We start from the raw sequence: 112629 nt of genomic DNA on the forward strand, positions 1-112629 counted from the left end.
GCCATCATTCCTCTCGGGGGCTACGTTAAGATGCTCGACGAGCGCGTCGAGGCTGTAGCGCCTGAATTCCGTCATCAATCTTTCAATAACAAAAAAATCTGGCAACGTGCTGCTATCATCAGCGCCGGGCCGATCGCTAATTTCATTTTTGCTGTTTTTGCTTACTGGCTGGTCTTCGTCATCGGCGTGCCAAGCGTGCGTCCGGTTGTGGCAAATGTCACTGCAAATTCAATTGCCGCACAATCCAATATTTCACCTGGAATGGAACTAAAGTCTGTTGCTGGTATCGAAACGCCTGATTGGGATTCAGTTCGTATGGCGTTAGTCGGCGAAATTGGTGATGACCAAACGACGGTGGGTGTGGCGCAATTTGGCTCCTCACAGGTTGTTGAGAAAACTCTGGATTTGCGTCAATGGCAGTTTGATCCTGAGAAGCAGGATCCGGTGGTGTCTCTGGGTATGATTCCGAGAGGGCCGCAGATAGAATCTGTTCTGCAGGAGGTGCAGCCAGATTCAGCCGCTCAAAAGGCGGGTTTGCAAGCCGGGGACAGGATCGTTAAAGTCGATGGTCAGATTCTGGAAAGTTGGCAGTCTTTTGTCATCCAGGTAAGGGACAATCCGGGCAAACCGATAGCACTGGAAGTTGAAAGGGCGGGAAATCCTGTCACGTTAACACTGACGCCGGACACGAAGTCCGCAGGCAAAGGCAAGATACAGGGTTTTGCTGGTGTGGTACCGAAAGTGATACCGCTGCCTGATGAATATAAAACAATCCGTCAGTATGGTCCGTTTGTGGCGTTTTATGAGGCCGGGGATAAAACCTGGCAACTGATGAAACTCACCGTGAGCATGCTGGGTAAGTTAATGACCGGAGATGTGAAGCTGAACAATCTGAGTGGCCCAATATCCATCGCACAGGGCGCAGGAATGTCAGCTGAATATGGTTTGGTGTCTTACCTCACGTTTTTGGCGCTCATTAGCGTCAATCTGGGGATCATCAACCTCTTCCCATTACCGGTATTAGATGGTGGACACCTGCTGTTTCTCGCAATAGAAAAGCTTAAAGGTGGGCCAGTTTCCGAGCGAGTTCAGGACTTCAGTTACCGCATTGGTTCAGTTTTGCTGGTGTTGTTGATGGGGCTTGCACTTTTCAATGATTTCTCCCGTCTTTAAGGCCGGAGATTAGGTTAGGAAGAACGCATAACAACGATGGCGATCAAAAAGTTGCTCATAGCGTCGCTGCTGTTTGGCAGCGCCACCGTATACGGTGCAGACGGTTTCGTAGTGAAAGATATTCATTTCGAAGGCCTGCAGCGAGTTGCCGTCGGTGCGGCGTTACTCAATATGCCGGTTCGCGTCGGTGATACGGTGACTGACGATGATATCAGTAATACCATTCGTGCCTTGTTTGCCACTGGCAACTTCGAGGACGTACGTGTCCTGCGCGATGGTAATTCTCTGATTGTTCAGGTCAAAGAACGTCCAACAATTGCCAGCATTACTTTCTCCGGTAACAAATCGGTGAAAGATGACATGCTGAAGCAAAACCTGGAGGCCTCTGGCGTCCGCGTTGGCGAAGCCCTTGACCGTACAACCATCGGCAGCATCGAGAAAGGTCTCGAAGACTTCTATTACAGCGTCGGTAAATACAGTGCATCGGTAAAAGCGGTTGTGACCCCTTTGCCACGTAACCGTGTTGATCTGAAGCTGGTCTTCACCGAAGGTGTTTCTGCCAAAATTCAGCAGATCAACATTGTGGGTAACCATGCCTTTACGACCGATGATCTGATTTCACGCTTCCAGCTGCGTGATGAAGTGCCATGGTGGAACGTGGTCGGTGACCGTAAATATCAGAAACAAAAACTCGCGGGTGACCTTGAAACCCTGCGCAGTTTCTATCTGGATCGCGGTTATGCCCGTTTCAACATTGATTCGACTCAGGTCAGCCTGACGCCGGACAAAAAAGGCATCTATATTACGCTGAACATCACAGAAGGTGAGCAATACAAACTTTCTGGCGTTGAAGTGACTGGCAGCATGGCGGGCCACTCAGCAGAAGTTCAAAGCCTGACTAAAATTGATAAGGGCGAGCTGTATAACGGCGCCAAAGTCACCAAAATGGAAAACGACATCAAGCAGATGCTGGGTCGTTATGGCTATGCCTATCCGCGTGTGACGACACAGCCAGAAATTAATGATGCAGACAAGACCGTCAAACTGCATATCAACGTTGATGCGGGGAACCGTTTCTATGTCCGTCACATCCGTTTTGAAGGTAATGACACCAGTAAGGACAGCGTACTGCGCCGTGAAATGCGTCAGATGGAAGGTGCCTGGTTGGGCAACGATCTGGTCGATAAAGGCAAAGAGCGTCTGAACCGTCTGGGTTATTTCGAAACGGTTGATGTTGATACGCAGCGTGTTCCAGGTTCGCCTGATCAGGTTGATGTTGTCTACAAAGTGAAAGAACGTAACACAGGTAGCTTCAACTTCGGTGTGGGTTACGGTACGGAGAGTGGTGTCAGCTTCCAGGTGGGTGTCCAGCAGGATAACTGGCTGGGTACGGGTAATTCTGTTGGCATCAGTGGTACGAAAAATGACTACCAGACATATGCAGAATTCACTATCACTGACCCTTACTTCACCGTAGATGGCGTAAGTCTGGGTGGTCGTATCTTCTATAACGACTTCAAAGCAGATGATGCAGATCTCTCCAGCTATACCAACAGAAGTTATGGTATTGGCGGTAATCTTGGTTTCCCAATCAATGAAAATAACTCATTGCGCCTGGGTATGGATTACGTACACAACGATCTGTCCAATATGGAACCCCAGATCGCCATGTTCCGTTATCTGAACTCTGTCGGGCTGAAGCCGCCGGTGACCACCAGTGATAACGCTGATGCTGACTTCAGTGCGGATGACTTCTTTGCCAATATCGGCTGGGGTTATAACAACCTCGACCGAGGCTACTTCCCGACATCCGGGACGAAAGCCAGCCTTAACGGTAAAGTGACTGTTCCGGGTTCTGATAACGAATATTATAAAATTACATTTGATTCAACCAGTTATATGCCGCTAAATCAGGACCGTGACTGGGTGCTGATGGGCCGTGCGCGTGCAGGTTACGCAGATGGTCTTGGCGGTAAAGAAGTGCCGTTCTACGACAACTTCTATGCCGGTGGTTCAAGCAGTGTTCGTGGTTTCCAGTCGAACACCATTGGTCCGAAAGCGGCATATTATAAGTGTACTACGGCTAACACGTCTTACAGCGGCTGTCCGATTGATAACTCAAACGACGCAGTTGGCGGTAACGCAATGGCAGTATTGAGTGCTGAACTGATTGTTCCTACTCCATTTGTTAGTGAGAAATACGCTAACTCATTGCGTACTTCCCTGTTCGTGGACAGCGGTACTGTTTGGGATACCGGTTGGGAAAACACCCCGCAGACTATTGCGGCAGGCGTTCCTGATTACAGTAAACCAGGTAACATTCGTGTTTCTTCGGGTCTTGCGTTGCAGTGGATGTCTCCACTTGGACCATTGGTCTTCTCCTACGCACAACCGGTCAAGAAATATGAAGGCGATAAGGCAGAACAGTTCCAGTTTAACATTGGTAAAACCTGGTAACGTTCTGTCCGGGCAGAAGTTGTTCAGCAGAATCGCAATGGCCTGATGCAAAATCTCATACACGGGTTTCGGCCCGTGTATTGTTTTCATATCAGGTGTTTTGTGTAATTTAATGTGCCACATGGCACAACGGGTGATGGAAGGAGTTTATAGTGAAAAAGTGGTTATATGCCGCAGGCCTCGGTTTAGTTATGGCTTCTTCAGCTAGCGTTCAGGCTGCTGATAAAATTGCTATCGTTAACGTAGCAAGTATTTTCCAACAAATGCCTGCTCGTGAAGCTGTAGCAAAACAGCTGGAAAACGAGTTCAAAAGCCGTGCGACAGATTTGCAATCTCAGGAACGTGATCTGCAAACCAAAATGCAACGTCTGCAACGCGATGGCTCTACAATGAAAGCCAGCGATCGTTCTAAACTTGAAAAAGACGTGATGGCTCAGCGTGAAGCATTCTCTGCAAAAGCGCAGCAGTTCGATCAGGATAACCGTCGTCGTCAGGGTGAAGAACGTAACAAAATTCTGAGCCGTATTCAGGACGCTGTGAAAACTGTAGCAAGTAAAGAAGGTTATGACGTTGTTATCGATGCTAATGCCATTGCATATGCTGACAATAGCAAAGACATTACTGCTGATGTGCTGAAACAGGTTAAATAAACATGTCTTCAATTCGACTGGCTGATCTCGCACAGCAGTTGGATGCACAATTGCACGGTGATGGCGAAGTTGCCATCACCGGCGTTGCTTCAATGCATTCCGCACACTCTGAGCAAATCACGTTTTTATCAAACAGCCGTTACCGTGAACAGTTGGCTTCCTGCAATGCAGGCGCCGTAGTGTTGACCGAAGCGGATCTGCCATTTTGCCCTACAGCGGCATTAGTGGTTAAAAACCCTTACCTGACGTATGCGCGTATGGCGCAATTGCTGGATACTACGCCAGCACCCGCACAGAATATCGCGGCGAGTGCGGTGATATCAGACAGTGCAACATTAGGTAAGAATGTCTCGGTTGGCGCAAATGCAGTCATCGAATCAGGCGTTGTATTGGGTGACAATGTTGTCATCGGTGCAGGCTGCTTTATCGGTAAAGAGGCAAAAATAGGCGCTGGCACACGGTTATGGGCCAATGTTTCTATTTATCACCGCGTTGAAATTGGCGAACAGTGCCTGATCCAGTCAGGTACGGTGATCGGTGCTGATGGTTTTGGTTATGCCAACGATCGCGGCAACTGGATCAAAATCCCTCAGTTGGGCACTGTCATTATCGGTGACCGTGTTGAAATTGGTGCCTGTACCACGATTGACCGTGGCGCACTGGATGACACCATCATTAGCAATGGCGTCATCATTGATAACCAATGCCAGATTGCACACAACGTCGTGATTGGAGACAATACGGCGGTTGCTGGCGGAGTTATTATGGCCGGTAGTCTGAAAATTGGACGCTACTGCCAGATTGGCGGAGCCAGTGTTATCAATGGTCACATGGAGATCTGTGATCAGGCCGTAGTGACGGGAATGGGAATGGTAATGCGACCAATCACTGAACCTGGGGTATACTCCTCCGGTATTCCGTTACAACCGAATAAAGTTTGGCGTAAGACGGCTGCATTGGTAATGAATATCGATGAGATGAATAAGCGCCTGAAAGCTGTCGAGCGTAAAATCGAAAAAGATTAATTACCACCTACGGTGCTGCTTTGTGTTCCCTTCGTTGAGTGAACCTGCGACATACGTTCCTATTTGCGGCCTGCCTGATGACCTTCTTTTGGGGTCTGGCAGGCCGTGTTATTGATGCCATCAGTTTTTATAGACAGGAAGAGTATTTTGACTACTGACACTCATACTCTGCATATTGAAGAGATACTGGATTTACTGCCACACCGTTACCCGTTTTTACTGGTTGATCGCGTGTTGGATTTTGAAAAAGGGAAATTTTTGCGCGCTGTGAAAAACGTTTCTTTTAATGAACCGTTCTTCCAGGGGCACTTCCCGGGCAAACCGATTTTCCCTGGCGTTTTGATTCTGGAAGCGATGGCTCAGGCCACCGGCATTCTGGCGTTTAAAAGCGTGGGAAAACTGGAACCGGGCGAATTGTATTATTTTGCAGCAATCGACGATGCACGCTTTAAACGTCCGGTCTTACCGGGTGACCAGATGGTTCTGGAAGTTGAATTCATTAAAGAGCGTCGTGGCGTTGCTCGTTTCAAAGGTGTCGCGAAAGTCGATGGCGAGATCGCTTGCGAGGCATCAATGATGTGCGCCCGCCGCCGGGAGTCTTAATACATGATTGATAAAACCGCCTTTATTCATCCAAGCGCTATTGTTGAAGACGGTGCCGTTATTGGTGCCGGAGTTCATATCGGTCCTTTCTGCTACGTGGGTTCCCAGGTAGAAATTGGTGAAGGTACCGAGCTTAAATCACACGTAGTTCTTAATGGCGTGACCAAAATTGGTCGCGATAACCGCATTTTCCAGTTCGTTTCCATTGGTGAAGTTAACCAGGATCTGAAATATGCCGGTGAACCAACACGCGTTGAGGTCGGCGATCGCAACAATATTCGTGAGAGCGTTACCATTCATCGTGGTACCGTTCAGGGCGGTGGTCTGACAAAAGTGGGTAGTGATAACCTGTTGATGGTTAACGCACATATTGCCCACGATTGTGTCATTGGTAATCGCTGTATTCTGGCGAACAACGCGACCCTCGGTGGTCACGTTGAGATTGATGATTTCGCGATCATTGGCGGTATGACGGCGGTGCATCAGTTCTGTATTATCGGCGCGCATGTGATGGTGGGCGGATGTTCCGGAGTTGCTCAGGATGTTCCTCCGTTTGTCATTGCGCAGGGTAACCACGCAACACCTTTCGGCATTAATATCGAAGGGCTTAAGCGTCGTGGTTTCGAAAAAGCCGATCTGCATGCTATCCGCAATGCTTATAAGTTACTGTACCGCAGCGGTAAAACGCTGGAAGAAGCACAACCGGAAATCGCTGCTATCGCGGCTGAATTCCCGAAAGCTAAACCCTTCAGTGATTTCTTTGGCCGCTCAACGCGCGGCATTATTCGCTGATCTGCGCTACGGAAAACAATGCAAAAGCCTGTTCTGACAGTTGGTCTGGTGGCTGGAGAAACGTCCGGTGACATTCTTGGCGCCGGGCTGATTCGAGCCTTGAAGAAGCATCATCCTGATGCCCGTTTTGTGGGTGTCGCAGGTCCGCTGATGCAGGCGGAAGGATGCGAAGCCTGGTACGAAATGGAAGAACTGGCGGTAATGGGCGTGGTAGAAGTTCTTGAACGGCTGCCACGCTTATTGAAAATCCGCAAAGATCTGACCCGTCGTTTTAGCGAACTGAAGCCGGATGTTTTCGTAGGCATTGATGCGCCTGACTTCAATATCACGCTTGAAGGTCGTTTGAAGCAGCGCGGGATCCGTACTATTCACTATGTCAGCCCCTCTGTCTGGGCCTGGCGCCAAAAACGTGTTTTCAAAATCGGGAAGGCCACTGATCTGGTTTTGGCATTCCTGCCTTTTGAAAAAGCGTTTTATGACAAATTTAATGTTCCCTGTCGTTTCATTGGTCATACGATGGCCGATGCGATGCCGTTGCATCCTGATAAACAGGCCGCACGTTTGTCACTCGGTATTCCTGAAGATGTGCATTGCCTCGCTTTGCTGCCAGGAAGTCGTCATGCTGAAGTGGAAATGCTCAGCGCGGATTTTCTAAAAACAGCTTTGCAGCTACGACAAACTTATCCTGATTTACATGTCGTTGTGCCTCTGGTGAATGCCAAACGTCGCGAGCAGTTTGAACGTATTAAGGCTGAAATAGCGCCTGATCTTCCTGCGCATTTGCTCGATGGGAAAGGTCGGGAAGCGATGATCGCCAGCGATGCCGCTTTGCTGGCATCGGGAACGGCAGCGCTGGAATGTATGCTGGCAAAATGCCCGATGGTCGTGGGCTACCGTATGAAGCCTTTCACTTTCTGGCTGGCAGAGCGTCTGGTGAAAACACCTTATGTTTCATTGCCAAATCTGCTGGCACGGCGGGAAATTGTCACCGAATTACTGCAAACCGAATGTGTACCTGACAAACTTTCTGCTGCGTTGCTGCCTTTATTGGCTGGTGGCGAGAAAAGTCAGGCACTGCGTAAGACGTTCCTTGAACTGCATGAAAGTATCCGCCGTGACGCAGACGAACAGGCTGCTCAGGCCGTCATGGAGCTGGCAAAGCGATGAGTGATGTATTTATTTATCCGCAAGCTGTCTGTATTGCTGGCGTGGATGAGGTGGGACGCGGCCCCTTAGTGGGTGCAGTCGTCACCGCTGCTGTGATTCTTGATCCTGCTAACCCGATTGTCGGGCTGGCAGACTCCAAGAAACTCTCTGAAAAGCGCCGCGAGGCGTTGTACATCGAAATCAAAGAGAAAGCGCTGGCCTGGAGTCTCGGGCGAGCTGAACCGCATGAAATTGATGAACTGAATATTCTGCATGCCACTATGCTGGCAATGCAAAGAGCCGTTGCCGGTTTGTGCATCACGCCAGATATGGTGCTGATTGATGGTAACCGCTGTCCTAAACTTCCAATGGCTTCACTGGCGGTAGTGAAAGGGGACAGCAAAGTCGCAGAAATCAGCGCCGCCTCAATTCTGGCTAAAGTCACCCGCGACCGCGAAATGGTTGAACTGGATCTTCAGTTCCCTGAATATGGTTTTGCGAAGCACAAAGGCTATCCGACGCCGGTGCATCTTGAAAGCCTTGCCCGTCTTGGCGCCACTACGCACCACCGTCGAAGTTTCTCTCCGGTGAAACGCGCGCTCGGGCTGGCATAACGCGTCATTTGTCCCTGCCCGTTTTTATTGCTAAAAAAGACGGGCACACAAACCTTTAATTCACTCATTTCTGGACTCTGGATATGGCCGAACCTCGTTTTATTCATCTGCGTGTACATAGCGACTATTCCATGGTGGATGGGCTTGCGAAGGTCGGTCCGCTGGTGAAATGCGCAGCGTCACTCGGCATGCCTGCTTTGGCGATTACCGATTTCACTAACTTGTGCGGACTGGTTAAATTTTACGGTGCGGCACATGGTGCGGGTATAAAACCGATTATCGGTGCAGACCTGAATGTTCAAAGCGAAATACTGGGTGATGAACTGGCACAGCTGACGGTTCTGGCGATGAATAATCAGGGCTACCAGAACCTGACCTTATTGATTTCCAGAGCGTATCAGCGCGGTTACGGCGCAGCCGGGCCGATCGTCGACCTCGAATGGCTGGCAGAACTGAATGAAGGTTTGATTCTGCTTTCCGGCGCGAGGATGGGTGATGTCGGTAAATTTCTGACCCGCGGAAATGACTTACAAGTCAGCCAGTGCCTGGATTTCTACCAGCAGTATTTCCCCGATCGTTATTATCTCGAATTGATCCGTACCGGCCGTGCAGAAGAAGAAAACTATCTGCATGCGGCTGTCGCACTGGCGACAGAGCGCGGTTTGCCGGTGGTGGCAACCAACGACGTGCGCTTTATGGTGCCGACTGACTTTGATGCCCATGAGATTCGTGTTGCGATCCACGATGGTTTCACGCTGGATGACCCTAAACGTCCGCGCAATTACACTTCGCAGCAATATATGCGCAGTGAAGATGAGATGTGCGAGCTGTTTGAGGATTTGCCTGAAGCGTTGCAAAACAGCGTGGAAATTGCCAAACGCTGTAACGTCACCATCCGTCTGGGCGAATATTTTCTGCCGCAGTTCCCGACCGGTGATATGACCACTGAAGATTTTCTGGTCGAAAAATCAAAAATCGGGCTGGAAGAGCGCCTTGAGTTTTTATTCCCGGATCCGGAAGTTCGTGCACAAAGACGCCCTGAATATGACGAGCGTCTGGACATTGAACTTAAAGTTATCAACCAGATGGGTTTTCCCGGTTACTTCCTGATCGTAATGGAGTTCATCCAGTGGTCGAAAGATAACAACGTACCTGTCGGGCCGGGACGTGGTTCCGGTGCAGGTTCTCTGGTGGCATATGCCCTGAAAATTACCGATCTGGATCCGCTCGAATTTGACTTGCTGTTCGAACGTTTCCTTAACCCTGAACGTGTTTCCATGCCCGACTTTGATGTCGACTTCTGTATGGAAAAACGCGACCGGGTTATCGATCACGTTTCAGAAATGTATGGCCGCGAAGCTGTTTCGCAGATCATTACTTTCGGAACGATGGCTGCCAAAGCGGTTATCCGCGATGTGGGCCGTGTTCTGGGGCATCCTTACGGCTTCGTTGACCGCATTTCCAAACTGGTGCCACCCGATCCGGGCATGACGCTTGAAAAAGCGTTTGCTGCAGAGCCACAGTTGCCCGAAATCTATGAGGCTGACGAAGAGGTTAAGTCTCTCATCGACATGGCGCGTCAGCTTGAAGGTGTCACCCGTAACGCCGGGAAACACGCCGGTGGCGTAGTGATTGCGCCCACCAAAATCACCGACTTTGCGCCACTTTATTGTGATGCGGAAGGTAACCATCCGGTCACGCAGTTTGATAAAAATGATGTGGAATATGCGGGTCTGGTGAAGTTCGACTTCCTTGGCCTGCGTACGCTGACCATCATCGACTGGGCGCTGGAGATGATCAACGCCCGCCGCGCGAAAGCCGGTGAGGCACCGCTGGATATTGCGGCCATCCCGCTGGATGACAAAAAAAGCTTCGACATGCTGCAACGCTCGGAAACCACGGCGGTATTCCAGCTTGAATCACGCGGCATGAAAGATTTGATCAAACGCCTCAAGCCTGACAGTTTCGAAGATATGATCGCTCTGGTGGCGCTGTTCCGCCCGGGCCCTTTACAGTCCGGCATGGTGGATAACTTTATTGACCGTAAACACGGTCGTGAAGAGATTTCTTACCCGGATATCCAGTGGCAGCATGAATCCCTGAAACCTGTGCTGGAGCCGACGTACGGCATCATCCTGTATCAGGAACAGGTTATGCAGATTGCGCAGGTTCTGGCAGGTTACTCGCTGGGTGGTGCAGACATGCTCCGCCGTGCGATGGGTAAGAAAAACCCGGTGGAGATGGCCAAGCAGCGCGGCGGTTTTGAAGAGGGGGCAAAATCTCGGGGTATCGACGGCGAACTGGCGATTAAAATCTTCGACCTGGTAGAGAAATTTGCCGGTTACGGTTTTAACAAATCTCACTCAGCAGCTTATGCTTTAGTGTCGTATCAGACGCTGTGGCTGAAAGCGCACTATCCGGCGGAGTTCATGGCGGCGGTAATGACGGCTGATATGGATAACACTGAAAAAGTGGTCGGGCTGGTGGATGAATGCTGGCGTATGGGGCTGAAAATCCTGCCGCCTGATATCAACAGCGGCCTGTATCATTTCCACGTGAACGATGAAGGCGAAATTGTTTACGGCATTGGCGCGATTAAAGGCGTGGGTGAAGGCCCGATTGAAGCCATTATTGAAGCGCGTAACGAAGGCGGCTATTTCAAAGAGCTGTTTGATTTGTGCGCGCGTGCTGACGTCAAAAAACTGAATAAACGCATTCTCGAAAAGCTGATCATGTCCGGGGCGTTTGACCGTCTGGGACCACACCGTGCCGCGTTGATGAGTTCCTTAAGCGACGCATTGAAAGCCGCTGATCAACATGCCAAAGCCGAGGCGATTGGTCAGGTTGATATGTTTGGTGTGCTGGCAGAAGCACCTGAGCAGGTTGAGAAATCTTACGCGAATGTGATGCCATGGCCGGAACAAACGGTTCTGGATGGCGAACGTGAGACGCTCGGCTTGTATCTGACCGGCCATCCGATCACGCAATATTTGAAAGAAATTGAACGTTATGGCGGCGGCCAGCGTTTGAAAGATATGCACCCGACGGAACGGGGCAAAATGACCGTCGCGGTCGGGCTTGTCCTTGCCGCACGTGTCATGGTCACCAAGCGGGGTAACCGCATTGGGATCTGTACCCTTGATGACCGTTCCGGTCGTCTGGAAGTCATGTTGTTCACTGAAGCATTGGAAAAATTCCAGCATTTATTGGAAAAAGACCGTATCCTTATCGCCACAGGACAGGTCAGCTTTGATGACTTCAGTGGCGGGCTTAAAATGATGGCCCGCGATATAATGGACATCAGTGAAGCACGGGAAAAATATGCTCGCGGTCTTGCTATCTCGCTGACTGACAGGCAAATTGATGACCAGCTTTTGAACCGTCTCCGCCAATCGTTGGAACCACATCGATCGGGGACGATACCAGTGCATCTGTATTACCAACGAGAAAACGCAAGAGCCCGGCTACGATTCGGGGCGTCATGGCGTGTTACGCCAACGGACAAACTGTTGCTGGATTTGCGAGGCCTGGTCGGTACTGAGCAGGTGGAACTGGAATTTGACTAAAATAGGAATGCTATGAGTCTGAATTTTCTTGATTTTGAACAGCCGATTGCGGAACTGGAAGCGAAAATTGACTCGCTGACTGCAGTCAGCCGTCAAGACGAAAAATTAGATATTAATCTGGACGAAGAAGTTGCACGCTTGCGCGAGAAAAGCGTTGAACTGACCCGTAAGATTTTCTCTGATCTGGGTGCCTGGCAGATTGCCCAACTGGCACGCCATCCTCGTCGCCCTTATACGCTCGATTACATCAAACATATCTTTACCGATTTTGATGAACTGGCGGGTGATCGTGCCTTCGCAGACGATAAAGCTATCGTTGGCGGTATTGCTCGTTTGGGTGAACGTGCTGTGATGATCATTGGTCATCAGAAAGGCCGTGAAACGAAAGAGAAAATTCGTCGTAACTTCGGCATGCCTGCACCAGAAGGGTATCGTAAAGCGTTGCGTCTGATGGAAATGGCTGAGCGTTTTAAACTGCCAATTATCACCTTCATCGACACCCCGGGCGCTTATCCGGGTGTGGGCGCGGAAGAACGTGGTCAGTCTGAAGCGATCGCCCGTAACCTGCGTGAAATGTCCCGCCTGAACGTTCCGGTTATCTGCACCGTTATCGGTGAAGGTGGCTCCGGTGGCGCACTGGCGATCGGTGTGGGTGACAAAGTTAATATGCTGCAATACAGCACCTATTCGGTGATCTCGCCGGAAGGTTGTGCGTCAATTCTGTGGAAGAGTGCGGATAAAGCCCCTCTGGCTGCGGAAGCGATGGGCATCATTGCACCGCGTCTGAAAGAGCTGAAACTGATCGACTCTGTGATCCCTGAGCCTTTGGGTGGCGCTCACCGTAACGTAGAAGCGATGGCTGCTTCTCTGCGTGCACAACTTGAAGCTGATCTGAGCGATCTGGATGTGTTGAGTACGGAAGAGCTGCGTAACCGTCGTTATCAGCGTCTGATGACTTACGGCTACTGCTGATCCTGAACGTGATTTTCGAAAGGCCACGCACTGCGTGGCCTTTTTTATTGGCCGTATTTATCTGTCAGTCTTTCCGGCATTCTTAAATTTCTCCCATTCACTTTAAACTCAACGGTAAAGGGTACCCAGCAGGCACTAACCGTGTTTCTATAAATACCTTAGAAAATAAACAACAGAAGGATTTGTCAGATGAATATTATCGCTATCATGCGCCCGGAAGGGGCTTACTACAAAGACGAGCCGATCCGTGAACTGGATAGCGCGCTGACGCTTCTCGGATTTCAGGTCATTTATCCGCGCGATCGCGCGGATCTGCTCAAACTCATCGAAAATAATGCCCGCATTTGCGGCGCTATTTTCGACTGGGATCAGCATAGCGAAGAGCTGTGTACAGCCATTAATGAGCTGAATGAATATCTGCCGCTTTACGCTTTCATCAATACGCATTCAACGCTTGATGTTGACGTTAATGAAATGCGCATGGTGCTCTACTTCTTTGAATATGCGCTGAGTGCGGCTGAAGATATTGCCAAACGCATCCGCCAGTATACCGACGAATACATCGATACCATTACGCCGCCGCTGACAAAAGCGTTGTTCACCTATGTAGAAGAAGGAAAATACACTTTTTGTACGCCGGGACATATGGCCGGTACGGCGTTTTTAAAGAGCCCGGTGGGGACATTGTTCTATGATTTTTTCGGCGCCAAAACGCTGAAAGCCGATGTGTCGATTTCGGTGACCGAACTGGGTTCCCTGCTTGATCACACGGGTCCGCATCTCGAGGCGGAGGAATATATCGCCCGCACTTTCGGTGCCGAGCAAAGCTATATCGTCACTAATGGCACCTCGACTGCCAATAAAATTGTCGGAATGTATGCTGCACCGGCGGGGAGTACGGTACTGATTGACCGCAACTGTCATAAATCACTCGCCCATCTGATGATGATGACTAATATCGTGCCGGTCTATTTGCGACCCAATCGCAACGCGTATGGCATTCTTGGCGGAATACCTAAGCGTGAATTCACCCGAGAAAGCATCGAAGAGAAGATTGCACAGACTGAGAATGCCACCTGGCCAGTGCACGCAGTGATCACTAACTCTACTTACGACGGCTTGCTGTACAACACGGATTACATCAAAAGCACACTTGATGTTCCGTCGATTCATTTTGATTCTGCATGGGTGCCATACACGAATTTTCATCCAATTTATGATGGTAAAAGCGGAATGAGCGGCGAGCGCATTCCGGGAAAAGTCATTTACGAAACGCAATCAACACACAAACTACTGGCAGCTTTCTCGCAGGCGTCGATGATTCACATTAAGGGTGATTACAATGAAAGTACCTTTAATGAAGCTTATATGATGCACACCACCACATCGCCAAATTACGGCATTGTGGCTTCTGCAGAAACTGCCGCAGCGATGTTGCGCGGTAATCCCGGGCGGCGTCTCATTAACCGCTCGGTTGAACGCGCGCTGCATTTCCGTAAGGAGATACAGCGGTTGCGGGAAGAAACCGAGGGCTGGTTCTTTGATATCTGGCAGCCTGAACATATTGATGAAGCCGAGTGCTGGCCGCTGAATCCCGATCAAAACTGGCATGGTTTTGCGCATGCCGATGCCGATCATATGTATCTGGATCCGATCAAAGTGACGATCCTGACACCCGGAATGGATGAAACGGGAAAGCTGGAAGAAGAGGGGATCCCGGCCGCGCTAGTAGCGAAATTCCTGGATGAGCGCGGCGTGGTAGTGGAAAAAACCGGTCCGTATAACCTGCTTTTCCTGTTCAGTATCGGCATTGATAAAACCAAATCCATGAGTCTGATGCGCGGCCTGACTGATTTTAAGCGCAGTTATGATCTCAACCTGCGCATTAAAAATATGCTGCCGGATTTATATGCGGAAGATCCTGATTTCTACCGCAATATGCGGATTCAGGATCTGGCGCAAGGGATCCATAAGCTGATTGTTCGCCACGATCTGCCGCGCTTAATGCTGGAGGCATTTGATGTGCTGCCGGAAATGAAAATGACGCCGTATGAAATGTTCCAGCATCAGGTTCGTGGCCATGTTGATGAATGTGACATTGATGAACTGGTCGGCAAAGTATCAGCCAACATGATCCTGCCTTATCCGCCCGGTGTACCCGTGGTGATGCCGGGCGAGATGATCACGGAAGAAAGCCGCGCTGTGCTCGATTTCCTGATTATGCTCTGCTCAATAGGCGAGCGTTACCCCGGCTTTGAGACGGATATTCATGGAACGCGGCTCACAGAAGACGGGCGATATCTGGTGAAGGTCTTAAAACTTCCGGAAGCGAGCTAGCAAACTGCCCTCTTTAAGAGGGCTTTTTATTGACGTCTTTGGCCGCCCTGAGTAACGTGCAGGTCAGAAATTAACAGGACATGACTATGCTTAATCTTCGCCAGATCCACCACATCGCCATCATCGGTTCTGATTATCAGGCCAGCAAACACTTCTACTGTGACATTCTCGGGTTCAGGCTACTGGGGGAGTTTTACCGTGAGGAACGCGATTCCTGGAAAGCTGACCTGGCGCTTAATGATCATTACACCATTGAATTATTCAGCTTTCCGCAACCGCCAGCCCGGCCAAGTCGTCCTGAGGCGTGCGGATTACGCCATCTTGCGTTCAGTGTTGAAGATATCGGGCAATCCATTTCCGCGCTCACTGAAGCCGGTGTTGTCTGCGAACCGGTAAGAACCGATCCGTACACGGGCAAAAAATTCACCTTCTTTAACGATCCTGACGGCTTACCGCTGGAATTGTACGAATCCTGATAATCCTATGAACTCAAAACCGGCGGCGACATTTCTTTCAGAACACCTGCGCAATAAAATCGGTGATGCACGAAAACTTTGCGTGGCGTTCAGCGGCGGCCTGGATTCTTCGGTCCTGCTGGCCGGGCTGGCAAAGTTACGCGACGACGCGTTGCCGGGCATCGAACTGCGTGCGTTGCATATTCATCATGGATTGAGCCGGTTTGCTGATGACTGGGTCGCCCACTGCCAGATGTTTTGTCAGCAGCGAGATATTCCTTTCTCCGTGGTTAAAGTGCAGGTCAATTCGCAGGAAGGCGGAATCGAAGCGGCGGCACGAACGGCACGTTATCAGGCATTTGCTGAAAGTCTGACTGCCGGTGAAGTGTTACTGACCGCACAACATCTGAATGACCAATGCGAAACTTTTATGCTGGCGCTTAAACGTGGAAGCGGGCCTGCCGGTCTCTCGGCGATGAGCGCAGACAGTTCGGTTCAGGGGTACCGGTTACTGCGACCTCTGCTTGATCTCAGCCGTGAACAGCTCGAAGAATGCGCCATTCAATATCAGTTGCGCTGGATCGAAGACGACAGCAACCGGGATGCGCGTTTTGATCGTAACTTTCTGCGACTGGATATTTTACCTGCGCTTTACGACCGATGGCCGCATTTTGCTCAGGCCACGGCTCGCAGCGCATTACTTTGTGCAGAGCAGGAAGCATTGCTGGATGAGTTACTCAGTGAGTCCCTGGAAGTCTTAACTGACGGTCAGGGCAGTTTATCTGTCGACGGGTTAAGCAATGTCTCAGCGGTGAGACGTTCTGCGTTATTACGTCGCTGGCTGGCATCGCATGGTGTGAGAATGCCTTCGCGTGAACAGTTGCAGAGAATATGGGATGAGGTTGCGTTAAGCCGTGAAGATGCGCAGGCGCAATTAGTTCTGGGAAAATGGGTTGTCCGGCGTTTCCGTCAGCGTTTGTATGCATTGTCAGAACGCAGACCGCTTAAAGATCAGATCCTCTGCTGGGATCCGGCTGAAAAATTAGCGCTGCCTGACGGACTGGGTTGTCTGATTGCCGATCATGTTCTCACCGGGCAGGCGGCTGACTGTCTGATCCGCCAGCCACGTGCTGATGAAAAGATCACTGTACGTTTCCATGCGAAGGGATATATCGAAAAGGTTGGGCGGGATCGGGCGCGTCAGGCCAAAAAATTGTGGTCCGAGTTAGGTGTGCCGCCATGGGAGCGGGATCGTATTCCGTTGATTTATTACAATGATCAATTGATGGCTGCACCGGGCTGGTTTATTACCCGCCAGTCCCAGGCTGAAAATAATGAAGCGCAATGGCGGATCATCTGGTCGGCTGCGCAATGAACAAAAAGAACGGCTTATTTGGGGCGGACGTTATTTGCCGGGGAGTTGTGATGCAAGTCGTGGGAAGAACGGTGTCAGGAATAGCGGCCTTGATGTTGCTCAGTTTACCTGCTCTGGCGGGTGGAAATGTGGCTGACGGGCAGTCTAAATCAGCCAGTTGCATGGCATGTCACGGAGCAACGGGTAAAGCCGTTAATTCGATTTACCCTAATCTGGCAGGGCAAAATGAAGATTATCTGGCGCTTTCGTTGCAGGCTTATAAGAAAGGTGAGAGAAGTGGCGGCCAGGCGGGTGTGATGCAGGCTTTCAGTTCGTCATTATCTGATCAGGATATCAATGATTTGTCGGCCTATTACGCCAGTCTGACACCGCTGCAAAAATAAGCTTATCGCAAAATGCAAACGGGCAATCCTGAGATTGCCCGTTAGGTAAACTGACGGCGGTTATCGCTATTCAGCGCTGACGACAACGGTGCCAATTTCCGGATGGCTAAAGCTTTCAATGTGATCCAGACGCAGATCCCGTTGTTCGCCGTTCGCCTCAACCACCAGATATTCCACTTTTTTACGCATTAACAGATCGTTGGCTTTTGCCTCAACGATTTCTCCGCTACGCATCTTCAGCGTCAAAACCAGGTGATGCTGGCAGGCGAGCTCAAGATTATCGTAGTCATCACAATTGATGGGTTGGTACTCATCATTCATCGACATAATCGCTCACCAATAAGTTAGCGGCGGCGTAGGCCGCCTGGTCCCTAACGGAAGACGGAAGTTCAGCATTTGCTGCGACTTCGTCCAATGCTTTCAATACACAGCCCAACGCATCGGGCACATATCCGAGATCACCGCTGGCGATTTCAGAATATTTACGGCGTACCAACTCACAGTATTGTTGCATAAGTTCTCCCTAAAAAGCGTATCCCTCTGAGGAAAGCGCAGAAAGATAAGCTCTCAGTATTTAACGACTATAGCACAGGAGAGTGTGAGTTATTAGCAGCCCTGTAAAGGTAAATCGTTTGCGTAAAGCCATTATTGAGGATGACCATCGGGGGAAAACTGGTCGCGGCAGGATGCTTTCAAGTACACTGTGCGTCTATTATCAAGAGGTTTACCATGGCGTTAAAAGCAACCATTTATAAAGCAGCGGTCAACATCGCTGATATGGATCGTAATTTCTTTCATGATGCCAGTCTGACTCTGGCACAGCATCCTTCCGAAACAGAACAACGCATGATGCTGCGGCTGCTGGCATGGATTTACCATGCTGACGAACGACTGACTTTTACCCGGGGATTGAGTGCAGAGGACGAGCCAGAAATCTGGCGTAAGAATGATCACAACGGCATTGAGCTGTGGGTCGAATTAGGATTACCGGATGAGAAGCGTCTGAAAAAAGCCTGTAACCAATCTCGGGAGGTCGTGCTTTACGCGTATGGTGAGCGTGCTGCGAAAGTCTGGTGGTCGCAAATCGAGGGAAAAGTCAGAGGCTTTGAGAACCTTCGTATCCGTTATTTAGAAGATGAGTTACTGAATCAACTGACCGCTTTTGGCAGCCGTACCATGAACTTACAGGCGACATTGCAGGACGGAACTATTTGGCTTTCTGATGCTCAGAGTAATTTGGAAATCCATTTTTCTGAATGGAAAGAGTCTGTCATAAAAGAAGCCAGGTAATCAGCGTGCTAATCCTTTCCGGAAAACTGGAAATACCTGACAGCGAAATCGAATTAACGGCGATCCGCGCTCAGGGTAACGGCGGTCAGAACGTCAATAAAACATCAACGGCTATCCATTTACGTTTTGATATTAAAGCTTCAAGTTTGCCAGAATATTATAAAGAACGGTTACTGGCGTTTAACCATCATTCTGTGACCGCTGACGGCTGGGTCATTATCAAGGCTCAGGAATACCGGAGTCAGGAGATGAATCGTGAAGCGGCTCTTGCCCGGTTGAGCTCATTGATTTCACAGGCGATGGTCATTGAAAAACCGCGCCGGGCAACAAAACCGACCCGGGGCTCGAAAATTCGTCGGGTAGAAAGTAAGGTTCGCAAAGGTGCGGCAAAAGCATTACGGGGCAAAATACGTTAGCCCTAACTTCGTGCTGCAGGACAATTTTTATCGCAGCACTGTAGAAAAGCAGTAGGGGAGAAACTGTGAAAAAAATCATCATTAGTGCAGTGCTGGCGTTCGGGGCTCTGTCACTGTTCGGCTGTCATACCGCCGCTTTTAATCACGAAAAACCTTTGCAAGCCATGCAGCAAAGTTACAGTGGCGTATTGCCGTGCGCAGATTGCAGTGGTCTGAAGACGTCATTATTCCTGGAGCAGGATGGTACTTACATTCTTCAGGAACAATATCAGGGCAGCAAAGAGGGCGATCAGGTGTTTGCCAGCTACGGACGCTGGGCACGTACTGCAGATAAACTGGTGCTGACGGACAGTCAGGGAGAGAAACGTTATTTCCATCCGAAAGATGAAAATCTGGAAATGCTGGATCAGAGCGGCGAGCCGATTGTGTCCACATTCAACTATACGTTGAAGCCGGTGCAGCAGAATTTGCCGAAAACGCCAATGGCACTGACCGGAATGATGCAGTACAGCGCCGATGCAGCCTCCTTTAAAGATTGTGCAACAGGCAACGTATTTCCGATGTCGGCAAATAAATCGCTGGAAGAAGGTTATCTTGCCGTACGTAAGACTCCTAATCAGTTGGTCTTTCTTTCTATGGACGGGCATTTCATGACAGAGCCGTCAATGGAAGAAGGGCTGGTGCAAAAGGCTGTGGTAGCAGATAAAAACGTACAGTTTGATGCAACGAAGACCTGTCCGTAAGAGCGATTAGTCTCACGCTGAATAGCACAAATAAAAATGCCCGCATAGTGCGGGCATTTTTATGAACGAATGAACGTCAGCGGATCTTAACGCGGGATCTGGCTCAGCAGATATTCCACGATATCGCCTTGTTTGATCATCTGTTTTTCACCAGTGCGACGGTTTTTGTATTCCAGCTCTTCGGCATCCAGATTACGATCACCAATTACCACCTGATGCGGCACACCGATCAATTCCATATCCGCGAACATGACGCCCGGGCGTTCCTTACGATCGTCGAGGATCACATCAATACCCTGTGAACGCAGCTCTTTATACAGCGCTTCTGCCGCATCTTTCACACGGAAAGATTTGTGCATGTTCATTGGCAGGATAGCAACCTGGAACGGCGCGATAGCATCCGGCCAGATAATACCGCGGTCATCGTGGTTTTGTTCAATCGCCGCAGCGACCACACGAGTCACACCGATACCGTAACAACCCATGGTCATCAACTGGTTACGGCCATCTTCGCCCTGAACGGTCGCATTCATCGCTTCGGAGTATTTGGTCCCCAGCTGGAAGATATGACCGACTTCAATACCGCGTTTAATCACCAGCGTACCCTGACCATCCGGGCTTGGGTCGCCTGCGACCACGTTACGGATATCGGCAACTTCTGGCAGCGTAGCATCGCGATCCCAGTTAATACCGAAATAATGTTTACCGTCGATGTTTGCGCCTGCACTGAAATCGCTCATTGCTGCAACGGTACGATCTGCAACGATTGGCATTGGCAGATTAACCGGACCGAGTGAACCCGGGCCAGCCGCGACGATTTCACGAATCTCAGCCTCTGTTGCAAAGGTCAGCGGTGACGCCACTTGCGGCAGTTTTTCGGCTTTGATTTCGTTCAGCTCATGATCACCACGAATCAGCAGAGCAACCAGTTTATGGCCGCTTTCCTCTGTTGCATGAACCATCAGGGTTTTCACCGTTTTCTCAACGGGCACCTGGAACTGTTCAGTCAGTTCGGCGATCGTTTTTGCGTTCGGCGTTTCAACAATCCGCATTTCTTCTGTTGCTGCCGCACGTGGGGTTACGGGTGCCAGCGCTTCTGCGAATTCGATGTTAGCGGCAAAATCAGAAGAATCAGAGAATACGACATCATCTTCACCGCTTTGTGCCAGCACCTGGAATTCGTGAGAGGCGCTGCCGCCGATAGAACCGGTATCCGCCAGCACAGCACGGAAATCCAGACCCATACGGTTGAAAATCTGACTGTAGGCCGCGTACATCGCGTCATAAGTTTCCTGCAAAGATTCCTGCGTCGTATGGAACGAATAGGCATCTTTCATCAGGAATTCACGGGAGCGCATTACACCAAAACGCGGGCGCACTTCGTCACGGAATTTAGTCTGAATCTGGAAGAAGTTCAGTGGCAGCTGTTTGTAAGAGCTGATTTCATTACGGATCAGGTCAGTGATCACTTCTTCATGGGTTGGACCCAGTACGAACGGGCGCTCGCCACGATCAACGAAACGCAACAATTCCGGACCATATTGCTCCCAACGTCCGCTCTCCTGCCACAAATCGGCGGGCTGGACTACCGGCATCGACACTTCAATGGCATTCGCATTGTTCATTTCTTCGCGTACGATGTTTTCAACTTTTTTGAGAACACGTAAGCCGGTCGGCAGCCAGGTATACAGGCCTGAGGCCAGTTTGCGGATCATCCCCGCGCGCAGCATCAGCTGGTGGCTGATAACTTCCGCGTCGGCTGGCGTCTCTTTCAGTGTAGAGAGCAGATATTGAGTAGTACGCATGATGTGTTGGTTCCGTTAGCACTGCAAATTGCAATCGGGCTGCCATGGGCAGCCAAAACGTGAAAAGTGGCTTAGTTTACCAGCGAGTTGCTATTGTCAAAAGAGACGCAGAGGAAATTTAGTCGTTGTCGAGAGACAATACCTGATTCACAGAGCCAGTAACCCGCCAGCGGATATTAAACTCCAGCAAACGAACGGCATAATCGCGCTCAGCGGCTTCACCTTTGCGATAAGCCGGACGGGGATCCTGCCCTAAAACCTGTGTGATAAAACGGCGCAGATGTGGATATTGTCGCGTATGTTGGGCGAGTTGCTGTTCGGCCAGAGGTAAAAATTCGACCGGCATATCAGCATCGGGTGCATGCTGAGCAAAACCGGCGCGTGCATCAGGATGGCTTTCTGCAAAGGGAAGATAGGGCTTAATGTCTATGACAGGGGTGCCGTCTACTAAATCCAGACTGCCAAGCTGCAGAATGACATTCTGGCCCTGACAACGGATCCCTTTCAGTTCAACCAGAGACATCCCGAGCGGATTAGGCCGAAAGGTTGAACGGGTGGCGAATACACCGGTACGAACATTCCCGCCCAAACGTGGCGGGCGAACCGTCGGACGCCAGCCGCCTTCCATCGTCTGATGAAAAATAAACATCACCCATAAATGGCTGAACTCTTCCAGCCCGCGAACGGCCTCGGGCTGGTTATAAGGTGCATGCAGATGTAATTCGCCGCCACCATCCTGTATCAGGCCGGGCTGGCGCGGTACCGCAAACTTCTCTTTATAGGGCGAGTAAATTGTCCCTATTTGCTCAAAAGAAAATGAGGTCATTTAAACGTGACATTCAGAGCCGAACCCTGACAAATTGCCTGCTGGAAGCAGCCTGGCACGCCGCTGATGATCTGGCACTGATGTAACAACACAGCATTGGCTTTCATATAGGATGCACGGGTCAGCATTCTCTTACGCGCGGTTGCCAGACTTGGCGGCGTATCGTTTTGAGCGCTCTGGCAAGATTCGCCGGAGACTTCACCCAGATCACGGAACGGCGTTCCGACTAAAGCTTCTGCATCTTTATACAGTTTTACAGGAGCAGGGCGCACTGGTGCCGGCTTTGGTTTGACTGGTTTTGGTTCTTCTTTAACAACAGGCGCAGGGGGTGTTGGCTGTGTGTGTTGAGTCAGGGAACAACCCGCCAGCAAAAGTGCCGACAAACAGAGAGGTAAAGCACGCATGGTATATCCTCTGCTTTTTAATATGTTTACAGGAATGAAAATGTGGCGTTATTGAACCAAGGTATTGAGGAAATAACAAGGCGGGCAACTGCCCGCCTTGTTATTTATTTATGAAAATATGTATTTGCGAATCGACTATCTTAGAAACGAATACTCAGGAGCAATGCAACGTTCCTGATTTCGGGCAATTACCAACCTTTCACTGCGCCGCCGTTGAAGATTTTATTCGCTGCAGCATTCACTTCATCAGACTGGTAAGCCTGAACGAATTTCTTAACATTTTCAGCGTCTTTGTTATCTTCACGTGAAACGATGAGGTTCACGTACGGAGATTCTTTATCTTCTACAAAGATACCGTCTTTTTCCGGCGTCAGGTTGATCTGGCTGGCGTAAGTGGTGTTGATTACTGCCAGTGCGATTTTCGCATCATCCAGTGAACGCGGCAGTTGCGGTGCTTCCAGCTCAACCAGTTTCAGATTTTTAGGATTCTCAGTCACATCCAGAACGGTCGGCAGCAGGCCAACACCGTCTTTCAGTTTGATCAGACCTTGTTTTTGCAGCAACAGCAAAGAACGGCCGAGGTTAGTCGGGTCGTTTGGCAACGCAACCTGATCGCCATCTTTCAGTTCATCAATCGATTTGATTTTCTTAGAGTAACCGGCGATTGGGTAAACGAACGTGTTACCGACCGGCACCAGTTTGTAGCCACGATCTTTAATCTGCTGATCAAGATAAGGTTTGTGCTGGAAAGCGTTTACATCAATGTCGCCTTTGCTCAGTGCTTCGTTAGGTAAAACGTAATCATTGAATGTCACCAGCTCAACATCAAGACCGTATTTTTCTTTCGCCACTTTCTGTGCAACTTCAGCGACCTGCTGTTCAGAACCGACGATCACACCCACTTTGATGTGGTTTGGATCTTGTTCTTTTGGCCCGCAGCCCACTAAAGCCAGCGATCCCAGAAGCGCGCCGACAACAGCAATGGATTTGAATTTGTTAGACATGTCCTTTCCTTTCCTCAATAAGCGGATAAAAATTATTCACAGGGTAGCTATTACAGCTATTGTTTCGTTATTTATGTGTGACTGCTTTTACGATGCGGTCGCCACAAAACTGAATTAAATACACCAAAACCACTAACAGGACTAATACCGTATTCATCACGGTTGCGTCATAACCGATATAACCGTACTGATAACCGATTTGCCCCAAACCACCAGCACCCACTGCGCCACCCATAGCAGAATAGCCTACGAGAGTGATCAGCGTGATGGTGGCTGCATTGACCAGACCTGGCAGAGCTTCCGGTAACAGGATCTTACGGATGATCTGCATCGGCGTTGCGCCCATTGCGCGGGAAGCTTCCACCAGACCGCTTGGAATTTCCAGGAGGGCATTTTCAACCATACGGGCAATAAAGGGTGCCGCACCCACGGTCAGCGGAACAATTGCCGCCTGCAATCCGATAGAGGTACCGACGATCATACGGGTGAACGGAATCATCCACACCAGCAGGATAATAAAAGGAATGGAACGGAAAATGTTAACCAGCGCCGACATCACGCGATAGACATTTTTATTCTCAGCAATCTGGCCCGGACGGGTGACGTATAACAGCACGCCAAAAGGCAGACCCAGCACAAAACCAAAGAAACCAGAGGTCAGCGTCATGATGACCGTTTCCCAGATACCCCGGCCCATTAACCACATCATTGCCTCAGACATAACCGAGTACCTCTACTTTCACCTGATTCTCATGCAGGAACTGAATGGCCGCCTGAGTGTTTTCTTCTGAACCGTGCATTTCCGTCAGCATAATCCCGAACTTCACCCCGCCGGCATAATCCATCTGAGCACTGATAATATTGTTATTAATGTCAAAGCGACGTACAGCTTCTGACAGCAGCGGTGCATCCACTGACTGACCGGTAAATTCCAGCCGCAATAAAGGCACACGACCTTCTTCCGCAGTGGGGATCATACGCACGGCGTAATCTTCCGGGATATCCAGATGTAAAGTCGACTGAATGAACTGCTGAGCCAGCGGCGTTTTAGGGTGAGAGAACATTTCGCTCACTTTATCCTGCTCGATCAGTTTGCCATCGCTGATCACGGCAACCTGATCGCAAATGCGTTTTACAACATCCATTTCATGAGTGATCAACAGAATCGTGAGTCCCAGACGACGGTTGATATCTTTCAGTAATTCCAGGATGGCACGGGTTGTTGCCGGGTCCAGTGCGCTGGTAGCTTCGTCACACAGCAACACTTTGGGATTACTGGCCAGCGCACGGGCAATCGCCACGCGTTGTTTTTGTCCACCGGAAAGATTGGCCGGATAGGCGTCATGCTTATCTTCCAACCCGACCAGGCTAAGCAGCTCGGAGACGCGGGTCTTAATATCAGCTGAAGACAGATTATCGAGTTCCAGTGGCAGTGCAACGTTGCCAAAAACAGTACGTGACGACAGCAGATTAAAGTGCTGAAAAATCATACCAATCTGGCGGCGTGCACGGGTCAGTGCTTTCTCTGAGAAGGACATCAGATCCTGACCGTCGACCAATACCTGGCCTTCAGTCGGGCGTTCCAGCAAATTGACACAGCGGATTAAGGTACTTTTCCCCGCGCCGGAAGAACCGATTACGCCATAAATTTGTCCGGCAGGGACGTGAAGACTCACGTCAGAGAGCGCGACGATCTGGCGCGCCCCCTGCTGGAAAACCTTGGTGATGTTAGAAAGTTTAATCATATTATTTTTTATTCTGTCTTTTTGCCGTGACGTGGTGAATTTAACTCTGCGGAGGGCTCCTCCGTAGTATGTCGTGGATGCTAAGGCGTCTAGACGTCTAAGTCAACCAGGTTAGCATTCTCACGGACATTGAAAACATGCGATACTGGTGCCGTTAATCAGCCATCAGGAGCAAATTCGTGGCACAACCTGTTTCAGCAATCTTTCTCGACCGTGATGGCACTTTGAATGTCGATCACGGTTATGTACATGAAATCGATGACTTCCAGTTTATCGACGGTGTAATCGATGCTTGTCTTAAATTAAAAGAGATGGGCTTTTTACTGGTGCTGGTCACCAATCAGTCCGGTATCGCGCGCGGCAAATTTACTGAAGAGCAGTTTATGACTCTGACAGAGTGGATGGACTGGTCGTTTGCCGATCGTGGGGTGGATCTCGACGGCATCTATTTTTGTCCGCATCATCCGGAAGGCTCCGTTAAAGAGTTTACTCAAGTCTGTGATTGCCGTAAGCCGCAACCCGGGATGTTTTTGACGGCCAAACAAGAACTGGACATTGATATGGCTTCTTCTTATATGGTTGGCGACAAACTGGAGGATATGCAGGCAGCGGCTGCTGCGGGAGTAGGTCATAAGATTTTAGTCCGTACTGGTAAGCCCGTGACTTCTGAAAGTGAAAGTGCTGCTGATGCGGTACTGGAAAGCCTTGCCGCATTGCCTTCCTTTATAGCAAAAGGTCAGAAATAACGTCTTCTGGACAAAAAAACGGCAAACGAAATAAAACTGTATTTATTCGCTTGCCATTAAAATCCAACTCCCTATAATGCCGCTCCATCGACAGGGAACAACGTGAACAACATCACGAAGTGACCGGGTCGGAAAGATTAAAAACAGTGATGACCGGATAAAATAAACGGTTGACACTGAATGAGGAAAGCGTAATATACGCCACCTCGAGTTAGCAAGCGAAAGCGCGTAACTCACTGCTCTTTAACAATTTATCAGACAATCTGTGTGGGCACTCACAAGACGATATCAGCCACTTCGGTGGCAAAAAATATCAAGTCTTAGAGTGACCAAGCAGTAATTCATTTAGTTGAATTATTACGAAGTAATCTCTGAGCACCGCTTCACTTGTTGAAGCAAATCGAACTTTTAATTGAAGAGTTTGATCATGGCTCAGATTGAACGCTGGCGGCAGGCCTAACACATGCAAGTCGAGCGGCAGCGGGAAGTAGCTTGCTACTTTGCCGGCGAGCGGCGGACGGGTGAGTAATGTCTGGGAAACTGCCTGATGGAGGGGGATAACTACTGGAAACGGTAGCTAATACCGCATGACCTCGAAAGAGCAAAGTGGGGGATCTTCGGACCTCACGCCATCGGATGTGCCCAGATGGGATTAGCTAGTAGGTGAGGTAATGGCTCACCTAGGCGACGATCCCTAGCTGGTCTGAGAGGATGACCAGCCACACTGGAACTGAGACACGGTCCAGACTCCTACGGGAGGCAGCAGTGGGGAATATTGCACAATGGGCGCAAGCCTGATGCAGCCATGCCGCGTGTGTGAAGAAGGCCTTAGGGTTGTAAAGCACTTTCAGCGAGGAGGAAGGCATCACACTTAATACGTGTGGTGATTGACGTTACTCGCAGAAGAAGCACCGGCTAACTCCGTGCCAGCAGCCGCGGTAATACGGAGGGTGCAAGCGTTAATCGGAATTACTGGGCGTAAAGCGCACGCAGGCGGTTTGTTAAGTCAGATGTGAAATCCCCGCGCTTAACGTGGGAACTGCATTTGAAACTGGCAAGCTAGAGTCTTGTAGAGGGGGGTAGAATTCCAGGTGTAGCGGTGAAATGCGTAGAGATCTGGAGGAATACCGGTGGCGAAGGCGGCCCCCTGGACAAAGACTGACGCTCAGGTGCGAAAGCGTGGGGAGCAAACAGGATTAGATACCCTGGTAGTCCACGCTGTAAACGATGTCGACTTGGAGGTTGTGCCCTTGAGGCGTGGCTTCCGGAGCTAACGCGTTAAGTCGACCGCCTGGGGAGTACGGCCGCAAGGTTAAAACTCAAATGAATTGACGGGGGCCCGCACAAGCGGTGGAGCATGTGGTTTAATTCGATGCAACGCGAAGAACCTTACCTACTCTTGACATCCACGGAATTCGCCAGAGATGGCTTAGTGCCTTCGGGAACCGTGAGACAGGTGCTGCATGGCTGTCGTCAGCTCGTGTTGTGAAATGTTGGGTTAAGTCCCGCAACGAGCGCAACCCTTATCCTTTGTTGCCAGCGAGTAATGTCGGGAACTCAAAGGAGACTGCCGGTGATAAACCGGAGGAAGGTGGGGATGACGTCAAGTCATCATGGCCCTTACGAGTAGGGCTACACACGTGCTACAATGGCATATACAAAGAGAAGCGAACTCGCGAGAGCAAGCGGACCTCATAAAGTATGTCGTAGTCCGGATTGGAGTCTGCAACTCGACTCCATGAAGTCGGAATCGCTAGTAATCGTAGATCAGAATGCTACGGTGAATACGTTCCCGGGCCTTGTACACACCGCCCGTCACACCATGGGAGTGGGTTGCAAAAGAAGTAGGTAGCTTAACCTTCGGGAGGGCGCTTACCACTTTGTGATTCATGACTGGGGTGAAGTCGTAACAAGGTAACCGTAGGGGAACCTGCGGTTGGATCACCTCCTTACCTCAAGATACGCATTGTGCAGTGTCCACACAGATTGTCTGATGAAATTAATGAGCAAGAGCACCTGTTGATGCGGTGAGGGTAACCTTACGCTGATACGAAAAGTGCCAAACCATGTATGTGGTCTGGTACGGATTTTTCGTGTCCCCATCGTCTAGAGGCCTAGGACACTGCCCTTTCACGGCTGTAACAGGGGTTCGAATCCCCTTGGGGACGCCAATCCGATAATGTGTGAAAGACATTATCACCTGTTCTTTACGAACAGAAAATAACTTAAAGATGACTTTAACGAGTCGTGTTTAAGATATTGCTCTTTAACAATCCGGAACAAGCTGAAAATTGAAAGTTTACAGCTGAACATCACTCTCCGTAGCAGTACTGAGTGGTGGATTAGTCTGTAACAGAGTCTCTCAAATAATCGCAATGCGACGGTGGAAACACCTTCGGGTTGTGAGGTTAAGCGACTAAGCGTACACGGTGGATGCCTAGGCAGTCAGAGGCGATGAAGGGCGTGCTAATCTGCGAAAAGCGTCGGTAAGGTGATATGAACCGTTATACCCGACGATACCCGAATGGGGAAACCCAGTGTGCTCCGGCACATTATCATTACATGAATACATAGTGTAATGAGGCGAACCGGGGGAACTGAAACATCTAAGTACCCCGAGGAAAAGAAATCAACCGAGATTCCCCCAGTAGCGGCGAGCGAACGGGGAAGAGCCCAGAACCTGAATCAGTTTGTGTGTTAGTGGAAGCGTCTGGAAAGTCGCACGGTACAGGGTGATAGTCCCGTACACAAAAATGCACAGGCTGTGAGTTCGATGAGTAGGGCGGGACACGTGACATCCTGTCTGAATATGGGGGGACCATCCTCCAAGGCTAAATACTCCTGACTGACCGATAGTGAACCAGTACCGTGAGGGAAAGGCGAAAAGAACCCCGGCGAGGGGAGTGAAATAGAACCTGAAACCGTGTACGTACAAGCAGTGGGAGCCTACTTTGTTGGGTGACTGCGTACCTTTTGTATAATGGGTCAGCGACTTATATTTTGTAGCAAGGTTAACCGAATAGGGGAGCCGTAGGGAAACCGAGTCTTAACTGGGCGTCAAGTTGCAAGGTATAGACCCGAAACCCGGTGATCTAGCCATGGGCAGGTTGAAGGTTGGGTAACACTAACTGGAGGACCGAACCGACTAATGTTGAAAAATTAGCGGATGACTTGTGGCTGGGGGTGAAAGGCCAATCAAACCGGGAGATAGCTGGTTCTCCCCGAAAGCTATTTAGGTAGCGCCTCGTGAACTCATCTTCGGGGGTAGAGCACTGTTTCGACTAGGGGGCCATCCCGGCTTACCAACTCGATGCAAACTACGAATACCGAAGAATGTTATCACGGGAGACACACGGCGGGTGCTAACGTCCGTCGTGAAGAGGGAAACAACCCAGACCGCCAGCTAAGGTCCCAAAGTCATGGTTAAGTGGGAAACGATGTGGGAAGGCATAGACAGCCAGGATGTTGGCTTAGAAGCAGCCATCATTTAAAGAAAGCGTAATAGCTCACTGGTCGAGTCGGCCTGCGCGGAAGATGTAACGGGGCTAAACCATGCACCGAAGCTGCGGCAGCGACGCTTAGGCGTTGTTGGGTAGGGGAGCGTTCTGTAAGCCGTCGAAGGTGGACTGTGAGGTCTGCTGGAGGTATCAGAAGTGCGAATGCTGACATAAGTAACGATAATGCGGGTGAAAAACCCGCACGCCGGAAGACCAAGGGTTCCTGTCCAACGTTAATCGGGGCAGGGTGAGTCGACCCCTAAGGCGAGGCTGAAAAGCGTAGTCGATGGGAAGCAGGTTAATATTCCTGCACTTGGTGTTACTGCGAAGGGGGGACGGAGAAGGCTAGGCTGGCCGGGCGACGGTTGTCCCGGTTCAAGCGTGTAGGGGGTGTGACCTGGTAAATCCGGTTGCATATCAACCCTGAGGCGTGATAACGAGCCACTACGGTGGTGAAGTAGCTGATGCCATGCTTCCAGGAAAAGCCTCTAAGCTCCAGGTAACACGAAATCGTACCCCAAACCGACACAGGTGGTCAGGTAGAGAATACTCAGGCGCTTGAGAGAACTCGGGTGAAGGAACTAGGCAAAATGGTGCCGTAACTTCGGGAGAAGGCACGCTGGCGCGTAGGTGAAGGGACTTGCTCCCGGAGCTGAAGCCAGTCGAAGATACCAGCTGGCTGCAACTGTTTAATAAAAACACAGCACTGTGCAAACACGAAAGTGGACGTATACGGTGTGACGCCTGCCCGGTGCCGGAAGGTTAATTGATGGGGTCAGCCGCAAGGCGAAGCTCTTGATCGAAGCCCCGGTAAACGGCGGCCGTAACTATAACGGTCCTAAGGTAGCGAAATTCCTTGTCGGGTAAGTTCCGACCTGCACGAATGGCGTAATGATGGCCAGGCTGTCTCCACCCGAGACTCAGTGAAATTGAACTCGCTGTGAAGATGCAGTGTACCCGCGGCAAGACGGAAAGACCCCGTGAACCTTTACTATAGCTTGACACTGAACATTGAGCCTTGATGTGTAGGATAGGTGGGAGGCTTTGAAGCGTGGACGCCAGTCTGCGTGGAGCCAACCTTGAAATACCACCCTTTAATGTTTGATGTTCTAACTCGGCCCCGTGATCCGGGGTGAGGACAGTGTCTGGTGGGTAGTTTGACTGGGGCGGTCTCCTCCTAAAGAGTAACGGAGGAGCACGAAGGTTAGCTAATCACGGTCGGACATCGTGAGGTTAGTGCAATGGCATAAGCTAGCTTGACTGCGAGAGTGACGGCTCGAGCAGGTACGAAAGTAGGTCATAGTGATCCGGTGGTTCTGAATGGAAGGGCCATCGCTCAACGGATAAAAGGTACTCCGGGGATAACAGGCTGATACCGCCCAAGAGTTCATATCGACGGCGGTGTTTGGCACCTCGATGTCGGCTCATCACATCCTGGGGCTGAAGTAGGTCCCAAGGGTATGGCTGTTCGCCATTTAAAGTGGTACGCGAGCTGGGTTTAGAACGTCGTGAGACAGTTCGGTCCCTATCTGCCGTGGGCGTTGGAAGATTGAGAGGGGCTGCTCCTAGTACGAGAGGACCGGAGTGGACGCATCACTGGTGTTCGGGTTGTCATGCCAATGGCATTGCCCGGTAGCTAAATGCGGAAAAGATAAGCGCTGAAAGCATCTAAGCGCGAAACTTGCCTCGAGATGAGTCTTCCCTGTGGCTTTAAGCCACCTGAAGGGACGTTTAAGACTAAGACGTTGATAGGCTGGGTGTGTAAGTGCAGCGATGCATTGAGCTAACCAGTACTAATGACCCGAGAGGCTTAACCTTACAACACCGAAGGTGTTTTGATTTGAGAGACAGACTCGAGAGAGTAGATTTTCAGCGAATTGTTCCGGTATTGGTTCGTATGGCGGCGTGTGATGAGAAATTATGACACGACGCGGTATGAATGAAACAGAATTTGCCTGGCGGCAGTAGCGCGGTGGTCCCACCTGACCCCATGCCGAACTCAGAAGTGAAACGCCGTAGCGCCGATGGTAGTGTGGGGTTTCCCCATGCGAGAGTAGGGAACTGCCAGGCATCAATTTTTTATAATAAAGAACGTGTTCCTTTTCCCCTGACAAGGAAAATAACAGGAACAAACATGTATCAGACGCTTTCTGATGTATGTGAAAGAACCGGTGGAGCGGTAGTTCAGTTGGTTAGAATACCTGCCTGTCACGCAGGGGGTCGCGGGTTCGAGCCCCGTCCGTTCCGCCAATTATTGCATAGCCCCTGAATCGAAAGATTCAGGGGCTTTTTGCATTTATTTTTTGGTGAAAAATGCAAATAAGCCTCCTGTCTTTCTCTTATGTATATTTTTATTATCTCACAGGCTAGCGTTTATCTCATCTGCGTCCCTGACAGGATTTAATCCTAAGGCGTTGACTGGTATTAAACTATTATCTTTTATTTAATATAATTCTTATCACTTTGAATTTCTCAAAGAATAACCATATCCAGATATCTAAAGAATACTTTGTATCAAATTGAAAGATTTGTGTTTTCGCGTAAGTCCGCAAAGTGTTAATAACGCTCATAATAAATTTGTACTAAAATTCTTAATCCAGTTCAATAAGTTTTCAGATTACAGATGCAAGTTCCAATAAAATATCATAAAGTCTCAATTTGGCAGAATCACAAAGATCATCATTATGAAATTCTCACTGGATATACAGGACTGGCGGGCTGTGGCTCCGGGGGTCGATAGTTGTGAGCACTGGATCCAGTGGGCTCAGTGCTCAGACATAAATACATTTTCCGGTGAGAATCCCAGAAGCCAGCAAATTCCAATGATGTCAGCTCGTCGAATGAGTATCGGCAGTCGTTTTGCTGTTGATGCCGGGCTTACATTGCTCACCAATAACAACGTAGATGCGGCAATTTTTACCAGCCGTCATGGTGAGCTGGAGAAAACGGGGCGTATTTTGCATTCTCTGTCGGAGGAAGAGGCTTTATCTCCGACTGAATTTTCCATGTCAGTACATAATACCGCAGCGGGTTGGCTTACCATTATTAGCAAGAATCCGTTGCCTGTAACCTCATTAGCGGCCGGGAAAGACAGTTTTCAGCAAGGGATACTGGAAGCTCAGGCAATGCTGGCAACGGGTGCTTCCAGCGTTATGTTGGTCGATTTTGAGGGTGAAATTCCCGATATATATAACGAATCGGTGAATTCTGAGTTTCTCCCTTACGCCGTAGCAATAATATTGACTGCTGGTGATAGTTTGCAGTACCAGCGTATTTCATTACCGGGCGAAAGCATGAATGCAGAACTTCCGCAGAGTCTGCAATTTCTGCGTGGTTATCTTTCCTCCTCTTCTTTATTCAATGTCAGTGCAGATAGCCGCCATAGCTGGCAATGGGTTCGTGATTTGTGATGAGAGAAACGTTAGTACCCGAAGAAAAGTCTTCCCTGGCTAATCGCATCTGGCGATGGCTGGCAACCGGATCCTTTTTCGCACTTTTCGGAATTGGCGGGCTGTTGCTTTCTATTATCTGGTTTAATCTGTTGCGACTGATCGTCCGGCAACCTGACAAATTGCACCGAATGACGCTCAACAGCATTCGTAATAGTTTCAGGTTTTTCCTGAGTGGATTACGGGTAGTGGGCGTAATGGATTACCGGTTTACCGGTGATGAGAAGTTTCAGCAAGATACCGGCTGTCTGATAGTGGCGAATCATCCCAGTCTTCTGGATTATGTGATCCTGGCGTCCCGGATGCCGCGTTGTGACTGCATCGTCAAACAGGCTTTGCTGCAAAACCCATTCTTAAGCGGGGTGATAAAAGCGGCGGGTTACCTGATTAACTCAGGGTCTGACGCTCTGTTGCAGGCCTGTGAAACCCGGTTGCAGGCAGGGGGTACCCTGTTAGTTTTCCCGGAAGGAACGCGTTCCTTGCCTGGGAAACCGATGACGCTGCAGCGTGGTGCCGCTAACATTGCCCTGAGGGCGGGGTGTGATGTCAGGATTGTCCATATTTCATGTCAGCCGCCCATGCTGACAAAAAATGGGAAGTGGTACGAAATTCCCCGTGTAAAGCCTCAGTTTGTGATTACTGTTGCCGATAAGGTAAAGGCTGAAGACTTTTTAGATGAAAGCGATCTTTCACCTGCTCTGGCTGCACGGCGTCTGACACAGCATTTATGTACTGAGTTGATGCGCAGCAATACGCAAAATAACGAGAATTAAGTCATGGATTCATTAAGTAACGAGATAAAAGCACTTATCATTGAGACGCTGAATCTGGAAGGAATGACCCCAGATGAGATAGAGACGCAGGCTCCGCTTTTTGGTGACGGATTAGGACTGGATTCTATAGATGCCCTTGAGCTTGGACTGGCGTTAAAGAAACAATACGGTGTGATCCTTTCGGCGGAAAGTCAGGAAATGCGTGAACACTTTTATTCTGTTGAAAGTCTGGCCAGATTTATATCAGCACAGTGTGGTTAAAGAGATTCCTATGCAGAAGCAAGAAATTTACCAGCAGATTAGCGCGTTATTAATCAAGCTATTTGAAATCGATGAAGATGATATCCGCCCGGATGCAAAGCTCTATGAGGATCTGGAATTAGACAGCATTGATGCTGTTGATCTGGTGGTTCATTTACAGAAAATTACCGGCAGAAAAATTAAACCTGAAATGTTTAAATCTGTTCGTACCGTTCAGGATGTCGTTGATGCCATAGATGAATTACTTGATTCTCCTGCTCCATAGTCTGTGCGGATATCCTTCTGATGGATAAGACCCGGCGCTTCTCATTTCCTCTGGTGACGAAGATGACGAACTGGGCGATGCCGGTGGCGATTATTGCTTATCCGCTGGCCGTATGGTGCGGTTTAAAAAGTTGGGGAATGGGCGTTCTGGCACCCGTACTGATCGCTGTTTTTATTCTGCGCTTACTGACTTTTCGCGGAAAAATATCCCAGTTAACTTTTTTCGGAAAAGCGATTGCGCTTGCAGGGATTGTGCTGGTCGCCACCAGCATTTTATTACGCGAAACATCAATGCTGTTGTATTACCCCGTTGCGGTAAGCGCTTTATTGTTCGGGTTATTTTTCAGTTCATTGCGTGCCCGCCAAACGCTGATTGAACGTCTTGCGCGGCTGAATGAGCCCGATTTATCACCAGAAGGTGTTGTTTACACTCGCCGTGTCACCCAGGTCTGGTGCGTTTTTTTCGTGTGTAACGGATCGTTTGCTCTATATACCTGCCTGAAAGGTGATATGGATTTATGGGCTCTTTACAACGGCGGGATCAGTTATCTGCTGATTGGCTTATTAATGGGTATTGAATGGATAGTCAGAAAGCGTCTGCGACACCCATGACGCAGCGAATGTGCGAATGGCTAAGCGCAGAAAGAGCAGATGAACATCTGGTTGCCTGGAGCGAAAGCCGGGAATGGCGTCAGTGTGATTTCCGCCAGGACGTGTTATCTCTGCTGACTCATATCAGTGCGACATCGCATTCCCGCTGGGCATTGTGTCTTGAAGATAACTATTCATTTGCCGTGGCGCTGCTGGCAGTGCTTTACAGCGGTAATAAGCCGGTTTTACCCGGTCATTTTCGGCCCGTTGTTTTGGCCGGGCAACGCGATGAGTTCGATGCGTTAATCACCGATCTTCCTTTGCAGATTGATTGCCCTGTTCTCCGTTTTCCTTGCTCAGCGGATAAACCGTTAACTGTTTTGCCCGAATGGCCAGAGAACGCTGAACTCATCTTATTTACCTCCGGTTCGACCGGGAAATCGCAAAAAATAATCAAACCAATTAATTGTCTTGAACTGGAGAGTCAGTGGCTTTGCGCACGCTGGGGCGCACAATTCGCAGACGCGCACTTTGTTGCCACCGTGGCACCTCATCATATGTACGGCCTGAGTTTCGCTTTTATGTTGCCTCTGGCTCTTGGCCGGCCTTTTGCGACGAAAAGTGTGGAGTATCACGAACAGTTGCAATCACTTGCCAGTAAAAAAGCTTTGGTGCTGACCAGCAGTCCGGCCTTTCTTAAACGCCTTGATCCGGCTTTGGCGTCCACACATCTCCGGCATGTCTTTTCTGCCGGGGGCCCGCTGAGCAATGACACCGCTTTACGGGTGGAAAATGTCTGTGGCTGTTTGCCGACAGAAATCTATGGCACCAGCGAAAGCGGTATTATTGCTTTTCGTACGCAACATCAGCCAGACGCCGCATGGACTCTGTTTGATAATCTCGAATTCTCGTCACTGCCGGAGGATAATATTTCCCTGATTTCTCCGCTGATACCGCAGCCGGAAGGTATGATCCTCAGTGATAAGATCCAGCGATTGGCCACCGATCCCCGGCAGTTTGTTCTTTTAGGCCGTAAGGATCGGATTGTTAAAATTGCAGAGCAGCGGATCTCATTGACTGAAATCGAACAGCGTTTGTGTTCGTTAGATCTTTTAAGCGACGCCAGCGTGCTGACCATCGAAAAACAGGAGCGGCTTTATGTCGCAGCTGTGCTGGTATTAAGTCACAGCGGAGAGCAGCTATTACAGGCGCAGGGGCAGGCCGCTCTGCTTGCTCAGATCCGCCGGGCATTGCGCGACTGGTTTTCGCCGGTCTCTGTGCCGCGATACTGGCGCTTTGTGCCTGCCATTCCTCTTAACCCGCAAGGCAAACGTGCGACGGCTGAATTACAGGAAATGTTTTTATGATTCTGCCTGAAGTGCTGAACCAGCAACTCATCAGCGACACCAGCCTGCTTCTCACACTCTGTTTACCTGCGGATTTATTCTGGTTTAAAGGCCATTTTCCGTCGTCTCCGATTTTGCCTGGCGTGACACAGGTAAACTGGGTCATGGGCTATGCTGAAGAACTTCTGGGGCTGGATAAAGTATTTTCCGGCATGGAAGTGGTGAAATTCCAGCGGCCGCTTTTGCCCGAAGAAATCGTGAATTTACAGATCGACTGGCTGCGAGAAAAACAGCGGCTGGTATTCCGTTACAGCGTGGGTGAGGTGACCGCCAGCAGCGGGAAAATCACATTATGTCTATGACGCCATCCGCTTCTTTTTCTCCCTGCCTGATCATTCCCTGCTACAACCATGGACCGATGATGGCCGGTGTACTGGAGAGTCTCCGGCCATTCGGTTTGCCCTGCATTGTGGTTGATGACGGCAGCGACATGCAGACAGCAGAAGAGCTGCAGCGTCTGGTCTGTGTGACACCGTGGATGAGCCTGACGCGATTAACCGTTAATCAGGGGAAGGGCGGGGCTGTGATGGCGGCTCTGCGACTGGCAGCCGAAAAGGGTTTTACGCACGCCTTACAGGTGGATGCTGACGGCCAGCACCAGCTTTCAGACGTTCCCGCAATGCTGGCTGAAGCCCGAACGTATCCGGATTGTCTGATCTCCGGGCAGCCGGTTTACGATGACAGCGTGCCGAAATCACGCCTGTATGGCCGCTATATTACCCACTTCTGGGTTTGGGTCGAAACCCTGTCATTCTCAGTGAAAGACAGTATGTGTGGATTCCGCGTGTATCCCCTCAAACCTTGCCTGCAACTGATGGCGAAACAGACGCTGGGTTTACGGATGGATTTCGATACGGAAATCATGGTGCGTCTTTACTGGCAGGGCACACACAGTCGTTTCCTGCCCACGCGGGTGACTTATCCCGAGAATGGCCTCTCGCATTTTGATGCCGTGAAGGACAATCTGCAGATTTCGTGGATGCACACGCGGCTGTTTTTTGGCATGTTGCCGCGCATTCCTTATTTGCTGCGTCAGCGGAAAAGTAATCCTGAACACTGGTCCTCGACGCAGGAACGCAAAGGGTTATGGGGCATTCGCCTGATGCTGTCGGTTTACCGGACGCTGGGATACAACGCCTTTCGTCTGCTGCTTTATCCGGTCATCACTTATTTTTGGATCACCGGCCGTAAACAGCGCAATGCTTCTGCCGGCTGGCTTGAACGTGTCCGCGTGACGGCGGCACATCGCAACATTTCCCTGCCTTATCCGCTGAGTACATTCCGGCATTTCATGCGGTTTGGTGAATCCATGCTGAGCAAACTGGCGAGCTGGCAGGGCGATAAAACACTGACTGATGCGGTGCTGGTCAATCCCGAAATTTGCGAATCGTATATTGCTTCCGGGCGTGGCACGCTGATCCTCGCCTCACATTTAGGCGACATGGAGTCATGTCGTGCGATTGGCGCACTCAACCATCGCATTACCGTCAACGCGCTGGTATTTACAGAACACGCCGAGCGGTTCAATCAGGTCATGAAAGAGATTAATCCACAGGCTGTGGTTAACCTGATCCAGGTCAGCCGGATGGGGCCGGAGACCGCCATTTTATTGCAGGAGAAACTGGATGCCGGAGAGTGGGTGGCGATTGTCGGCGACCGCACATCTGCCGGACGCCATCAGCGTGGTGAACATTCACGCGTGATTTACAGCGAGTTTCTGGGCAAAACTGCCGCATTCCCGCAAGGGCCCTTTATCCTGGCTGCTGCGCTACGCGCGCCCGTCATGCTGATGTTTGGCATCATGCAGCGACAGCGCCTGCATATTTACTGCGAATCTTTTGCGGATCCTCTGGTCCTGCCGCGCGCCAACCGCCTGCCAGCGTTACAGGCGGCTGTCGATCACTATGCCGCACGGCTTGCGCATTACAGCCTGCTGGCGCCTCACGACTGGTTCAATTTTTATGATTTCTGGCAGCATCCCGCCGATGTCGCCCCTGAGAGGAAACCTGACTGACATGACTTCCAAACTTGATCCGCGCTTTAACGATCCGCGATTTTCTACCCGCGTTGAAATCACGGTGCCTTTCCACGACGCAGATGCCATGGGCGTGGTCTGGCATGGCAACTATTTCCGTTATCTGGAAATCGCGCGCGAGCAGTTACTCAAGCAATTTGATTACGGTTACCGCCAGATGGAAGCATCAGGTTATGTCTGGCCGATTGTTGATACCCGCCTGAAATATATCGCGCCGGTATTTTTTGAGCAGCGTATCGCCGTTCATGCACAGCTTGAGGAAATCGAAAACCGTCTGCGCATCGGCTATCAGATTTACGACATCGAAACCGGCAAACGCACAACGACAGGCTACACGTTGCAGGTCGCGGTAGACGCTGCCACTAAAGAAATGTGTTTTGCCTCACCGCAGGTTCTTTTCGATAAAACAGGAGTCAGCCTGTGAAAGCCTTTCTGTTATTTGTACTGACGGTTTTCAGCGTAACGGCAAACGCTGTGACTCTGGAAGAATTACAACAGCGCTTCAGTCAGGTGCCGGTACTCCGTGCTGAGTTTGCGCAGCAAAGAACCATCAGCGGGATGACGCAACCGCTCAACTCCAGCGGGAATCTGCTGATAGCCCGGCAACAGGGGCTGTGGTGGCAGCAGGAAAAACCGTTCAGCCTGACATTATTACTGACCGAAAACCGCATGGTGCAAATCATGGCGGGGCAGCCGCCGCAGGTGGTCACCGCGGAGACGAATCCGCAAATGTTCCAGTTCAACTCCCTGCTCAGCGCGCTGTTCCACGCAGACCGCAAGGTGCTGGAAGAGAACTTCTCGCTGGATTTTACCGATCTGGGGAAAGGCGCCTGGAAGCTCGTCCTGACACCAAAGGTCTCGCCGCTGAACCGTCTGTTCCGCAGCATTACGCTTAATGGCGAAACCTTCCTGAACAATATCGATATTAATGACATGCAGGGCGACGCCACGCATATTCGTTTCTTCAATCAGAAGACGACGCCCGCGACGCTGACTGACGCAGAGAAACGCCATTTTGCATCCTGATCTTCACCGAAAACTGGCGCAAAGCTGGCTGCTGATTATCGCGCTGCTGGTGGCGGCATTATTCTGGTTGCTGCCACGCAGCCAGATTAACAGCAGCGTTCTGGCACTGTTGCCGCAGCAACAGCATACGGAGGTGCCGCAGGCTTTGTCTGACGGCTTTACTCAGCGGCTGGATCGCCAGCTGATGTGGCTGGTCAGCCCGCCGCCGGGAACGGGTATTCAGCCCGCTGCTGACTGGCTGAAGCAGTTACAGGCGCTGCCTCAACTGAGCCAGGTGCAGGGTCCGATGGACGCACAGCGTCAGCAGGAGTGGGGCAGCTTCTTCTTCAGACACCGCAATGCGTTGCTCGATGACGGCACCCGCCAGCGTCTGACAGCAGGTGCTGAGACACAAAGTCAGTGGATCCTCGGTCAGGTGTATTCGGCGTTTGCCGGTGTCAGCGGCAAAGAACTGGCGAATGATCCGTTATTGCTGGTTCGTGCTTCGCAAATGGCGCAACAGCAGAGCAGCGGGGGTATGACGCTGGATCAGGGCTGGCTGATGGCCCGTGATAAAAATGGTCGCAACTGGTACATGGTGCATGGCGAGCTGAAAGCGTCATCCTATGACATCACATCGGCTAAACAAACCGTAGCGGCTCTTGGTGCGGTGAAAGACGCTTTTGAGACGCGCTGGCCGGGCGCAAAAGTGCTTGAGCGCGGCACGATTTTCTACAGCAATTACGCCAGCCAGCAGGCTGAGCATGATCTTTCTACGATTGGTGCAGCGTCAGTAACTGGCGTGTTTGTGCTGATCTTACTGATGTTCCGTTCTGTCCTGCCGATGTTGCTCAGCTTACTTTCAATCGCCATCGGCGCGCTGTCAGGTGCGGTGTTTACCCTGTGGATATTTGGTGAAATCCACGTAATGACACTGGTGCTGAGCACCAGCATTGTCGGCATTTCTGCCGACTACACGCTTTACTTCCTGACTGAACGCCGGGTACATGGCGATTCCAGCACACCGCTGCAAAGCCTGAAGAAACTGTTCCCTGCATTATCCATGGCGCTGCTGACGACAGTGGTGGCCTATCTGATGCTGCTGATCGCACCCTTCCCCGGCCTGCAACAACTGGCTGTGTTTGCCGCCGCCGGGCTGAGCGCGGCCTGTATCACCGTGATGTGCTGGTACCCGTATTTGTCTAAAAATCTGCCGGCAGGCCCTGCACCAGGGCTTGCGCTGATCATGCGCTGGTTACTGGCCTGGCGCAGTCACAAAGCTATACGCATTGGCCTGCCGTTACTGATTTTTGTGCTGGTGGGGGCAGGAATATCGCGGCTGAAAATCAATGATGATATTGCGGATCTGCAATCTCTTCCGGCCGGTTTACAGCAGCAGGAACAGCAAATTGCCGCGCTGACCGGGCAGACGAACGATCAGAAATGGCTGGTGGTCTACGGCGATAGCGCCGAGCAGACATTGCAACGTCTTGAAGCCTGGCGGCCCGCGCTGTCACAGGCCAAAGAAAAGGGCGTGATTGACGGTTTCCGGGCGATAAACCTGCCTTCGCAGGCACAGCAGCAACGCGATTTATCCCTGCTCCGTCAGCGCGCGCCGCAAATCATTGCGCAGTTGCAGCAGGCGGGGATCACAGTGGCAAAGCCGGATCTCAGTGCGCAGACAGTTGATGTGCCGCAGTGGCTCAGCAGCGTGGTCAGCGAAGGCTGGCGTTTGTTATGGTTGTCCCTGCCGGACGGGCGCAGCGCCGCACTGATCCCGGTGAACGGTGTTCATGACAGCGCAGCCATGGCGGCGCTGGCTGCGTCCACGCCGGGAACCGGCTGGATCGATCGCAAAACTGAATTCAGCAGTCTGTTCTCACAATATCGCGTTTATCTGACCTGGCTTCTGGCGCTGGCCGTTGCGGTCATTGCGGTCATTTATCTCTGGCGTTTTCGCCTGCCGCACGGGCTTGTTTGTCTGGTTCCGACCATGCTTTCCCTCGGGATGGGCGTCGCGGCGCTGGGTTTCAGTGGCCATAATCTTAATTTATTCTCCCTGCTGGCGCTGATTCTGGTGCTGGGGATTGGTATCAATTACACCCTGTTTTTCACCAATCCGCGCGGCACGCCAACGACGTCTATGTTTGCCATTTTTATGGCCGCAGTTACCACGTTACTGACGTTCGGAATGCTGGTGTTCAGTTCAACGCAAGCCATCAGCAGTTTTGGCATCGTACTAAGCTTTGGCATATTAACGGCATTCCTCTTGTCACCCCTGACCCTGCCGGCTAAAAAACGAGGACGTAAAAAATGACCCGGTTTACGCTGCCTGCGCTGGCACTTATGATTTTTATGCTGGGCGGATGTGCGACAAATCCCCCTTCAGATATGCAGCCGCAAGCCTGGCTGAAACGCGGCGTGCAGGTGAAATTACCCGCGCCCACCCTGGATAAACCCGTCAGTCAGCAGCAGTTGCTGACGGCCACGGTGAACGGTAAACAACAGTCGTTGCTGGTGCTGCTCAATGCTGACGGAAAGTCGTTGCAGCTTGCCGGGCTTTCCCCGCTGGGGATCCGCCTGTTCAAAGTGGTCTACGATCAAACGGGGATCCACACCGAACAGGCCATGAAGATCGAAGGTTTACCTCCAGCAAATCAGGTTCTGGCCGATATTATGTTGAGCTACTGGCCAGCGCAGAGCTGGCAACCCCTGTTGCCGCCGGGCTGGAAACTTGACGATCAGTCGCTGCGTCGCACGTTACTGGATAACGAAGGCAATACGATCACCCGCATTGACTACCTGCCACAGGGCAGCGGACGTCAGCCGGTGTCGATCACACAGATGGCGTTTCACTACCAGATAACTATCCGGAATGTGGGTGACTAACATGATTTATTTTTCGGCCGTGGGCATGGTTAACGCGCTGGGAAACAGCAATGTGCAAATCGCTGCCAGCCTGAAATCAGGTATTGCGCCGGGAATGTCGTTGCAAAAAGGATGGCTGACGGAAGAACGACCGGTCTGGCTCGGCGCGGTGACCGGCGAACTGCCCGCGATCTCCGACTCTCTGTTAGCGCATCGCAGCCGTAACAACCAGTTGTTGCTGGCTGCGCTGGCGCAGATTGAACCGCAGGTTCACAAGGCGATAAGCCGGTATGGTAAAGATCGTGTCGCCGTCATTATGGGTACCAGTACGTCGGGCATTGCCGAAGGCGAAGACGCGGTGCGTCATCTTCATCAGCATGGGCAATTCCCGCCGGGCTATGATTACCAGCAACAGGAACTGGGTGATCCTTCAGAGTTTATGGCGGAACTGCTGGATCTCTGCGGTCCGGCTTACACCTTATCTACAGCCTGCTCATCCAGCGCGAGAGCGATTATCAGCGGGAAGCGCCTGATCGACGCCGGGCTGGCAGACGCCGCGCTGGTTGGCGGGGCTGACAGCCTGTGCCGGATGCCGGTGAATGGTTTTAACAGCCTGGAATCTTTCTCCCGCGGGCGCTGCACGCCGTTCGGGCAACATCGTGATGGCATCAATATCGGTGAAGCCTCGGCGCTGATCCTGCTGACCCGCGAGCCCGCCGACGTCGCGCTACTGGGCACGGGCGAATCGTCCGATGCGTGGCATATGTCTGCACCGCATCCGCAAGGTCTCGGCGCGGAACGGGCAATCTGCATGGCATTGGAGCAGGCCGGGCTGAGTGCAGCAGACGTCGGTTACATCAACGCACACGGTACCGCCACACCGCTCAATGATCAGGCAGAAGCCGCCGTCATACACCGGTTATTTGGCAACCAGACGCCGTGCAGTTCAACCAAGCATCTCACCGGCCATACGCTGGGTGCGGCTGGCGCGACAGAAGCAGCACTGAGCTGGCTGATCCTGACGCAAAATCTTAACCTGCCGCCACAGGATTTCAGCGTGATACCCCGTGATACCCACCTGCCTGATATCCGGCTGGTGAAAAAAAATGAAACGCTGGCGAAGCCCGTTATTCTTTCCAACTCGTTTGCCTTTGGCGGTAATAACGCCTGCATTGTGATCGGGAGGCCGTCATGAGTATGCTCAGCGCGGACCATTATCTGCCGCATGAATCACCGATGGTTTTACTGGATAAGGTACTGAGCGTCACAGAAGAGACTGCGCTGTGCAGCGTGGTGGTGTCCGAAAATGGCGTGCTGGCACCGTTCCTCAATGCCCGTGGCGCATTGCCGGCGTGGTATGCCCTTGAGCTTATCGCGCAAACGGTCGGCGTCTGGAGCGGCTGGCACGGTGCGCAAAGTGGCGAACCGCCTCAGGTGGGCATGTTGCTGGGCGGCAGGGCTCTGAAATGCAGCGTGCCGGAATTTGCGGCAGGCAGTGAATTATTCATCAGCGTCTCAATGGTGCTGCGCGATGAAAAACTCGCCAGCTTCGAAGGCGTGATCTGCATTAAACAAGAAAAAGACAACCTGCAGGTTGCAAAAGGACGGCTGAATACATACCAGCCAGACAAGGATGAACTTATTAAGTTAACTCAGGGGAAACAGGAATGATGCGTTCGGTATTAGTGACCGGTGCCAGCAAAGGGATCGGCAAAGCCATCGCGAGTCAGTTAGCTGACGATGGTTTTTTGGTTGTAATTCATTACCACAGCGATCAAGCAGGGGCAGAAAGTACCCTGCAAAAGATAACTGACAACGGCGGCAGCGGACGAATTGTGCAGTTTGATATCAGCAACCGCCAGCAGTGCCGCGACGTTATTGAAGCCGATATTGAGGCGCACGGCGCCTACTACGGTGTGATCAATAATGCCGGGATTGCCCGCGACGCGGCGTTTCCGGCACTGACCGACGAAGACTGGGACGGCGTGATCCACACCAATCTCGACAGTTTCTACAATGTTTTACAGCCCTGCGTGATGCCAATGATTGGGCTGCGTCAGGGCGGCCGTATCATCGCGCTTTCCTCGGTTTCCGGTATTACGGGCAACCGCGGGCAGGTCAACTACAGCGCGGCGAAAGCCGGAATTATCGGTGCCTGCAAAGCGCTGTCGGTGGAACTGGCAAAACGCAAAATCACCGTTAACTGCATTGCGCCGGGGTTGATCGACACCGGTATGCCCGACATGGAAACACCAGCGCTCGACGCCGCAATGAGCATGATCCCGCTCAAACGTATGGGGCGGGCGGAAGAAGTCGCCGGACTGGCAAGCTACCTGATGTCAGATATCGCCGGTTATGTGACCCGTCAGGTGATCTCCATCAACGGAGGCATGGTATGACCCGGCGCGTAGTGATTACCGGCATGAAAGGCATAACGGCGTTCGGGAACCATTGGAACGAGATTTCCGCCCGCCTGCAGCAGGGTAAAAACGCCGTCCGTCACATGGACGAATGGCTGATTTATCAGGGGCTGAACACGCATCTGGGCGCGCCGGTGGATGATTTTGTTATCCCGGCGCATTACACCCGCAAGCGCATCCGCTCGATGGGCCGCGTTTCCCTGCTGTCAACCCGTGCGGTTGAGCTGGCGCTGGAGCAGGCCGGTTTACTGGAAGATCCGGTGCTTACTGACGGCGAAACCGGTATTGCCTTCGGGTCATCCACCGGCAGCACCGGTCCGGTCAGTGAATTCGCGACCATGCTGACGGAAAAGCACACCAACAACATTACCGGTACGACTTACGTGCAGATGATGCCGCACACCACGGCGGTGAATGCAGGTCTGTTCTTCGGCCTGAAAGGGCGGGTGATCCCCACCTCCAGCGCCTGCACGTCGGGCAGCCAGGCGATCGGTTATGCCTATGAAGCCATCAAACACGGTTATCAGACGCTGATGGTGGCAGGCGGCGCGGAAGAACTTTGCCCGTCAGAAGCAGCCGTGTTTGACACGCTGTTCGCCACCAGCCAGCAAAATGAACACCCCGAACTGTCGCCGCGTCCGTTTGATACGCAGCGCGACGGACTGGTGATCGGCGAAGGTGCCGGGGCGCTGATCCTCGAGTCACTGGAACATGCGCAGGCGCGCGGCGCGAAAATTTATGCTGAGATCGTGGGGTTTGCCACCAACTGTGACGCGGCCCATATCACCCAGCCACAGCAATCGACGATGCAGATTTGCATTGAAAAATCGCTGAGCAATGCCGGTATTCCTGCTTCCGAAATCGGCTATATCAGTGCGCATGGTACGGCCACCGACCGCGGTGATATTGCGGAAAGCCATGCAACCGCTGCGGTGTTTGGCAATCAGACGCCAATCTCGTCGCTGAAAAGCTACTTTGGCCATACGCTCGGTGCCTGCGGCGCGCTGGAAGCGTGGATGTCGCTCGAAATGATGCGCGAAGACCGGTTCGTGCCGACCATCAATCTGACGCAACCGGATCCGCTGTGCGGCGAACTTGACTATGTGATGGGCGAATCGCGTCATATTCAGACTGAATTTATTCAGTCGAATAACTTTGCATTCGGCGGTATTAATACCTCTTTAGTTTTCCGCCGCTGGCCGTAACGATGAATCGTGCACAGCTCATTACGGCGTCACTGGAGGACAGCTTTTCGTTCTCACGTTTGCCCGCAGAATGGCTAATGAAAAGTGAAGGAATGAATCCTGCCCGCCGCCAGCAATGGTGCGCGGGCAGGGCGCTTCTGGCCGAAGCGTTGTCAGTTTTCAGTGGTTGTGACAACTTACCCGCCATGCAGATTTCCTCGCAGGGAAAACCGTATTTTGCGGACGCCTCCCTGCCACACTTTTCTCTCAGCCACAGTAAACATCATTTGCAACTGCTGCTGTGTCCGGCGGGCGAAGGTGGCGGCGATGTGGAGCAAATTCGCCCGCGCCCGCGTTATCCTGACGTGGCACGCGCAGCATTCACTGATATCGAATGTCAGTGGCTGGTGGAACAGGCCGACCCGCAAACGGCGTTCTGGCAGTTGTGGTGTTTGCGTGAGGCGTGGCTGAAACAGCAGGGCGGAAGTGTATGGCAAATGGACCGGATCCGTCTCGATCCGGGCAATCACCGTTTTACCGCTGAACCTTCCGCTGACAGCCGTTTATGGTTCGCTGCGGATGGAACTGTGATGCGGGCGCTGGCGTTGCCGGCGGGAGTTTCTGATATCGAGGAATACTTGTTTGATGCCGCATCCGGCGCACTTCTTCGTCAGACGCCGGTCGTCTGGACGCCGTTTAATGCAGCCACATGAAGCCGGGATTACGGGGCGCCGTGAGTTTTTAGTTTTGGCGCTAAAGGTCAGAACATCGCAGTTCTTGAAAAACCGAAATTCTTTCGTTCCGGGATTTTACTTCTCTGTTTGCCCCAGTTTCTCACTCAGAAAATCAATAAAACACCGGATCCGCGTGCTGACGGTCTGATCGCTGTAATACACCGCGTGCAACGGCATGGCGATGCGCATGATGTCCGGCACCAGCAGTTTCACCAGATCACCCCGCACGACATCGTCATCGGTCATAAAATCCGACAGACAGGCAATGCCGTTGCCCTGCAAACACAACCGGCGCAGTGTTTCACCGCTTCCTGAACTGATAAACGGTGTGACTGTCAGTTGCTGACCGTCGGTGCACAACAGCGGCCATTTATTCAGCGCAACCACTTCATTAAAGCCCAGACAACGGTGTTTCAGTAAATCATCGGCGCTTTGCGGAGTTCCCCATTTTTTCAGGTAATCCGGCGAAGCCAGCACGCTGCGATAACTCAGCATCAGTTTGCGCGCCCGCAGGCTGGAATCTTCAAGCTCACCGACGCGGATCGCCACATCCACTTTATGGTCGATCAGATTGATATTGCTTTCGGACGAGAACAGTGCGAGCGACATCTTCGGGAAACGCTGCGTAAATTCCGCCACCAGCGGTGAAATGACATGCAGAATGACCGGTGTTGCCGCATCGATTCGCAACAGCCCCTGCGGATCGTCGCGGTTCTCCAGCAAGTCATCTTCGGCAGCCGCCATTTCATGCAGGATTTTTTGTACCCGCACGAAATAGCGCTCGCCTTCATGCGTCAGGCTGATCTGACGCGTGGTGCGGTTGAGCAGGGTGATCCCCAGTTTTTGTTCCAGACGTTTCAATGTCCGGCTGACCACTGAATTATCCTGCCCCAGTTGTTCTGCAGCACGGCTGAAACTGCCACTTTCCACCACGGTGACAAACGTAATCAACTCTTCAGAACTGGCTCGCATTGTTGTTACTCCAGCATAAATAAATTCATACTTTGGGTATTTAAGTCATTTAAACACAAGCCGATATTTGCTGCCATCAAATCGATATTCATACGGACAATCCCCTTAGGTTCAGTGACTGGCGGGCCGTTTTTATTTTTATGCTAGCCTGTAGATGTGATCAGGTTGTATACCAATGTAAACAGATTTGGCCTGAGCGCCTGCGGGCGTATACTGAACCTTCGCTGTGAGAATCTCTCTCATATAGCAACGATATAACGGGTAAACAGGCGATTAGCGTGCGGAAAAAAACATATGCAATGAGGTATGTCGCAGGTCAGCCCGCAGAGCAAATCTTTCCGGGAGCCCTCGCACATTTGGGGCCAGATTTGCCGCCGGGTGCTGCGCTGCCCAATTCGAATATTTTGCGCGTGATGGTGTGGAATATCTTCAAACAACAGCGGGCTGACTGGTTGTCAGTTCTGCGTGATTACGGCAAAGATGCGCAACTGGTCTTGCTTCAGGAAGCTCAGACGACACCTGAACTGATCCGTTTTGCGACTTCCAATTATCTGGCGGCCGATCAGGTGCCGGCGTTTATGCTGCCTCAGCACCCCTCTGGCGTGATGACACTCTCTGCGGCGCATCCGGTGTATTGTTGCCCGCTGCGTGAGCGTGAGCCGCTTCTGAGGCTGTCTAAATCGGCTTTAGTGACGGTGTATCCGCTTCTTGATGGTCGTTTACTGATGGTGGTGAATATTCATGCGGTGAATTTCAGTATAGGCATCGACGTCTACAGCAAACAACTGGATCCGATTGGTGAGCAGATTGCTAACCACAAAGGCCCGGTGATCATGGCAGGGGATTTTAATGCGTGGAGCAAACAGCGTATCAATGCCCTGTTTGGCTTTGCGGGAAATATCCATCTGGAGGAGGTCCGTTTTCCTTCTGATTACCGTAAGCGGGCGTTCGGCAGACCGCTGGACTTCATCTTCTACCGGGATCTCAGCGTTACCAGCGCGTCGGTGATGGAAACGCGGGCCTCGGACCATAATCCGCTGCGGGTTGAATTCCTGGCGGGTAAGCCTCTGATACAGTAGCGCTTAATTCGCCCACCCCAAAATGCAGATATAAAAAAAGCACCCGGAATATTCAGGGTGCTTTTTTATGGCCGGTACCTTTCAGAATCAGGTATCAGGACTCATTTTGTTGCTCACAAACAACGTTAACTTGTTGCCCGGTTGCAGATTGTCGGCATTCGTATTCCAGCGCATCACATCTTTGATGTTTACGCCGTGACGCCTGGCAATGCTCGACAGTGAGTCACCTTTACGTACCTGATACGTGATACTGCCGCCATTCACACTGGTGCTGCTGACGCTGTTATCCGCCACTTGCAGGGTTTGCCCAACTTTTAACGCGCCTGCTGAGCGCAAATTGTTCCAACGCTGTAAATCACGGGTCTTCACATTCAGTCGGGCTGCAATACCAGACAAGCTGTCGCCGGAGCGCACCTTGTACTCTTTTGCCCCTGACGGAGTGTTGCTGGCCAGTTTGGTTTCCTGTACTGCGGCAATATCGCCATCAGCCAGTGAATCTTTTAACTGGTCGGCATGCGCCTTCGGCAGAACAATGTAATGCGGGCCATTCGGCGCGGTAACATTTTTCTTATAGCCAGTGTTAAACGACTTGAGCTTGGTCAGGGACATGCCCGCCATCTCAGCCGCCTGGGTCAGTTGCATCTGCTGTCCGACTTCAACACGCGCCAGGGCACGGTCTTCACTCGGTTTCGGCAGGCTGATACCGTATTTCTTGCTGTGCTTGAGGATGTCGCTCAACGCTAACATTTTCGGCACATAAATCGAGGTTTCACGTGGCAGCGCCAGCGCCCAGAAATCCGTTGAACGGCCTCTGGCTTTGTTCGCTTTCACCGCTTGCATGACACGGCCTTCACCGCTGTTATACGCAGCCACGGTCAGTAACCAGTCGCCACCAAACATCTTGTTCAGACGTTGCATCATATCAAGCGCAGCAGTCGTCGAAGCCACAACATCGCGGCGTCCGTCATACCACTGGTTTTGTTTCAAACCATAGTTTCGACCCGTCTGCGGCACAATCTGCCACAACCCTGCAGCGTTAGCTGATGAGGTTGCTTTGGGGTCAAAAGCGCTCTCCACTATGGGTAGCAGTACCAGTTCCATCGGCATATTACGTTTCTTAATCTGCTCGGTGATCCAGTACATGTACGGCTCTGCCCGTAATGTTACATCGTGGAGATAGCTCTTATTTTTTAAATACTTAACTCTTTGTTCGCGGATCCGGGGATTATCCGGAACCTTCATCTTCAGCTCGTCGCCTATGAAGTTCCACAGATTTTGTTGGGAGACGGTGTCGTTTCCATCCAGCCATCCCCCAGAGGCCGCCCGGCCATCACCTGTGAACTGTCCTGCTTCTTCACTTTGACTTGCTGAAGACAAACTCTGTGCATGTTGTTCCGGTACCTTCACGCCCTGCCTGGACGCCTGGCAACCTGTGAGCAACATGGAGGCGATTATTAGGATCGCGTTTGCCTTCATGTGTGTGTCATAGTTGCTTAAAAGACGAGCGATAATACTTTGCTTCAGAAAAAAACACAACCTTTGGGTCTAGAAGCTATCCTTGAGTGCCCTTAAACGAGCAAAAACCTGCCAGTGAGGCGTTAAGGGATCGCTAAGGTTTAATTTGTTTTGTAAATCAACATCATCACATCGTAAAAAGAGGTTAATTTTACGCTCAAGACCGAGGGTTGAAGGCAGGGAAGATTGTCCCTTTTCACGCATTTGTTGCACTTTGTGCTCATGAGAATGAATATCATCATCAGCCGGTAAAATAGCACGTGCAAACTTAAGATTTGAAAGAGTGTACTCATGTGCTGCGCACACTAATGTTTCATCAGGCAACGCCGCTAACCGTTGAAACGACTGGTACATTTGCTCCGGCGTCCCTTCGAACAAACGGCCACATCCGGCGGAAAACATCGTGTCCCCGCAGAAAAGATAAGGCGCGCTATAGTATGAAATGTGACCAAGGGTATGACCTGGCGTAGCAAAGATCTGCCATTCCATGCCGCCAATTACCCGTTTTTCACCGTTTTTAAGACTAATCTGACGAAATTTATTCTCAGTTTCGTGAGGTCCGTACACTTTCAGACCCGGAAAATGGCTCGAAATCTCGTCAACGCCCCCCACATGGTCATGATGATGATGCGTCAGAAGGATGGCTGTCGGGGTTAAATTGGCCTTTTTCAGCGCGGCCAAAACCGGTGCAGCTTCGCCGGGATCAACAATCAGGCAATGCCCTTGCTGGTCATCGAGCATCCAAATGTAATTGTCCTGCAATGCAGGAATACTGATAAGATTCATGGCAACCTCTCTTTGGCAACTGCTTGAAAGAAGAAAACAAACTATGCGACCAGCCCGCGCCCGTAAGACCATTGTTGCTCCGGCTTCCTGGGATGAGATCCCGTGCGGCGACTACTACCGTGCCGCGCTTGAGCAACAACTGCAACCCTGGTGGGGGAAACTCTACGGTTTCCACCTGCTGAAAATCGGCGCATTAAGTGCCGGAATCGATACGCAGGCGTGCCCGATCTCGCATCAGGTGAATTTTGCGCCCGAAGGCGAAGGGCTGCATGTGCGGGGTGATCCGTACTATTTGCCTTTCGCGGCAAAATCGGTCGATGCCTGTCTGCTCAGCCATACACTGGCCTATGCGGATGACCCGCACCGCATTCTGCGTGAAGTCGATCGCGTGCTGATTGATGATGGCTGGATGGTGCTCAGCAGCTTTAATCCGCTCAGCCTGCTGGGTATCGGCAAACTGATGCCGCTTTTTCGCAAGCGTCAGCCGTACAGCAGCCGTTTGTTTACCCAAATGCGGTTGCTCGACTGGCTGTCGTTGCTTAATTATGAAGTGATGGTACACCGGCGTTTTCACGTGCTGCCGTGGAAAAAGAATGGGGGAAAATTGCTGAGTACGCACCTTCCTGCACTGGGTTGTATGACGCTGATTATTGCCCGTAAGCGGACCTTCCCGCTGACACCAACCGCGAAAAAGGTTCCTGCGCAGAAACAGAAAATACCGCAGGCGGTGGGAGCGACGAAAAGTTACCGAGAAGAGCACCGGGACTGAAGCCTTACGCCTTCCCCTTTAACAAGGGGAAGGTTGAGACGGGCTGTGAGGCCTGCGGAGTTAATTCTCCGCCTGATAACCCACATCATCCAGCGTGGGATTCCCCGCAGCTTCTTTCGCCAGCACATCACAGCGTTCATTTTCAGGATGGCCTGCGTGGCCTTTCACCCACATCCAGTTTAGCTCATGTGTCTGGATCGCGGCATCGAGACGCTTCCACAAATCGACGTTTTTCACCGGTTTTTTATCTGCGGTTTTCCAGCCACGTTTTTTCCAGTTGTGGATCCACAACGTGATCCCCTGGCGCACATACTGGCTGTCGGTACTCAGTGTCACTTCACACGGCGAAGTCAGCGCTTCAAGCGCGACAATCGCGGCCATCATTTCCATACGGTTATTGGTGGTCAGGCGGAAACCCGCGCTGAACTCTTTTTCGTGTTGCTTGTAGCGTAAAATGGCACCGAAACCGCCGGGGCCTGGGTTACCCAGGCAGGAGCCATCGGTGAAAATCTCTACCTGTTTGGTCATTTCTGGCAGGCTCTTTCATCAAAAGTAAACGCCAAGTTTGACATATACCAGCGTACCGGGCACAGCACTATCTTGGGGTATAACTGTCTGAAAGAGGGGCGAAGAGGTGCCTTTGTCGCGGGTTATACAGGCATTCATCACTCTTTTGGCTGGAGAGCGCTGTCATTTGCAATATAATAGGAAAATGCAGAGTGCCAGTTCAAAACTCTGAGCGAGTGGAGCCTTTCATGGTTTTTACACTGCCAATTTTTCAATGCTTTAAGGATGTCTGATGAGAAATGTAACGGTTTCTGCAACACAAATGAGCTGCAGCTGGGATCTGGAAAAGAATATTGTTAACGCCGAAAAGCTGGTTCGCCAGGCACATGCCAAAGGTGCGCAAGTCATTCTGATTCAGGAACTTTTTGCTGCGCCTTACTTCTGTATTGATCAGAGCCCTGAGCATTACAGTCTGGCGCAAGAGCTGACTGACAGCCCCCTGATCCGTCATTTCTCTGCACTGGCGAAAGAACTGGAAGTCGTGCTTCCTTTGAGCTTTTTTGAGAAGTGCAATAACGCCTATTACAACTCGCTGGTCATGATTGATGCTGACGGCAGTGTGCTGGATGTCTATCGCAAAACTCACATCCCGAATGGCCCGGCCTATCAGGAAAAACAATTTTTCATTCCGGGCGATACCGGTTTCAAAGTGTGGAATACCCGTTACGCGAAAATCGGCGTGGGTATCTGCTGGGATCAGTGGTTCCCGGAAACTGCCCGTTGTCTGGCATTGCAGGGCGCGGAAATTATCTTCTATCCGACAGCGATTGGTTCCGAACCGGCCTATCCGGACATTGACAGCCAGCCACACTGGACCCGCGTCCAGCAAGGGCACGCGGCGGCAAACCTGGTGCCGGTGATCGCCTCAAACCGCATTGGCACTGAAAAAAGCAAATTTATTCCTGATTATGAAATGACCTTCTACGGTTCTTCGTTTATTGCTGATCAGACCGGTGCGCTGGTTGAACAGGCTAACAAAACTGATGAAGCTGTACTGGTTCACACTTTTGATCTCGATGCCATTGCCGCCCAGCGCGCTTCATGGGGGCTGTTCCGTGACCGCCGTCCGGAAATGTACGGTGCGATCGCCACATCTGACGGTTCAACAAGGAAATAACGGATGTCTTCTATTGATATCAACCCTCAGGCTGAAGGTTTTGTGATGCCTGCTGAATGGGCATCACAGCAAGCGGTCTGGATGATCTGGCCTTACCGCACCGATAACTGGCGCTCCAGCGGGCGTCCGGCACAGCTGGCTTTTGCTAACGTAGCGGCAGCGATTGCGACCAAAACGCCGGTATTTATGGCGGTTCCGGCAGCAGAAATGGCCAACGCATGCGAAGTGATGCCTGCCCAGATTACGCTGGTGGAAATGGAAAGCGACGACGCCTGGATGCGTGATACCGGCCCGACCATTGTGGTGAATCCGCAAGGTGAACGTCTGGCGATCGACTGGACGTTTAACGCGTGGGGCGGTTTCCACGGCGGCCTTTACTCCAGCTGGGAACGCGATCAGTTGGTTGCCCGTCAGGTTGCCAATTATCACCACATTCCGTACCTGTCGACCGATCTGGTGCTGGAAGGCGGCTCGATTCATGTCGATGGTGAAGGGACCTTACTGACCACCGCTGAATGCCTGCTGAATCCTAACCGCAATCCTGATTTGTCGAAGGCAGAGATTGAGGCGAAATTGCGGGAACTCCTCGGTGTTAAGCAATTCATCTGGCTGGAAGAGGGTGTATTCAACGACGAGACCGACGGTCACATTGACAATATGTGCTGCTTTGTCCGTCCGGGTGAGGTTGCTTTGCACTGGACTGACGACCAGCAGGATCCGCAGTATGCGCGCTCTCTGGCGGCGTTAAAGGTCCTGGAAGCGGCGAAAGATGCCAAAGGGCGCAGCCTGAAAATCTGGAAAATGCCCTCGCCTCCGGTCATGCACGCTACGGCGGAAGAAACTATTGGTGTATTACCGGGCACCGCCATTGAGCGTGTGGAAGGTAACCGTCTTGCGGCATCTTACGTCAATTACCTGATCAGCAATAATCACATCATCTTCCCGCTGCTGGATGCGACAACGGATAAGCAGGCTGAGAAGTTGCTGGGTGAAATGTACCCTGATTACAAAATCACCGGTATTCCGGCCCGTGAAATTCTTCTGGGGGGTGGTAACATCCACTGCATTACGCAGCAAATCCCCGCGTAAGATAAAGTGCCCGGCACGCGTCTCTGTTTCGTGGCCGGGCAGATCGTTTCTGCAATTGACCGTCACCGTTGGATAATAAGCCATGGATTTACAAAACACCTCTAACAGGATCGTCGTTCTCGATACCGAAACCACCGGTATGAATAAGCTGGGCGTCCATTATGAAGGGCACCGGATTATCGAAATCGGTGCGGTTGAAGTGGTTAACCGCCGGCTGACGGGGCGAAATTTTCATGTTTATCTCAAACCCGATCGACTGGTGGATCCGGAAGCTTTTGGCGTTCACGGTATCAGCGATGAATTCCTCGCCGATAAACCGACGTTTGCCGACATCGCTGACGACTTTATTGAATACATTCGCGGCGGCGAGTTAGTCATTCATAACGCAACGTTCGACATCGGCTTTATGGATTACGAGTTCGGCATGCTTGGCCGTGACCTGCCGAAAACCGAAACGTTCTGTAAGATCACCGACAGCCTGGCGATGGCGCGTAAGCTGTTCCCCGGCAAGCGTAACAATCTCGATGCACTAAGCGATCGCTACCTGATCGACAACAGCAAGCGAACGCTGCACGGCGCGTTGCTTGACTCCGAAATTCTTGCCGAAGTTTATCTGATGATGACCGGCGGCCAGACCAGCATTAAGTTCACCCATGAAGGCGAGCAAAATACCGGTGCGGACGGTCTGGGGATCCAGCGCGTGGCGCGTCCGGCATCCGGGTTAAAAGTTATCGCTGCCACAGAGCAGGAACTGGCGTGGCACGAAGAAAGATTGGATCTGGTGGTGAAAAAGGGCGGCAGCTGTTTGTGGCGTTCGTAAGCGGCTTTTGCTGAGTTTTGAACTGAAATTATCCAGCCTGCGGAAAAACTGTGCGGTTGATTGAAAATATCAGGAAAAGCATTGACGTAAAGGCGGTCATTCCTTAATATCCGCTCCGTTCTTAACCAGAACAAAACGCGGAGCGGTAGTTCAGTTGGTTAGAATACCTGCCTGTCACGCAGGGGGTCGCGGGTTCGAGCCCCGTCCGTTCCGCCACTATTCAGAAGCCCTGAGTGAGAAATCACTCAGGGCTTCGTCGTTTCAGCCATCCTGGCCCTTTTCCTCCCTGATATAACCCTTTATTCCACTTCGGTTTTCATATATCCCATCGCCCCGCTGGCCGCACGATCATGGCGGGCAATATAGCGGTAGAAGCCTCCGGCCAGAAACGCGCCGATAAACCAGCTGAAGTTCGCGACCTGATGCAGGCCCGGCGTAAAGCTGATAAACAGACCAATCGCCACCGCAGGCACCAGCGCGGCAATTGCTTTCGGGTTGAAGCCGTTGCGGTACCAGTAACGGCCGGAAGGGGTCGCGTTAAACAGCGCATCCACATCCATATGCCCGCGTTTTATCAGGTAGTAGTCCGCCAGTAAAATGCCAAACAACGGCCCGATGAATGATCCCAGCACGTCCAGCGTGTAGTGAATAATTTCCGGTGACTGGAACAGGTTCCAGGGTGTCAGCAGAACGGAACCGACGGCGGCGATCATCCCGCCGGTACGGAAACTGATTTTCTGCGGTGAACAGTTAGAGAAGTCGAATGCCGGTGAAACAAAGTTCGCCACAATATTGATACCGATGGTTGCGATGATCATGGTCAGCAGGCCGAGCGCCACCGCCACGCTGTTGCCGACGCGGCTGACGGTTTCGATAGGATCGGTGATCATCTGTCCGAACAGTGATTGTGTCCCTGAAACGATCACTACGGTCACAATCGAGAACAGCAGGAAGTTAAACGGCAGGCCCCAGCGGTTACCGCGGCGGATTTCGCTCATGCTTTTCCCGTAACGCGAGAAGTCGCCGAAGTTCAGCAGCGGACCGGAGAAGTAAGACACCACCAGCGCCGTGGCGGTCAGCATTTCCCAGCCTTGCTGGCCGGCAGTCAGGGTTTTAGTCGACAGCGTGAAAGAGATATTGCTCAGGCCGGTTTTATACAGGATCCAGCCCGCCAGCAGCAGCATCACGACATACACCGCCGGGCCAGCCACATCGATAAAACGCTTAATTGCGCTCATTCCGTGCCAGAACACCATTGCCTGCAACACCCACATAATGCCAAAACACACCCATCCCAGCGCCGACAATCCCAGCCAGTGCGGAATAGTCATTGGCGTCAGTGACGGGAAGAATTTGAGCAGTACCAGCATTAACGCGTTAGCGGCCAGATAGGTCTGAATGCCGTACCAGGCGAAAGCGATCAGCCCGCGGATCACTGCCGGAATATTGGCCCCGAATACGCCAAATGCCTGACGGCAGATTACCGCGTAAGGCACACCGGCCTGCTGGCTCGGTTTCGCCACCAGGTTGGCACAAATCTGCACAATACAAATCCCGCACAGCAAACACAGCAGAACCTGCCAGCTGGTCAGACCGAGCGTAAAGAAGCTCGCGGCGACCACATAGCCGCCCATACTGTGCACATCGGACATCCAGAAAGAAAAAATGTTGTACCAGCTCCAGTTTTGGTCACGAGTGGGCGCTAAATCATCATTACACAGCTTCGGGCTGTAATAAGGTTTGATGATCCCGGCGCTCTGTTCAGATGACGCCGTGGCGGAGGTGATTTCCTGATTTGGCATAAATCGTGCTCCTGTCATAAACAACATGTGAAAGTCGGAAGCCGGACACCGGCTGCCCAAAGTTAAAAAGCAGTCACAGGAGCACTGCATGAATCAGGCCAAATTTCATTTTTTGTATACAAAAAATAAGTTTCATGTATACGATTATATTCCCGAACGGTATACGGAGTAACGGCAATGACCAGTTGGAACGGGCTCAATACAGCCTATTTTACCGAGGATAAGGACGACCATATTTATAACGCGCTGGTGAAATCTATCGTGGAACACCAGCTTTTACCGGGCAGTAAATTGCCGGAAGAAGCGCTGGCCGAAGTATTTTCAGTCAGCCGCACGGGGATCCGCCGCGTCCTGCAGCGCCTTGCCGCAGTGCAACTGGTGACGTTATTGCCCAAGCGTGGTGCGCATGTCACCACGCCGGATGCTGAAGAATCGCGCGATGTGTTCGCGACGCGTAAAATCCTGGAGTGCGCCAACCTGCCGCTGGTGATTGCCCGTTGCCAGTCGCCCCATCTGGTGGCGCTGAAAAAACTGGTTCAGGAAGAAAAGCGGGCTCACGATGAACGTAACGGTGCCGCTGCGATCCGCCTTTCCGCCGCCTTCCACGTTCAGCTTCAGGCTATTTCCGGCAATAAAGTGCTTACTGAATCCGTCTCGCAACTGACCCTGCGCTCCTCGCTGGCGATTGCCGCCTGGGGCGCACCGTGGCAGCAGGGCTGCCGTTGTCATGATCATGATGATCTTATTGATCTGCTGAAAAAGCGCGACGTCGCCGGGCTGACCGCTGGCATGGCGCATCATTTCGATACCATCGTAGCCAGCCTGCGTTTTGAGCAACATAACGGGCAGACGCCCGATTTTGCGCAGATATTTGCGGCTCAGAAGCCGGTTACGGGTAAGGAGCCGGGCTGATGGTCAAATCACTTTGTATACAACTGATCAATCCGAACACCAGCCAGGCGATGACCGAAGTGATGGCGCAAACTGCCCGCTCGGTTGCCGCGCCGCAGACACACATTCTGGCCGTTTGCCCTGAGGAAGGGGCACCGTCAATTGAAGGGCATTTCGATGAAGCGATTGCCACGTTGGGCGTGTTGCAGCAGATAAAAGCGGGGCGCGATGCCGGTGTTGACGGGCATATAATTGCCTGTTTCGGTGACCCCGGATTACTGGCTGCCCGCGAGCTGGCGCGTGCGCCGGTTATCGGTATTGCGGAAGCAGCAATGCATCTGGCGACAATGCTGGCGACGCGTTTTTCTATCGTGACGACCTTGCCACGCACGCTGACTATTGCCCGGCATTTGCTGCATCAGTACGGATTCGAACGTCATTGTGCAGCCTTGCACGCCATCGATTTGCCGGTGTTATCACTGGAAGACGGCAGCGGGCTGGCGCAGGAAAAAGTGCGCGAGCAGTGTATCGCGGCGAAAAAATCTGACGGCAGCGGGGCGATCGTGCTCGGTTGTGGCGGAATGGCCGATCTGGCGCAGGAACTGACGATCGAGCTGAATATACCGGTGATCGACGGTGTCAGCGCGGCGGTCAAAATGGTCGAGTCACTGGCTGCCCTGCGCCTGACGACCAGTAAACACGGTGATCTGGATTATCCGCTGGAAAAACCCTTGTCTGGCCGTTTTGCCGGGCTGAATCTGAGAGAACACTATGTCTGATACTGAATACGGTTTTACTGATGCTTACCCGCGCGACTTAATCGGTTACGCCGGACGCCCGCCGCATGCTCACTGGCCGGGCAACGCCCGTATCGCGGTACAGTTTGTCCTCAATTACGAAGAGGGCGCCGAGAATAACGTCCTGCATGGTGATACCGGCTCTGAGCAATTCCTGTCTGACATCATTGGTGCCGCCAGTTTCCCAGACCGCCACATGTCGATGGATTCGCTGTACGAATACGGTTCCCGTGCCGGTTTCTGGCGTATCCACAATGAGTTTCAGAAACGCGGCTTACCGCTGACCGTTTTCGGCGTGGCGATGGCACTGGCACGCAATCCGGAAATCGTCAGTGCGATCAAAGCAGCGGATTACGATGTTGTCAGCCATGGCTGGCGCTGGATCCACTATCAGGACATGAGCAAAGCCGAAGAGGCGGAGCACATGAAAAAAGCCATCACGGTTCTGCGCGACCTGTTCGGTAAAGCGCCGTCCGGCTGGTACACCGGCCGCGACAGCCCGAATACCCGTCAGCTTGTCGTGGAAGCGGGCGGGTTCCAGTATGACAGCGATTATTACGGCGATGACCTGCCGTTCTGGATGCCGGTAAAACGGGAGAATGGCGAAACTAAACAGCATCTGGTGATCCCTTACACGCTGGAAACCAACGACATGCGTTTCGCCTCCCCGCAGGGGTTTAACACGGGTGAGCAGTTTTACACTTATCTCAAAGACACCTTTGATGTGTTGTACGCCGAGGGGGAAACCTCGCCGAAAATGATGTCGGTCGGGATGCACTGCCGGATACTTGGCCGCCCGGGGCGGTTCAGGGCTTTACAGCGCTTTCTCGATTACATCGGGTCACATGAGAAAGTGTGGGTTTGTAAGCGGCAGGACATTGCGGATCATTGGGTTAAACATTTCGGTGTTTAATCTCGAAATTCAAATTCAAATTCAAAACCTTGGGCTCGCCGCCCAAACTGGCCATAGCGACAACGATTAAACTCCCTCCCCTGCGAAGGGGAGGGTTGGGGTGGGGTATTAAAGACAAATCAAGGTATTAGAGTTTGCTTTCACCGGATGTTCGCCCTTAAAACCCCCTCCCAGCCTCCCCTTTCGCAGGGGGAGGAGAAAATTTCCAAAGCTGAACCGCCCAATGGTTCGGTCAAACCATCAGACTCACATGGGCCGCCACAATCTTCCATCCACTCGCCATCTTCACCCACGTCTGCTGCTGACGGCCCGTCTTGTCGCTGCCTTCCCGGCGGAATTCTGTGCTGGCGACAGCCATGTCATCGCCAAAAGTGGTGATGGTGGTGTTGACCAGTTCCCGGTCTAACCCTTGTGACGATCGCGCTGTGCGGAAGGCGCGGATGGCGTCAATGCCGTAAAGATTTTCTCCCGCGCCGTAGCGCACGGTACGCGGGTCGTGCCAGAACAGTTCGTCGAGTACGGCGGTATCGTTGGTGATCAGCGCCTGTTCATAGCGATAAAACGCCGCATTCATTTCGGCAAGGATCGCCGGGCGGTCGATATGTTCAGTTTTCATAGTGATTCTCTTTACTCTTTTCACTTCACCCTGGAAAACGGCGATGCAGGTTATTACGCGGGCATCACCGGAGAACTGCTGACATTCACTATTCCCTGCTGCTCCAGCGCCCAGGCGGCACGCAGGCAGAGGTCTTCGCGCCACGGCGGCGCAATCAGTTGTAACCCTATCGGCAGGCCGGTCGACGTGGTGACCGGCACCGTCACCACCGGCAAACCGAGGAACGAAATCGGCTGCGTCAGCATGCCCATATTGGCACGCGTCGGCAGATCATGACCGTTGATACGAATGGTCTCCTGACCGATTAACGTGGCCGGACACGGCGTGGCAGGCGCGATCAGAATGTCCCAATGATCGAACAAGGGCAAGATTTGCTGCTGAAAGTGCTGACGAAAACGCTGCGCCTGAACATACCATGCCGCCGGGATCATCGCCCCTGCCAGTAAACGTTCGCGCGACAGTGGCTCAAACTGTTCCGGAATACTGCGCAGTTTTGGCAAATACTGATTACCGCCTTCCGACGCGCTGATGATAAACGCAGCCGAGCGCGCCAGTTCGGCCTGCGGCATTTCAATTTCTTCCTGCGCTTCCAGTGCCTGCGCTATCTGACGCACGGCCGCTTTGGCGTGATCATCACACCAGGTAGAAAAGTATCCGCCCAGTACGGCGCTGCGCAGCCCCTGTTGCCCGCGTTTGAGCAGGGAAAAGGTTTCGGTAACCGGTTTGTCTGCCTGGAAATGATCCTGCGGATCTGTGCCCTGCATGGCGTCATAGACCTGCGACAAATCTTCGCTGCAACGGGCCATCGGGCCGATGTGATCGAGGCTGGCGACGAACGGCTGACTGCCGCGACGTGAAATCCGCCCGAAGGTCGGTTTCAGGCCGAGAATACCGCTTAACGAGGAAGGCACGCGGATCGAACCGTTGGTATCGCTGCCGAGGGTGAAATGCACCAGCCCGGCGGCGACGGCTGCGGCCGAACCACCGGAAGAACCGCCGGCCACGCGCGCCAGATCCCGCGGGTTACGGGTGGCGCCATAATGACTGTTTTCGGTGGTGAAGCCATACGCGTAAGCATCCATATTCAGCATGCCGGAAAGCATTGCGCCCTGTGCAGCAAGGCGGGAAACTGTCCAGGCATCATGGCGTGCGGCGGCGTTGCTGCTGTTGAGGCTTGCGCCTGCCAGCGTCACTTCACCTGCAATGTCCAGCAGGTTTTTCACGGCGTAGGGAATGCCCGCCAGCGGAGGCAAGGTTGTGCCGCTGGCGCGGATTTTATCGACTTTTGCGGCTTCGCTCAGCATGCGTTCGCGGGTGATATGCGTGTACGCATTGATGGCCGGATTCGCCTGTTCAACGGCATCAAGCGTGGAAGTGGCGATTTCCGTGGCCGAAATTTCACCCTGTGCGATCGCCTGATGCAACTGGCTGACGGTAAAAGTATCAAACGATTTCATACGCGATACACTCTTCATGCTCTATACACCCCGGCGATTTCCAGGCGGGAGTCGAGCGGTAAATCCATCAGCGGTTGCGCCATTTGCGCAATGCGGCTGAACTGCACCAGTAATTCCTGACGGTGTGCGTCGTCGAGTTCCAGCGCCAGAACGGATTCCATCTGGCGGATATAGGCGGCCCAGTCGGTGGCTGCGGACGTATTTTTCATGTTGCTTCCTTATCAATTCTCATGAGCGAACTCTGATCAAAATCCGGCGGCGCTGCCGTTGCTGCGCGGGTCGGAGGCCCCTTCAAACATGCCATTGGTGTGGCGAATGATCGCACCGGCGTGGCCGACGGCTTCGCTGAAATCCGGCAACAGCTCCACGTCGTGACCGCGTTGTCTCAGCCCGGCCAGCGTCGGATAGGCAAAACGGCCTTCCAGTTTCAGCGAATCCGAACTTTCTCCCCAGGTGCGACCCAGCAGCCAGCGCGGGCCGCTGATTGCCTGCTGCAAAGATTGCCCCTGCACCACATGGCGGATAAACACGGCGGCCTGCGTTTGCGGCTGGCCGTCACCGCCCATCGAGCCGTAAACCATCGTGCGCCCGTCGTATAAGCGTGCGGCGGCAGGATTGAGGGTATGGAATGGTTGTTTGCCCGGTGCCAGCGCCAGTAAATGACCGGCATCGAGGCTGAAGGAGGCGCCGCGGTTTTGCCACAATACGCCGCTGCCCGGCAGCACCACGCCACTGCCAAACTCGTGATAAATACTCTGGATAAAGGAAACGGCCAGCCCGCTGCTGTCCATCACGCCCATCCAGACGGTATCGCCCGGTCCTTTACCTTTGCCCCAGTCGGCGGCGCTGTGGGGTTTGATGCGGGTGGCGAGAGCATCGAGATACTGCGGATCCAACAGTTCCTGTGCGTCCTGCGTCATCATGCGCGGATCGGTGATGAAGCGGTCGCGCAGGCCGAACGCCAGTTTGGTCGCCTCCACCACGCTGTGAATGGTGGCACTTTCGTCCATGGTTTCCAGTGGCAGGCGGTCAGTCAGGCCAAGGATTGCCAGCGAAACCAGCCCCTGCGTCGGGGGTGTCAGGTTGTAGATTTCGCCTTTGCTGTGTTTGAGACGCAGCGGCACACGGCGCTGTGGCTTGTAAGCCGCGAGATCGGCGCGGGTGACCGGCATGCCGAGTTTTTCCATGTCGGCGGCCATATTGTCAGCCAGCTCACCGCGATAGAAACTGTTCAGCCCGTCCTCGCACAGCATTGACAATGTCTGCGCCAGTTGCGGCTGGGTGAAACGGTTTCCGGCGCGGGGCACATCACCGTTAGGCAGAAAAACGTCGGCAAAGGTGCGGAAATCTTTCAGTTCGTGTTGCTTGGCGCGGGTGGCGGCTTCCTGCGAAGCCGTCACCGGAATGCCGTCAGCGGCGTAGCGGATGGCATCGCGCAGCAGCCGGGAAAGCGGTTTCTGTTCGCCACCCAATTCAGCCGACACATTCAGCGCTTCCTGCCAGCCGCCGACAGTGCCTGCCACCGTCAGCGCAGCTTTCGGGCCACGATGCGGAATGTGCGTTTCACCGGCGTAGAAATCGAGAGAGGCGAGGGCGCCCGCCGCGCCGCTGGCATCGATCGCCACCGGATTGCCCTGCGGTGGCACAATCAGCCAGAAGCCGTCGCCGCCCAGCCCGTTCATGTGCGGATACACCACGGCAATCGTTGCGGCTGCTGCTACCATCGCCTCGATGGCATTGCCGCCTTCGCGCAATACCGCAAGCGCACTCTGGCTTGCCAGATGATGAGGCGTGACCGCCATGCCCAGCGGTGCGCTGTTACTGTTAATCATGCGATGTCCTTTTTTGAGACGCTTTTTTTATGCTGCCCGTGTTTGCAGGGTTGAGGGCGCGTAGGGATAAAGTTAAGCAAGAGGTGTTCCACATCGGCAAAAGCCGCCGGCTTTTGCACATAATTTTGCTTGCATTGGCAAGCATAGTGCATGGTATGTTCCGCTGATTTACTGAAACATTGGTTACAAAAGGGACGGAGATGAAACAGATTGATGAGCGTCTGCGTGACCATTACGCAGAACTGACGCCACAGGAACAGCGGGTGGCCGATTTTATTTTTGCCAGCATCGACGACCTGATGAGTTACAACAGCGCCGAACTGGCGCGGCTCAGCGGCGTCTCGAAAGCCACGGTCAGCCGCCTGTTTAAACGCCTCGGTTACCCAAGCTATCGCGATATGCGTGATGAGATGCGTACCCTGCGCCAGAGCGGGATGCCGCTGACGGACAGTCGCGATGCGGTGCAGGGTAACACCTTGTTATCGCGGCACTATAAACAGGAAATGGCTAACCTGACCCAGTGGATTAACCAGATTGACGGCACCCAGTTTGGCGCGCTGATCGCCGCGCTGAGTCAGGCGCGACAGGTGCGCCTGCTGGGCTTTCGCAATAGTTATCCGGTGGCGCTGCATCTGCGACAACAACTGATTCAGGTGCGGGCAGGCGTGATGATGATGCCGCAGCCGGGGCAAACGCTGGCGGAAGAACTGGTGGATCTCACCGCACAGGACGTGGTGATTTTCGTCGCCTTCCGTCGCAGGCCGCGCATGGCAAAAGCGATTCTTATGCAGTTACAATCATTTGGCGTACCTGTGCTGCTGATTTGTGAGCCGCAGGCGCAGGCGCTTATCCCGCTGGCGACCTGGCATCTGGCCGCGCCGCTCGACAGTGTCTCGGCGTTCGACAGTTATTCTTCTGCCATGAGTCTGGCGAATCTGCTCAGTAATGCATTGCTGCACGATATGCTCGCTTCTGGCCGTCAGCGCATTCATCAGATAAGCGACTTGTATAACGATCTGGATGAACTGGAGCAGCGCTGATTCCTGTTTTAAGAACAAACTGAGCGCTTTTCTGGTGCTTTTGCACAACCTTAGTGCATGATAATTTTCTTCCCTTTACGTTTTTTGCCCTGAATCAGGGCAAAAAAATCCCCACTCATTGTACCGTTCACCGTCTAATGCCTTGTCATGCCGTGGCTTTGCGCACAAATTTTCCGTTGCGTTGCTTTTGGCACATTCGTTGCAAAGTTATAAATATAAGAATCTATCGTTTCAAAAACCTTTCACCGGAGATAATCTATGAATATGAACAAACGGCTGTTGGCATGGGCTGGTGCGGCAATGCTGGTGCTTCAGGCATCAGGCGTTATGGCCGATCAGTTGCAGGATATTCAGAAACGCGGCGTGTTGCGTGTGGCCGTTCCCCAGGATTTTCCGCCATTTGGTTCGGTGAGCAAGGATTTACAACCGGAAGGTTATGACATCGATATGGCGCATTATCTGGCCGATAAGATGAAACTTAAGTTGCAACTGGTGCCGGTGACCAGCGCCAACCGCGTGCCTTATCTGCAAACGGATAAAGTCGATCTGGTGATTTCAAGCCTGGGGAAAAACGCTGAGCGCGAAAAAGTCATCGATTTCAGCAACGCTTACGCACCGTTCTTCCTCGGCGTGTTTGGCGCGCAGGGTGACAAACTGTCCGATCTGAAAGCACTGTCCGGCAAAACCATCGGCGTGACCCGTGGCGCGGTAGAAGATCTGGCACTGACTGACGTGGCACCGAAAGATGCCAAAATTCAGCGGTATGAAGACAACAACACCACGCTGTCCGCCTACCTGTCCGGTCAGGTGGAATACATCGCCACCGGTAACCTGGTGGTGGCGGCGATTGCCCGCATGAACCCGGCTAAGGCACCGGTTTCAAAAGTGATGCTGAAAGATTCGCCGTGCTACGTTGGCCTGCGTAAAGACGAACCGGCACTGAAAGATAAAGTGAATGCACTGATCGCCGAAGGCATCAAAGACAAGACGCTGAATACGCTGTCTGAAAAATGGATGAAGGCACCGCTGCCTGCTTCCATCGGCGCGTAATCAGGGGTTTGACGGAGATCTTTCATGACCTATCAGCTTAACTTTAGCGCGCTATGGCCTTATATGCCGGAACTGCTGGCCGGTTTATGGACCACCATTGAGCTGACGGTAATGGCAACGGTTGGCGGTGTCGCAATAGGTATTTGCGGCGCGGCCATCCGCTGCGGCAACCATAAAACCCTGCGTGCGCTCTGGGGCGTGTATGTCGAAGCCATCCGCAATACGCCGTTTGTGGTGCAGCTGTTTTTCATTGTTTTTGGCCTGCCAGCCATCGGTCTGAAAATGACTGCCGGTGAAGCGGCACTGCTGGCGATGCTGATTAACCTCGGCGCCTACAGCACGGAGATTATCCGCGCCGGTATTCAGGTGACGCCGAAAGGCCAGTGGGAAGCCGGACGTGTGCTGGGATTAACCCGCAGCCAGACGTTCATGCGTATCGTGCTGCCGCCGTCGCTGAAACGCATTTATCCGTCGCTGGTCAGCCAGTGCATTATCGTGATGCTCGGATCTTCCGTGGTATCGCAGGTGTCCTATGAAGAACTGACGTTTGCCGCCAACTTAATTCAGTCGCGTACTTTCCTCAGTTTTGAAGTGTATCTGGTCACCACCTTGTTCTATCTGTTGCTGTCGGTGGCGATGCGCCAGTTGTTGCTGCTGGCCGGACGCCGTGTCTTTGGGAGTGAAAACTGATGATGACCTTCACCGACTGGGACATTGTGCGCAATCTCCTGCTGGCGGCGCGCTGGACATTGCTGCTGTCGCTGACCGCGTTTATCGGCGGTACGCTGGTGACGTTGCCGCTGCTGTTACTGCGCCTGACCAAACGCCGCTGGCCAGCGCGCTTTGTGCGTCTTTATTCCGAACTGTTTCAGGGCACGCCGCTGCTGATGCAGCTGTTCCTGGCGTTCTTCGGGCTTGGCCTGTTTGGTATTAACGTCAGCCCGTGGACCGCCGCCGCGCTGGCGCTGACGCTGTATACCAGCGCCTATCTGGTGGATATCTGGAGCGGCAGTATTGCCGCGTTACCGAAAGGCCAGTGGGAAGCGTCGCGCTGTCTCGGCCTGAATTTTGGCCAGACGCTATGGCGCGTCATCACCCCGCAGGCGCTGCGGATTGCTATTGCGCCGACGGTCGGATTTTCCGTACAGGTAGTGAAAGGCACCGCGCTGGCCTCGATTATTGGTTTTGTCGAACTGACCAAAGCCGGAACCATGCTCAATAACGTGACGTATCAGCCATTCAAAGTGTTTGGATTAGTGGCGCTGGGCTACTTCCTGATGTGCTATCCGCTGTCCCGTTACAGCCAGCATTTAGAAAAATCATTGCGCGGAGAGAAACAGTAATGCCACTGATCACCATCAATCAGGTTCAGAAATTTTACGGTCAGAACCACGTACTGAAAGGCGTGGATCTGGATATTGACAGCGGCGAAGTGATTTCGATCATCGGCCGCAGCGGTTCAGGGAAAAGCACGCTGTTACGCTGCATGAACGGGCTGGAAGGCTATCAGGAAGGCAGCATCAAACTCGGCGGGATGACCATTACCGACCGCGATTCTCAGGCGCGTGATATCAGCCGTTCCGTGGGCATGGTGTTCCAGAGCTTCAATCTTTTTCCGCACATGACCGCACTGGAAAACGTCATGCTGGCGCCGCGCCGCGTGCTGAAAAAATCTGCCACCGAGTGCCGTGAACTGGCCGCGCAGATGCTGGCGAAAGTCGGGCTCGCGGATCGCATGGATTATTACCCGTCCAGCCTTTCCGGCGGTCAGCAGCAACGTGTGGCCATTGCCCGTGCGCTGGCGATGAACCCGAAAGTGCTGCTGTGTGATGAAATCACCTCAGCGCTGGATCCGGAATTAGTCGGCGAGGTACTGAAAGTGCTCGAGCAACTGGCGAAAGAGGGCATGACGCTGGTGCTGGTGACGCACGAAATGAATTTTGCCCGCGAAGTGGGCGACCGCGTAGTGTTTATGCATCAGGGCACCGTGTGGGAACAGGGCGAAAGCCGGGCGCTGTTTGCCAACCCGCAAACCCCCGAGTTAAGACAGTTTATCGCCTCCGTGCGCGGCCTGAATGAGGCTGCTTCAAGCTAACATTGTAAAGGATTAACTATGTCAGATTTCATCTCTCCCGGACAAATCAACCCGCCAACCCGTCTGCTGATGGGGCCGGGACCCATCAATGCTGACCCGCGCGTGCTGCGGGCGATGGCGAGTCAGCTGGTCGGGCAATACGACCCGGTGATGACCGGCTACATGAACGAAGTGATGGCGCTGTACCGTGCGCTGTATAAAACCGACAATCAGTGGACATTCCTGATCGACGGCACCTCGCGCGCCGGTATCGAAGCTGTGTTGCTTTCCGGTATCCGTCCGGGTGACAAAGTGCTGGTGCCGGTGTTTGGCCGCTTCGGCCATCTGCTGTGCGAGATTGCCCGCCGCTGCCGCGCCGAAGTGCACACCCTCGAAGCGCCTTGGGGCGAAGTGTTTGATCCGCAGCAAATCGAAGATGCGATTAAATCGGTGAAACCGCGCTGGCTGCTGACCGTGCAGGGCGACACCTCCACTACCATGTTGCAGCCGCTGGAACAACTGGGTGAAATCTGCCGCCGTCACGGCGTGCTGTTCTACTCCGATGCCACGGCGTCCTTTGGCGGCAATCCGCTGGAAACCGACGTCTGGGGGTTAGACGCGGTGTCTGCCGGTTTACAAAAATGCCTCGGCGGTCCGTCAGGCAGCTCGCCGGTGACCATTAGCCCGCGCTTTGAAGAACAAATCCGTCGCCGTAAATGCGTGGAGCAAGGGATCCGTACCGCCGATCACGCCGACGGCGACGATGAGATGATCTACTCCAATTATTTCGATCTGGGCATGATCATGGATTACTGGGGGCCGGAGCGTCTGAATCACCATACCGAAGCCACCAGCATGCTGTTTGCGGCACGCGAATGCGCGCGCATTATTCTGGAAGAAGGGCTGGATACCGGCATCGCCCGCCACAAATTGCACGGCGGCGCATTACTGGCAGGCATTCAGGGCATGGGACTGGAGGTGTTCGGCGACCTGAACAACCGTATGAACAACGTGCTTGGCGTGGTCATTCCTCAGGGCGTTCATGGCGAACAGGTGCGTCAGATGATGCTTAATGATTTCAGCATCGAAATCGGCACGTCATTTGGTCCGCTGGCCGGGAAAATCTGGCGTATCGGCACCATGGGTTATAACGCGCGTAAAGACTGCGTGTTGCAGACGCTGGTGGCGCTGGAAGCGGTGCTCAACCGTCTGGGCTTTGCGTCGAAATACGGCGCTGGCGCGCAGGCCGCCTGGGATCACTACGCAGGAGATCAGTAATGGCAGAAGCCTTTACGCTGGCTGCGGTTTCCGAAAGCGCAAAGCTTGCCGCTGAGCGGGTGATGGCGCGCTGCGACGCACTCGCTGCCATCAGCGAAACGCCGGGGCAACTGACCCGCGTGTATCTCTCAGCCGAACATTTGCAGGCCAATCAGGTGGTGGGTGAATGGATGGAAGCGGCCGGGATGCGTGTCTGGCAGGACAGCGTCGGCAATATCTGCGGGCGTTATGAAGGGCTGGATCCTTCGGCTCCTGCCATCCTGCTCGGTTCGCATCTCGACAGCGTGCGCAATGCGGGGCGTTACGACGGCCCGCTCGGCGTGCTGACCGCGCTGGAAGTGGTGGCTCATTTGCATCAGAACGGCATTCGTTTGCCGATGGCGGTGGAAATTGTCGGCTTCTGCGATGAGGAAGGTACACGTTTTGGCATCACGCTGCTCGGCAGTCGCGGCCTGACCGGCACCTGGCCGGCAGACTGGCTGGAACGTCAGGACGCGCAGGGGATTTCTGTCGCACAGGCGATGCGCAACGTCGGTCTGGATCCGCTAAAAATTGGCGCGTCACAGCGCGCGGTCAGCGATTTCTGTGCGTACCTTGAATTACATATCGAACAAGGCCCGTGCCTGCAAGCGGCAGATGTGCCGCTTGGCGTGGTCACCGCGATTAACGGCGCACGTCGTCTCAATTGCGAATTCACCGGTCACGCCGGGCATGCCGGCACCGTGCCGATGGGGCAGCGTCAGGACGCGCTGACTGCCGCCGCCGAATGGACGCTGGCGATTGAAAGCATCACCACCGCCACCGGCCGCAATCTGGTGGCGACAGTGGGCACGCTGGAATGCCTGCCGGGTGCGGTGAATGTTATTCCGGGGCAGGTGAAATTGTCGCTGGATGTACGCGGACCGCGTGATGATGATTTATCGGCACTGCTGGAAACGCTGCTGGCGAAGGGCCGCGATATTGCTGCACGTCGCGGGCTGACGTTTGCCGCCGAACAGTTTTATGGCATCAGCGCGACGGAATGTAACGACGGCTTACAGCATCGTCTCAGCCAGAGTGTTTTGCATTTACAGGGGCAGGCGATGTCGCTGCCAAGCGGCGCAGGGCACGACGCGATTGCCATCGCCGAATGCTGGCCGGTCGGCATGTTGTTTGTACGCTGCAAAGACGGCATCAGCCATCATCCCGATGAATCTGTCACCTCCGGCGATGTGGCTTACGCGGTACAGGCGTACATCAATACCGTGCTGAGTTTTGCTGAGGGGCATTTATGACCTTTGAAGAATTCAATGCGCTGTCTGAATTCGAAGCCGTTGCCTTGCTGCGTCCGCTGGTCAATATTCCGGCCTGGGCGAAAGGGGTCAGCGACCGACGGCCTTACGCGTCGTTGTCAGCCTTGCTGCAATACGCAGAAACCGCCTGCGCAGGCTGGACGGCGGAAGACATTACACGCGCGCTGTCAGCACATCCGCGCATTGGCGAGCGGGCCAGCGGAGCCAGCAAAGAAGCGCAGCTTTCCCGTGGCGAACAGGCGACGCTCAATATCAGCCAGCAGGCAATGACTGATGCGCTGCACGAGGGTAATCTGCGTTATGAACAGCGCTTCGGACGGGTGTTCCTGATCCGCGCTAAAGGGCGCAGCGCAGAGGAGATCCTGGAGAATCTGCAACGGCGGCTACAGAATTCACCGGACGCTGAAGATCAGGAAACGGCGCAACAACTCAAAGAAATTACCCTGCTGCGTTTAAAGGAGATATTTCAATAATGACCCGCATTACTACTCATATTCTCGATACGTCGTTAGGGCAGCCCGCGGCCAATGTGCGCGTCTGGCTGGAAAGCATTGAAGGACAGAACATCACGCTTGTCAGCGAAACCCAAACCGATGCCGATGGCCGCGCCGCAAAATTAACGCCGGAGCCGGTTGCTTCAGGGCATTACCGGCTGTGTGCGGATATCGGCGCGTATTTCGCCGCCACCGGGCGTGAGACGCTTTATCACTCAGCGATCATTGATGTGGTGATCGCCGGAGAACAGGCTCATTACCATCTGCCGCTGCTGATCAGTCCGTATTCTTATTCCACGTATCGCGGCAGTTAGCTTTCGCTTCTGTCAGCCCATCAGCAGGTGCGGATGTTTTAGCCGCACGCTTTGGGTCAGCGCGGCGTGACTGATATCCCGGTCGCGGTTGCCCTGACGCACCTGTTGCAGGAACGCCATCAGCAGCGGATTCGGCCGCTCGCGGCGCGACATCAGCTCCGGCTGCCCCTGCACACCCATAAAGAACGGATGATTGTTCAGCTCAACGGCCTGCGCCTGTTCACCACTTTCATCATACCCTGAAACAATCAGCCCGGCGTTTTCCAGCTCAGCCAGCAAATGCGGATTCAGATAACGGCGCTGGTTGTAGCGCAGCATAAATTCATCCCCCGTTTTATTCGCCAGCAGGCTGCCGCTGCGGGTCATGACCGGATGATTTCCCAGACGCGGCTGCGTGTTTTCGGCCAGCGGCAGAGCGGTTTGCAGGCTGCCGAGCGTCGACGGCCCGTGCATCACCACGCGTTCCAGCCCGAGTATTTTCTGCCCCAGCGCGGTGACCATCTGATGCATACCCTGATTAATCCCTAATACCGGCGTCTGGTTTTCCAGAGCCCAGGTGGCGGTCGCCAGTTGCCCGGCCTGCGTGTCGCTGCGGGTGAGCGTCGCGCCCGGCAACATAATGCCGTCGACGTCAGACAGCGTGGCATCAAGCTGACTGCCCGCCAGTGACGGCGTGACATAAATAACGTCAATGTTCATTGCCAGTGCATCGGCAGCATCTCCCAGTGCAGCCAGCATCGCCGGATAACTGTCGCGCTGCTCGGTAAAATCCCCGACCAGTGCCACGCGCAGGGTTTTTCCTGCCCGCATGACCGGTTGTGAAACCGGGCCTAATGCCCAGCGGCCAAAGGCATCACGCCCCCAGCCGTTGCTGCGAATTTTGCCGGTAATGCCGTCTTCCAGCTGGAATTTATCCTGATTGCGCACCACGGTTAATGATTCAATTTCAATGCCCTGCTCTGCGATGAGTGCGGTCAGTTCTGCGGATAACGGTTCACGCAACGGCACGACGACATCTTCTTTAAGTGCCCGATAAATCAGGGATTCAATGCCGGATTCTTCACCCGCACCGCGCCCGGTCAGACGCTCCAGCCACACCAGCCCGCTGGTCAGTGCATGTCCCTGCGCCGTCACGTGCTGACAGGCATTTGGGTAACATCGGGCATCATGACTGACGGGAAAGTGACACAGCGGCAAAGCGCGTAGCTCAGCAAGTATCGCTGCCATCGCGCCGTACAACGCAGGTTCGGGCGTGGAATGTGCAATAAAGGTGATGGTCATCAGGGGGCCTCTGTCAGATGTTTTTGCGGAGGTATGGAATGCAAGAATTGATCCATACGCGGATGTTTTTACATGCGCTGACAAAAAGAGAGGCGCCGGTCGCAAAGCGGTCTTTTCGTCACACTTCACTGCTATAAAACGTCGCACTGTTCAGACCATAACGCGCTAAGGTAGCGCCGGTTGTTCTAAACCATCATTCACTGAGGAAGCATCATGTCAGCATCGCTTTATGGCAGTACGGCCGCACAGTTTGTGCGTGGCTTACAGAATCTTTCAGCATTGCTGGAAAAAGGCGCAGCATGGGCAAAGGAAAACGGTAAATCAGAAGAGGAAGTTCTGAATACCCGTCTGGCTGAAGATATGTATCCACTGGCGCGACAGGTGCAAATCACCAGTGATATGTCGAAAGGCGCGATTGCCCGTCTGTCGGGCGTTGCCGCACCGGCAATGGAAGACAATGAAGTGACGTTTGCCGAGTTGCAGGAGCGTATCGCCAAAACGCTGCGTTTTATCGAAAGCGTGGATGCACAACAGCTTGAAGGCGATGAATCCCGTGAGATTGTGGTGAAAGGCAGAAACCGTGAAATGAAATTCACTGCGCACAGCTATGTTACCGTTTTCGCCGTGCCGAACTTCTATTTCCATATCACCACGGCCTATAACATTCTGCGCCATCTGGGCGTGAATATCGGCAAAATGGACTTTATCGGCGGCAACTAAACCGACTGGCAGGAATAAAAAATGCCCCGGCTGAGAAGTCCGGGGCATTTTTTATTCCAGAAGCGAAGCCTTAATCATGAAGACTAATCATGGAGCAGATAGCTATCGGCATCGCGCCAGGCCGGGAAGGTTTCGCGGTAATCCTGTAACGCTTCCAGCGACAACTCTGCGTCGATAATCATCGCCGAACCCGGCTCGGCACGCGCCAGCTCTTCACCCTGCGGATTAATGATCAGGCTGTCACCGCTGTAGTAATGACCATTGTCATCGTGGCCTACGCGATTGCATCCGGCGACATAAACCTGATTTTCAATCGCACGGGCGGCGAGCAGCGTCTGCCAGTGGCGGCTGCGCGGGGCAGGCCAGTTGGCGACGTAAAGTGCCAGGTCATAATCCTGACGGTTGCGGGAATAAACCGGAAAACGCAGGTCATAACAGACTTGTGGCAAAATACGCCAGCCACGCCATTCCACGATTTCACGACGCTTGCCCGGCACATAATAATTGTGTTCACCGGCCATGCGGAACAGATGACGTTTATCGTAAAAATGCACCTTGCCCTGCGGTTCAACCAGCAGGAAACGGTTCACGGCGCCTTCCGTGGTGCTTAACGCCACACTGCCGCCAATCATCGCCCCGAGCTGCTTCGCCCACTGTTGCAGCCATTGCACGACACGCGATTCAGGCAGCGCGCTGCCCGGTGCCTGCATGGCGAAACCGGTGGTAAACATTTCCGGAAGAACAATCAGGTCGCGGCCGGTCAGCGCACTGAGCAAACCGTCGAAATGTGCGAGGTTCGCCTCGCCATCCAGCCACACCAGCGGCTGTTGCAATACGGACAGTTTTAAAGTTGACACAGGCGCTCCGCAGCAGCGTCCAGCGTGGCTTCCTGTTTGGCGAAGCACAGCCGGATCAGTTTATGTGGGAAAGGCGCGGCGCAGAAGACCGACATCGGAATGGCTGCTACGCCCACATGTTCAGTCAGCCAGTGGCAGAATGCCACATCGTCTAAATCGGAAACCTCACTGTAATCGACCAGCAGGAAATAGGTGCCCTGACCCGTTAAGACCTTCAGGCGACTGTTGGCCAGCCCTTGTGCGAGACGGTCGCGTTTAGCCTGATAAAAGGCCGGTAACTCCTGCCAGTGTTCAGGCGCTTCACGCAGCATATCCGCCAGCGCCAGCTGAACCGGCGTGGTGACAGAAAATGTCAGATACTGGTGAACCTTGCGCAGTTCTGCGCTGATTATCGCTGGTGCCACGCAGTACCCCACGCGCCAGCCGGTCATGTGATAGGTTTTGCCGAACGATGACACCGCAATGGCGCGCTGACGCAGCTCCGGATGTCGCAGCACGCTGGCGTGACCTTCCGGCGCAAAACAGATGTGCTCATACACTTCATCGCTCAGCACGAAAATGTGCTTATCCGCAATGCTCTGCCAGAGCTGTTCAACGTCGCTGTGGCGCCAGACGGTAGCCGACGGGTTGTGCGGCGTGTTGATGATCACAAGCCTGGTGCGGTCGGTAATCTGATCGGCGAATTCCGCCCAGTTCACCCTGAACTCCGGGGGTTGCAACTGAATGCGTTTCATCACGCCGCCTGCCAGTTCTACTGCCGGGGCGTAGCTGTCGTAACTGGGATCGAAAGCAATCACTTCATCGCCTTTCGACACCAGCGCGGTGATGGCGATATACAGCGATTCTGTCGCGCCCGCCGTGATGGTGATGTCGGTACTGGCGTCCGGTGCATAGCCATAAATCTGCTCTGTTTTCGCGGCAATGGCTTCACGCAACTGCGCCGTGCCAGTCATGGGGGCGTACTGGTTTGCGCCCTGACTGACGTGATAAGCCAGACGGTTTCTCAGGTATTCGGGGCCGTCGAAATCAGGAAAGCCCTGCGACAGGTTAATCGCATTATGTTTCTGCGCCAGCGCACTCATTTGGGTGAAAATCGTAGTGCCTAATGCCGGAAGTTTACTTTCGGGGATCAATGCTGCTGTGCTCATGGCGGGTCAGTACTCCTGGACCGTTGACCTGACAGGCGTCAGGTGTGCAAATAGCGATGTTGCTCACAATATAACACGATGTTAATATTTGGCAATCGAGACGCTTAGATGGCTAAATGCCAATTCGGTCTAAGCCGCAACACATTGAATATATCGCGGTAAATAGCGTCAGTTTCAGTCCGAACTCCGTCCCTCAACGCACAGCTTTTCAGGAATACGATGACAGAGAATTTGCAACTGGGCGCGCTGCTGGCGGCCTGTCACTGGATTGGACAGAAGGGCTGGAGCCCGGCGACGGGCGGCAATATGTCTGTGCGCGAAGGCGAGGCACATTGCCTGATCACCGAATCAGGGAAAGACAAAGGATCACTGACTGCAGACGATTTCCTGCTGGTGGAGCTGGAAAGCGGCCTTGCGCCCAGCGGACGTCGTCCTTCTGCGGAAACCGGCCTGCACACTATGCTGTATTCCCGCTATCCTGAAACAGGCGCGGTGCTGCATACCCATTCGGTCAATTCGACGGTGCTATCGCGGGTTGAGCGCAGCGGCGCGCTGGTGCTGGAAGGCTACGAGATGCAGAAATCGCTCAGCGGCCAGACCTCGCACCTCGATCAGGTGGTGATCCCGATTTTCGACAACAGCCAGGATATTCCTGCGCTGGCGCAGAAAATTATTGCGTCAGCAGAGCACACGCCGTTGCAGTATGGTTTTCTGCTGCGCGGCCACGGGCTGACGTGCTGGGGGAGGGATGTGGCCGAAGCGCGCCGCCATCTGGAAGGGCTGGAATTTCTGTTCCAGTGTGAACTGCAACGTCGCCTGCTGGAGGCCAAATGATCCGCGCCATTGTCACTGATATTGAAGGTACCACCACGGATATCCGTTTTGTGCATCAGGTATTATTCCCGTATGCCCGGCAGCGTCTCGCCGAATTCCTGCGTCATCAGCATGAACAACCTGAGGTGGCAGCCGCGCTGGAAACCTTACGCGCTGAAATCGACCGGCCACAGGCCAGTGTCGAGGCGCTGATTGAACAACTCTTTACCTACATGGACAACGATGTCAAATCGACGTCGCTGAAAGTGTTGCAGGGCATCATCTGGCGTACAGGCTATGAGAACGGCGATTTTCGCGGACATCTGTATGCCGACGTCGCGCCGCAACTGGAAGCGTGGAAAGCGGAAGGTCTGCAACTTTGCGTCTATTCCTCGGGTTCGGTGGATGCGCAAAAGCTGCTGTTTGGCTACAGCGATGCCGGTGATTTAACGCCGTTGTTCAGCGGGTATTTCGATACCCGCGTGGGTGCCAAGCGTGAAACGGAGTCGTATCAGAACATCGCTGAACAACTGATATTGCCGCCGCAGGATTTACTGTTTTTATCGGACATCCGTCAGGAGCTGGACGCCGCGCGCTTAGCGGGCTGGCATACCTGTCAGCTGATCCGCGATGACGCTGACGACCTCAGCGATCACCTGCAGGTTAATCGTTTTGATCAGATAGCCTTAGAAACATTCTTATAAGAGGGTTGACCATGAGTGCATTAACGATTTTTAGTGACCAGGATCCTTGCGCACCGTTGTGGGAAAGCCGCGACGGCGACGCGATCGCCGCCGAACTGAGCAAAATTGATGTGCGTTTCGAACGCTGGCAGGCTGACCGCGATTTAGGCGAGAACCCGCAGCCGCAGGACGTGATTGCTGCTTATCAGCATGAGATCGACAAACTGGTCGAAGAGAAGGGCTACCAGAGCTGGGACGTGATCAGCATGCGTCCGGACAACGAGCAACGCGAGGTGCTGCGCACTAAATTCCTGTCCGAACATACGCACGGTGAAGACGAAGTGCGTTTCTTTGTTGAAGGCGCAGGGCTGTTCTGCCTGCATCTGAACGGCAAGATTTTCCAGATCCTGTGCGAGAAAAACGATCTGATTTCCGTACCGGCCAACACCCGCCACTGGTTTGATATGGGCGGCTCTCCGTCATTCACCGCAATCCGCGTTTTCGATAATCCCGAAGGGTGGGTGGCGCATTTTACCGGCGATAAGATTGCCGATGCGTACCCGAGAATGGGTGAGTAAGGTTTGCGTACTGCAGAAACAAAAAAACCACCGAAAGGTGGTTTTTTTGTGCTGGTCAGGTTAGCGGCCTTCCCAGCGGGCTTCGTTACTGATGTAACGCAAGCGCAGACTAGCGGGAGGGATAGTCTACTTTTTGAACTTATTTGTCAAGGACCCAGGCAATGCGTGTATGATGACGCCGGGCCTTTACGCCGTCTTAGCAAACGGGCACCGGTTTCAGGAAAGGATGTCCAACGACCGTCAACGCAGGCGCAGACTAGCGCTTGTTTTCACGGAGATATCACCGGTGGTGTTAACGTGAAGCGGTCTTTGCAAGGACCGCACAATGAAACGGTACATCTGTATCTTTATCGTTGTCACCGGCGCGGCAATGTTTCAGGGCAAAGGAAGTTGGAGTATCTCCAATAATTTTCTCTCTGTAACAATTGACGCATCGGGCAAGTAAGCCAGAAAGCCGTCCCGTAAGGGACGGCTTTCTTTAGGCCTTTAACGCATTGCCTGCTTACCATAATTTGGTGAGCGCGGGCCATACAGCAGGCCATCGGTCTGAGATGCACTCAGCAGACGGTAGCTGGTGAGCCCGGCGATATCATGACCTTTGTCGGAAATCGTGCTGGAGATTTGCTTCACCGCAGCCTGAACCAGCATGCCGATGATCCCACCGTTATTGTTGTCATGTTCGCTGTCAGAGGCAGTGGCGTTACCTGTCCACAGCACTTTGCCATTGCGTAAATCCACCAGTTTGGCATTAGCGGTCACACGGGTTTCGCTGGAAACCACCATGTAAGTGCTGCCGTAGCTGGTGATATCAATGTAAAGCGCGGCATCCGCCCCGAAAATTTCACGCAGTTTGGCGGCGCTGACTGCACGGATATCTTCCGCACCGGTTATGCCGTTCTGCTTGAAAGTTTCCTCAACGACGGCCACCGGGAAGACATAGAAGCCGTCTTCAGCCAGCGGTGCGGTGACAGTAGAAAGCATGCTGTGGCTGGCATTCACATCCGGTGAATGGTTCACCGGTGGGAGCACCAGAATCGATCTCGGTTTGCTCTCTTTAAACGCGGTGTAATCGTAGGACGCTTTTTTCGCACAACCCGTCAGCAGTAACGTCAGCACTACCCCGGTCAGCAGGAATAAACGTTTCATTTAACTCTCCCTTTATTTTTCAGCAGGAAATCCATGTAGGTTGCTGACTCCGGAAATAAACTTTTCTCAGTATTGAATTCCTGGAATGCCAGATCGGTATGACCGGTATTGGCATAAAGTAATCCCAGTTGCGCGTGCAGGCCAGGGGGAACGGCTTTACTGGTGGCGCGGGATTTTTCAATCGACTCTTTCAATGACGCGATTTGTTCTTCAGGACCGACTTTGTCTCCCTGATAATATTGGTATACCGTGGTCTGGTAATTGTCCCAATTATAAAGTGATTTATCTGTCTGCTTTGCGCAGCCCGCTAATAATAACGCTAAGGTAATAAGACTACCTTTTATCAGGGCGCTGTGGGTTTTACATACTGTCATTTTATAATATCCGTATTATTAATTAGCCGGACGCCATGCGCCGCTTTCAATTCCATTCACCAGATTATTCACCGCTTCGCGGATCGCTAAATCCAGCACTTTGCCGTTTAAGGTGGAGTCATAACTGGCCGTGCCGCCGAAACCAATAATTTCGCGATTGGACAGAGAATATTCGCCTGCGCCTTGTGAGGAATACACCACTTCAGACGTCTGTACATTGACGACATTCAGGCTGACTTTGGCATACGCGATCTGCTGCTTACCGCGGCCGAGGATGCCCCATAGCTGGTTGTCGCCGACTTCTTTACGGCCAAATTCAGTCACATCACCGGTGATGACGTAGTTAGCCCCTTTCAGGGTTTGTGCCTGGCCTTTAATTCCGGCTTCTTCTTTAATTTCCGCCATATTCGTGCGGTCTAATACATTGAAGCGGCCAGTTTGTTGCAGGTCGGTGACCAGTATGGTTTTAGACTGATTGCCCAGACGATCGACGCCGTCGGAGAAAATGCCACTCATATAGCTGGAGCGGTTATCGAATTTGCCGACTGAAATTGGACTGCGGGGACCATTATATTGGGTGTTATAAGACGCGACTTTCTGAACTTCTACCGTACGCGATGATTCTGTTGCGCACCCTGATAATGTGCCTGCCGCAATAATTGCCGACAAAACGAAAACTGATTTCCTCATGTTACTATTCCTTGTCCATTTAATGTCTTATTAACGGCTAATAGCTGCCCGTGCCAAATTAAATTCATTTGACTTAATGCCATTGCAATATGATGAAACAGATATTTCACTTAAAGGCGCGAATTATCTCAATAGCCAGATTTACTATTTTCAGTTCCTAAAAACTGCCGCTGAAAAGGGAAAGTTGGCTAATAATAATCCTAACAGATATTGGTTTTCGATTTCCTTACATTTATGGATTTTTCTTATCATTAGCTTAAAAAAACAGCGCCCGCAGGCGCCATATTATGAAAGTGTGTATTAGCGTAAGGCCTGGCGGAAGACACCATCCCGAACCTGACCTGGTGTGACCACGCCAACATCCAGCACCCATCCGCTGATTAATTCTGCCGGTGTGACATCAAACGCCGGGTTGTAAACCTGCGCATTGTCCGGTGCCCATTGCACGGACCCGAAACTGCCGGAAACGCCGGTAACTTCACCCGCCGCCCGTTGTTCGATGGGGATAGCGGCACCATCCGGGCACTGCGGATCATGGGTGGTATGCGGCGCGGCAACGTAGAACGGAATACCGTGATATTTCGCCAGAACCGCCAGGCTGTAAGTGCCAATTTTGTTCGCCACATCACCGTTGGCGGCAATGCGGTCAGCGCCGACCCAGATAGCATCGACGCGCTTTTGCGCCATCAGGCTGGCGGCCATCGAATCACAAATCAGCTGATAAGGAATGCTTAATTCGCCGAGTTCCCAGGCGGTCAGGCGGCCGCCCTGCAACAACGGACGGGTTTCATCCACCCATACCTGCGCAACATTCCCCTGTTCATGTGCACGACGGATCACGCCGATGGCCGTCCCGACACCGGCCGTTGCCAGACCGCCGGTATTGCAATGGGTGAGCAGACGACTGCCGGGCATCACCAGCGTCGCGCCGTGGGTGGCAATGCTGTCACACAATGCGCGGTCTTCGTCCACCAGGCGCAGGGCTTCTTCGGTCAGCGCTTTCACGTAATCAGTGTGTTGCAACGCGGCCTTCATACGGTCGAGATTATTCATCAGATTCACTGCCGTCGGACGCGAGGCGCGCAGTGTTTCCAGCGCATGATGCAATGCATCCTGCGCCATTCCCTGTTCAGCCAGCAGCGCCAGCAAAAGGCTGGCGGACAAACCAATCAGCGGTGCACCGCGTACACGCAGGGTGCGGATGTGATCCACCAGTTCGCTGACATCGCGGCATTCGCGCCAGTCTGAACGTTGCGGCAGGGCTTGCTGGTCGAGGATCCACAGCTGGTTTTCACGAATACGTAAACTGGTGGTTGTGAGGCTTTGCATTGTTGGTTAAATCCTTGTTGCCCGGTTGCATCTGTTCACTTATTCTGCCAACATGCTTCACGGATGTATAGACGTCTAAACGCTTTAAAGGCTAAAAAAGAATCGAGAGGTCAGGATGTCACGCTACTACACATTTACCGCCAAAGATGCCGTTGAATATGCCCGTCAGTTTGGTGGCGTGGCGGATCCGCAATCTCTGGTCACGGCCGATGAAATCGGTGACGGAAACCTGAACCTGGTGTTTAAGATCCGCGATACCGCCGGGAAAAGCCGGGTGATTGTGAAACAGGCGCTGCCTTACGTGCGGTGTGTGGGGGAATCCTGGCCGCTGACCTTAGATCGTGCGCGCATTGAAGCCGAAACCCTGATTATTCACGGCCAGTATTGTCCGCAGCATACGGTTAAGGTGCTGCATCACGATGCTGAACTGGCGGTGATGGTGCAGGAAGATTTGTCGGATCATCATATCTGGCGCAGTGAACTGGTGCTGGGAAAACATTACCCGCAGGCGGCAGCTCAACTGGGTGAGTACCTGGCACAGACGCTGTTCCATACCTCCGATTTCTACCAGAATGCCCAGGCTAAAAAAGCCGAAGTTTCGCGTTTCACCAATCCTGAATTGTGTCAGATCACCGAAGATCTGTTCTTCACCGATCCGTATGTTGACCATGAGCGCAATAATTTTGAGCCGGTATTGCAGCCGTCGGTGGAGGCGCTGCGTCAGGACAAACCGCTGCGTCTGGCTGTGGCCGCACTCAAACATCGTTTCCTGAGCAAGGCCGAAGCGCTGTTGCACGGTGATATTCACAGCGGATCGATTTTTGTTGCTGAAGGCGAACTGAAAGCCATCGACGCGGAGTTCGGTTATTACGGCCCGATGGGCTTTGATCCCGGTTCCGCTATCGGCAATCTGTTACTGAACTATTGTGGTCTGCCGGGGCTGGTGGGTGTGCGCGAGGCGGCGGACGGCCGCGAGCAGCGTCTGAAAGATGTGCGTGAACTGTGGCTGAGTTTCTCAGCGCGTTTCCTGCAGCTGGCGCGGGATAAATCTCAGGATCCGACGCTGGCGGAAACCGGCTATGCCGGACTCTTTTTGCAGGAAGTCTGGCACGATGCCGTCGGTTACTGCGGCGCGGAGTTGATCCGTCGCACCATCGGTCTGGCACATGTTGCTGATCTCGATACCATTAAAGATGATGCGATGCGCGCCGACTGCCAGCGCCATGCGCTGAGCCTTGGGCAAAAACTGATCCTCACTGCACAACAAATCGGCGATGTGGAGTCACTTATTGCGCGGATACGTCAGTTCAGCTAATCCTGTAAGTTTCTTGTATAATGCCCGCCTTCGAGGTGCGTAGGGGTAAACCCGGTGGCATTTCCTCGGTTTACTTTTAACAGGAATACAGAATTATGATGCATAACCATGTCTTACGCAGCGTGCGCTACATGTTGGATTTAAGCGAAGGCCAGCTGATCGAGATCCTTAAAACCACCGGTACGCCTGTCAGCCCTGACGTGATGTCGCGTTATCTGAAAAAAGAAGACGAAGAAGGTTATATGGAAGTGCCGGACGAAGTGATGGCGAATTTCCTGAATGGCCTGATCACCTTTAAACGCGGTAAAGACGATCGCTTCCCGGCACCGGAAGTGGAAAAACGCCTGACCAATAACATCATGCTGAAAAAGCTGCGTGTGGCGTTTGAGCTGAAAACCGAAGACATGATTTCTGTCCTGACCGCGGCTGATTTCAAAGTGTCCGAAGGCGAGCTGAGCGCATTCTTCCGTAAAGAAGGCCACAAGAATTACCGTCCGTGTGGCGATCAGGTGATGCGTTATTTCCTGAAAGGACTGACGGCGAAAGTCCGTCCTAAAAAAGGCTAAGATATAAAATATTCGCCAGCTTAATATATCTGATGGTGTGTATTATAAATAATAATAAGCGGGGTGCTTTTATGAAAAAAGCGCCCCGTTTTACGTTTATTGGTTTTTCAGTGATGTAATTTCGTTATTACAGTTTTACTTCACGTTTCCCCGCTTTTATTTTTGACAGATTATTCCTCAGGAAACTATCTTCTGTTCTCATTATGAAACCTCCGGGCATTATTTTAATAAAAATGAAATAACACCGTTTATTTTAAAACGGCGAATTTAATTTGTATTGAAAGGACATCTTAATTATGAGAAAGATTAAAACTTTGGCTTTATTAGTCGGGCTGGCTGTGTCTGCTCCCGCACTGGCAGCGAGTTCATCAGCCAGTCTGGAAGCCCGCATGGCGCAGCTTGAACAACGTCTTCAGCAGGCAGAAGCGCGCGCGGAAACGGCGGAAAAGCAGATCCAGCAACTGACGAAGCAGGATGTGAAACGTGAGCAGGAAATAGCCAGCGTGAAAGAAGCCACGCCGGTAGAAGTTAAACAAGATGGAATATCGAAAGACAAGCTGTTAACACTTAATGGCTTCGATAATTTAAAACTCTACGGTGATGTTGAGTTTAATGTTGACGGCGCAAGCCGCAGCGGACAATTAACCTCCATCAGAACGCAGGATAATAAAAACTTCCGGGACGGAAATAATGAACGCTGGGATGTGAATGGTCGTTTATTAATCGGACTTGATGGCTATCGCCGTAATGATAATGGTCAGTTCTCGGGTTTTTCTGTGCAGCCAACGGCGGATCTGAACGGTTCGATGAATCTTGATGATGCCGCTTTCTTCTTCGGCGAAGAAAAAGACTGGATGGCAAAAATCGGTCGCTTTGAAGCCTACGATATGTTCCCGCTTAATCAGGATACTTTCATTGAGTATTCCGGTAACACCGCCAATGACCTGTATGCCGACGGCTACGGTTATGTTTACATGATGAAAGAAGGGCGCGGACGCAGTGACAGCGGCGGTAATATCCTGCTGAACAAAAATCTCGGCAACTGGTATTTCGAGCTGAATACGCTGATGGAAGATGGCACGTCGCTGTATGCCGATCGCAATTATCATGGCAATGAACTTGATAATGATAAAAACACCGTATACCTGCGCCCGATTATTGCCTGGAAAGGGGATGCCTTCTCGGTGGCGGCCGCGATGGAAACCAACGTCGTCAACAATGCGTACGGCTATAAAGATGGCGACGAATTTGTCGATCAGTCCAAACGTAATGGTTATGGCCTGACGATGACCTGGAACGGCCAGAAAGCTGACCCTGAAAACGGCATCGTGGCGAACCTGAGTACTGCGTATATGGATGCGTCGGATGAAAAAGACTTCACCGTCGGTGCCAATGCCTTGTGGAAACGCTTCGAGCTGGGCTATATCTATGCGCATAACAAAATCGAAGACTTCAATATTAATGGCGTGCGTGCATCCGATTACGACGATGACTGGTTCGATGAACCGGGTAACTATGACATTCATACCGTTCACGCCAGTTACCTGATCCCGAACGTGATGGACATGGAAAACTTCAACGTGTATCTGGGCGCGTATGTCTCAATGCTGGAAGCAGATAAAACTTACAGCGGCGATGATGACAGCGATGAGCGGTATGGGGCTCGCGTCCGCTTCAAATACTTCTTCTGATTACCCGTCATATTTCGCGCCACAGATGCGTTGGCTGCGCGTGTTCGCCCGAATCAGTTACTTGAGTAAGCTCATCGGGACTCACTTGCTTTGCCGCCTTTCTGTGACACGAACTATTTAGGGTAATCCGATGAACTGAATCGCTGAATCGGATACAAAAAAAGCCTGAGCGCGTAAACACTCAGGCTTTTTTAACGGTTAACGATTTATTCAGGCAGCTTCGGTGTGGCGGGGGTTCGCCTCATCCTTTTTTACGTTGTCTTTCTCCGCTTCCGGTTTTTGCGCAGCCAGGGCATCCGGCTCAAACTCATCCACGTTAATCGAACGCAGACGACTTTCCTCCGCACGGCTGAGAATACGGGCATCATCAGCACTCAGATGACCGGCCTCCAGACCTTTTTGCGCCAGAATATCCAGACGGGTGAACGGCAGTTTTTTACCCATCGCCTCACACAGACGTTTATGCACCGGCTCTGCCGCCAGAATATCCTGCAAGGCTTCTTCCAGCAGGCCGACCGGGTTGTGCTCGCTTGGCGTCAGATACTGACCGCGACCGATACGGCTGCGTGTGGCTGAAGGCACCTGAAGGATACGCGCCAGTTCGTGATCCAGACGGTCAGACGGTGCCGAATGTGAACGGCCCAGCGGGAAAATCACCAGACGCATCACACCGGCTACAAAACGGTTCGGGAAGTTACGCAGCAGATCGTCGATAGCGACTTCGGCCTGATGCAGACAATCCTGCACGCCCCAGTGCACCAGCGGTAAATCCGCTTCGTTACAGCCTTCTTCGTCATAACGTTTCAGTGTTGCCGTCGCCAGATACATCTGGCTGAGGATATCGCCCAGACGGGCAGAAATACGTTCACGGCGTTTCAGGCTGCCGCCCAGCACACCCATCGACACGTCAGCCAGCAGGGCCAGATTGGCGCTCAGGCGGTTGATATGCTGATAGTAACGCGCCGTTTGGTCGTTTACCGGCGTATCACTGGTGCGGCCATTGGTCAGCCCCAGCCAGAAACTGCGCATTTTGTTACTGCCGACATGGCCGATGTGTCCGAACAGTGCACGGTCAAAATCAACCAGATCGTTTTTCTCCGCCGCCGCCATTTCACGCAGAACATAAGGATGGCAGCGGATCGCACCCTGACCAAAGATGATCATGCTGCGGGTCAGAATGTTGGCACCTTCCACGGTAATCGCAATCGGCGCGCCCTGATAAGAACGTGCGACGAAGTTGCTGCTGCCGAGCATAATGCCTTTACCGCCGGTGATATCCATCGCATCCATCACGGCGCGCTGGCCACGGTGTGTACAGTGGTATTTCACGATAGCCGACAGCACCGCCGGTTTTTCACCCAGCATAATGCCGTTAGTGATAAGCGTAGCGGCGGCATCCATCACATAAGCATTACCGGCAATGCGCGCCAGCGGTTCTTCGATACCTTCCATTTTACCGATTGGCAGTTTGAACTGACGGCGGATATAGGCATAAGCACCGGTCGCCAGCGCCAGAGATTTCAGGCTGCCGGTCGAGTTAGAAGGCAGCGTGATGCCACGACCCACAGAAAGACATTCCACCAGCATACGCCAGCCCTGACCGGCCATTTTCGGGCCGCCAATAATATAATCGATAGGGACAAAGATATCGCTGCCGCGTGTCGGGCCGTTCTGGAATGGCACATTCAGCGGGAAGTGACGGTGACCAATTTCCACACCGGCGGTGTCGGTTGGGATCAGTGCACAGGTAATACCCAAATCAGTTTCGCTGCCGAGCAGATGATCGGGGTCTTTCAGTTTAAACGCCAGACCGAGCACGGTGGCGATAGGCGCCAGCGTGATGTAACGCTTGTTCCAGGTCAGGCGCATGCCGAGCACTTCTTTCCCCTGCCACTGGCCTTTACACACGATACCGAAATCAGGGATGGCTCCGGCATCAGAACCCGCTTCCGGGCTGGTCAGGGCGAAGCATGGGATTTCCAGACCTTCGGCCAGACGTGGCAGATAGTGATCTTTCTGCTCTTCGGTGCCGTAATGTTGCAGCAATTCGCCTGGCCCGAGGGAGTTCGGCACGCCGACCGTGATTGCCAGAATACCTGACACACCGGCCAGTTTTTGCAGCACCCGCGCCTGAGCGTAAGCGGAGAATTCCAGACCGCCGTATTCTTTCTTAATGATCATCGCGAAGAAGCGGTGTTCTTTCAGATACGCCCACAGTTCCGGCGGCAAATCTGCCAGTTCGTGGGTTATCTGAAAGTCATTTGCCATGCGGCAGGCTTCTTCAACCGGCCCGTCAATAAAGCGCTGCTCTTCTTCTGTCAGTTGCTGCTCAGGGTAATCCTGCAATTTCTTCCAGTCTGGTTTGCCACCAAACAGGTCGCCTTCCCACCAGGTGGTACCCGCTTCAATCGCTTCTTTTTCCGTGCGCGACATGGCAGGCATCACTTTACGGAAGGTACGAAGCGCCGGGCCGGAGAACAATGAACGACGCAGGGCAGGAATATTGAAGGGCAGAAGAATGATCGCCAGCGGCAATAACAGCCACAGGGTCCACAGATTAATGGCACCCATGACCGCCGTAAACGCCAGTAAAATCAGGCTGCTAAGGGCAAGATTGACCTTGTGATAGAACAACACACCAAGGATCACGACAAATGCAACAATGCTAAGAACCATCATAGTAAAGCTCCTGAGTAGTAGGAGGTCTGACCTGTTGTAGGGATACAATGGTTTTAGTTCATGCTCATTTCTTTATCAATGTGTTTACATACTAATTACAACACAGCTCACAAACCGGTCGCACGAAGCGTCAAAAACAAAAACTATCGGCATCATTACCGCTTCATTGCTTCTCGCTGTTTCGGCTTTCCGTTAAACTGCACAGCGGAACGTTTTATTGCTATCGGCCGTGCTGAAACCGGCTGTAAATGGACATAAAAGAGGCTGCTATGTACCAGGATATTATCCGTACTGAACTGAACGAAGCTGCTGACACGCTGAATAAATTCATCAGCGATCCGGCAAATATTGAGTCTATTCAACGTGCAGCTGTGTTGCTGGCGGATTCATTCAAAGCGGGTGGGAAAGTGATTTCCTGCGGTAACGGGGGTTCACACTGCGATGCCATGCATTTCGCCGAAGAACTGACAGGCCGCTATCGTGAAAACCGTCCGGGCTATCCGGCAATTGCTATTTCTGACGTCAGCCACATCTCTTGCGTCGGCAATGATTTCGGCTACGAATACATCTTTTCCCGTTATCTGGAAGCGGTTGGCCAGAAGGGCGACGTGCTGCTGGGCATCTCCACTTCCGGTAATTCCGGTAACGTGATCAAAGCCATCGAAGCTGCGCGTGCCAAAGGCATGAAAGTCATCACCCTGACCGGTAAAGATGGCGGGAAAATGGACGGTTCAGCCGACGTGGAAATCCGCGTTCCGCACTTTGGTTTCGCTGACCGCGTGCAGGAAATTCATATCAAAGTCATTCATATTTTGATTCTCCTGATCGAAAAAGAGATGGCAAAGGCATAAGCCCTTTGTCGTTAAAGGAGGCTGGTGATGTGCGAATTGCTCGGGATGAGCGCTAACGTTCCTACTGATATTTGTTTCAGTTTCAGCGGATTAGTGCAGCGTGGTGGCGGGACTGGTCCGCATAAAGATGGCTGGGGCATCACCTTCTATGAAGGGAATGGCTGTCGTACTTTTAAAGATCCGACGCCAAGCTTTAATTCGCCCATTGCCCGCCTTGTTCAGGAATACCCGATCAAATCCTGCGCGGTGATTTCTCATATCCGTCAGGCAAACCGTGGCGAAGTGGCGCTGGAAAATACCCACCCGTTTACCCGCGAATTGTGGGGACGCAACTGGACTTACGCGCACAATGGTCAGCTTCGGGGTTATCGCCAGCTCGATACCGGCACGCTGCGCCCGGTGGGTCAGACCGACAGCGAATACGCCTTCTGCTGGTTACTGCATAAACTCACCCAACGCTACCCGCGCCGTCCTGCAAGCTGGCCGCCGGTGTTTCGCTATATTGCGTCGCTGGCTGATGAGTTACGGCAGAAAGGGGTATTTAACATGTTGCTGTCTGATGGCAATTTCGTGATGGCGTATTGCTCGACGAATTTGCACTGGATCACGCGGCGTGCGCCTTTTGGCAAGGCAACGTTGTTGGATCAGGATGTGGAAATTGATTTTCAGCAGCAGACGACACCGGATGATGTCGTCACCGTGATTGCCACGCAACCGCTGACGGCGAACGAAACCTGGAACAAAATTGCGCCAGGTGAATTCGCATTATTTCATCGGGGCGAACGCCAGCTGTGAAGGCAGCGGGGTGTTGGACAACGGTTGCAGCACTTCATATTTACCCTCATTGACCACGACATTCGGTGGCTGATGGTGTTTCTCAAAGTATGCATATCCCGGTTGCAACTGGCTCCAGAAACTGTAGTAGCTGGAGTTTTTATGCGCCTTCATATTGGCATCGGTCATCCTGAACGGGTAAATGCTAATCTTTAAATTGCGTTGCCCGAACTGGAATGCTGCCTGTACGTAGGTGAAGATTTCGTCCATATAGCCGTCAGTCATGGCGTAGCAACCAATAGACTTACAGTTACCGTGGATCATCAGATACTTACCTGAATAACCCTGAGAAATATCGTATGCATTGGGGAAACCGATGTTGATGGCGCGATAAAAGCGACTGTCGGGTTTCAGGTGGTGAATATCCACGTTGTAGAAACCTTCCGGGCTTTTGAAATCGCCTTCGCGACGTTTATTTCCCAAACCACCAGAAAAATCGCAGATGCCATAACTGCCGATCAGACGAAATTCGCCGTCGAGCTGAGCATACAATTCGAGCTTACGTTCTTGTTTGAAGATCTGGATATAAACGGGCGCACCCAATAATTGTTTTTTAAGTGCTGCGTTGACCGGGACAGCATCGCTGGCCGCGGCGTAATTTGCTGTAAATAAAGGCAAACTGAGGAGCATCGCAAGAAACAGCGCGATTCTGATCATTCTAAGTCCTGCTCGGTAATAATTTTGATTATTTTGTCTACAGCTCAACTGCCTGTAAGACCGCCACTGATTTTCTTCTTATGTACTGCCTGTCTGAAACGCTGTCATATTAATACTGATTAAATTTTTAGCAATCACCAAATAATGAATAATGGCTTTCGGAATAGGAAATTTATTACGTTGCCATTAATGGTGATTAATTAAGCCAAATTAACCCGTATTTTCCGTGTTGGACATTCCCGCACTCAACTGTATACTTATACAGTTATTAAGGGGAGGGTTATGCGTAAAATCATTCACGTGGATATGGACTGCTTTTTCGCGGCTGTCGAAATGCGCGATGATCCTTCCCTGCGCGACATTCCTATTGCCATTGGCGGCAGTCGTGACCGCCGTGGCGTCATCAGCACCGCCAATTATCCTGCCCGCAAATTCGGCGTGCACAGCGCGATGCCTACCGGCATGGCACTGAAACTTTGCCCGCACCTGAAAGTCATTCCCGGCCGGATGGAGGCTTATAAAGAAGCGTCAAACCACATCCGTGAAATCTTCGCGCGTTATACCTCATTGATCGAACCGCTGTCACTCGACGAAGCTTATCTGGATGTTTCCGATTCGCCGCAATGCAACGGCTCTGCGACACTTATCGCTGCTGAAATCCGCCAGGCCATTTTCGATGAAATCGCTCTGACGGCGTCGGCCGGGATTGCGCCGATCAAATTTCTGGCAAAAATCGCCTCGGATCTGAACAAACCCAACGGTCAGTTTGTGATTACGCCAGAAAAAGTCGGGGCGTTTTTACAGGATCTTCCGCTGAGTAAAATCCCCGGCGTTGGTAAAGTCACCGCCCAGCGTTTACAGGAGCAGGGGCTTTTCACCTGCGGCGATGTACAGCGGTACGATCTGGCGAAACTGCTCAAACGTTTTGGTAAGTTTGGCCGCGTACTGTGGGAACGCTGTCAGGGTATCGATGAACGTGAAATTTCCTCCGAGCGGTTGCGTAAATCGGTCGGCGTGGAACGCACGCTGGCAGAAGATATTCACGGCTGGGAAGAATGCGTGGCGCTGATCGAACGTTTATATCCTGAACTGCATACGCGCCTGAGTCGTGTCAGCCCGGATCTGCGTATCGCTCGTCAGGGCGTGAAACTCAAATTCCATGATTTTCAGCAAACCACGCAGGAACACGTCTGGCCGGTGCTTAATAAAGAAGATTTACTGAAAGTTGCGCGGGAGGCGTGGGAAAAACGGCGGGGTGGACGGGGAGTCAGACTGGTGGGATTACATGTGACGTTGCAGGATCCGCAAATAGAGCGGCAGCTTCTTTTGGATTTGAGCTCCTCCCCCTGCGAAGGGGGAGGCTGGGAGGGGGTTTAGCGGGCAAAATCAATGCCTGAGAAAACTTCAATCAACTGATTTTGCTTTAATACCCCACCCCAGCCCTCCCCTTCGCAGGGGAGGGCGCAAAAATTAACCGCGTTCAGGAATTGCTTTCAGCAAGGCTGTCAGCAGTTGCCAGTACAGCCCGACGCTGGCGATTTCAACCTGTTCATCCGGCGAGTGCGGGCCGGTGATAGTTGGCCCGATGGAAACCATGTCCATGTCCGGGTAAGGTTTTTTGAACAGACCGCATTCCAGACCGGCGTGGATCACCATGATGTTCGGGGTTTTATTGAACAGGGACTGGTAAGTTTCACGCACCAGCGTCATCACCGGCGAGCTTGGCTCAGGTTTCCAGCCAGGATAGCTGCCTTTTGCCAGACTTTTTGCGCCAGCCAGTTCACTCAGTGAATTCAGCATGCTGACAACATACTCTTTGCCGCTGTCGATAAGCGAACGGATCAGGCTGTTGATCGCCACTTCGTCATCTTTCATCGTGACCACGCCGACGTTCAGTGAGGTTTCTACCACACCTTTCACGTCATCACTCATGCGGATCACGCCGTTTGGCGTCGCGTTCAGCAGCGCAAGGAATTTACCCTGAGTTTCTGCAGTCAGTGCTTTCGCGTTGCTTTCAGCTGCTTCTACAACGAAGGCGATTTTCTTTTCAACGGCTGACAATTCGAACTGAATCGTTGCCAGGAATTCCTGTGCGGCCGCTTTCAGTGCATCCGCTTTATCGGCGGCAACCGCCAGTGTCACGATCGCTTCACGCGGGATGGCGTTACGCAGTGTGCCGCCGGTGAAGTCCAGCAGGCGCAGGCCGAGAGTATCAGTATTGTCAGCCAGAAAACGTGCCAGCAGTTTGCTGGCATTGCCCAGACCTAAGTGGATTTCAGCGCCGGAGTGGCCGCCTTTCAGGCCCTTCAGGGTCAGTTTCAGCGTGCTGAAACCGGCCGGAACTGCTTCACGGCTCAGCGGCAGTGTGGCGGTAAAATCAATCCCGCCGGCGCAACCCATGTAGATTTCGCCTTCGGTTTCAGAATCGGTGTTGATCAGGATTTCAGACTGTAACCAGTTCGGTTGCAGGCCGAATGCGCCTGCCATGCCGGTTTCTTCGGTCATGGTCAGCAGCACTTCCAGCGGGCCGTGTTCTACGCTGTCATCAGCCAGAACTGCCAGCGCGGACGCCATACCGATACCGTTGTCAGAACCCAGCGTGGTGCCGCGGGCTTTTACCCAACCGTCTTCGATGAAGGGCTGGATCGGATCTTTAGTGAAATCATGAACAGTATCGTTGTTTTTCTGCGGCACCATATCGAGGTGAGCCTGCAGGGCAACGGCTTTGCGGTTTTCCATGCCTTTAGTGGCCGGTTTGCGCAGCAAAATGTTGCCAACTTCATCACGCTCAGCGTGGATACCTTTTTCCTGTGCCCATTCAACAATGTGTTTTGCCAGCGCTTCTTCATGGTAAGAAGGGTGCGGAATTGAACAAATTTTGGCAAAAATATCCCACAACGGTTGTGGCGAAAGCTGAGACAGTTCAGACACTATAAGTCTCCTGTAACAGTCAGCTCATTCAGGCTCCGTTTGTCGGGGAACTGACTGAGATGCTGTAGGTTTAAGGTTAAGTAATCCCCGCCAGGCTGTGTGGCGAGTGGCCTGACAGAATATCACTTAATCTTAACCTGTGCGCGGGCTCGGGGAGAAAATCCGGGATTTTTGGACGACTGAGGCCAGATAATCGCTGGTTTTTATGAACCGGACTCACTATAATCTCGCGCAACCTTTTTTCCCCCACTACTTTTTTAGAAGCCGTTAATTCACTGGCTGGGACACCTTTATGAGCGAAAAATACGTTGTAACCTGGGACATGCTGCAAATCCACGCCCGCACGATGGCTAAACGCCTGCTGCCGGCAGAACAATGGAAAGGCATTATTGCAGTCAGCCGTGGTGGCCTGGTTCCGGCAGCGTTGCTGGCTCGCGAGCTGTGCATCCGCCATGTGGATACCGTGTGTATCTCCAGCTACGACCATGATAATCAGCGCGAAATGCAGGTGCTGAAACGCGCAGAAGGCGACGGTGAAGGCTTCATCGTAATTGACGATCTGGTGGATACCGGCGGCACCGCGAAAGCGATCCGCGAAATGTACCCGAAAGCGCATTTCATCACCATCTTCGCTAAACCGGCGGGCGCACCGCTGGTGGATGATTACGTGATCGACATCCCGCAGAACACCTGGATCGAACAGCCGTGGGATATGGGGGTTGTCTTTGTGCCTCCATTAGTGGGTAAGTAATTTTCCCTTACTGTTTATAAACGCCTGGCTTATTGCCGGGCGTTTTGCTTTTGTTGACTTGAAATCCTTTCCGCTTGACCTCACACCTCACTTGTCGCAACGTGGGCGGGTTATAATCCCGCCCAGAAATGATCGCCTGCGGGCGACCTGCTGCTTGCTAACGGAGGATCTTGCATCATGGCTCCAGCCAATCTTACGGAAAAACTGTTTAAACCTTCCTTCAAATATCCGGAAACATCAACGCTGGTTCATCGCGTTCATCACCACAATACCCACCCGACGATGCACTCCGCGCTGGAAGGCGATACGGTCCATTGCTGGTACCGCACGATTAACCGTTTGATGTGGATGTGGCGCGGGGTTGATCCGCTGGAAGTGGAAGAAGTGCTGTCGCGCATTGCCGTCTCCAAAGCGGAACATAGCGATCCGTTGCTGCTCGATACCGTGATTGGTTACCGCAATGGCAACTGGATCTACGAATGGTCAAATCAGGCGATGCAATGGCAACAAAAAGCCGCCGAAGAGAAAGATGCCGATGTGGCGAGCGAATATTGGCTGAAAGCCGCCAACCTTTACAGCATTGCCGGTTATCCGCATCTGAAAGGCGATACGCTGGCGGAACAGGCGCAGGCGCTGGCCAATAAAGCCTTTGAAAAATCCTCGGAACATTCGCCTTACGAACTGAAAGAGCTGGAATTTAAGATCCCTGGCGGCACGCCGATCACCGGTTTCCTGCACTTGCCGAAGGAAGGCAAAGCGCCGTTCCCGACGGTGTTGGTGTGCGGCGGCCTCGATACCTTACAGAGTGACCATCAGCGCCTGTTCCGTTCGTATCTCGCGCCGATGGGCATTGCGATGCTGACCATCGATATGCCGTCGATCGGTTTTTCGTCGAAGTGGAAACTGACCCAGGACACCAGCTTCCTGCATCAGCAGGTGCTGATGCAGCTTTCGGATGTGCCGTGGATCGATGCCAGCCGCGTCAGTTTGCTCGGCTACCGTTTTGGCGCGAACGTCGCCGTGCGTCTGGCGTATCTCGAACCGCGCCGCGTGCGGGCGGTCGCCACGCTGGGGGCGCTGGTGCATACGCTGCTCAGTGATCCGAAATGTCAGGAACAGGTGCCGGACATGTATATAGATGTGCTGGCGAGCCGCATCGGTATGTCGAGCGCGTCCGACTCGGCGCTGAAAACTGAACTTAATCGTTATTCTCTGAAAACGCAGGGGCTGCTCGGGCGCAGAACACCGACGCCTATACTGGCCGCATACTGGGAGAACGATATCTTCAGTCCGAAGAGCGAAGCGAAGCTGATTGCGGATTCTTCCGCTGACGGCAAACTTTTGACTATCCGCAGCGAGCCGCTTTATGCGCATTTTGACAGCGCTTTACATGAGATTTGCGGGTGGTTGCAGAAGAGAATGCAGTAACTTAACAGTTGCTAATTCTTAACGTTTTGCTAAAAAGGATCGTCTTTAAATGGAGGTAAGTACTATGACGTTACCAAGTGGTCATCCTAAAAGCAGGCTAATGAAACGTTTCGGTACTCTGGGACCGTACATCAGAGAAGGGAAATGCGAGAACGACCGCTTTTTCTTTGACTGTTTAGCTGTCTGCGTGAACGTGAAGCCCGCGCCGGAGAAGCGTGAATTCTGGGGCTGGTGGATTGAATTACAGGCTGAAGCCGAACGTTTTACCTATGTTTATCACTTCGGATTGTTTGATAAAGACGGCATCTGGAAAGCGCAAAATATTAAAGATGCTGAAGTGCGCGAGAAACTTGAGACGACATTGAAAGGATTCCACAAGAATCTGAATGCCATGATCGAAGAGATGTCCCTCAGACTGGAACCTGCTGATGATTTCAGCGAGGAACCGGTGAAGCTCTCCGCCTGACCTTCTGTACTACCCATTCCCACGATGAATGCTGCTATTATAGCGTTATGCCGTTTGGCATAACGCTTCTCAACTGTTACAAAGACAAAGAAGCCCTTCTTTTTCACACTAATGGAACGATTATGAGTGGTAGTCAGACACTGGTTGTAAAACTGGGCACCAGCGTGCTCACTGGCGGCTCCCGTCGCCTCAACCGTGCTCACATTGTTGAGCTTGTCCGCCAGTGCGCGCAGCAACATGCGGCAGGGCACCGGATTGTGATTGTCACGTCGGGCGCGATTGCCGCCGGGCGCGAACATCTTGGCTACCCCGAACTCCCCGCCACCATTGCTTCCAAACAACTGCTGGCTGCCGTCGGGCAAAGCCGTCTGATCCAGCTGTGGGAGCAATTGTTCTCGATTTATGGCATCCACATTGGTCAGATGCTGCTGACGCGCGCCGACATGGAAGACCGCGAGCGGTTCCTCAATGCCCGCGACACGATGCATGCGCTGCTCGATAACCATATCGTGCCGGTGATTAATGAAAACGATGCCGTCGCCACCGCAGAGATCAAAGTCGGCGATAACGACAACCTTTCCGCGCTGGCGGCGATACTGGCCGGTGCCGATAAATTGCTGCTGCTGACCGATCAGCGTGGTCTGTTTACCGCCGATCCGCGCACCAATCCGCAGGCAGAGCTTATCCGCGAAGTGATGACCATTGATGATGAACTGCGCGGTGTGGCGGGCGACAGCGTTTCCGGCCTCGGCACCGGCGGCATGGCCACCAAACTGCAGGCGGCGGATGTCGCGTGCCGTGCGGGCGTCGATACCATTATTGCTGCGGGCAGCCTGCCGGGCGTAATTGGCGATGTCATTAACGGCGTTTCGGTCGGCACGCGTTTTCACGCGATGGAAACGCCGCTGGAAAACCGTAAGCGCTGGATCTTCGGCGCACCGCCAGCGGGTGAAATCACCATCGACGACGGCGCGGTTTCCGCCATGATGGAGCGCGGCAGCTCGCTGCTGCCAAAGGGGATCCGCGAAGTGAAAGGCGATTTCTCGCGTGGCGAAGTGATCCGCATCCGCAACCTGAACGGGCGCGACCTCGCGCACGGTGTCAGCCGCTATAACAGCGATGCGATGCGCATGATTGCCGGTCATCACTCTCAGCAGATCAGCGAAATTCTCGGTTACGAATACGGCCCGGTTGCCGTGCATCGTGACGACATGATTGTCAGTTAAGGAGCCACAGATGCTTAACGAGATGGGCCAGGCTGCGAAAGCCGCGTCCTGGCAGCTTTCCACCCTCAGCACCGCGCAGAAAAATCGTGCGCTGATGCTGATAGCCGACATGCTTGAGGCCAACAGCCAGAGCATTATTCTTGCCAACGAACTCGACATGGCCGCCGCCCGCGAAAGCGGCATGAGCGAGGCATTATTAGACCGCCTGCTGCTGACCCCCGCGCGTCTTTCGGCGATTGCCAGCGACGTGCGCGATGTCTGCCGCCTGAGCGATCCGGTCGGGCAGGTGATTGATGGTTCACAGCAGGACAGCGGTTTGCGTCTCGAACGCCGCCGTGTCCCGCTTGGCGTAATCGGCGTGATTTATGAAGCGCGCCCGAACGTCACCATCGACGTCGCCAGCCTGTGCCTGAAAACCGGCAATGCCGTTATCCTGCGCGGTGGCAAAGAAACGCACCACACCAATCAGGCGACGGTTAACGTCATTCAGATGGCGCTGGAAGAATGCGGATTACCAAAAGCCGCCGTGCAGGCCATCGACAGCCCGGATCGCGCACTGGTCGCGGAACTGCTGCGTCTGGATAAATACGTCGATATGCTGATCCCACGCGGTGGCGCGGCGCTGCACAAACTGTGCCGCGAACAGTCCACCATTCCGGTGATCACCGGCGGTATCGGCGTTTGCCATACGTTTGTAGATGAAAGTGCTGATTTCGACAAAGCGCTGACCGTGCTGGAAAGTGCGAAAGTGCAGCGTCCTAGCGCCTGTAACAGCCTGGAAACCGTGCTGGTGCATCAGGCGATCGCCGCCCGCTTCCTGCCGGAACTGAGCGACAAAATGCACCGTGCAGGCGTCACGCTGCATGCCAGCGAATCGGCGATGCCGTATCTGCAACATGGCCCGGCGAAAGTGGTGGCGGTAACCGAAGAAGATTATTCGGATGAATGGCTGTCGCTGGATTTGAACGTGACGGTTGTCGCTGATCTCGACGCCGCCGTGGCGCACATCCGCACCTACGGCACCGAGCATTCCGATGCGATCCTTACCCGTTCCATCAGCAGCGCGGACAGGTTCGTGCGTGAAGTGGATTCCTCTGCGGTTTACGTCAACGCCAGCACCCGGTTCACCGATGGCGGACAGTTCGGTTTAGGCGCAGAAGTGGCGGTCAGTACGCAAAAACTGCACGCCCGCGGCCCGATGGGATTAGAAGCCCTGACGACCTACAAATGGATTGGTTACGGCGACGATTTAGTCCGTCCTTAACTGACCGGCACCGGTGGATTCAGCATGATGAAGCCGGTGCGATGTTTATCTCTTCTGAACACCCTCATTCCTGAAACAACGCCCTGACCCATTCGATAAAATACCGCACTTTTGACGGCAAATGCCGGTTCTCCGGCCAGGCAACATGCACCGGCACCTGTTCATCCGCCCATTCAGGAAACAGCGGCACCAGCGCGCCGTTATCCAGCGCTTCCTGTGCCAGAAAGCGATATGTCGTCAGCACACCAAGCCCCGCAATGGCACCGGTCAGCGCCGCGGTGGAATCGTTAACCGAGAACTGCCAGCGCCCGCGAACGGTCACAGATTGCTCATCCTTAAACACCTGGTGTTCAAATACGCGGCCGGTTTGCGGCGAAGCGATCTGCACCAGCGTATGGTCGCGGATAAGATCCTGCGGATGTTCAGGCACGCCGTGTTTTTGCAGATACGCCGGTGCGGCACAGGTGATCATCGGCAGGACGCCAAGCGACCGGGCGATCAGCGCATCGTTGTGCAACTCCCCGATGCGGATCACACAATCGATGTTTTGCGCAATCAGATCGGCGGTGCGGTTGCCGACGCTCACCTCAACCTGAACATCGGGATAATGCATCAGGAAGCCGGGCAGGGCGGGGATCACCCGACGATAGGCAATCGCATTCGGCATCTCGACGCGGATTTTGCCGCGCGGAGCCTGTGCTGCCGCCTGCACATTGCTGTCGAGGATCTCCATCTGAGAGAGCAGCCGTATCGCTCCGTGATAATAGGCCTCGCCCTGTTCCGTCATGCTCAAACGGCGAGACGTCCGGTGCAGCAGTTTCACACCCAGTTCGCTTTCCAGCGCCTGCACCTGCCGCGTTACCGTGGATTTCGGTAAATCCATCAATTCTGCAGCGCGGCTGAATGACCCTGAATCCACTACCTGCACGAACGTACGCATATTCTCCAGCTTATCCATTCCGTCCCTTTCATCTTTTTTTATCGTTGCAATATCAGCAACCCTGCATTCGGGATTGCCGTCTTGTTCACCCGCGCTGAAACAGGGAGGATGACCCCACACCAGAAGGTTATCACCAAATAAGGTCATAAAATGAGTGTGCCAGAAACTTACCCGATCGGCAGCGCCAGAATCACTAAGATCCCCGAGATGACATTGAAAGATCCCGGATCGTCGCTTTTTCCGCAATGGAATGCGGAGGCTATTGAGGATGCTACGAAAACATTACCGGCAGACTTTTTCGGCGCAGATGCTTCAGAGCTGATGCTCAGCACTCACAGCTGGCTGGTGCAGACCGGCACGCAGACGGTGCTGATTGATACCGCATCCGGCAACGATAAACAGCGTCCGCTGAACCTGTTGTTCAATCAGCTGAAGACCGGCTGGCTGGACAACCTGCGGGCGACGGGCGTCGGCCCTGAAGAGGTTGATGTGGTGCTGCTTTCACATCTGCACGTTGACCACGTTGGCTGGAATACACGGCTGGAGAATGGCCGCTGGGTACCGACTTTCCCGAACGCGCGTTATCTGTTTTCTGAAGCCGAATACCGGTTTTACGCCGACCCGAAAAACGTCCGGGATCCGAGCGACGGTATCTTTGCCGACAGCGTTGAGCCGGTCGTGGCGGCCGGTCTTGATCAACGGATACATGCTGACGACACCACGGCCATTCCGGGTTTTGCCATCATCCGCACGCCAGGTCACAGTCATGATCATTTCTCTTTCGCTTTTACCTCCGAAGGTGAAACCGCCTTTTTCTGGGGCGACGTGATGCACCATCCGCTTCAGCTCGCACGCCCCGACTGGGATTCGGTGTTCTGCGAAGAACCGCAACGGGCGACAGCCTCACGCCACAAGGCGATTGAGTTTGCCCTGAACCATCAGGCCACCGTTTTCACCACCCATTTCGCCGGTTCCTCTGCGGGAAAAATCCGTCAGGATGCCCGTGGCCTGAGCTGGCAGCCACTCTGAGAAGGAAAAACCGATGAGTAATGCCGATATTTTCAGCGAAAGTTTTTTGATCCCCTCTGACACCGACGGCATCCGGTTGCATCTTTTGCACAAGCACCGCAAAGGGGAGCAAAAATTCAGCGAAGCCAACACCATTGTCATGATGCACGGCGCGACGTATTCCTCCGGCAGCCTGTTCGATACGCCGCTGGAAGGCGCTTCTTTTGCCGATGTACTCGCCCGCGCCGGTTTTGATGTGTACGCCGTCGATGTGCGCGGTTATGGCGGCTCGACCCGTCCGGTGGAAATGCTTCAGTCCGCCACCCTCAACGCGCCTGCAGTGAGAACGGATGTCGCCGTGCGCGATTTCAGCAGCGCCGTTAATTTTGTGCTCAGAACCAACGGGTTTTCACAGGTTAACGTGATCGGGATGTCGTGGGGCGGCAGTGTCACCGGCACATATACCACGCAGAACGGCCACAAAGTCAGGCGTTTAGGGTTGATTGCACCGCAATGGGTCAGTGATAAACCGTTGCCGCTCGACCCCGGTGGCGAACTGAATGCCTGGCGCATCGTCAATGCCGGTGCGGCGCGTGAACGCTGGATTAGCGCAGCGCCACAGTGCAAGCGGGAAGGGCTGATCCCGGAAGGGGGTTTTGAGGCATGGCTGGAGAAAACCGTCAGCGACGAGCCGGATGATATACTTCGGGCACAGCAATCAATCCGCGCCAGCAACGGTCCGATTCAGGATATCCGCGATTACTGGGCGGCGGGAAAACCGTTTTACGATCCGGCCGATATTGACGTGCCGCTGATGTTAATCCACGGCGAATGGGATATTGATGTGCCCGTGGAACTGGCACAGGCGTGGTTCCTGCGCGCCACCGGTTCACCGGATAAACGCTGGCTGGAAATCGGTGAAGCCACGCACATGATGGTGCTGGAGAAAAACCGCTATCAGGTCTACAACGCCCTGATCAGTTTCTTCCGCGAACCGCTGGCGAAAGCTTAAGCAGTCAGATCGTCAAAATGCGTATGCTGATGAGAAAAGCAGCATACGCACCACCAGGGACTTGACGGACGTCGAAGATTTCAATATTTTATGCCCCGTAGTTCCCCGGTAACACTCCAAAATGCCGACTTAGCTCAGTAGGTAGAGCAACTGACTTGTAATCAGTAGGTCACCAGTTCGATTCCGGTAGTCGGCACCATTTCAGTTTTAAACTCCTTGATTATCAAACACTCATTTAGAATGGCACCTTAGCTTTCTGCCTATTTTTGTTCCTGTATTCCCATCAAAATACCGACTCGGCCAGATCTCTCTAGCTTCAACCCCAATCGTCTTTGCAATTATCATTTCACCTTTCGGCCAGGGTCTTGCCAGCGCATTGGAAAGGGTGGATGAACTCAACCCCGCGTCCCTCGAAACAGCTGCCATCGTTGTCCCTTTCTTTCTGATTGCCGCGATGATATCTGCAGTGTGCCAATCTTTTGAACCTGTCATATAAGACTCCCTGTTAATGGTGATTACTAAGTTATCCTTAGTATGTGTGGCGCTTAAAAATAACACAATAGAAAACTAAGAATAACTTAGTAAAAGGTTGGCTCCGACATCATGTTGATCAAGAGACTTAAGGAAGCACGTCTGCGTGCAGGGCTTTCTCAATATAAGTTAGGCGTACTGGCAGGAGTTGATGAGGCATCGTCGAGTGCGCGAATGAATCAGTACGAGAAGGGCAAACATCAGCCGGATCCGGAAACGGTGAAGCGAATTGCGAAAGTGTTGGATGTGCCTGTGGCTTATCTTTATGCCGAAGAAGACGACCTTGCTGCGCTGATTATTGCATTCCATGAAAATAGAAAGCAGTCAGTTTAGTATTTTCAATCTCAGGGAGCCAAAAAAATGAGCCAGAAACTTTTAACCTTCGCCAGATCATTTATTAATGGCGAGATCTCAGCCGAAGATTTTGCTGACCCTTATCAGATGTTATGGAAAACTGAGGGTGAAAATGGCGATTCGCTGAAAGATAACGATCAGGACAGTGAAAAATGCTCGACCATTTTTTGTCTCGCAGATCAATTCAATCCTGACAATGATCGTGAGAAAGATGAGTTTGATGCTGATGAACTTAAAGCGCGGGTTAGGGCTGTTTTGGATAATGAATGACCCTCAGGTGCCACCTGAATACAGATAAAGGAAAAACATGCAGCTCAAAGATAAGTTTGAAGAATACTCGGAAGCCGAATTTATTGCGCTGGTAAAAGATATTTTCGACGTGCATGGCAGCGAGTCATATCAGGACAGTTTACTGGAAAATTTCAGCCGGGTTACCGGGCATCCTTCAGGTACTGATTTAATTTTTTATCCTGAAGGCGATAAAACAGTAACTCCAGAGAGTGTAGTTACCGAAATTAAACAGTGGCGGACTTCTGTCGGGAAAGCATTGTTTAGAATCTGATTAGTCTCTATGTCATCCGAATTCAGGCAGCAGATCATATCTCTGTCGCCTGTGAATAATCATCAATGCTATTTCTCCGCATTTTGCGCAGCAGCAATAAGTTTACTGCATAAAGCTTTATTTTCAGCCGGGCAGGACTCCGATGACAGCGTAATGATCTGATTCAGGTCATCCGTATCCAGCGTAGAATCAATATGTCTCAGAATATATTTTTCAAATCCTGAATCTTGACTTATCAACGATTGCAGTTTTACGATTTCCGGCCATTTATCGACAAGCATTCGCGCCATCGCTTCTGAATTCCCTTCAGCAATACTGCCATCATCACATTGCGCGTAAGCGATGTAATTCTTTTGTATTGCTTCCCATGAGTCCAGATTATCGATAGCTAAATCAGCAGCTTCAGCATCACGTTCAGTACATCTTTTTGCATGAATAGTGCCAGAGATGAGAGCCAGTGATAGAACAATTACGACAATTTTCATTCTCTATCCATTAATTATCATGTGTTATTTTCTACGCTGGTAGTATCTGAATGTTGAAAGTAATTTTACACAAAGAAATCAGTGAGGCAATTTGTGCCATAAATATTTAATATACATCCACTTTAACTCTGAATTTATTTTTATAGGTTTTTGGTTGTTTTATTTATTCATATAAATAAAGCTGGGTGATCTAACTGGTTTATATTTTATGATTTGGCGCAATGTTTCTGGTTTTATATTTCATTGCTCGTTGTGAGTGTCTGTTTAAGCTGATTATCATAGTTCCGTTATTCATTTCAACGGACGAAAAATAAATATGGAAAAGCAATTTACTAATGAACTGAATCAGGAATTACTGGATATCATCAATGCCTCACCTTTCACCGCTGAACAGCTGGCTGAAATGGATGATAGCGCGCGGGCGGTGGTTGAGGAACAGATTGCGTTTTCCCGCCAGCATCCTGTGATTGCAATTTACCGGCTGGCGACTTTGGGCAGCCTGACCGCCCGAGGCGGCAAAGTAACAAAAGCCAGCAGTACGGGGAAAGTTTCCCTTGAGAACGGTACGGAAGCGACGCTTGCCGTAGAGCAGGATGAAGTCACTTATGCCGATGGCAGCACGGCAAAGATTGTCACCAGCGCGGGTCACCAATTTTGTAACGGGAATCGAGGGTTTGCGTTAGTCGGCAGCGTACTGGATAACGGCGACAACATTATCAGTACGCCGCAGGGCAGTTTCTATCTGGTTGCCCGTCAGGGTATTCCGATGGCAGAAGATTTCCTTGCCGTTACCGGAGCATAACGGATGGGGTATCGCTCAAATTGTTATGGTCGCGGGCAGGCGCTGCACGGTGATAAAACCACGACGGGCGCGGTCTGTCTGACCTCTCTGCCCGATGCGACGGAACACGGACTTGGTGTGATCCGCATCGGGGATGTCACGACCGCCTGCCCGAAATGCGGCCTCACCGGAAAGATCACCAGCGGAGAACCGCATTCCACCTTTGACGGCCTCGCTTCTGCCGTGGACGGTTCAGATGTTTTATGTGGTTGCCCGCCGGGGACGAACCGGGTTATCGCGCCCGCCGGACAATGGATGGGGAGAGGTAAATCACCTTCCGAACTGGCGCGCGAAAAGTGGGAAGCAGAGCGTGCCGCGATATTACGGGTTCAGGCTGAGAAAGAAGCGGCAGAACAGGCCAGACGTTCGATGCCGGTGTTTGCGAAATCCGCAGAATGTGGCGCAGGAAATACCGAAGCACGAACCTGTGAGGAGCAGCATCATAACTTCGGGCGGATGTCTTACGGCGTGCCGACGCCGGTCGCAGGCATAAAGCCCGAAGTTGAACAGCACGCGCAGACAGCGAAGCGTAAAAAGTCAGCCAGTGATAAAACACCGTGGTACAAAAAGATGTTTGGTGGGAAGGCTGATACGCCCGCACAGTCCGGTATGCCGCTGGCACTCCCCGTGGCAACGGGGGGCGGGACTGAGCTTATCGCATCAGGCATGAATGCCTTGCGCGGGGTGACATCGATCCGCTCCGGCAGCCTGTTCGTGAATCCTGTAGCTGTGGGTGTCATCGGAACCTTTTACTCGAACAAGCTGAACGCTGGTGAGAAAGATATTTTAAGCGACAGCCAGCTCGCGGCACTGGCCGGAAAATCTGCCCCGACGCGGATCCGCTTTCAGTGGGTGAAGGATAAATATGGCCGGTTAACACCGGTGGCTTATCACACCGGCGCTGACAGCGGACAGGATCAGGTTCGTGTGCGCGCTATGCGGAGGAACACGTTTACGGGTAATTATGAGTTCCGGGTGGATGGCGCGGAAAAGCCCACCATCATCTGGACGCCAGACGAGCTGGAGTTTAAAGCGCCCACGAATACCGGTAATCGTGACGAGCCGTATTTACCTTCGACCATCACCGTATTACCGTTACCCGGCGCGGAAGAACTGGGCAGCACGTCAACCTCGCTGCCGATCCCGGATGAACAGTCATTCGATGATTACATCCTGGTCAATCTGCCGCATGGCATGCCGCCGGTTTATATTTATCTTAGCCAGAGCCGGTCGGGTATACCTAATAAAGATTACGATTACCATCCGGCTCCTGAAACAGAAGAAATCTCAGGTCTTTCAGGATTGAGACAATCCAAAAAGAAAACACCAAAGCAAAGTGGTGGTGGATTAAGAGAGCGCTGGGCTGATAGCAAAGGGCGCCGAATTTATGAATGGGATTCACAGCATGGTGAACTTGAGGAATATCGAGCGAGTGATGGTGAACATCTTGGTTCCGTAGATCACAAAACAGGACAACAGCTGAAACCCGCTGTTAAAGGTCGAAATATTAAACGGTATCTGTGAGGCTTGAGATGGGATTAGCTCTGAAACTTGAATGGTTTGATAAAGCTGATGAATTGTTAGTTGGTAAAGAAGTATCTGTCGATCTGGGCAATGATGGCAGCCTTATAAAGAAATTTTCCCTGCCTTTTGATGGAAGGATTTACGATGGTGGATTTGATGTGTTACAGGCGTGGAGGAGTGATTTACAGCCATTTTTTCAGCACAGAATTGATTTCAGTCGATATGATTATCAGTTGGTTTTCAAAAGAACAGATAGTTAATAAGTAGTGAATGCTGATGCCCTTGTTGTAAACAGTAGCTTTCTATGAGAAGGCGATAATGAGATCTGGAGATTAAGATCTCCAGGTCCTCAAATCATGAATAATCTCAGACTAAAGATAACTAGCCCTAATCCATCATATTAGGGCTTTTGAATTTTCAGCAATTGCTTCTTGTCAACCCAGCTCCGGCAGCCCTCCAATCAGTTTATCCAGTGTCACCGGATAATCCCTGACCCTGACGCCCGTCGCGTTATAAATAGCATTGGCGATGGCGGCGCTGACGCCGCACAGGCCCAGTTCGCCGACGCCTTTGGCTTTCATCGGCGAGGATACCGGGTCGGTGTCGTCGAGGAAAATCACTTCCTGATCCGGGATATCGGCGTGAACCGGCACTTCATAAGCGGCCAGATCGTGATTCACGAAATATCCCAGAGTGGTATCGACATTCAGCTCTTCTGTCAGCGCCGCGCCGATGCCCATAGTCATCGCGCCGATCACCTGGCTGCGCGCCGTTTTCGGGTTAAGTATCCGGCCCGCAGCGCAGACAGCCAGCATGCGGCGGACGCGGGTCTCACCGGTCGCGATATCCACGCCGACTTCCACGAAGTGCGCGGCGAAGGTCGATTGCTGGAATGTCTTGTCCAGTCCGACGAACTCGATGGTGTCTTCCACGGTTATGGTCCCGCTGGCAGCGGCTTGCGCGAGCGATGCGGTGCGGTCGCCCTGACAAATCAGTTCATCGGTAAACACCGCGCTATCGGCATCAAACCCGAGTTTTTCCGCGATGGCTTCGCGCAGTTTTACGCAGGCGGCATACACACCGGCAGTGGAGGTATTGGCTCCCCATTGCCCGCCCGAACCGGCAGACACCGGGAAGTCGGAATCCCCCAGCCGTACCACGACCTTTTCCAGCGGTACTCCCAGCATCTCGGCGGCGGTCTGGGCGATGATAGTGTAACTGCCGGTGCCGATATCGGTCATGTCAGTCTCTACCGTCACGACGCCCTGCGCATCGAGATGTACGCGCGCGCCGGATTTCTCCAGCAGGTTATTACGAAAGCCCGCTGCGACGCCGATACCCATCAGCCAGCGTCCGTCGCGGACCTGTGCCGGTGTGGCATTCCGGCGGTGCCAGCCAAATTTCTCCGCACCGGTGCGCAGGCATTCGATCAACTGACGGCGTGAAAAGAAGCGTCCGGTATTGAGCGGATCGACCTGCGTGTCGTTAAGGATGCGAAACTCCACCGGATCGACTCCGGCTTTTTCCGCAACTTCGTCGATAGCGATTTCCAGCGCCATCAGGCCGGGGGCTTCGCCGGGCGCGCGCATGGCGTTGCCTTCCGGCAGATCTAACTGCGCCAGCCGCAGGCCGGTCAGGCGGTTTTTGCCCGCATAAAGCAGTTCACTTTGCTGCACCGCCGTCTCAGGCGTGCCACCGGGCAGATTGCCGGACCAGCTTTCATGGGCGATGGCGGTGATCCGGCCTTTCTCGTCCGTGCCGATGCGGATGTGCTGAATAGTGGCCGGACGGTGCGTGGTGTTGTTGGGGATCAGTGGTCGCGGCAACATGACTTTCACTGGACGGTTGGCAGCACGGGCCGCCAGCGCCGCCAGCACGGCATCGCTGCGCAGAAACAGTTTGCCGCCGAAACCGCCGCCAATGTAGGGCGAAATCACCCGCACCTTCTCTTCGGGAATATTCAGCGTTTTGGCCAGTTCGCTGCGACACCAGGCGATCATCTGGTTTGAGGTGCGCAGGATCAGCTTGTCGCCTTCCCACACTGCCAGCGAGGTATGGGGTTCCATCGCCATGTGGCTTTGATCCGGCGTGGTGTAAGTGGCGTCATGCTGCACCGCTGAAGCGGCGAAGGCGGTGGTGAAATCGCCTGCGGTTTTATCCGGCGTGTCTTCCGGCGGGGTGGTGACGGCAGGTTTTTGCGCCGCAAGACTGAACGCGCCGGGTTCGCGCAGGTACTTCACGTGGATCAGCGACGCAGCGGCGCGTGCCTGTTCAAACGTCTCTGCCACCACCACGGCAATCGCCTGATGGTAGTGCTCAATCGCGGGGCCGCCGAGCAGGGTAGCGGCGTTCATGTCGCCTTTACCCAGCTTACCGGCGTTGTCAGCGGTGACAATTGCCAGCACGCCGGGCGCGGTTTCAGCTTCATGTAAGTCCATGGCGGTGATCCGGCCTTTGGCAATGGCGGAACCCACCACATAACCGTACGCGGCGCCGGGTATTTCATCGTGCCATTCATAGGCGTAGGGCGCGGTGCCGGTGGTTTTCAGCGGACCGTCGATGCGGTCGTGTGCGCGGCCGACCACTTTCATCTGGTCGATCGGATTACGGGTTGCAGGCGTGTCGAATTTCATCTGTTAAGCCCTCGCTTCAGTCAGCACGGAGGCGAGCGTTCGCTTCGCCAGTATCAGCTTAAACGCGTTCTCAGGCGTCGGTTGCGCACCGGCGAACAAGCGCGCGTAAACGTCTCCCGCGCCGTGCGCCATCTGTGCATCGGCTTCTGCCAGCCGCCAGGGTTTATGTGCCACGCCGCCGAGTGCGACGCGACCGGTGCCGTCGGGCTGAACGATGGCGGCAACGGACACCAGCGCGAACGCGTATGAAGCGCGGTCACGGACTTTGCGGTAAATGTGTGTGCCTTGTAATGGCGGCGGTAAGGTGACGGCGGTAATCAGCTCGCCCGCGTTCAGCACGGTTTCCAGATGTGGCGTGTCGCCCGGTGCGCGGTAGAAACCGGCGAGGGGAATGTGGCGCACCATGCCGTCAGGATTGACGGTTTCCACCACCGCGTCGAGCAACTGCATCGCGACGGCCATGTCGCTTGGATGGGTGGCGATGCAGGCCGCACTTGCGCCAACCACTGCATGCTGGCGGCTGAAGCCTTTCAGGGCAGCGCAGCCACTGCCGGGCTGGCGTTTATTGCAGGGCTGGTTGGTATCGTAAAAATAGGGGCAGCGGGTGCGCTGGAGCAGGTTACCGGCGGTGGTGGCCTGATTTACGTAACTGACCGGAAGCCCCTGCCAGCAGCGCCCGCGACAGCACGGCATAGTCACGGCGGATGCGTAAATCAGCCGCCAGATCGGTATTACGCACCAGCGCGCCAATCCGCAGGCCGCCGTTGCCGTCGGGTTCAATGGTATCCAGCGCCAGCCCGTTGACGTCGATCAGATGAGAAGGTTGCTCAATCTCGAGTTTCATCAGATCCAGCAGGTTGGTGCCGCCTGCAATAAATTTTGCGCCGGGGTGTTGCAGTGCGCTGCCGGCGGCATCGGCGGGGGTTTGCACCCGTTCATAGGTAAAAGCCTTCATGATTTTTGCCCCCCGGCGACGTCTTCAATCGCGGCAAGAATATTGGAATACGCGCCGCAGCGGCAGATATTGCCACTCATGCGTTCGCGGATCTCTTCTGCCGTTCGCGCAGGCGGGGAAACCAGATCCAGCGTGACGTGGCTCGGAATGCCCGCGTCGATTTCCTGCAACACCGCCACCGAGGAGCAGATCTGCCCTGGCGTGCAGTAACCGCACTGGTAGCCGTCGTGTCTGATAAACGCGGCCTGCATCGGATGCAGATTGTCAGGCGTGCCGAGACCTTCAATGGTGGTGACGTCGGCATCCTGATGCATAACCGCCAGCGTCAGACAGGAATTGATGCGGCGGCCATCAACAATAACGGTACAGGCGCCGCACTGGCCGTGGTCGCAGCCTTTTTTGGTGCCGGTTAGTTGCAGGTTTTCACGCAGCGCATCCAGCAGGGTGGTGCGCGTATCAACGGCCAGCTGGCGTATCTGGCCGTTCACTTTGAGTTTCAGGTGGGACTGATGCGTTTCGTTGTCATGGTTGCTCATGCCAGACCTCCGGTATGACAAAAATTGAATCAAAAAAGGGGAATGTGCTCGCAGGTGCCTTTTCGGCATTTTTTATCACTGAGCTTTAAGCATAGTCGGCGATGGCGTTGGGATTAATCCTGAAGTCCGGCTTCTCCGGTGTGTTCCTCTTTTCGTCCTGCATCTTGCGATCGCACATTTAGTTAATGATCATTAAATAAATTGCTTGCACAACCTTTCGCAGGCGCTTAGTATTTACTTATCGAACGTTAATTAATAAGTAACGTTGACCTGAAACCGGGGCACCTGAAACAGGTTGCCCCATCAAAATTCGAAGAACAGGAATTAATACCATGAAAACTATCGCAATGACCCTCGCCGCTCTGACACTGGCAGCCGCTTCTTTCTCCACCCTGGCAGCAATGCAAGTGCAGTCAGCTCCCGCAGGTCAGCAATCCATTGGTGTCGTCGGTGCATCAACCACCGGTTCACTGTCAGGTCTGCAATCAGAACTGAATGCTAAAGCCACTCAGGCGGGCGCAAGTTCATACCGTATTATCGGTGCATCCGGTAATAACCAGCTTTACGGTACAGCAGAAATGTACAAATAAGCTGAGCAGTAACAAGCAGTAAGCAGAAGAGGCGGCGGTTGCCGCCTTTTTCGTGTCGTTAATTAGCTAATTTTTATCACCATACTCAACCTCCATTGCGAGGGCCACCTCATGTATTACTGGCCCATGAATGTCTGCGTTTTGTTCAATGTTTAAAACAGGATGAAGACGTGGTACCGCAGGGAAAACACCGTATTTATTACGGGGAAAATTGTGCAGGGGATACGAAGGGTGAAAAATAGCCCGGAATCGGGCTAAATGATTTTATTCCTGAGAGTGTATGAGATCTGTTTTGGTAGGATGTTGTCAAATGCTACCGGCCATCTGTAAAAATTGCCAAAAGCTCATCTCGTACTGATGGTTTCATCGTAAGTCCACGGTCAAGGAACGCAAGAAAATACTCGCGCGCTTTCCCCCTGGTAATTAATTCACGACGCACGCATTCCTCAAGGATTCCGCCGTGCCTGGCTGCTTTCAATCCGCGTTCTGTGCAGGTTTTATATACAGCGTTGTCAGCTGAGAGACATGTTGCATCGTTCATTTTTGCATTGACGATACAACTGATGTCCGCAGTTTTAAGCGCTCTTCGCCGGGATTTAATCTCGGCCATTTCCAAATAATGCTCTGGCTCGTAGTTGTTAGTAAAGTTATAAAAAAGGCCAAGCTGCTGTAGTTCGTGTTGAACATCTAGCATGTACCTGACCTTTAATTCTTCACTGACATAAGGGTCAATCCAGACCCCTTGTGGATACAAATCCCAGATTAATTTTAAACATTCACATTGATAAAAATCTGATAAGACGTTTGTATCAACAACGCATTTTTGACGTTCAAAAGGCATCCTCTTCCGCCTCCTGTTCGCAATACCAGCCATCAATCAGTTTACCGAGATCTTTTCTGTCCATTTCCAGAAGATCGGCAATGAATGATTCTGAAGCTGAACCCGTTCCCCAGGCTTTACGGGAGAGAACAATGAGCCGCCCTTTGTAATTGAGTTGTTCAGTAATTGGCAAAGGTTCACACTTCAACCATCCCCTTTTGTTAGCCATTGCCCATAAAAAACCTGAATTCCGCTTATTGATTATTCCGGTTTTGGATAAACGATCAATAATGCAGCTTGCCGAAACGCGGAATACCCGTTTAAGTCTCATCACGGTTTCTTCGTAAGCCCATCCACCACCTTGCATCAGAAATTGCTTGCGCAATGCAGCTTCGGGAATAAGGAAGCAGGCCGCGAAATGATTTGCGATCTTTTCTTCCGGCGAGACAGAACGCCCTCTGGTTTTGTACGCGCGCGCTGGACCGGTATATTCTTCGCGGTGAAAAATCAAATGCGCATATTCATGGCAAATACTGAAAATCTGGCGTTCTACTGAAACGGTTTCATGATTATTGACGTATATGGCGGTTCCATATTTTCCAGAGAAAGCAGAAAACCCCCATACCATCCCCTGATCGTCATCTTGCTGCGGGCGGCTGAAAGGAATGACTCGAATGTCAGATGCTTCCAGTAAAGCTACAAGATCCCCGACACAGGTTGCGTTGCCGATACCCAGCCGATTACGTTCAGTCACCGCTTTATCTTCAACCAGTCGTAAATCTTCTTCCTTTGCGCTGAACAAGGGCATGGAACTGGGGAGATCTTCTGGTTGATTCGCCTCCGCTGCTTCTTCAATTGCACTGATATTTTTTAGCTTTTCTACGAGCTCATTTCGCAGATTACTGTCGAGTAGGTCAGGGCTGTCTGCACGCATTGCAAAACGGAAACTACCTTCGTCTTGATCATAGAAATAACCTAATGGCTTATCAAAGATCTTACATAAGGCAATAAGTTGCGAAACGTCCGGAGTGCTCAATCCCTGCTCATATTTACCATAAGTTTGGCGCACGATCCCTAAGGCATCTGCAACCGCTGATGCGCTCATGCCCATACTGGTACGAGCTTCAATGAGCTTCTGGGCTATTTGTTTTTGGATATCCATATGTCACCCCAAATTAACACTAATGGTTTATGTGAGTAAGGCTGTGTTAGTTAATGATGACAGTATGAGCCAGATATCCGAAAGGATAAAGCTTTCTTTTATTCTTTAAAGATAAAAAACAAATAAATTTTTTATAATAAAATCAATTGTTTATTGTTTTTTTTGGCGGAGTGAGACTCATCGCTGAATCTTACAGCTTTGGAGGCCGGGAGCCCGAATGACAGATTTGCTCTGAAAGTCTGAGTTTCCTTTGTCCAAAATAGCTCTGAGAAGTAACGAATCGCACTATCATGGCTAAGCCGATAGTGTCTTCCCTCATGCTTTTTGGCGTTTTCCGCTTTTTTAACGCCCGGCACCGCAATATTGATGTTTTCCTGCTTTTTCGTGTCTGCGGTTAGCGGAATTTATGGAAGTGGTTATTGCGGATCTTTCGGTTGATATAACCATGCAGGCCGCTGCCAGCTTTCGCCATGGCGATCATGTGGTCAACGTCCGTTACCCCCGGGCGGATGGAATTATAGATGTAATGCCAGCCATCTTTGAACTTCACGGTAATTGAATCTTCCGTCGTCGTGAAAGCGACGATTCCCGAATTGCCTCCCCGGTTTTGGTACTTTTCCATATTCCCCCTTCCTGATTGATGAAGTCATTCACGACCTGAATAATAATAGCCATAAATTTTTGCAGGTTATGTGCGTAAGAAAGCTTTTTTAAGCTGTTTTGGCAAAACGCCCCGGCGGCATGCCTGTGTAGCGGGTAAATGCCACGCCGAAAGCGCTGACCGAACGGTAACCGGTGCGTTCGGCAATATCGGCAAGGG

General features: G+C 52.7%; 113 protein-coding genes, 4 tRNA genes, 3 rRNA genes and 1 pseudogene (2 of these 121 cut by a window edge). 84 read left to right on the plus strand and 37 right to left on the minus strand.

All coding sequences use genetic code 11. The features are described from left to right. From rseP to RAHAQ2_RS04540, 14 genes are all read left to right on the plus strand, one after another. On the plus strand, positions 1 to 1173 hold the 3' portion of the coding sequence (rseP, locus tag RAHAQ2_RS04475; protein WP_015696096.1) for a sigma E protease regulator RseP. The gene continues 183 nt to the left of window position 1, outside the view; 1173 of the gene's 1356 nt are visible here — the last part of the coding sequence; its start codon lies beyond the left edge, outside the window; its stop codon occupies positions 1171 to 1173. Between the two features lie 36 nt (positions 1174 to 1209). Further along, positions 1210 to 3630 (plus strand): outer membrane protein assembly factor BamA, encoded by a 2421-nt coding sequence (bamA, locus tag RAHAQ2_RS04480; protein WP_015696097.1) that lies wholly within the window; start codon positions 1210 to 1212, stop codon positions 3628 to 3630. A 152-nt stretch (positions 3631 to 3782) separates the two neighbouring features. Beyond that, positions 3783 to 4280: a molecular chaperone Skp gene (gene skp / locus RAHAQ2_RS04485; protein ID WP_013574202.1), complete on the plus strand. Its 498-nt coding sequence runs from the start codon at positions 3783 to 3785 to the stop codon at positions 4278 to 4280. A 2-nt stretch (positions 4281 to 4282) separates the two neighbouring features. Then, positions 4283 to 5305: a UDP-3-O-(3-hydroxymyristoyl)glucosamine N-acyltransferase gene (lpxD, locus tag RAHAQ2_RS04490; protein WP_015696098.1), complete on the plus strand. Its 1023-nt coding sequence runs from the start codon at positions 4283 to 4285 to the stop codon at positions 5303 to 5305. A 114-nt stretch (positions 5306 to 5419) separates the two neighbouring features. Next, positions 5420 to 5908, plus strand: coding sequence for a 3-hydroxyacyl-ACP dehydratase FabZ (fabZ, locus tag RAHAQ2_RS04495; protein WP_086935265.1), 489 nt, complete (start codon positions 5420 to 5422; stop codon positions 5906 to 5908). Positions 5909 to 5911: 3 nt separating this feature from the next. Next, positions 5912 to 6700 (plus strand): acyl-ACP--UDP-N-acetylglucosamine O-acyltransferase, encoded by a 789-nt coding sequence (lpxA, locus tag RAHAQ2_RS04500; RefSeq protein WP_015696099.1) that lies wholly within the window; start codon positions 5912 to 5914, stop codon positions 6698 to 6700. 18 nt (positions 6701 to 6718) lie between these two features. Next, the gene (gene lpxB, locus RAHAQ2_RS04505; protein WP_015696100.1) at positions 6719 to 7867 is read left to right on the plus strand and encodes a lipid-A-disaccharide synthase; all 1149 of its coding nucleotides are present in this window, start codon (positions 6719 to 6721) and stop codon (positions 7865 to 7867) included. Further along, a complete protein-coding gene (gene rnhB, locus RAHAQ2_RS04510; protein WP_015696101.1) occupies positions 7864 to 8460 on the plus strand; it encodes a ribonuclease HII in 597 nt (198 codons plus the stop codon). The genes lpxB and rnhB overlap by 4 nt, the downstream gene beginning before the upstream one ends. An 83-nt stretch (positions 8461 to 8543) precedes the next feature. Continuing rightward, the gene (dnaE, locus tag RAHAQ2_RS04515; protein ID WP_015696102.1) at positions 8544 to 12026 is read left to right on the plus strand and encodes a DNA polymerase III subunit alpha; all 3483 of its coding nucleotides are present in this window, start codon (positions 8544 to 8546) and stop codon (positions 12024 to 12026) included. Positions 12027 to 12038: 12 nt separating this feature from the next. Next, positions 12039 to 12998 (plus strand): acetyl-CoA carboxylase carboxyl transferase subunit alpha, encoded by a 960-nt coding sequence (gene accA, locus RAHAQ2_RS04520; protein ID WP_013574209.1) that lies wholly within the window; start codon positions 12039 to 12041, stop codon positions 12996 to 12998. 189 nt (positions 12999 to 13187) lie between these two features. After that, positions 13188 to 15335: a lysine decarboxylase LdcC gene (locus tag RAHAQ2_RS04525; RefSeq protein WP_015696103.1), complete on the plus strand. Its 2148-nt coding sequence runs from the start codon at positions 13188 to 13190 to the stop codon at positions 15333 to 15335. An 86-nt stretch (positions 15336 to 15421) separates the two neighbouring features. Continuing rightward, positions 15422 to 15811, plus strand: coding sequence for a VOC family protein (locus RAHAQ2_RS04530; RefSeq protein ID WP_015696104.1), 390 nt, complete (start codon positions 15422 to 15424; stop codon positions 15809 to 15811). Positions 15812 to 15818: 7 nt separating this feature from the next. Further along, on the plus strand, positions 15819 to 17165 hold the full coding sequence (gene tilS / locus RAHAQ2_RS04535) for a tRNA lysidine(34) synthetase TilS (RefSeq protein ID WP_015696105.1): 1347 nt from the start codon (positions 15819 to 15821) through the stop codon (positions 17163 to 17165). 50 nt (positions 17166 to 17215) lie between these two features. After that, entirely contained in the window at positions 17216 to 17548 is a 333-nt protein-coding gene (locus tag RAHAQ2_RS04540; protein WP_015696106.1) for a c-type cytochrome, read from the plus strand. Positions 17549 to 17614: 66 nt separating this feature from the next. Here the strand turns inward: RAHAQ2_RS04540 and rof are convergent, their stop codons facing one another. Together rof and RAHAQ2_RS04550 are read right to left on the minus strand one after the other, a co-directional pair. Further along, complete coding sequence (gene rof, locus RAHAQ2_RS04545) at positions 17615 to 17875, minus strand: Rho-binding antiterminator (protein WP_015696107.1); 261 nt, start codon at positions 17873 to 17875, stop codon at positions 17615 to 17617. Next, positions 17862 to 18062, minus strand: coding sequence for a YaeP family protein (locus tag RAHAQ2_RS04550; RefSeq protein WP_015696108.1), 201 nt, complete (start codon positions 18060 to 18062; stop codon positions 17862 to 17864). Before RAHAQ2_RS04550 ends, rof begins: the two co-directional genes overlap by 14 nt. A gap of 215 nt (positions 18063 to 18277) precedes the next feature. On the opposite strand from RAHAQ2_RS04550, the gene RAHAQ2_RS04555 reads away from it, so the two are divergent. From RAHAQ2_RS04555 to nlpE, 3 genes are all read left to right on the plus strand, one after another. Further along, on the plus strand, positions 18278 to 18838 hold the full coding sequence (locus tag RAHAQ2_RS04555) for a YaeQ family protein (protein ID WP_013574216.1): 561 nt from the start codon (positions 18278 to 18280) through the stop codon (positions 18836 to 18838). Beyond that, the gene (gene arfB / locus RAHAQ2_RS04560) at positions 18805 to 19254 is read left to right on the plus strand and encodes an alternative ribosome rescue aminoacyl-tRNA hydrolase ArfB (RefSeq protein ID WP_420802788.1); all 450 of its coding nucleotides are present in this window, start codon (positions 18805 to 18807) and stop codon (positions 19252 to 19254) included. Before RAHAQ2_RS04555 ends, arfB begins: the two co-directional genes overlap by 34 nt. A 65-nt stretch (positions 19255 to 19319) precedes the next feature. Next, the gene (nlpE, locus tag RAHAQ2_RS04565; RefSeq protein WP_015696110.1) at positions 19320 to 19997 is read left to right on the plus strand and encodes an envelope stress response activation lipoprotein NlpE; all 678 of its coding nucleotides are present in this window, start codon (positions 19320 to 19322) and stop codon (positions 19995 to 19997) included. An 86-nt stretch (positions 19998 to 20083) separates the two neighbouring features. Here nlpE and proS read toward each other — a convergent pair whose 3' ends face one another. The 6 genes from proS to metN form a co-directional block, all read right to left on the minus strand. Then, on the minus strand, positions 20084 to 21802 hold the full coding sequence (gene proS / locus RAHAQ2_RS04570) for a proline--tRNA ligase (protein WP_015696111.1): 1719 nt from the start codon (positions 21800 to 21802) through the stop codon (positions 20084 to 20086). Positions 21803 to 21920: 118 nt separating this feature from the next. After that, positions 21921 to 22628 (minus strand): tRNA (N6-threonylcarbamoyladenosine(37)-N6)-methyltransferase TrmO, encoded by a 708-nt coding sequence (gene tsaA, locus RAHAQ2_RS04575; RefSeq protein WP_015696112.1) that lies wholly within the window; start codon positions 22626 to 22628, stop codon positions 21921 to 21923. Then, positions 22625 to 23032, minus strand: a complete 408-nt coding sequence (gene rcsF, locus RAHAQ2_RS04580; RefSeq protein ID WP_015696113.1) for an Rcs stress response system protein RcsF — start codon at positions 23030 to 23032, stop codon at positions 22625 to 22627. Before rcsF ends, tsaA begins: the two co-directional genes overlap by 4 nt. 188 nt (positions 23033 to 23220) lie before the next feature. Further along, positions 23221 to 24036 (minus strand): MetQ/NlpA family lipoprotein, encoded by an 816-nt coding sequence (locus RAHAQ2_RS04585; protein ID WP_015696114.1) that lies wholly within the window; start codon positions 24034 to 24036, stop codon positions 23221 to 23223. 67 nt (positions 24037 to 24103) lie between these two features. Beyond that, positions 24104 to 24757: a methionine ABC transporter permease MetI gene (locus RAHAQ2_RS04590; RefSeq protein ID WP_015696115.1), complete on the minus strand. Its 654-nt coding sequence runs from the start codon at positions 24755 to 24757 to the stop codon at positions 24104 to 24106. After that, positions 24750 to 25781, minus strand: a complete 1032-nt coding sequence (metN, locus tag RAHAQ2_RS04595) for a methionine ABC transporter ATP-binding protein MetN (RefSeq protein ID WP_015696116.1) — start codon at positions 25779 to 25781, stop codon at positions 24750 to 24752. Before metN ends, RAHAQ2_RS04590 begins: the two co-directional genes overlap by 8 nt. A gap of 179 nt (positions 25782 to 25960) precedes the next feature. Between metN and gmhB the strand changes: the two genes are divergently transcribed. The 24 genes from gmhB to RAHAQ2_RS04710 all read left to right on the plus strand — a co-directional run bounded on the left by gmhB (position 25961) and on the right by RAHAQ2_RS04710 (position 46993). Next, a complete protein-coding gene (gmhB, locus tag RAHAQ2_RS04600) occupies positions 25961 to 26527 on the plus strand; it encodes a D-glycero-beta-D-manno-heptose 1,7-bisphosphate 7-phosphatase (protein WP_015696117.1) in 567 nt (188 codons plus the stop codon). Positions 26528 to 26936: 409 nt separating this feature from the next. After that, positions 26937 to 28479: ribosomal RNA gene (locus RAHAQ2_RS04605) — 16S ribosomal RNA — on the plus strand. Positions 28480 to 28622: 143 nt separating this feature from the next. After that, positions 28623 to 28698, plus strand: a tRNA-Glu gene (locus tag RAHAQ2_RS04610). A gap of 235 nt (positions 28699 to 28933) precedes the next feature. After that, positions 28934 to 31842 (plus strand): 23S ribosomal RNA (locus RAHAQ2_RS04615). 136 nt (positions 31843 to 31978) lie between these two features. Next, positions 31979 to 32094, plus strand: a 5S ribosomal RNA gene (rrf, locus tag RAHAQ2_RS04620). Together the 16S, 23S and 5S rRNA genes with 2 tRNA genes alongside form the textbook arrangement of a ribosomal RNA operon. A 103-nt stretch (positions 32095 to 32197) precedes the next feature. Beyond that, positions 32198 to 32274 (plus strand) — tRNA-Asp (locus RAHAQ2_RS04625). Between the two features lie 217 nt (positions 32275 to 32491). After that, on the plus strand, positions 32492 to 32584 hold the full coding sequence (locus RAHAQ2_RS26175) for a calcium-binding protein (RefSeq protein ID WP_377431311.1): 93 nt from the start codon (positions 32492 to 32494) through the stop codon (positions 32582 to 32584). Between the two features lie 124 nt (positions 32585 to 32708). Then, positions 32709 to 33434 carry a beta-ketoacyl synthase chain length factor gene (locus RAHAQ2_RS04630; protein WP_015696118.1) on the plus strand — a complete coding sequence of 242 codons (726 nt, stop codon included), beginning with the start codon at positions 32709 to 32711 and terminating at the stop codon, positions 33432 to 33434. After that, complete coding sequence (locus RAHAQ2_RS04635) at positions 33434 to 34246, plus strand: lysophospholipid acyltransferase family protein (RefSeq protein WP_015696119.1); 813 nt, start codon at positions 33434 to 33436, stop codon at positions 34244 to 34246. The genes RAHAQ2_RS04630 and RAHAQ2_RS04635 overlap by 1 nt, the downstream gene beginning before the upstream one ends. A gap of 3 nt (positions 34247 to 34249) precedes the next feature. After that, complete coding sequence (locus RAHAQ2_RS04640; protein WP_015696120.1) at positions 34250 to 34507, plus strand: phosphopantetheine-binding protein; 258 nt, start codon at positions 34250 to 34252, stop codon at positions 34505 to 34507. A 10-nt stretch (positions 34508 to 34517) separates the two neighbouring features. Beyond that, complete coding sequence (locus RAHAQ2_RS04645) at positions 34518 to 34772, plus strand: acyl carrier protein (RefSeq protein WP_037038421.1); 255 nt, start codon at positions 34518 to 34520, stop codon at positions 34770 to 34772. Positions 34773 to 34849: 77 nt separating this feature from the next. Then, positions 34850 to 35383: a COG4648 family protein gene (locus tag RAHAQ2_RS04650; protein WP_238532072.1), complete on the plus strand. Its 534-nt coding sequence runs from the start codon at positions 34850 to 34852 to the stop codon at positions 35381 to 35383. Beyond that, complete coding sequence (locus RAHAQ2_RS04655; RefSeq protein ID WP_238532057.1) at positions 35350 to 36729, plus strand: AMP-binding protein; 1380 nt, start codon at positions 35350 to 35352, stop codon at positions 36727 to 36729. The genes RAHAQ2_RS04650 and RAHAQ2_RS04655 overlap by 34 nt, the downstream gene beginning before the upstream one ends. After that, entirely contained in the window at positions 36726 to 37070 is a 345-nt protein-coding gene (locus tag RAHAQ2_RS04660; RefSeq protein ID WP_015696124.1) for a 3-hydroxyacyl-ACP dehydratase FabZ family protein, read from the plus strand. The genes RAHAQ2_RS04655 and RAHAQ2_RS04660 overlap by 4 nt, the downstream gene beginning before the upstream one ends. Continuing rightward, positions 37067 to 38782 carry a glycosyltransferase family 2 protein gene (locus RAHAQ2_RS04665; protein WP_015696125.1) on the plus strand — a complete coding sequence of 572 codons (1716 nt, stop codon included), beginning with the start codon at positions 37067 to 37069 and terminating at the stop codon, positions 38780 to 38782. The genes RAHAQ2_RS04660 and RAHAQ2_RS04665 overlap by 4 nt, the downstream gene beginning before the upstream one ends. A gap of 1 nt (position 38783) precedes the next feature. Continuing rightward, on the plus strand, positions 38784 to 39227 hold the full coding sequence (locus tag RAHAQ2_RS04670; RefSeq protein WP_015696126.1) for an acyl-CoA thioesterase: 444 nt from the start codon (positions 38784 to 38786) through the stop codon (positions 39225 to 39227). Continuing rightward, positions 39224 to 39829: a LolA family protein gene (locus tag RAHAQ2_RS04675; RefSeq protein WP_015696127.1), complete on the plus strand. Its 606-nt coding sequence runs from the start codon at positions 39224 to 39226 to the stop codon at positions 39827 to 39829. Before RAHAQ2_RS04670 ends, RAHAQ2_RS04675 begins: the two co-directional genes overlap by 4 nt. Further along, positions 39819 to 42125: an MMPL family transporter gene (locus RAHAQ2_RS04680; RefSeq protein WP_015696128.1), complete on the plus strand. Its 2307-nt coding sequence runs from the start codon at positions 39819 to 39821 to the stop codon at positions 42123 to 42125. The genes RAHAQ2_RS04675 and RAHAQ2_RS04680 overlap by 11 nt, the downstream gene beginning before the upstream one ends. Beyond that, positions 42122 to 42697 carry a DUF3261 domain-containing protein gene (locus tag RAHAQ2_RS04685; RefSeq protein ID WP_015696129.1) on the plus strand — a complete coding sequence of 192 codons (576 nt, stop codon included), beginning with the start codon at positions 42122 to 42124 and terminating at the stop codon, positions 42695 to 42697. Before RAHAQ2_RS04680 ends, RAHAQ2_RS04685 begins: the two co-directional genes overlap by 4 nt. A 1-nt stretch (position 42698) precedes the next feature. After that, a complete protein-coding gene (locus RAHAQ2_RS04690; protein ID WP_015696130.1) occupies positions 42699 to 43871 on the plus strand; it encodes a beta-ketoacyl-[acyl-carrier-protein] synthase family protein in 1173 nt (390 codons plus the stop codon). Then, a complete protein-coding gene (locus RAHAQ2_RS04695) occupies positions 43868 to 44347 on the plus strand; it encodes a hotdog family protein (RefSeq protein ID WP_015696131.1) in 480 nt (159 codons plus the stop codon). Before RAHAQ2_RS04690 ends, RAHAQ2_RS04695 begins: the two co-directional genes overlap by 4 nt. After that, a complete protein-coding gene (locus tag RAHAQ2_RS04700; protein WP_037038424.1) occupies positions 44344 to 45075 on the plus strand; it encodes a 3-ketoacyl-ACP reductase FabG2 in 732 nt (243 codons plus the stop codon). The genes RAHAQ2_RS04695 and RAHAQ2_RS04700 overlap by 4 nt, the downstream gene beginning before the upstream one ends. Continuing rightward, on the plus strand, positions 45072 to 46301 hold the full coding sequence (locus tag RAHAQ2_RS04705; RefSeq protein ID WP_015696133.1) for a beta-ketoacyl-ACP synthase: 1230 nt from the start codon (positions 45072 to 45074) through the stop codon (positions 46299 to 46301). Before RAHAQ2_RS04700 ends, RAHAQ2_RS04705 begins: the two co-directional genes overlap by 4 nt. A gap of 77 nt (positions 46302 to 46378) precedes the next feature. Continuing rightward, positions 46379 to 46993 carry a 4'-phosphopantetheinyl transferase superfamily protein gene (locus RAHAQ2_RS04710; RefSeq protein WP_238532058.1) on the plus strand — a complete coding sequence of 205 codons (615 nt, stop codon included), beginning with the start codon at positions 46379 to 46381 and terminating at the stop codon, positions 46991 to 46993. A 96-nt stretch (positions 46994 to 47089) separates the two neighbouring features. On the opposite strand, the gene yafC is transcribed toward RAHAQ2_RS04710, so the two are convergent. Further along, positions 47090 to 47986 carry a DNA-binding transcriptional regulator YafC gene (yafC, locus tag RAHAQ2_RS04715; RefSeq protein WP_015696135.1) on the minus strand — a complete coding sequence of 299 codons (897 nt, stop codon included), beginning with the start codon at positions 47984 to 47986 and terminating at the stop codon, positions 47090 to 47092. Positions 47987 to 48264: 278 nt separating this feature from the next. Here yafC and RAHAQ2_RS04720 point away from each other — a divergent pair, with 278 nt between their 5' ends. Further along, complete coding sequence (locus tag RAHAQ2_RS04720; protein WP_072010206.1) at positions 48265 to 49065, plus strand: endonuclease/exonuclease/phosphatase family protein; 801 nt, start codon at positions 48265 to 48267, stop codon at positions 49063 to 49065. Positions 49066 to 49152: 87 nt separating this feature from the next. On the opposite strand, the gene mltD is transcribed toward RAHAQ2_RS04720, so the two are convergent. Together mltD and gloB are read right to left on the minus strand one after the other, a co-directional pair. Continuing rightward, a complete protein-coding gene (gene mltD / locus RAHAQ2_RS04725) occupies positions 49153 to 50541 on the minus strand; it encodes a murein transglycosylase D (RefSeq protein ID WP_015696137.1) in 1389 nt (462 codons plus the stop codon). A 69-nt stretch (positions 50542 to 50610) separates the two neighbouring features. Continuing rightward, positions 50611 to 51366 carry a hydroxyacylglutathione hydrolase gene (gloB, locus tag RAHAQ2_RS04730; RefSeq protein WP_015696138.1) on the minus strand — a complete coding sequence of 252 codons (756 nt, stop codon included), beginning with the start codon at positions 51364 to 51366 and terminating at the stop codon, positions 50611 to 50613. 43 nt (positions 51367 to 51409) lie between these two features. Here gloB and RAHAQ2_RS04735 point away from each other — a divergent pair, with 43 nt between their 5' ends. Next, positions 51410 to 52135, plus strand: coding sequence for a class I SAM-dependent methyltransferase (locus tag RAHAQ2_RS04735; protein WP_015696139.1), 726 nt, complete (start codon positions 51410 to 51412; stop codon positions 52133 to 52135). 60 nt (positions 52136 to 52195) lie between these two features. Here RAHAQ2_RS04735 and rnhA read toward each other — a convergent pair whose 3' ends face one another. Further along, positions 52196 to 52663, minus strand: coding sequence for a ribonuclease HI (gene rnhA, locus RAHAQ2_RS04740; protein ID WP_015696140.1), 468 nt, complete (start codon positions 52661 to 52663; stop codon positions 52196 to 52198). A 271-nt stretch (positions 52664 to 52934) separates the two neighbouring features. Here rnhA and aguB point away from each other — a divergent pair, with 271 nt between their 5' ends. From aguB to RAHAQ2_RS04760, 4 genes are all read left to right on the plus strand, one after another. Then, positions 52935 to 53819, plus strand: coding sequence for an N-carbamoylputrescine amidase (gene aguB, locus RAHAQ2_RS04745; RefSeq protein ID WP_015696141.1), 885 nt, complete (start codon positions 52935 to 52937; stop codon positions 53817 to 53819). 3 nt (positions 53820 to 53822) lie between these two features. After that, positions 53823 to 54908: an agmatine deiminase gene (gene aguA / locus RAHAQ2_RS04750; protein ID WP_015696142.1), complete on the plus strand. Its 1086-nt coding sequence runs from the start codon at positions 53823 to 53825 to the stop codon at positions 54906 to 54908. Positions 54909 to 54990: 82 nt separating this feature from the next. Beyond that, a complete protein-coding gene (gene dnaQ, locus RAHAQ2_RS04755) occupies positions 54991 to 55728 on the plus strand; it encodes a DNA polymerase III subunit epsilon (RefSeq protein ID WP_015696143.1) in 738 nt (245 codons plus the stop codon). Between the two features lie 139 nt (positions 55729 to 55867). Then, positions 55868 to 55944: transfer RNA gene (locus RAHAQ2_RS04760), tRNA-Asp, on the plus strand. Between the two features lie 83 nt (positions 55945 to 56027). Here the strand turns inward: RAHAQ2_RS04760 and RAHAQ2_RS04765 are convergent. Next, complete coding sequence (locus RAHAQ2_RS04765) at positions 56028 to 57530, minus strand: NCS1 family nucleobase:cation symporter-1 (RefSeq protein WP_015696144.1); 1503 nt, start codon at positions 57528 to 57530, stop codon at positions 56028 to 56030. A 177-nt stretch (positions 57531 to 57707) separates the two neighbouring features. On the opposite strand from RAHAQ2_RS04765, the gene RAHAQ2_RS04770 reads away from it, so the two are divergent. The 3 genes from RAHAQ2_RS04770 to puuE are packed head-to-tail and all read left to right on the plus strand — an operon-like array spanning position 57708 to position 60131. Then, positions 57708 to 58442 (plus strand): GntR family transcriptional regulator, encoded by a 735-nt coding sequence (locus RAHAQ2_RS04770; RefSeq protein ID WP_015696145.1) that lies wholly within the window; start codon positions 57708 to 57710, stop codon positions 58440 to 58442. Further along, the gene (locus RAHAQ2_RS04775; RefSeq protein WP_015696146.1) at positions 58442 to 59200 is read left to right on the plus strand and encodes an aspartate/glutamate racemase family protein; all 759 of its coding nucleotides are present in this window, start codon (positions 58442 to 58444) and stop codon (positions 59198 to 59200) included. The genes RAHAQ2_RS04770 and RAHAQ2_RS04775 overlap by 1 nt, the downstream gene beginning before the upstream one ends. Continuing rightward, positions 59193 to 60131: an allantoinase PuuE gene (gene puuE / locus RAHAQ2_RS04780; RefSeq protein WP_015696147.1), complete on the plus strand. Its 939-nt coding sequence runs from the start codon at positions 59193 to 59195 to the stop codon at positions 60129 to 60131. The genes RAHAQ2_RS04775 and puuE overlap by 8 nt, the downstream gene beginning before the upstream one ends. Before the next feature lie 232 nt (positions 60132 to 60363). Here the strand turns inward: puuE and hpxZ are convergent, their stop codons facing one another. From hpxZ to RAHAQ2_RS04800, 4 genes are read right to left on the minus strand one after another with little or no spacing between them, the layout of a single operon-like run. Continuing rightward, the gene (gene hpxZ, locus RAHAQ2_RS04785) at positions 60364 to 60747 is read right to left on the minus strand and encodes an oxalurate catabolism protein HpxZ (protein WP_015696148.1); all 384 of its coding nucleotides are present in this window, start codon (positions 60745 to 60747) and stop codon (positions 60364 to 60366) included. A gap of 53 nt (positions 60748 to 60800) precedes the next feature. Further along, positions 60801 to 62204 carry an AtzE family amidohydrolase gene (locus RAHAQ2_RS04790; RefSeq protein WP_015696149.1) on the minus strand — a complete coding sequence of 468 codons (1404 nt, stop codon included), beginning with the start codon at positions 62202 to 62204 and terminating at the stop codon, positions 60801 to 60803. Between the two features lie 14 nt (positions 62205 to 62218). Next, positions 62219 to 62413, minus strand: coding sequence for an oxalurate catabolism protein HpxX (gene hpxX / locus RAHAQ2_RS04795; protein ID WP_015696150.1), 195 nt, complete (start codon positions 62411 to 62413; stop codon positions 62219 to 62221). A gap of 36 nt (positions 62414 to 62449) precedes the next feature. Beyond that, on the minus strand, positions 62450 to 64036 hold the full coding sequence (locus RAHAQ2_RS04800) for a gamma-glutamyltransferase family protein (protein WP_015696151.1): 1587 nt from the start codon (positions 64034 to 64036) through the stop codon (positions 62450 to 62452). 200 nt (positions 64037 to 64236) lie between these two features. Between RAHAQ2_RS04800 and RAHAQ2_RS04805 the strand changes: the two genes are divergently transcribed. From RAHAQ2_RS04805 to uraH, 9 genes are all read left to right on the plus strand, one after another. Continuing rightward, entirely contained in the window at positions 64237 to 65076 is an 840-nt protein-coding gene (locus RAHAQ2_RS04805; RefSeq protein ID WP_015696153.1) for a MurR/RpiR family transcriptional regulator, read from the plus strand. Positions 65077 to 65340: 264 nt separating this feature from the next. Continuing rightward, positions 65341 to 66126 (plus strand): transporter substrate-binding domain-containing protein, encoded by a 786-nt coding sequence (locus RAHAQ2_RS04810; RefSeq protein ID WP_193785500.1) that lies wholly within the window; start codon positions 65341 to 65343, stop codon positions 66124 to 66126. A gap of 24 nt (positions 66127 to 66150) precedes the next feature. Then, the gene (locus RAHAQ2_RS04815; RefSeq protein ID WP_015696155.1) at positions 66151 to 66816 is read left to right on the plus strand and encodes an amino acid ABC transporter permease; all 666 of its coding nucleotides are present in this window, start codon (positions 66151 to 66153) and stop codon (positions 66814 to 66816) included. Between the two features lie 2 nt (positions 66817 to 66818). Next, positions 66819 to 67469, plus strand: a complete 651-nt coding sequence (locus RAHAQ2_RS04820; protein WP_086935291.1) for an amino acid ABC transporter permease — start codon at positions 66819 to 66821, stop codon at positions 67467 to 67469. Next, complete coding sequence (locus RAHAQ2_RS04825; RefSeq protein WP_015696157.1) at positions 67469 to 68221, plus strand: amino acid ABC transporter ATP-binding protein; 753 nt, start codon at positions 67469 to 67471, stop codon at positions 68219 to 68221. The genes RAHAQ2_RS04820 and RAHAQ2_RS04825 overlap by 1 nt, the downstream gene beginning before the upstream one ends. A gap of 18 nt (positions 68222 to 68239) precedes the next feature. Beyond that, positions 68240 to 69478, plus strand: a complete 1239-nt coding sequence (locus RAHAQ2_RS04830) for a pyridoxal-phosphate-dependent aminotransferase family protein (protein ID WP_015696158.1) — start codon at positions 68240 to 68242, stop codon at positions 69476 to 69478. Beyond that, complete coding sequence (gene hpxK, locus RAHAQ2_RS04835) at positions 69478 to 70752, plus strand: allantoate amidohydrolase (RefSeq protein WP_015696159.1); 1275 nt, start codon at positions 69478 to 69480, stop codon at positions 70750 to 70752. The genes RAHAQ2_RS04830 and hpxK overlap by 1 nt, the downstream gene beginning before the upstream one ends. Then, the gene (gene uraD, locus RAHAQ2_RS04840; protein WP_015696160.1) at positions 70749 to 71243 is read left to right on the plus strand and encodes a 2-oxo-4-hydroxy-4-carboxy-5-ureidoimidazoline decarboxylase; all 495 of its coding nucleotides are present in this window, start codon (positions 70749 to 70751) and stop codon (positions 71241 to 71243) included. Before hpxK ends, uraD begins: the two co-directional genes overlap by 4 nt. Continuing rightward, entirely contained in the window at positions 71243 to 71578 is a 336-nt protein-coding gene (gene uraH / locus RAHAQ2_RS04845; RefSeq protein WP_015696161.1) for a hydroxyisourate hydrolase, read from the plus strand. The genes uraD and uraH overlap by 1 nt, the downstream gene beginning before the upstream one ends. Positions 71579 to 71590: 12 nt before the next feature. On the opposite strand, the gene RAHAQ2_RS04850 is transcribed toward uraH, so the two are convergent. Continuing rightward, positions 71591 to 72859: a glutamine amidotransferase-related protein gene (locus RAHAQ2_RS04850; protein ID WP_015696162.1), complete on the minus strand. Its 1269-nt coding sequence runs from the start codon at positions 72857 to 72859 to the stop codon at positions 71591 to 71593. 213 nt (positions 72860 to 73072) lie between these two features. Between RAHAQ2_RS04850 and RAHAQ2_RS04855 the strand changes: the two genes are divergently transcribed. Beyond that, positions 73073 to 73579 (plus strand): DUF1993 domain-containing protein, encoded by a 507-nt coding sequence (locus RAHAQ2_RS04855; protein WP_015696163.1) that lies wholly within the window; start codon positions 73073 to 73075, stop codon positions 73577 to 73579. 83 nt (positions 73580 to 73662) lie between these two features. Here RAHAQ2_RS04855 and RAHAQ2_RS04860 read toward each other — a convergent pair whose 3' ends face one another. Continuing rightward, positions 73663 to 74436, minus strand: coding sequence for an amidohydrolase (locus tag RAHAQ2_RS04860; protein WP_015696164.1), 774 nt, complete (start codon positions 74434 to 74436; stop codon positions 73663 to 73665). Further along, the gene (locus RAHAQ2_RS04865; RefSeq protein WP_015696165.1) at positions 74424 to 75584 is read right to left on the minus strand and encodes a pyridoxal phosphate-dependent aminotransferase; all 1161 of its coding nucleotides are present in this window, start codon (positions 75582 to 75584) and stop codon (positions 74424 to 74426) included. The genes RAHAQ2_RS04860 and RAHAQ2_RS04865 overlap by 13 nt, the downstream gene beginning before the upstream one ends. Positions 75585 to 75803: 219 nt before the next feature. Between RAHAQ2_RS04865 and RAHAQ2_RS04870 the strand changes: the two genes are divergently transcribed. From RAHAQ2_RS04870 to RAHAQ2_RS04880, 3 genes are read left to right on the plus strand one after another with little or no spacing between them, the layout of a single operon-like run. Further along, positions 75804 to 76418, plus strand: coding sequence for a methylthioribulose 1-phosphate dehydratase (locus RAHAQ2_RS04870; RefSeq protein ID WP_015696166.1), 615 nt, complete (start codon positions 75804 to 75806; stop codon positions 76416 to 76418). Further along, positions 76415 to 77101: an acireductone synthase gene (gene mtnC, locus RAHAQ2_RS04875; RefSeq protein ID WP_015696167.1), complete on the plus strand. Its 687-nt coding sequence runs from the start codon at positions 76415 to 76417 to the stop codon at positions 77099 to 77101. Before RAHAQ2_RS04870 ends, mtnC begins: the two co-directional genes overlap by 4 nt. Positions 77102 to 77112: 11 nt before the next feature. Continuing rightward, positions 77113 to 77658 carry a 1,2-dihydroxy-3-keto-5-methylthiopentene dioxygenase gene (locus RAHAQ2_RS04880; protein ID WP_015696168.1) on the plus strand — a complete coding sequence of 182 codons (546 nt, stop codon included), beginning with the start codon at positions 77113 to 77115 and terminating at the stop codon, positions 77656 to 77658. A 486-nt stretch (positions 77659 to 78144) separates the two neighbouring features. Here RAHAQ2_RS04880 and RAHAQ2_RS04885 read toward each other — a convergent pair whose 3' ends face one another. From RAHAQ2_RS04885 to mtnA, 4 genes are all read right to left on the minus strand, one after another. Beyond that, positions 78145 to 78804 (minus strand): DUF799 domain-containing protein, encoded by a 660-nt coding sequence (locus RAHAQ2_RS04885; RefSeq protein ID WP_015696169.1) that lies wholly within the window; start codon positions 78802 to 78804, stop codon positions 78145 to 78147. Beyond that, positions 78801 to 79178: a DUF4810 domain-containing protein gene (locus tag RAHAQ2_RS04890; protein ID WP_015696170.1), complete on the minus strand. Its 378-nt coding sequence runs from the start codon at positions 79176 to 79178 to the stop codon at positions 78801 to 78803. Before RAHAQ2_RS04890 ends, RAHAQ2_RS04885 begins: the two co-directional genes overlap by 4 nt. An 18-nt stretch (positions 79179 to 79196) precedes the next feature. Then, positions 79197 to 79868 (minus strand): CsgG/HfaB family protein, encoded by a 672-nt coding sequence (locus tag RAHAQ2_RS04895; RefSeq protein ID WP_015696171.1) that lies wholly within the window; start codon positions 79866 to 79868, stop codon positions 79197 to 79199. 300 nt (positions 79869 to 80168) lie between these two features. Further along, entirely contained in the window at positions 80169 to 81197 is a 1029-nt protein-coding gene (gene mtnA / locus RAHAQ2_RS04900) for an S-methyl-5-thioribose-1-phosphate isomerase (RefSeq protein ID WP_015696173.1), read from the minus strand. A 115-nt stretch (positions 81198 to 81312) separates the two neighbouring features. Here mtnA and mtnK point away from each other — a divergent pair, with 115 nt between their 5' ends. From mtnK to RAHAQ2_RS04915, 3 genes are all read left to right on the plus strand, one after another. Continuing rightward, positions 81313 to 82512 carry an S-methyl-5-thioribose kinase gene (gene mtnK, locus RAHAQ2_RS04905; protein ID WP_015696174.1) on the plus strand — a complete coding sequence of 400 codons (1200 nt, stop codon included), beginning with the start codon at positions 81313 to 81315 and terminating at the stop codon, positions 82510 to 82512. Between the two features lie 95 nt (positions 82513 to 82607). Further along, positions 82608 to 83078, plus strand: a complete 471-nt coding sequence (locus tag RAHAQ2_RS04910; RefSeq protein WP_015696175.1) for a YehS family protein — start codon at positions 82608 to 82610, stop codon at positions 83076 to 83078. A 296-nt stretch (positions 83079 to 83374) separates the two neighbouring features. After that, on the plus strand, positions 83375 to 84769 hold the full coding sequence (locus RAHAQ2_RS04915) for a carbohydrate porin (RefSeq protein ID WP_015696176.1): 1395 nt from the start codon (positions 83375 to 83377) through the stop codon (positions 84767 to 84769). 210 nt (positions 84770 to 84979) lie between these two features. On the opposite strand, the gene fadE is transcribed toward RAHAQ2_RS04915, so the two are convergent. After that, the gene (gene fadE / locus RAHAQ2_RS04920) at positions 84980 to 87448 is read right to left on the minus strand and encodes an acyl-CoA dehydrogenase FadE (RefSeq protein WP_015696177.1); all 2469 of its coding nucleotides are present in this window, start codon (positions 87446 to 87448) and stop codon (positions 84980 to 84982) included. 269 nt (positions 87449 to 87717) lie between these two features. Here fadE and lpcA point away from each other — a divergent pair, with 269 nt between their 5' ends. Both lpcA and RAHAQ2_RS04930 read left to right on the plus strand, forming a co-directional pair. Continuing rightward, positions 87718 to 88299: a D-sedoheptulose 7-phosphate isomerase gene (lpcA, locus tag RAHAQ2_RS04925; RefSeq protein WP_013574283.1), complete on the plus strand. Its 582-nt coding sequence runs from the start codon at positions 87718 to 87720 to the stop codon at positions 88297 to 88299. A 27-nt stretch (positions 88300 to 88326) separates the two neighbouring features. Then, complete coding sequence (locus RAHAQ2_RS04930) at positions 88327 to 89094, plus strand: class II glutamine amidotransferase (RefSeq protein WP_015696178.1); 768 nt, start codon at positions 88327 to 88329, stop codon at positions 89092 to 89094. Here the strand turns inward: RAHAQ2_RS04930 and dpaA are convergent. Then, positions 89065 to 89790, minus strand: a complete 726-nt coding sequence (gene dpaA / locus RAHAQ2_RS04935) for a peptidoglycan meso-diaminopimelic acid protein amidase (RefSeq protein ID WP_015696179.1) — start codon at positions 89788 to 89790, stop codon at positions 89065 to 89067. The genes RAHAQ2_RS04930 and dpaA overlap by 30 nt on opposite strands. A gap of 282 nt (positions 89791 to 90072) precedes the next feature. Between dpaA and dinB the strand changes: the two genes are divergently transcribed. Continuing rightward, complete coding sequence (gene dinB, locus RAHAQ2_RS04940) at positions 90073 to 91167, plus strand: DNA polymerase IV (RefSeq protein ID WP_015696180.1); 1095 nt, start codon at positions 90073 to 90075, stop codon at positions 91165 to 91167. A 93-nt stretch (positions 91168 to 91260) separates the two neighbouring features. Here the strand turns inward: dinB and pepD are convergent, their stop codons facing one another. Beyond that, complete coding sequence (pepD, locus tag RAHAQ2_RS04945; protein ID WP_015696181.1) at positions 91261 to 92721, minus strand: beta-Ala-His dipeptidase; 1461 nt, start codon at positions 92719 to 92721, stop codon at positions 91261 to 91263. Between the two features lie 292 nt (positions 92722 to 93013). Here pepD and gpt point away from each other — a divergent pair, with 292 nt between their 5' ends. The 5 genes from gpt (at position 93014) to proA (ending at position 97856) form a co-directional block, all read left to right on the plus strand. Next, positions 93014 to 93472: a xanthine phosphoribosyltransferase gene (gene gpt / locus RAHAQ2_RS04950; RefSeq protein ID WP_013574288.1), complete on the plus strand. Its 459-nt coding sequence runs from the start codon at positions 93014 to 93016 to the stop codon at positions 93470 to 93472. A 177-nt stretch (positions 93473 to 93649) separates the two neighbouring features. Then, entirely contained in the window at positions 93650 to 94900 is a 1251-nt protein-coding gene (gene frsA, locus RAHAQ2_RS04955) for an esterase FrsA (RefSeq protein WP_015696182.1), read from the plus strand. Positions 94901 to 94964: 64 nt separating this feature from the next. After that, a complete protein-coding gene (gene crl / locus RAHAQ2_RS04960) occupies positions 94965 to 95366 on the plus strand; it encodes a sigma factor-binding protein Crl (protein ID WP_015696183.1) in 402 nt (133 codons plus the stop codon). A gap of 122 nt (positions 95367 to 95488) precedes the next feature. Then, a complete protein-coding gene (gene proB, locus RAHAQ2_RS04965; protein WP_015696184.1) occupies positions 95489 to 96592 on the plus strand; it encodes a glutamate 5-kinase in 1104 nt (367 codons plus the stop codon). 10 nt (positions 96593 to 96602) lie between these two features. Then, entirely contained in the window at positions 96603 to 97856 is a 1254-nt protein-coding gene (proA, locus tag RAHAQ2_RS04970) for a glutamate-5-semialdehyde dehydrogenase (RefSeq protein WP_015696185.1), read from the plus strand. A 64-nt stretch (positions 97857 to 97920) separates the two neighbouring features. Here proA and RAHAQ2_RS04975 read toward each other — a convergent pair whose 3' ends face one another. After that, a complete protein-coding gene (locus tag RAHAQ2_RS04975; protein ID WP_015696186.1) occupies positions 97921 to 98814 on the minus strand; it encodes a LysR family transcriptional regulator in 894 nt (297 codons plus the stop codon). Between the two features lie 132 nt (positions 98815 to 98946). Between RAHAQ2_RS04975 and RAHAQ2_RS04980 the strand changes: the two genes are divergently transcribed. From RAHAQ2_RS04980 to RAHAQ2_RS04990, 3 genes are all read left to right on the plus strand, one after another. Next, positions 98947 to 99825 (plus strand): MBL fold metallo-hydrolase, encoded by an 879-nt coding sequence (locus tag RAHAQ2_RS04980; RefSeq protein ID WP_015696187.1) that lies wholly within the window; start codon positions 98947 to 98949, stop codon positions 99823 to 99825. 13 nt (positions 99826 to 99838) lie between these two features. Beyond that, positions 99839 to 100816 carry an alpha/beta hydrolase gene (locus RAHAQ2_RS04985; protein ID WP_015696188.1) on the plus strand — a complete coding sequence of 326 codons (978 nt, stop codon included), beginning with the start codon at positions 99839 to 99841 and terminating at the stop codon, positions 100814 to 100816. A 123-nt stretch (positions 100817 to 100939) separates the two neighbouring features. Then, positions 100940 to 101015 (plus strand) — tRNA-Thr (locus tag RAHAQ2_RS04990). Positions 101016 to 101047: 32 nt separating this feature from the next. On the opposite strand, the gene RAHAQ2_RS04995 is transcribed toward RAHAQ2_RS04990, so the two are convergent. After that, a complete protein-coding gene (locus tag RAHAQ2_RS04995) occupies positions 101048 to 101308 on the minus strand; it encodes a helix-turn-helix domain-containing protein (RefSeq protein WP_015696189.1) in 261 nt (86 codons plus the stop codon). Positions 101309 to 101419: 111 nt separating this feature from the next. Between RAHAQ2_RS04995 and RAHAQ2_RS05000 the strand changes: the two genes are divergently transcribed. The 3 genes from RAHAQ2_RS05000 to RAHAQ2_RS05010 are packed head-to-tail and all read left to right on the plus strand — an operon-like array spanning position 101420 to position 102263. Further along, positions 101420 to 101680, plus strand: a complete 261-nt coding sequence (locus RAHAQ2_RS05000) for a helix-turn-helix domain-containing protein (RefSeq protein ID WP_015696190.1) — start codon at positions 101420 to 101422, stop codon at positions 101678 to 101680. Between the two features lie 27 nt (positions 101681 to 101707). After that, on the plus strand, positions 101708 to 101971 hold the full coding sequence (locus tag RAHAQ2_RS05005; protein ID WP_015696191.1) for a colicin immunity domain-containing protein: 264 nt from the start codon (positions 101708 to 101710) through the stop codon (positions 101969 to 101971). Positions 101972 to 102008: 37 nt separating this feature from the next. Beyond that, positions 102009 to 102263, plus strand: a complete 255-nt coding sequence (locus tag RAHAQ2_RS05010) for a bacteriocin immunity protein (protein ID WP_015696192.1) — start codon at positions 102009 to 102011, stop codon at positions 102261 to 102263. A 68-nt stretch (positions 102264 to 102331) separates the two neighbouring features. On the opposite strand, the gene RAHAQ2_RS25840 is transcribed toward RAHAQ2_RS05010, so the two are convergent. Beyond that, entirely contained in the window at positions 102332 to 102748 is a 417-nt protein-coding gene (locus RAHAQ2_RS25840) for a hypothetical protein (RefSeq protein ID WP_015696193.1), read from the minus strand. A 316-nt stretch (positions 102749 to 103064) separates the two neighbouring features. On the opposite strand from RAHAQ2_RS25840, the gene RAHAQ2_RS05020 reads away from it, so the two are divergent. From RAHAQ2_RS05020 to RAHAQ2_RS05030, 3 genes are read left to right on the plus strand one after another with little or no spacing between them, the layout of a single operon-like run. Beyond that, positions 103065 to 103550 carry a hypothetical protein gene (locus RAHAQ2_RS05020; RefSeq protein WP_015696194.1) on the plus strand — a complete coding sequence of 162 codons (486 nt, stop codon included), beginning with the start codon at positions 103065 to 103067 and terminating at the stop codon, positions 103548 to 103550. A gap of 3 nt (positions 103551 to 103553) precedes the next feature. Next, positions 103554 to 105113, plus strand: coding sequence for a colicin E3/pyocin S6 family cytotoxin (locus RAHAQ2_RS05025; RefSeq protein ID WP_015696195.1), 1560 nt, complete (start codon positions 103554 to 103556; stop codon positions 105111 to 105113). A gap of 8 nt (positions 105114 to 105121) precedes the next feature. After that, complete coding sequence (locus tag RAHAQ2_RS05030; RefSeq protein WP_015696196.1) at positions 105122 to 105373, plus strand: cloacin immunity family protein; 252 nt, start codon at positions 105122 to 105124, stop codon at positions 105371 to 105373. Positions 105374 to 105547: 174 nt separating this feature from the next. Here the strand turns inward: RAHAQ2_RS05030 and paoC are convergent, their stop codons facing one another. From paoC to paoA, 3 genes and pseudogenes are all read right to left on the minus strand, one after another. Then, positions 105548 to 107746, minus strand: coding sequence for an aldehyde oxidoreductase molybdenum-binding subunit PaoC (paoC, locus tag RAHAQ2_RS05035; RefSeq protein ID WP_015696197.1), 2199 nt, complete (start codon positions 107744 to 107746; stop codon positions 105548 to 105550). Between the two features lie 3 nt (positions 107747 to 107749). Continuing rightward, positions 107750 to 108701: pseudogene (locus tag RAHAQ2_RS05040) on the minus strand (FAD binding domain-containing protein). Continuing rightward, entirely contained in the window at positions 108698 to 109237 is a 540-nt protein-coding gene (paoA, locus tag RAHAQ2_RS05045) for an aldehyde dehydrogenase iron-sulfur subunit PaoA (protein ID WP_015696199.1), read from the minus strand. The pseudogene RAHAQ2_RS05040 and the gene paoA overlap by 4 nt, the downstream one beginning before the upstream one ends. 332 nt (positions 109238 to 109569) lie before the next feature. Between paoA and bhsA the strand changes: the two genes are divergently transcribed. Next, positions 109570 to 109827 carry a multiple stress resistance protein BhsA gene (bhsA, locus tag RAHAQ2_RS05050; protein ID WP_015696200.1) on the plus strand — a complete coding sequence of 86 codons (258 nt, stop codon included), beginning with the start codon at positions 109570 to 109572 and terminating at the stop codon, positions 109825 to 109827. A gap of 313 nt (positions 109828 to 110140) precedes the next feature. On the opposite strand, the gene RAHAQ2_RS05055 is transcribed toward bhsA, so the two are convergent. The 4 genes from RAHAQ2_RS05055 to RAHAQ2_RS05070 form a co-directional block, all read right to left on the minus strand. After that, on the minus strand, positions 110141 to 110668 hold the full coding sequence (locus RAHAQ2_RS05055; protein ID WP_015696201.1) for a PIN domain-containing protein: 528 nt from the start codon (positions 110666 to 110668) through the stop codon (positions 110141 to 110143). Next, complete coding sequence (locus RAHAQ2_RS05060) at positions 110658 to 111809, minus strand: helix-turn-helix domain-containing protein (RefSeq protein ID WP_015696202.1); 1152 nt, start codon at positions 111807 to 111809, stop codon at positions 110658 to 110660. The genes RAHAQ2_RS05055 and RAHAQ2_RS05060 overlap by 11 nt, the downstream gene beginning before the upstream one ends. 394 nt (positions 111810 to 112203) lie before the next feature. Further along, positions 112204 to 112431 (minus strand): hypothetical protein, encoded by a 228-nt coding sequence (locus RAHAQ2_RS05065; protein WP_015696203.1) that lies wholly within the window; start codon positions 112429 to 112431, stop codon positions 112204 to 112206. A gap of 88 nt (positions 112432 to 112519) precedes the next feature. Further along, on the minus strand, positions 112520 to 112629 hold the final stretch of the coding sequence (locus tag RAHAQ2_RS05070) for an AraC family transcriptional regulator (protein ID WP_015696204.1). It continues 802 nt past the right edge of the window; only the last 110 of its 912 coding nucleotides appear in the window; its start codon lies beyond the right edge, outside the window; it ends in the stop codon at positions 112520 to 112522.

It is taken from the genome of Rahnella aquatilis CIP 78.65 = ATCC 33071 (genome assembly GCF_000241955.1).
GTDB classification, from domain to species: Bacteria; Pseudomonadota; Gammaproteobacteria; order Enterobacterales; family Enterobacteriaceae; genus Rahnella; species Rahnella aquatilis.

Excerpts from the sequence above, each read along its gene's own strand:
- bamA (WP_015696097.1), top strand. The coding sequence starts at position 1,210 with ATGGCGATCAAAAAGTTGCTCATAGCGTCGCTGCTGTTTGGCAGCGCC.
- lpxD (WP_015696098.1), top strand. The coding sequence starts at position 4,283 with ATGTCTTCAATTCGACTGGCTGATCTCGCACAGCAGTTGGATGCACAA.
- fabZ (WP_086935265.1), top strand. The coding sequence starts at position 5,420 with ATGCCATCAGTTTTTATAGACAGGAAGAGTATTTTGACTACTGACACT.
- lpxA (WP_015696099.1), top strand. The coding sequence starts at position 5,912 with ATGATTGATAAAACCGCCTTTATTCATCCAAGCGCTATTGTTGAAGAC.
- lpxB (WP_015696100.1), top strand. The coding sequence starts at position 6,719 with ATGCAAAAGCCTGTTCTGACAGTTGGTCTGGTGGCTGGAGAAACGTCC.
- rnhB (WP_015696101.1), top strand. The coding sequence starts at position 7,864 with ATGAGTGATGTATTTATTTATCCGCAAGCTGTCTGTATTGCTGGCGTG.
- dnaE (WP_015696102.1), top strand. The coding sequence starts at position 8,544 with ATGGCCGAACCTCGTTTTATTCATCTGCGTGTACATAGCGACTATTCC.
- accA (WP_013574209.1), top strand. The coding sequence starts at position 12,039 with ATGAGTCTGAATTTTCTTGATTTTGAACAGCCGATTGCGGAACTGGAA.
- RAHAQ2_RS04525 (WP_015696103.1), top strand. The coding sequence starts at position 13,188 with ATGAATATTATCGCTATCATGCGCCCGGAAGGGGCTTACTACAAAGAC.
- RAHAQ2_RS04530 (WP_015696104.1), top strand. The coding sequence starts at position 15,422 with ATGCTTAATCTTCGCCAGATCCACCACATCGCCATCATCGGTTCTGAT.
- tilS (WP_015696105.1), top strand. The coding sequence starts at position 15,819 with ATGAACTCAAAACCGGCGGCGACATTTCTTTCAGAACACCTGCGCAAT.
- RAHAQ2_RS04540 (WP_015696106.1), top strand. The coding sequence starts at position 17,216 with ATGCAAGTCGTGGGAAGAACGGTGTCAGGAATAGCGGCCTTGATGTTG.
- rof (WP_015696107.1), bottom strand. The coding sequence starts at position 17,875 with ATGTCGATGAATGATGAGTACCAACCCATCAATTGTGATGACTACGAT.
- RAHAQ2_RS04550 (WP_015696108.1), bottom strand. The coding sequence starts at position 18,062 with ATGCAACAATACTGTGAGTTGGTACGCCGTAAATATTCTGAAATCGCC.
- RAHAQ2_RS04555 (WP_013574216.1), top strand. The coding sequence starts at position 18,278 with ATGGCGTTAAAAGCAACCATTTATAAAGCAGCGGTCAACATCGCTGAT.
- arfB (WP_420802788.1), top strand. The coding sequence starts at position 18,805 with ATGGAAAGAGTCTGTCATAAAAGAAGCCAGGTAATCAGCGTGCTAATC.
- proS (WP_015696111.1), bottom strand. The coding sequence starts at position 21,802 with ATGCGTACTACTCAATATCTGCTCTCTACACTGAAAGAGACGCCAGCC.
- tsaA (WP_015696112.1), bottom strand. The coding sequence starts at position 22,628 with ATGACCTCATTTTCTTTTGAGCAAATAGGGACAATTTACTCGCCCTAT.
- rcsF (WP_015696113.1), bottom strand. The coding sequence starts at position 23,032 with ATGCGTGCTTTACCTCTCTGTTTGTCGGCACTTTTGCTGGCGGGTTGT.
- RAHAQ2_RS04585 (WP_015696114.1), bottom strand. The coding sequence starts at position 24,036 with ATGTCTAACAAATTCAAATCCATTGCTGTTGTCGGCGCGCTTCTGGGA.
- RAHAQ2_RS04590 (WP_015696115.1), bottom strand. The coding sequence starts at position 24,757 with ATGTCTGAGGCAATGATGTGGTTAATGGGCCGGGGTATCTGGGAAACG.
- metN (WP_015696116.1), bottom strand. The coding sequence starts at position 25,781 with ATGATTAAACTTTCTAACATCACCAAGGTTTTCCAGCAGGGGGCGCGC.
- RAHAQ2_RS04630 (WP_015696118.1), top strand. The coding sequence starts at position 32,709 with ATGAAATTCTCACTGGATATACAGGACTGGCGGGCTGTGGCTCCGGGG.
- RAHAQ2_RS04635 (WP_015696119.1), top strand. The coding sequence starts at position 33,434 with ATGAGAGAAACGTTAGTACCCGAAGAAAAGTCTTCCCTGGCTAATCGC.
- RAHAQ2_RS04640 (WP_015696120.1), top strand. The coding sequence starts at position 34,250 with ATGGATTCATTAAGTAACGAGATAAAAGCACTTATCATTGAGACGCTG.
- RAHAQ2_RS04645 (WP_037038421.1), top strand. The coding sequence starts at position 34,518 with ATGCAGAAGCAAGAAATTTACCAGCAGATTAGCGCGTTATTAATCAAG.
- RAHAQ2_RS04650 (WP_238532072.1), top strand. The coding sequence starts at position 34,850 with ATGCCGGTGGCGATTATTGCTTATCCGCTGGCCGTATGGTGCGGTTTA.
- RAHAQ2_RS04655 (WP_238532057.1), top strand. The coding sequence starts at position 35,350 with ATGGATAGTCAGAAAGCGTCTGCGACACCCATGACGCAGCGAATGTGC.
- RAHAQ2_RS04660 (WP_015696124.1), top strand. The coding sequence starts at position 36,726 with ATGATTCTGCCTGAAGTGCTGAACCAGCAACTCATCAGCGACACCAGC.
- RAHAQ2_RS04665 (WP_015696125.1), top strand. The coding sequence starts at position 37,067 with ATGACGCCATCCGCTTCTTTTTCTCCCTGCCTGATCATTCCCTGCTAC.
- RAHAQ2_RS04670 (WP_015696126.1), top strand. The coding sequence starts at position 38,784 with ATGACTTCCAAACTTGATCCGCGCTTTAACGATCCGCGATTTTCTACC.
- RAHAQ2_RS04685 (WP_015696129.1), top strand. The coding sequence starts at position 42,122 with ATGACCCGGTTTACGCTGCCTGCGCTGGCACTTATGATTTTTATGCTG.
- RAHAQ2_RS04690 (WP_015696130.1), top strand. The coding sequence starts at position 42,699 with ATGATTTATTTTTCGGCCGTGGGCATGGTTAACGCGCTGGGAAACAGC.
- RAHAQ2_RS04695 (WP_015696131.1), top strand. The coding sequence starts at position 43,868 with ATGAGTATGCTCAGCGCGGACCATTATCTGCCGCATGAATCACCGATG.
- RAHAQ2_RS04700 (WP_037038424.1), top strand. The coding sequence starts at position 44,344 with ATGATGCGTTCGGTATTAGTGACCGGTGCCAGCAAAGGGATCGGCAAA.
- RAHAQ2_RS04705 (WP_015696133.1), top strand. The coding sequence starts at position 45,072 with ATGACCCGGCGCGTAGTGATTACCGGCATGAAAGGCATAACGGCGTTC.
- RAHAQ2_RS04710 (WP_238532058.1), top strand. The coding sequence starts at position 46,379 with ATGAAAAGTGAAGGAATGAATCCTGCCCGCCGCCAGCAATGGTGCGCG.
- yafC (WP_015696135.1), bottom strand. The coding sequence starts at position 47,986 with ATGCGAGCCAGTTCTGAAGAGTTGATTACGTTTGTCACCGTGGTGGAA.
- mltD (WP_015696137.1), bottom strand. The coding sequence starts at position 50,541 with ATGAAGGCAAACGCGATCCTAATAATCGCCTCCATGTTGCTCACAGGT.
- gloB (WP_015696138.1), bottom strand. The coding sequence starts at position 51,366 with ATGAATCTTATCAGTATTCCTGCATTGCAGGACAATTACATTTGGATG.
- RAHAQ2_RS04735 (WP_015696139.1), top strand. The coding sequence starts at position 51,410 with ATGCGACCAGCCCGCGCCCGTAAGACCATTGTTGCTCCGGCTTCCTGG.
- rnhA (WP_015696140.1), bottom strand. The coding sequence starts at position 52,663 with ATGACCAAACAGGTAGAGATTTTCACCGATGGCTCCTGCCTGGGTAAC.
- aguB (WP_015696141.1), top strand. The coding sequence starts at position 52,935 with ATGAGAAATGTAACGGTTTCTGCAACACAAATGAGCTGCAGCTGGGAT.
- aguA (WP_015696142.1), top strand. The coding sequence starts at position 53,823 with ATGTCTTCTATTGATATCAACCCTCAGGCTGAAGGTTTTGTGATGCCT.
- dnaQ (WP_015696143.1), top strand. The coding sequence starts at position 54,991 with ATGGATTTACAAAACACCTCTAACAGGATCGTCGTTCTCGATACCGAA.
- RAHAQ2_RS04765 (WP_015696144.1), bottom strand. The coding sequence starts at position 57,530 with ATGCCAAATCAGGAAATCACCTCCGCCACGGCGTCATCTGAACAGAGC.
- RAHAQ2_RS04770 (WP_015696145.1), top strand. The coding sequence starts at position 57,708 with ATGACCAGTTGGAACGGGCTCAATACAGCCTATTTTACCGAGGATAAG.
- RAHAQ2_RS04775 (WP_015696146.1), top strand. The coding sequence starts at position 58,442 with ATGGTCAAATCACTTTGTATACAACTGATCAATCCGAACACCAGCCAG.
- puuE (WP_015696147.1), top strand. The coding sequence starts at position 59,193 with ATGTCTGATACTGAATACGGTTTTACTGATGCTTACCCGCGCGACTTA.
- hpxZ (WP_015696148.1), bottom strand. The coding sequence starts at position 60,747 with ATGAAAACTGAACATATCGACCGCCCGGCGATCCTTGCCGAAATGAAT.
- RAHAQ2_RS04790 (WP_015696149.1), bottom strand. The coding sequence starts at position 62,204 with ATGAAATCGTTTGATACTTTTACCGTCAGCCAGTTGCATCAGGCGATC.
- hpxX (WP_015696150.1), bottom strand. The coding sequence starts at position 62,413 with ATGAAAAATACGTCCGCAGCCACCGACTGGGCCGCCTATATCCGCCAG.
- RAHAQ2_RS04800 (WP_015696151.1), bottom strand. The coding sequence starts at position 64,036 with ATGATTAACAGTAACAGCGCACCGCTGGGCATGGCGGTCACGCCTCAT.
- RAHAQ2_RS04805 (WP_015696153.1), top strand. The coding sequence starts at position 64,237 with ATGAAACAGATTGATGAGCGTCTGCGTGACCATTACGCAGAACTGACG.
- RAHAQ2_RS04810 (WP_193785500.1), top strand. The coding sequence starts at position 65,341 with ATGAACAAACGGCTGTTGGCATGGGCTGGTGCGGCAATGCTGGTGCTT.
- RAHAQ2_RS04815 (WP_015696155.1), top strand. The coding sequence starts at position 66,151 with ATGACCTATCAGCTTAACTTTAGCGCGCTATGGCCTTATATGCCGGAA.
- RAHAQ2_RS04820 (WP_086935291.1), top strand. The coding sequence starts at position 66,819 with ATGACCTTCACCGACTGGGACATTGTGCGCAATCTCCTGCTGGCGGCG.
- RAHAQ2_RS04825 (WP_015696157.1), top strand. The coding sequence starts at position 67,469 with ATGCCACTGATCACCATCAATCAGGTTCAGAAATTTTACGGTCAGAAC.
- RAHAQ2_RS04830 (WP_015696158.1), top strand. The coding sequence starts at position 68,240 with ATGTCAGATTTCATCTCTCCCGGACAAATCAACCCGCCAACCCGTCTG.
- hpxK (WP_015696159.1), top strand. The coding sequence starts at position 69,478 with ATGGCAGAAGCCTTTACGCTGGCTGCGGTTTCCGAAAGCGCAAAGCTT.
- uraD (WP_015696160.1), top strand. The coding sequence starts at position 70,749 with ATGACCTTTGAAGAATTCAATGCGCTGTCTGAATTCGAAGCCGTTGCC.
- uraH (WP_015696161.1), top strand. The coding sequence starts at position 71,243 with ATGACCCGCATTACTACTCATATTCTCGATACGTCGTTAGGGCAGCCC.
- RAHAQ2_RS04850 (WP_015696162.1), bottom strand. The coding sequence starts at position 72,859 with ATGACCATCACCTTTATTGCACATTCCACGCCCGAACCTGCGTTGTAC.
- RAHAQ2_RS04855 (WP_015696163.1), top strand. The coding sequence starts at position 73,073 with ATGTCAGCATCGCTTTATGGCAGTACGGCCGCACAGTTTGTGCGTGGC.
- RAHAQ2_RS04865 (WP_015696165.1), bottom strand. The coding sequence starts at position 75,584 with ATGAGCACAGCAGCATTGATCCCCGAAAGTAAACTTCCGGCATTAGGC.
- RAHAQ2_RS04870 (WP_015696166.1), top strand. The coding sequence starts at position 75,804 with ATGACAGAGAATTTGCAACTGGGCGCGCTGCTGGCGGCCTGTCACTGG.
- mtnC (WP_015696167.1), top strand. The coding sequence starts at position 76,415 with ATGATCCGCGCCATTGTCACTGATATTGAAGGTACCACCACGGATATC.
- RAHAQ2_RS04880 (WP_015696168.1), top strand. The coding sequence starts at position 77,113 with ATGAGTGCATTAACGATTTTTAGTGACCAGGATCCTTGCGCACCGTTG.
- RAHAQ2_RS04885 (WP_015696169.1), bottom strand. The coding sequence starts at position 78,804 with ATGAAACGTTTATTCCTGCTGACCGGGGTAGTGCTGACGTTACTGCTG.
- RAHAQ2_RS04890 (WP_015696170.1), bottom strand. The coding sequence starts at position 79,178 with ATGACAGTATGTAAAACCCACAGCGCCCTGATAAAAGGTAGTCTTATT.
- RAHAQ2_RS04895 (WP_015696171.1), bottom strand. The coding sequence starts at position 79,868 with ATGAGGAAATCAGTTTTCGTTTTGTCGGCAATTATTGCGGCAGGCACA.
- mtnA (WP_015696173.1), bottom strand. The coding sequence starts at position 81,197 with ATGCAAAGCCTCACAACCACCAGTTTACGTATTCGTGAAAACCAGCTG.
- mtnK (WP_015696174.1), top strand. The coding sequence starts at position 81,313 with ATGTCACGCTACTACACATTTACCGCCAAAGATGCCGTTGAATATGCC.
- RAHAQ2_RS04910 (WP_015696175.1), top strand. The coding sequence starts at position 82,608 with ATGATGCATAACCATGTCTTACGCAGCGTGCGCTACATGTTGGATTTA.
- RAHAQ2_RS04915 (WP_015696176.1), top strand. The coding sequence starts at position 83,375 with ATGAGAAAGATTAAAACTTTGGCTTTATTAGTCGGGCTGGCTGTGTCT.
- fadE (WP_015696177.1), bottom strand. The coding sequence starts at position 87,448 with ATGATGGTTCTTAGCATTGTTGCATTTGTCGTGATCCTTGGTGTGTTG.
- lpcA (WP_013574283.1), top strand. The coding sequence starts at position 87,718 with ATGTACCAGGATATTATCCGTACTGAACTGAACGAAGCTGCTGACACG.
- RAHAQ2_RS04930 (WP_015696178.1), top strand. The coding sequence starts at position 88,327 with ATGTGCGAATTGCTCGGGATGAGCGCTAACGTTCCTACTGATATTTGT.
- dpaA (WP_015696179.1), bottom strand. The coding sequence starts at position 89,790 with ATGATCAGAATCGCGCTGTTTCTTGCGATGCTCCTCAGTTTGCCTTTA.
- dinB (WP_015696180.1), top strand. The coding sequence starts at position 90,073 with ATGCGTAAAATCATTCACGTGGATATGGACTGCTTTTTCGCGGCTGTC.
- gpt (WP_013574288.1), top strand. The coding sequence starts at position 93,014 with ATGAGCGAAAAATACGTTGTAACCTGGGACATGCTGCAAATCCACGCC.
- frsA (WP_015696182.1), top strand. The coding sequence starts at position 93,650 with ATGGCTCCAGCCAATCTTACGGAAAAACTGTTTAAACCTTCCTTCAAA.
- crl (WP_015696183.1), top strand. The coding sequence starts at position 94,965 with ATGACGTTACCAAGTGGTCATCCTAAAAGCAGGCTAATGAAACGTTTC.
- proB (WP_015696184.1), top strand. The coding sequence starts at position 95,489 with ATGAGTGGTAGTCAGACACTGGTTGTAAAACTGGGCACCAGCGTGCTC.
- proA (WP_015696185.1), top strand. The coding sequence starts at position 96,603 with ATGCTTAACGAGATGGGCCAGGCTGCGAAAGCCGCGTCCTGGCAGCTT.
- RAHAQ2_RS04975 (WP_015696186.1), bottom strand. The coding sequence starts at position 98,814 with ATGGATAAGCTGGAGAATATGCGTACGTTCGTGCAGGTAGTGGATTCA.
- RAHAQ2_RS04980 (WP_015696187.1), top strand. The coding sequence starts at position 98,947 with ATGAGTGTGCCAGAAACTTACCCGATCGGCAGCGCCAGAATCACTAAG.
- RAHAQ2_RS04985 (WP_015696188.1), top strand. The coding sequence starts at position 99,839 with ATGAGTAATGCCGATATTTTCAGCGAAAGTTTTTTGATCCCCTCTGAC.
- RAHAQ2_RS04995 (WP_015696189.1), bottom strand. The coding sequence starts at position 101,308 with ATGACAGGTTCAAAAGATTGGCACACTGCAGATATCATCGCGGCAATC.
- RAHAQ2_RS05000 (WP_015696190.1), top strand. The coding sequence starts at position 101,420 with ATGTTGATCAAGAGACTTAAGGAAGCACGTCTGCGTGCAGGGCTTTCT.
- RAHAQ2_RS05005 (WP_015696191.1), top strand. The coding sequence starts at position 101,708 with ATGAGCCAGAAACTTTTAACCTTCGCCAGATCATTTATTAATGGCGAG.
- RAHAQ2_RS05010 (WP_015696192.1), top strand. The coding sequence starts at position 102,009 with ATGCAGCTCAAAGATAAGTTTGAAGAATACTCGGAAGCCGAATTTATT.
- RAHAQ2_RS25840 (WP_015696193.1), bottom strand. The coding sequence starts at position 102,748 with ATGAAAATTGTCGTAATTGTTCTATCACTGGCTCTCATCTCTGGCACT.
- RAHAQ2_RS05020 (WP_015696194.1), top strand. The coding sequence starts at position 103,065 with ATGGAAAAGCAATTTACTAATGAACTGAATCAGGAATTACTGGATATC.
- RAHAQ2_RS05025 (WP_015696195.1), top strand. The coding sequence starts at position 103,554 with ATGGGGTATCGCTCAAATTGTTATGGTCGCGGGCAGGCGCTGCACGGT.
- RAHAQ2_RS05030 (WP_015696196.1), top strand. The coding sequence starts at position 105,122 with ATGGGATTAGCTCTGAAACTTGAATGGTTTGATAAAGCTGATGAATTG.
- paoC (WP_015696197.1), bottom strand. The coding sequence starts at position 107,746 with ATGAAATTCGACACGCCTGCAACCCGTAATCCGATCGACCAGATGAAA.
- paoA (WP_015696199.1), bottom strand. The coding sequence starts at position 109,237 with ATGAGCAACCATGACAACGAAACGCATCAGTCCCACCTGAAACTCAAA.
- bhsA (WP_015696200.1), top strand. The coding sequence starts at position 109,570 with ATGAAAACTATCGCAATGACCCTCGCCGCTCTGACACTGGCAGCCGCT.
- RAHAQ2_RS05055 (WP_015696201.1), bottom strand. The coding sequence starts at position 110,668 with ATGCCTTTTGAACGTCAAAAATGCGTTGTTGATACAAACGTCTTATCA.
- RAHAQ2_RS05060 (WP_015696202.1), bottom strand. The coding sequence starts at position 111,809 with ATGGATATCCAAAAACAAATAGCCCAGAAGCTCATTGAAGCTCGTACC.
- RAHAQ2_RS05065 (WP_015696203.1), bottom strand. The coding sequence starts at position 112,431 with ATGGAAAAGTACCAAAACCGGGGAGGCAATTCGGGAATCGTCGCTTTC.